At 46.3% G+C, this 90,386-nt stretch carries 77 protein-coding genes (1 of these 77 only partly in view); 10 read left to right on the plus strand and 67 right to left on the minus strand.

Going from position 1 to position 90,386, the window contains the following annotated elements:
- The 11 genes from J2Z28_RS22750 to xylA form a co-directional block, all read right to left on the minus strand.
- Positions 1–3,655, minus strand: partial view of a collagen binding domain-containing protein gene (locus tag J2Z28_RS22750; RefSeq protein ID WP_211084405.1) — the 5' portion only. 857 nt of this gene lie to the left of the window's left edge; 3,655 of the gene's 4,512 nt are visible here — the first part of the coding sequence; its start codon is at positions 3,653–3,655; the stop codon falls past the left edge of the window.
- Positions 3,656–3,818: 163 nt separating this feature from the next.
- Positions 3,819–4,946 (minus strand): transglutaminase domain-containing protein, encoded by a 1,128-nt coding sequence (locus tag J2Z28_RS22755; protein ID WP_036606951.1) that lies wholly within the window; start codon positions 4,944–4,946, stop codon positions 3,819–3,821.
- A gap of 201 nt (positions 4,947–5,147) precedes the next feature.
- Complete coding sequence (locus J2Z28_RS22760) at positions 5,148–7,541, minus strand: S-layer homology domain-containing protein (protein WP_211084406.1); 2,394 nt, start codon at positions 7,539–7,541, stop codon at positions 5,148–5,150.
- 227 nt (positions 7,542–7,768) lie between these two features.
- Positions 7,769–8,695 carry an alpha/beta hydrolase gene (locus J2Z28_RS22765; protein ID WP_342357538.1) on the minus strand — a complete coding sequence of 309 codons (927 nt, stop codon included), beginning with the start codon at positions 8,693–8,695 and terminating at the stop codon, positions 7,769–7,771.
- 168 nt (positions 8,696–8,863) lie between these two features.
- Positions 8,864–9,490, minus strand: a complete 627-nt coding sequence (locus tag J2Z28_RS22770; protein WP_211084407.1) for a bifunctional 4-hydroxy-2-oxoglutarate aldolase/2-dehydro-3-deoxy-phosphogluconate aldolase — start codon at positions 9,488–9,490, stop codon at positions 8,864–8,866.
- Positions 9,491–9,641: 151 nt separating this feature from the next.
- Entirely contained in the window at positions 9,642–10,793 is a 1,152-nt protein-coding gene (locus tag J2Z28_RS22775) for an MFS transporter (RefSeq protein ID WP_211084408.1), read from the minus strand.
- A gap of 116 nt (positions 10,794–10,909) precedes the next feature.
- Complete coding sequence (locus tag J2Z28_RS22780) at positions 10,910–11,308, minus strand: RrF2 family transcriptional regulator (protein WP_036607093.1); 399 nt, start codon at positions 11,306–11,308, stop codon at positions 10,910–10,912.
- A 183-nt stretch (positions 11,309–11,491) separates the two neighbouring features.
- A complete protein-coding gene (locus J2Z28_RS31860; protein WP_211084452.1) occupies positions 11,492–12,562 on the minus strand; it encodes a glycosyltransferase in 1,071 nt (356 codons plus the stop codon).
- Between the two features lie 1,082 nt (positions 12,563–13,644).
- Complete coding sequence (locus J2Z28_RS22790) at positions 13,645–14,361, minus strand: glycosyltransferase family 2 protein (protein WP_244988475.1); 717 nt, start codon at positions 14,359–14,361, stop codon at positions 13,645–13,647.
- 221 nt (positions 14,362–14,582) lie between these two features.
- Complete coding sequence (gene xylB, locus J2Z28_RS22795; RefSeq protein ID WP_211084409.1) at positions 14,583–16,076, minus strand: xylulokinase; 1,494 nt, start codon at positions 16,074–16,076, stop codon at positions 14,583–14,585.
- A gap of 666 nt (positions 16,077–16,742) precedes the next feature.
- Positions 16,743–18,059, minus strand: coding sequence for a xylose isomerase (gene xylA, locus J2Z28_RS22800; protein ID WP_211084410.1), 1,317 nt, complete (start codon positions 18,057–18,059; stop codon positions 16,743–16,745).
- A gap of 199 nt (positions 18,060–18,258) precedes the next feature.
- Between xylA and J2Z28_RS22805 the strand changes: the two genes are divergently transcribed.
- Both J2Z28_RS22805 and J2Z28_RS22810 read left to right on the plus strand, forming a co-directional pair.
- Entirely contained in the window at positions 18,259–19,425 is a 1,167-nt protein-coding gene (locus J2Z28_RS22805; protein ID WP_211084411.1) for an ROK family transcriptional regulator, read from the plus strand.
- Positions 19,426–19,572: 147 nt separating this feature from the next.
- Complete coding sequence (locus tag J2Z28_RS22810; RefSeq protein WP_017692236.1) at positions 19,573–19,770, plus strand: hypothetical protein; 198 nt, start codon at positions 19,573–19,575, stop codon at positions 19,768–19,770.
- Between the two features lie 139 nt (positions 19,771–19,909).
- Here the strand turns inward: J2Z28_RS22810 and J2Z28_RS22815 are convergent, their stop codons facing one another.
- Together J2Z28_RS22815 and trxB are read right to left on the minus strand one after the other, a co-directional pair.
- Positions 19,910–20,140, minus strand: a complete 231-nt coding sequence (locus J2Z28_RS22815; protein ID WP_036606936.1) for a glutaredoxin family protein — start codon at positions 20,138–20,140, stop codon at positions 19,910–19,912.
- A 61-nt stretch (positions 20,141–20,201) separates the two neighbouring features.
- The gene (gene trxB, locus J2Z28_RS22820; protein ID WP_036606934.1) at positions 20,202–21,143 is read right to left on the minus strand and encodes a thioredoxin-disulfide reductase; all 942 of its coding nucleotides are present in this window, start codon (positions 21,141–21,143) and stop codon (positions 20,202–20,204) included.
- A gap of 256 nt (positions 21,144–21,399) precedes the next feature.
- Here trxB and J2Z28_RS22825 point away from each other — a divergent pair, with 256 nt between their 5' ends.
- Complete coding sequence (locus J2Z28_RS22825; RefSeq protein ID WP_017692233.1) at positions 21,400–22,131, plus strand: ZIP family metal transporter; 732 nt, start codon at positions 21,400–21,402, stop codon at positions 22,129–22,131.
- Between the two features lie 122 nt (positions 22,132–22,253).
- Here J2Z28_RS22825 and J2Z28_RS22830 read toward each other — a convergent pair whose 3' ends face one another.
- From J2Z28_RS22830 to J2Z28_RS22965, 28 genes are all read right to left on the minus strand, one after another.
- A complete protein-coding gene (locus J2Z28_RS22830) occupies positions 22,254–23,063 on the minus strand; it encodes an alpha/beta fold hydrolase (protein WP_211084412.1) in 810 nt (269 codons plus the stop codon).
- A gap of 132 nt (positions 23,064–23,195) precedes the next feature.
- Positions 23,196–25,211: a heavy metal translocating P-type ATPase gene (locus J2Z28_RS22835; protein ID WP_211084413.1), complete on the minus strand. Its 2,016-nt coding sequence runs from the start codon at positions 25,209–25,211 to the stop codon at positions 23,196–23,198.
- A gap of 422 nt (positions 25,212–25,633) precedes the next feature.
- A complete protein-coding gene (locus tag J2Z28_RS22840; RefSeq protein ID WP_211084414.1) occupies positions 25,634–26,941 on the minus strand; it encodes a homocysteine synthase in 1,308 nt (435 codons plus the stop codon).
- 241 nt (positions 26,942–27,182) lie between these two features.
- A complete protein-coding gene (locus J2Z28_RS22845; RefSeq protein WP_211084415.1) occupies positions 27,183–28,028 on the minus strand; it encodes a sugar phosphate isomerase/epimerase family protein in 846 nt (281 codons plus the stop codon).
- Positions 28,029–28,065: 37 nt separating this feature from the next.
- Positions 28,066–28,818 (minus strand): 2-dehydro-3-deoxy-D-gluconate 5-dehydrogenase KduD, encoded by a 753-nt coding sequence (gene kduD / locus J2Z28_RS22850; protein ID WP_036606921.1) that lies wholly within the window; start codon positions 28,816–28,818, stop codon positions 28,066–28,068.
- Between the two features lie 77 nt (positions 28,819–28,895).
- Entirely contained in the window at positions 28,896–29,654 is a 759-nt protein-coding gene (locus tag J2Z28_RS22855; RefSeq protein ID WP_181155596.1) for a DeoR/GlpR family DNA-binding transcription regulator, read from the minus strand.
- An 87-nt stretch (positions 29,655–29,741) separates the two neighbouring features.
- The gene (gene kduI / locus J2Z28_RS22860) at positions 29,742–30,581 is read right to left on the minus strand and encodes a 5-dehydro-4-deoxy-D-glucuronate isomerase (protein WP_211084416.1); all 840 of its coding nucleotides are present in this window, start codon (positions 30,579–30,581) and stop codon (positions 29,742–29,744) included.
- 160 nt (positions 30,582–30,741) lie between these two features.
- A complete protein-coding gene (locus J2Z28_RS22865; protein WP_211084417.1) occupies positions 30,742–31,725 on the minus strand; it encodes a zinc-dependent alcohol dehydrogenase family protein in 984 nt (327 codons plus the stop codon).
- Between the two features lie 225 nt (positions 31,726–31,950).
- Positions 31,951–32,280: a cytochrome o ubiquinol oxidase subunit IV gene (gene cyoD / locus J2Z28_RS22870; RefSeq protein ID WP_017692224.1), complete on the minus strand. Its 330-nt coding sequence runs from the start codon at positions 32,278–32,280 to the stop codon at positions 31,951–31,953.
- A complete protein-coding gene (gene cyoC, locus J2Z28_RS22875) occupies positions 32,281–32,901 on the minus strand; it encodes a cytochrome o ubiquinol oxidase subunit III (RefSeq protein ID WP_017692223.1) in 621 nt (206 codons plus the stop codon).
- Complete coding sequence (locus J2Z28_RS22880) at positions 32,902–34,872, minus strand: cbb3-type cytochrome c oxidase subunit I (protein WP_211084418.1); 1,971 nt, start codon at positions 34,870–34,872, stop codon at positions 32,902–32,904. It abuts the gene before it with no gap.
- Positions 34,873–34,894: 22 nt separating this feature from the next.
- Positions 34,895–35,869: a ubiquinol oxidase subunit II gene (gene cyoA / locus J2Z28_RS22885; RefSeq protein WP_211084419.1), complete on the minus strand. Its 975-nt coding sequence runs from the start codon at positions 35,867–35,869 to the stop codon at positions 34,895–34,897.
- A gap of 318 nt (positions 35,870–36,187) precedes the next feature.
- Positions 36,188–36,451 (minus strand): hypothetical protein, encoded by a 264-nt coding sequence (locus J2Z28_RS22890; protein ID WP_036606904.1) that lies wholly within the window; start codon positions 36,449–36,451, stop codon positions 36,188–36,190.
- A gap of 361 nt (positions 36,452–36,812) precedes the next feature.
- Positions 36,813–38,174 carry a GH1 family beta-glucosidase gene (locus J2Z28_RS22895; RefSeq protein WP_036606902.1) on the minus strand — a complete coding sequence of 454 codons (1,362 nt, stop codon included), beginning with the start codon at positions 38,172–38,174 and terminating at the stop codon, positions 36,813–36,815.
- 16 nt (positions 38,175–38,190) lie between these two features.
- Positions 38,191–40,572, minus strand: coding sequence for a glycoside hydrolase family 95 protein (locus tag J2Z28_RS22900; RefSeq protein ID WP_211084420.1), 2,382 nt, complete (start codon positions 40,570–40,572; stop codon positions 38,191–38,193).
- A gap of 190 nt (positions 40,573–40,762) precedes the next feature.
- Positions 40,763–42,460: an ABC transporter substrate-binding protein gene (locus tag J2Z28_RS22905; RefSeq protein ID WP_415841477.1), complete on the minus strand. Its 1,698-nt coding sequence runs from the start codon at positions 42,458–42,460 to the stop codon at positions 40,763–40,765.
- 321 nt (positions 42,461–42,781) lie between these two features.
- Positions 42,782–44,485 (minus strand): ABC transporter substrate-binding protein, encoded by a 1,704-nt coding sequence (locus J2Z28_RS22910; protein ID WP_211084421.1) that lies wholly within the window; start codon positions 44,483–44,485, stop codon positions 42,782–42,784.
- Between the two features lie 374 nt (positions 44,486–44,859).
- Complete coding sequence (locus J2Z28_RS22915; protein WP_211084422.1) at positions 44,860–46,548, minus strand: ABC transporter substrate-binding protein; 1,689 nt, start codon at positions 46,546–46,548, stop codon at positions 44,860–44,862.
- Positions 46,549–46,734: 186 nt separating this feature from the next.
- Complete coding sequence (locus tag J2Z28_RS22920) at positions 46,735–47,637, minus strand: carbohydrate ABC transporter permease (RefSeq protein WP_036606894.1); 903 nt, start codon at positions 47,635–47,637, stop codon at positions 46,735–46,737.
- A 15-nt stretch (positions 47,638–47,652) separates the two neighbouring features.
- A complete protein-coding gene (locus tag J2Z28_RS22925; RefSeq protein ID WP_036606891.1) occupies positions 47,653–48,636 on the minus strand; it encodes an ABC transporter permease in 984 nt (327 codons plus the stop codon).
- Positions 48,637–48,914: 278 nt separating this feature from the next.
- A complete protein-coding gene (locus tag J2Z28_RS22930) occupies positions 48,915–51,824 on the minus strand; it encodes a glycoside hydrolase family 2 protein (RefSeq protein ID WP_211084423.1) in 2,910 nt (969 codons plus the stop codon).
- A gap of 175 nt (positions 51,825–51,999) precedes the next feature.
- Complete coding sequence (locus tag J2Z28_RS22935) at positions 52,000–53,598, minus strand: response regulator transcription factor (RefSeq protein ID WP_211084424.1); 1,599 nt, start codon at positions 53,596–53,598, stop codon at positions 52,000–52,002.
- On the minus strand, positions 53,591–55,381 hold the full coding sequence (locus J2Z28_RS22940) for a sensor histidine kinase (RefSeq protein WP_211084425.1): 1,791 nt from the start codon (positions 55,379–55,381) through the stop codon (positions 53,591–53,593). Before J2Z28_RS22940 ends, J2Z28_RS22935 begins: the two co-directional genes overlap by 8 nt.
- Positions 55,382–55,710: 329 nt before the next feature.
- Positions 55,711–56,133: an OsmC family protein gene (locus tag J2Z28_RS22945; RefSeq protein WP_036606882.1), complete on the minus strand. Its 423-nt coding sequence runs from the start codon at positions 56,131–56,133 to the stop codon at positions 55,711–55,713.
- A 278-nt stretch (positions 56,134–56,411) separates the two neighbouring features.
- Positions 56,412–57,158, minus strand: a complete 747-nt coding sequence (locus tag J2Z28_RS22950) for an amino acid ABC transporter ATP-binding protein (protein ID WP_211084426.1) — start codon at positions 57,156–57,158, stop codon at positions 56,412–56,414.
- Between the two features lie 16 nt (positions 57,159–57,174).
- A complete protein-coding gene (locus tag J2Z28_RS22955) occupies positions 57,175–57,819 on the minus strand; it encodes an amino acid ABC transporter permease (RefSeq protein ID WP_017692207.1) in 645 nt (214 codons plus the stop codon).
- Between the two features lie 32 nt (positions 57,820–57,851).
- Positions 57,852–58,703 (minus strand): substrate-binding periplasmic protein, encoded by an 852-nt coding sequence (locus J2Z28_RS22960; RefSeq protein WP_211084427.1) that lies wholly within the window; start codon positions 58,701–58,703, stop codon positions 57,852–57,854.
- Positions 58,704–58,817: 114 nt separating this feature from the next.
- Positions 58,818–59,450 (minus strand): TetR/AcrR family transcriptional regulator, encoded by a 633-nt coding sequence (locus J2Z28_RS22965; RefSeq protein WP_211084428.1) that lies wholly within the window; start codon positions 59,448–59,450, stop codon positions 58,818–58,820.
- Positions 59,451–59,664: 214 nt separating this feature from the next.
- On the opposite strand from J2Z28_RS22965, the gene bacA reads away from it, so the two are divergent.
- On the plus strand, positions 59,665–60,474 hold the full coding sequence (bacA, locus tag J2Z28_RS22970) for an undecaprenyl-diphosphate phosphatase (RefSeq protein ID WP_211084429.1): 810 nt from the start codon (positions 59,665–59,667) through the stop codon (positions 60,472–60,474).
- A 269-nt stretch (positions 60,475–60,743) separates the two neighbouring features.
- Here bacA and J2Z28_RS22975 read toward each other — a convergent pair whose 3' ends face one another.
- From J2Z28_RS22975 to J2Z28_RS23000, 6 genes are all read right to left on the minus strand, one after another.
- Entirely contained in the window at positions 60,744–60,926 is a 183-nt protein-coding gene (locus J2Z28_RS22975; protein WP_074096490.1) for a hypothetical protein, read from the minus strand.
- 225 nt (positions 60,927–61,151) lie between these two features.
- Positions 61,152–61,478, minus strand: coding sequence for a thioredoxin family protein (locus J2Z28_RS22980; RefSeq protein ID WP_017692202.1), 327 nt, complete (start codon positions 61,476–61,478; stop codon positions 61,152–61,154).
- A gap of 85 nt (positions 61,479–61,563) precedes the next feature.
- Positions 61,564–62,472, minus strand: a complete 909-nt coding sequence (locus J2Z28_RS22985; RefSeq protein WP_211084430.1) for an aldo/keto reductase — start codon at positions 62,470–62,472, stop codon at positions 61,564–61,566.
- 180 nt (positions 62,473–62,652) lie between these two features.
- A complete protein-coding gene (locus J2Z28_RS22990; protein WP_211084431.1) occupies positions 62,653–62,823 on the minus strand; it encodes a hypothetical protein in 171 nt (56 codons plus the stop codon).
- A 217-nt stretch (positions 62,824–63,040) separates the two neighbouring features.
- On the minus strand, positions 63,041–63,784 hold the full coding sequence (gpmA, locus tag J2Z28_RS22995) for a 2,3-diphosphoglycerate-dependent phosphoglycerate mutase (protein WP_211084432.1): 744 nt from the start codon (positions 63,782–63,784) through the stop codon (positions 63,041–63,043).
- 73 nt (positions 63,785–63,857) lie between these two features.
- Positions 63,858–64,430: a DUF420 domain-containing protein gene (locus tag J2Z28_RS23000; RefSeq protein WP_074096493.1), complete on the minus strand. Its 573-nt coding sequence runs from the start codon at positions 64,428–64,430 to the stop codon at positions 63,858–63,860.
- A gap of 377 nt (positions 64,431–64,807) precedes the next feature.
- Between J2Z28_RS23000 and J2Z28_RS23005 the strand changes: the two genes are divergently transcribed.
- Positions 64,808–65,998, plus strand: a complete 1,191-nt coding sequence (locus tag J2Z28_RS23005; RefSeq protein ID WP_211084433.1) for a cation:proton antiporter — start codon at positions 64,808–64,810, stop codon at positions 65,996–65,998.
- A gap of 196 nt (positions 65,999–66,194) precedes the next feature.
- A complete protein-coding gene (locus tag J2Z28_RS23010; protein WP_211084434.1) occupies positions 66,195–66,848 on the plus strand; it encodes a transcriptional regulator in 654 nt (217 codons plus the stop codon).
- Positions 66,849–67,135: 287 nt separating this feature from the next.
- Here J2Z28_RS23010 and J2Z28_RS23015 read toward each other — a convergent pair whose 3' ends face one another.
- The 10 genes from J2Z28_RS23015 to J2Z28_RS23060 all read right to left on the minus strand — a co-directional run bounded on the left by J2Z28_RS23015 (position 67,136) and on the right by J2Z28_RS23060 (position 76,193).
- Positions 67,136–67,621: a DedA family protein gene (locus J2Z28_RS23015; protein ID WP_211084435.1), complete on the minus strand. Its 486-nt coding sequence runs from the start codon at positions 67,619–67,621 to the stop codon at positions 67,136–67,138.
- 13 nt (positions 67,622–67,634) lie between these two features.
- Positions 67,635–68,180, minus strand: a complete 546-nt coding sequence (gene pssA / locus J2Z28_RS23020) for a CDP-diacylglycerol--serine O-phosphatidyltransferase (RefSeq protein ID WP_017692194.1) — start codon at positions 68,178–68,180, stop codon at positions 67,635–67,637.
- A 21-nt stretch (positions 68,181–68,201) separates the two neighbouring features.
- On the minus strand, positions 68,202–69,950 hold the full coding sequence (locus J2Z28_RS23025; protein WP_211084436.1) for a sensor histidine kinase: 1,749 nt from the start codon (positions 69,948–69,950) through the stop codon (positions 68,202–68,204).
- Positions 69,947–70,627: a response regulator transcription factor gene (locus J2Z28_RS23030; RefSeq protein WP_036606855.1), complete on the minus strand. Its 681-nt coding sequence runs from the start codon at positions 70,625–70,627 to the stop codon at positions 69,947–69,949. The genes J2Z28_RS23025 and J2Z28_RS23030 overlap by 4 nt, the downstream gene beginning before the upstream one ends.
- Positions 70,628–70,877: 250 nt before the next feature.
- On the minus strand, positions 70,878–71,690 hold the full coding sequence (thiD, locus tag J2Z28_RS23035; RefSeq protein ID WP_211084437.1) for a bifunctional hydroxymethylpyrimidine kinase/phosphomethylpyrimidine kinase: 813 nt from the start codon (positions 71,688–71,690) through the stop codon (positions 70,878–70,880).
- Positions 71,691–71,795: 105 nt separating this feature from the next.
- Positions 71,796–72,500: an ABC transporter permease gene (locus tag J2Z28_RS23040; protein WP_211084438.1), complete on the minus strand. Its 705-nt coding sequence runs from the start codon at positions 72,498–72,500 to the stop codon at positions 71,796–71,798.
- Positions 72,493–73,416 carry an ABC transporter ATP-binding protein gene (locus tag J2Z28_RS23045; RefSeq protein ID WP_211084439.1) on the minus strand — a complete coding sequence of 308 codons (924 nt, stop codon included), beginning with the start codon at positions 73,414–73,416 and terminating at the stop codon, positions 72,493–72,495. Before J2Z28_RS23045 ends, J2Z28_RS23040 begins: the two co-directional genes overlap by 8 nt.
- Positions 73,417–73,543: 127 nt before the next feature.
- Complete coding sequence (locus J2Z28_RS23050) at positions 73,544–74,476, minus strand: sensor histidine kinase (protein ID WP_211084440.1); 933 nt, start codon at positions 74,474–74,476, stop codon at positions 73,544–73,546.
- Complete coding sequence (locus J2Z28_RS23055) at positions 74,473–75,189, minus strand: response regulator transcription factor (RefSeq protein WP_280530853.1); 717 nt, start codon at positions 75,187–75,189, stop codon at positions 74,473–74,475. The genes J2Z28_RS23050 and J2Z28_RS23055 overlap by 4 nt, the downstream gene beginning before the upstream one ends.
- A 152-nt stretch (positions 75,190–75,341) precedes the next feature.
- Positions 75,342–76,193: a DegV family protein gene (locus J2Z28_RS23060; RefSeq protein WP_211084441.1), complete on the minus strand. Its 852-nt coding sequence runs from the start codon at positions 76,191–76,193 to the stop codon at positions 75,342–75,344.
- Between the two features lie 319 nt (positions 76,194–76,512).
- Between J2Z28_RS23060 and J2Z28_RS23065 the strand changes: the two genes are divergently transcribed.
- The 4 genes from J2Z28_RS23065 (at position 76,513) to J2Z28_RS23080 (ending at position 79,851) form a co-directional block, all read left to right on the plus strand.
- Complete coding sequence (locus tag J2Z28_RS23065; RefSeq protein WP_211084442.1) at positions 76,513–77,289, plus strand: ABC transporter permease; 777 nt, start codon at positions 76,513–76,515, stop codon at positions 77,287–77,289.
- Positions 77,286–78,086 carry an ABC transporter permease gene (locus J2Z28_RS23070; RefSeq protein ID WP_124118164.1) on the plus strand — a complete coding sequence of 267 codons (801 nt, stop codon included), beginning with the start codon at positions 77,286–77,288 and terminating at the stop codon, positions 78,084–78,086. The genes J2Z28_RS23065 and J2Z28_RS23070 overlap by 4 nt, the downstream gene beginning before the upstream one ends.
- A gap of 22 nt (positions 78,087–78,108) precedes the next feature.
- Positions 78,109–79,077, plus strand: a complete 969-nt coding sequence (locus J2Z28_RS23075) for an ABC transporter ATP-binding protein (RefSeq protein WP_211084455.1) — start codon at positions 78,109–78,111, stop codon at positions 79,075–79,077.
- 96 nt (positions 79,078–79,173) lie between these two features.
- Positions 79,174–79,851 carry a succinylglutamate desuccinylase/aspartoacylase family protein gene (locus tag J2Z28_RS23080; protein ID WP_211084443.1) on the plus strand — a complete coding sequence of 226 codons (678 nt, stop codon included), beginning with the start codon at positions 79,174–79,176 and terminating at the stop codon, positions 79,849–79,851.
- Between the two features lie 127 nt (positions 79,852–79,978).
- Here J2Z28_RS23080 and J2Z28_RS23085 read toward each other — a convergent pair whose 3' ends face one another.
- The 10 genes from J2Z28_RS23085 to J2Z28_RS23130 all read right to left on the minus strand — a co-directional run bounded on the left by J2Z28_RS23085 (position 79,979) and on the right by J2Z28_RS23130 (position 90,144).
- Positions 79,979–81,034 carry a serine hydrolase domain-containing protein gene (locus J2Z28_RS23085; RefSeq protein WP_211084444.1) on the minus strand — a complete coding sequence of 352 codons (1,056 nt, stop codon included), beginning with the start codon at positions 81,032–81,034 and terminating at the stop codon, positions 79,979–79,981.
- 166 nt (positions 81,035–81,200) lie between these two features.
- Complete coding sequence (locus J2Z28_RS23090; RefSeq protein ID WP_127546637.1) at positions 81,201–81,602, minus strand: MerR family transcriptional regulator; 402 nt, start codon at positions 81,600–81,602, stop codon at positions 81,201–81,203.
- A 26-nt stretch (positions 81,603–81,628) separates the two neighbouring features.
- Complete coding sequence (locus tag J2Z28_RS23095; RefSeq protein ID WP_211084445.1) at positions 81,629–83,116, minus strand: alpha/beta hydrolase family protein; 1,488 nt, start codon at positions 83,114–83,116, stop codon at positions 81,629–81,631.
- Between the two features lie 85 nt (positions 83,117–83,201).
- Positions 83,202–84,764: a glycoside hydrolase family 32 protein gene (locus tag J2Z28_RS23100; RefSeq protein WP_211084446.1), complete on the minus strand. Its 1,563-nt coding sequence runs from the start codon at positions 84,762–84,764 to the stop codon at positions 83,202–83,204.
- A 42-nt stretch (positions 84,765–84,806) separates the two neighbouring features.
- Complete coding sequence (locus J2Z28_RS23105; protein ID WP_211084456.1) at positions 84,807–85,634, minus strand: carbohydrate ABC transporter permease; 828 nt, start codon at positions 85,632–85,634, stop codon at positions 84,807–84,809.
- Entirely contained in the window at positions 85,634–86,518 is an 885-nt protein-coding gene (locus J2Z28_RS23110) for a carbohydrate ABC transporter permease (RefSeq protein WP_036606829.1), read from the minus strand. The genes J2Z28_RS23105 and J2Z28_RS23110 overlap by 1 nt, the downstream gene beginning before the upstream one ends.
- 153 nt (positions 86,519–86,671) lie before the next feature.
- Positions 86,672–87,997 carry an ABC transporter substrate-binding protein gene (locus tag J2Z28_RS23115; protein WP_211084447.1) on the minus strand — a complete coding sequence of 442 codons (1,326 nt, stop codon included), beginning with the start codon at positions 87,995–87,997 and terminating at the stop codon, positions 86,672–86,674.
- Between the two features lie 161 nt (positions 87,998–88,158).
- A complete protein-coding gene (locus J2Z28_RS23120; protein WP_211084448.1) occupies positions 88,159–89,139 on the minus strand; it encodes a LacI family DNA-binding transcriptional regulator in 981 nt (326 codons plus the stop codon).
- A gap of 92 nt (positions 89,140–89,231) precedes the next feature.
- A complete protein-coding gene (locus J2Z28_RS23125; RefSeq protein ID WP_165790108.1) occupies positions 89,232–89,675 on the minus strand; it encodes a FixH family protein in 444 nt (147 codons plus the stop codon).
- Between the two features lie 19 nt (positions 89,676–89,694).
- Positions 89,695–90,144 (minus strand): disulfide oxidoreductase, encoded by a 450-nt coding sequence (locus tag J2Z28_RS23130; RefSeq protein ID WP_211084449.1) that lies wholly within the window; start codon positions 90,142–90,144, stop codon positions 89,695–89,697.
- Positions 90,145–90,386 lie beyond the last annotated feature (242 nt).

A 90,386-nucleotide genomic window follows, 5' to 3' on the forward strand; every position in this document is an offset into this window, starting at 1 on the left:
CAAGGGTCTCCGGCTGTTCAATAACAAAGCCTTCTGCCTTGGTCTCTACCAATGTATATGAACCATAGTCCAAACCATCGAATTCAATGACCCCATTTAGGTCGGTTACTTTTGTATCGATGACAATGTTGGAACGATCACGCAATTCGAATTCAATTCCGCTTAATACGGACTTATCCTTGGCATTTACTTTGGTAACGACAAGTTTACCACCTGCACCCATTGCATTAGACTTCGTCAATGTAATACTCTCCGTCTGATTCTCTACAATCGTGAACGGAATTGATGTAGCATCCAATTGATAAAACTCAGGTGCCACGACTTCTACCAGCTCATAATCCCCTGGCAACAGTCCACCTTTGGCGATCTTTCCATCTTCCCCTGTCGTTAACTCATCGATTTTCTCTCGCGTTGCGCCGTCCTTGGAGTACAATTCGAAAGTTGCACCCTTAAGTGTCTTGGAAGAGTCCACCGCATCTACCTTGGTTAATTCGAATCCTTGACGAATCTTTTTATTTTCAATTTCAAAAGCGATATCCGCATCCTTAAACTCAATCGTTTTACCTGAGGCAGAGCCATATTCAGGATCAACCAAATATCCTGCCGGTGCAGATAATTCTTTTAACTTATAAGGTACACCGTTGGTTAGATTGTTTAATCGATAGTTTCTGGAGCTTTCAGCCACACCATTCTCGTCCGTTGGTTCCAAGGTTTCCAGAAGCGTAGTTCCAGACGCATTATAGATTGCAAATATTGCACCACCCAGCGGAACTCCTGTATCACTGACTTTGTGAATTCTGATTTTGCCCAGACCTGTAGAGGCTCCTCCACCTGCTCCAGCCAAGGAAACTTTGATTCCCGACTGATTACCTTCCCCGATTACCGAGGAAGATTGGCCTGCAAATTCAACCTTATTCTCAATTCGGGCGCCATGATCGGCATTAATATAAGACTGATATTCCAAAATGAATGCGGTATGGATATCTTTCTTGAAGGTAAAGGTAAATGTATTGCCCTCTACATTCAATTCATAATCAGCCGGATCAACAAGTCCAGCTTTGGTGGATACATTGCCTGAATTGTTGGCAGGTAAATTGGTTGCATATAATTTCAATGAATCAGCCAATAAAATCTGGTTCTCTGACAAGGTATCTGTTAATTGAGTACCCGCAGGAACAAAAGATTGACTTGGATTGATATTTACCGTCCATGATGCTTTATCCGTTGTACCTTCTTGTTTCCCTGCTTTGCGCACGTATACACCACCGTTGGCAGGTGTAACACTGGCTGATCTATTAAATCGTATTGCACCACCCTCACCATCCGTCAGAACAGCCTGGTTGGCATATGCGCCTGCGACAGAATATGGTCCATCCAGACTTGTTTGGTACTGAATGCGATAAGCCATTTTGCCCATGTTACCCAGATCCAACGCAAAACCTTTACCGTCCGGGTTCAGCTGGAATTGACCAGGTGTGAGCAGAACCTCGCTACCTACAGCAGTAACATTATTGGCTCCCTGCAACTCTAACTCATGAACTTTCAATGAGCCGTCCACGAAAGATTGGTCTCCAGTGTACGCATCCTTAAGGATTGCGTCCTGAATATCAAACAAATTGTAGTTTACATCGATTGTCCAGGTGATCTTTTTATCTTTGGCGCTATATTCACCCTTTTTGTTACCATTTTGAATTGTGTAGTCTTGCGGTTTGACCGCAGCAGATTTGGTAATCGCAGTCTGTTTTACATCAGACTCTTCCCAATCGATCTTGGCTGAGTTGCGATATTCATCATTCGTTGGCATACCCGCTGTGGGATCGAAGCTTGTCTTATAAGTAATAACATGCTCCGTACTGAGCGTTACGCCGTCCTTCAAGCGAAGTGAGAATCCTTTTTCATACGTTGGATCAGCCGGGTCTGGAGTCAGTTCAAAGTCGCCTTTGTTAACACCACTCACTTGAAGACTACCCGGAATCAGTTTCATATGTCTGCCTTCGTAATTGTCGGTGATGACGATATCCGTCATGTCCTGCAAATCACGGTTCAAAACAATCTGCCATTCGATTTCTTTTGTGTTGAAATTTTCACTTTTTACACTCTTTGCAAAAATGACTTCCTGAATGTCTCTTCGGCCTGTTTTGGAAGTACCATCATACATGTTCACTGTGTTCGTAATGGTGTCGTTTGTATAAACACGATGAATAGATTGAGTATCATATTCGATCTCATAGGCCTTTGTAATATCATTCTTAAAATGTAATTTGAAGCCATCATCGAACCCTGTACCCATCGCTTCGAGTGTGTATTCATTCGGATTGATCAGTGTTCTGTTCGAAGCCGCTCCACTTGCATTAATGTCCACTTGATACACTTTGACGGAATTGTTGATCAGTTGCTGTTTTGCCGTATCAAAGCGGTCTTCAATCCATGCATTCGTTTGCATAATTTCTTGCTGATTGTAGTTATATTGCACTTTCCATGTGATCGTCTGTGTCACCGGATCATACGCACTATCTTGCCCTGATTTGTTCAAAGGCTCATTAAAACTCACACGAACTCGGCCAATATCTGTTTCGTTGTGCTCGCTCTGATCCGTTGTAAGCGCAACCTGGTTTTGATACTCCACGTTGGTGAACGGAGCAGTGGTTGGTGCTTTAACACTTGTCGTATAGGTAACACGATAGGCCTTATCTGTATCTCCCAATTGAATTGGAAACTGTGGTTCCGTTTGAACTACTGGGCCTTCTTTAACAGATCCATTCAATTGCACTTCCAATTCGCGAATTTCGATATTGCCCTTGAGCTCAAGCTCTGCTGGGAACGTGTCTGCAAGAACAGCATTTTTCATAGCCTTCTCGCCTTGGTTAAAATCCACGGTCCATTTAATTTCATCCGAGTTGAAGTTGTCTTTGTTTGCGCTTCCCGATTTCTTCAACTTATCTACGGCTGTGTTGGCAAAATGTACATCAATGATGCCCTGCCCTACGGAACTAAAGTCTATCTCCTGTTTCAAGCCATCTTCCATCTTGCTCTCATCGAACTTAATCCACACGTAGAAGTTGCCTTCCAGCTTCGCATGCTCGATCAGTTCATTAAAGGTAAAGATGATTGTGCCATCTGGATTCACCACATACTCCCCAACACCACCATCCAGATTACCCTTAAGCTGCGATCCGATGATGAATTTATCGGGCAAGTTAAAGGTGAACGTAGAGCCATCGCTGTAGTTGTGGTTGTCATCTGCAAGTCCCCATGTAAAGACTACAGCCACCTCATCCTGGATGCGTGGTCGAATATCCTCGATTTTATCTCCTTTGACTTCAATCGTGCCATTCCCGTTGTCTTCTGGTGCCTGATTGTACATCTGCACACTGGTAATCAATTGATCTGTAATTACCGGACCTGCAGCTGCGATTGCTAAACTGCTCTGGTTGAGGTTTCCCTCCCCCTCTTCTTCCGGAGTGGCAGCAACGTCAACGTTGTTGACCTCTTCCGAACTTGCCAAACCTTCTTCTGATGCTGTATCGCTGATTGCACTGGCTGGCAAATTAGTTAATTCATCCTGAGCATGCATTGTTGGTGTAAATATCCAACCCTGCATCATTTGCGTGACCAGTAACAGAGCAATGATCACTATGCTCACTTTTTTCCTCATTTTTTGCATATCCTCCTCGTACGTAGTGTTGGCATACGCCGAAGATTAGAATAGCAAAGCGACATATACAAAAAATAGACAACACTAAAATCCTCGCTTTTGAACGCAAAATTGAACGCAAAAAAGGATACTCCTCAATCGGAGCATCCTGTTCAAACGGTTGTTACAGTGTCCAGTTAATTTTGACGCGCAGATCCGTAGTACCTTCCATTTTGGATACATAATAAGATATCGATTTCATGCCAAGCTGGTACAAATCCTGCAAATCTTCAATCAGTCCAGCCTCCGTACCCTTGTACCTGAACGTGAGCGAGGTTCCGCCTTCCTTCAGCTTACTCTGAACTTTGGTCTTCAGCGCAGCATGGCCTTTAACGGCATCCTGTTCGTCATACAGTGAATAGTCCAGAGCATGGTACAGCTTCTGATATGCGGCTTTTTTGCTATCTCCGGCCTTCACCAGCTTTAATAAAGCTTCTCGATATGGGGCTGGCGCAGCGGGGTACTTGCTTTTGCCTGTCCAGATATGGTCACGTGCCATCTCATCATCACTCAGCAAATAGTAGCTGTGGCTAACCTTACCTTTGCGGTCAGGGGTAGGATCATCCCAAGTGGTGTCCATGTGATACCACTTGCCGTCCAGGTTCACGATATTCCAGGCATGAAGCTGCCCCCCTGCTGTACCTTCCACAATCCGGTTATCGATACCTACTCGCTCCAGCATCCGATAAGCCAACAGTGAATATCCCTGACAGACGGTACTGCCTGTAACAAGCCCGTCGTAGGCCGTATATTTCTTCAACGAAGTATCGTAGGAAAGGTTAAGTACAATCCAGTCATGGATGACCTTGACCTTCTCATGATCCGTCATACCTGGTTTGATGATTTCTTTCAACACATTCGTGACTTTACGATTCACATAATCGGTCTGCTCCTTGGTCTCCCGATAGGAGAGAGTCACATGCACCTCGGCCGACACATTGGAGCCTTTATAATTAAATGCATAACTTTTAACGGTATATTGGATATAAGGGTCACTCTTCATTGCCTCATCGATGGAGGTTTGTAATTGTTTTTTGAGGCCTTTCACATTGCCTTTGTATGTAAAAACAAGTTCCTCCGTTCGCTGTGACATTGCGGTAAGCAAGGTCTGGCGCAAATCTGTTGCTGTGGATATATCTGATGTCCCTGATGCAGCATACAGTTGATCCAGATCAACCGTACGTGGTAACGCTACAGCAATCAGACAGCCTGCCAGCAGTATGGTGATAATTCGTTTCCCGTTCTTACCCATGAAAGGAACCCACCCTTCTTTGCAAAGTTCTCACGCCCTATTGTATCACAAAAGGCTCTGTCGTCATTCTTCTAGTTTTGTCAAAGCAAATCAAAAGAGACCTTCTATGGAAGGTCCCTTTCATCTTCAGTTCAATAAATCACGACTACCCGTTATCTTCATCCTATGATTCGTTTGGTCACGATATGAGTGATTCCTCGTCTAATACAGGCGATTACCACTCATAAACGTATCTGTCTTACCTTGAAGCTTCGCCAGCCGTTCCAATACTTGTGACGCTTCAGCTACCGTCACTTTGCGTGAAGGCATGAATCGTCCTTCAATCGAAGGAAGCAATCCCAGCTTCAGACTCAGGGAGACCGCTCCCTTACTTGTAATGGCACTGGCATCCGCAATGTTGGGAAGATCGGATGGCAACGTATAGAATCCGGCCAGCTTCTCATAGCGTAAGATACGTACAAGCAGCACTGCCAATTCTTCACGTGTCATCTCTTCCTGCGGATTCAAATTCTGTTCAGGGTCCGCTCCGGCAAGCCAGCGCTGATCGATTAATGCCCGAACTGCCTTATAATACGGGCTGTCAGGTTTCACATCAGCGTATAACTTGTCATCTCCGTCCCCACTGTAGTACAGATCCATATTTGGATTAATCGCTCTTGCCAGATAGTTAAACCAATCTCCCCGGGTGATCACACGATCCGGGAATACGCGTCCCTGCTCATCAGCAAGCAATACGCCATGCTGTGTCATATTGCGTAGAGCTGCTTCGGCCACATGACCCAAGATATCCGTAGGTTCAGCCTTGGTTGCAGAGCTTGTGTCCCCGTATAAAAGCTTCCACTCTCCTGTGTTCGCATCCAGCGCTTCATAGTTGCCATAGATCGAATTCTCATCACGTGTAGGCATATAAGCAAGATTCACCCCCGCTGGGATGACTTGACCACCGTTCATACCATATCCGCCATAACGGGAATATGCGAGGATCAGCTTGAACTCCTCCAGATAGAGTGCCTTGGCCTCTTCATAACTGATAGCAGGCTTAACAACTGCCGGCAGTTGTTCAGGCGTTGCCGCAATACGCGTATAGAACTCGTTAATCGTCCCGTTGTTCAACACCTGTACTTGTGCCGTATCTTCCTTAACTGGAATTCCGTTCAGATAACGCTGGAACAAAAATGTGCGAGCATCATCCACTTCAATCACGTTAGCCAGTCGGAACTGCTCCGTTGCGTCTGGAACTAGCGAAATCACCGTGTCCATCGCCAGTTTCTCAGCCTGCTTCCGGGTTACCAATTTGCCTGCCTTCTCCTCAGCCGGCTTCTCCTGTTCCATCTCCGGTCCCATTCGTTGCATCATCGTATAACTGTAGATCTGCCCGGTAACTGCATCTACCTGTGCTGAGATATCCCGCATGAACATATAGGACATATTGGCACTTCGATCACTCCAGCTCAGACTCCACACCTGATTGTTCGGACTTGAGTAATATCCCTTGCCCAGCTGGCTATGTTCAAGCTTATAACCTTTGGGAATATCAAAGTTTGTCGCGACCCGATTGGCGGCCTGCTGCACATTTAACCTCGTACCATTGGCCGGGACAAAAGGCGTTACATCACCTTTTAACTTCTTATCCTGCTGCAAAGAATCTTCATCTACAGCTTTACCTGTTAATGTATTAATCCGTTCCAACGTATTGGCTTCAATCGGAATGATACTGATATTTTTTGGTGTATATGCAAGGTAATACTGCTGACCCTGTTTGGAAGATAGACGATCTTTGGCGATATAAGCCAGTTCCACATCGAACTGTTCTTCAAACTGCTGTCTGGCCTTCTCTTCTGAAGCTGCCGGTTTCGATGAGGGATACTTGGCTTCGATAGTACCTCGTGAGTAACCTGTCACCAAACCACTTTCATCCACATTAATGTAGACTGTCTCTGCATCAGATAACAATCCATCATGTTTTAACTGGTACCCGTATCGATACTCTGTTCTGCCAAACAATGACTCTTGTTCAATGGAAGAATACAGATCTCCAAGCGGAGCATATTCACTTTCCTTTAGACCTGGAATCGCTTGGTACAACAATGCCACGGCCTTTTCTTCAGCTTGAGCTTTGGTTAACTTCACATCTGATTCCGAGACATGTTTATCCAGGATATCCGACGGCAAATGTACACTTAACACTTCCCCTGTGCCTGCATGTACAGTTCCACTGAATCCCGACGTATGATTACCTTGTGTAATCTGAAACCCGATCTCCCACGCCTTGTAGTCTGGCGGTGGATAGGAATTAGGTGAATCGAATCGTGCAGATGAGATCGTTGCTTTTTTTAATAATGGAAATAATTTCAGTATATTTTCACTGGCTTGCCTGGATGAGATTTTCGCTCCCTCAGGCACGTCATTGCTCGTTGCGTCTAGTTGTTCATTTTCCCCCGTTGTCGCTTCGGTCAACTGCTCTGCTTGCGCGGCTGATGCACTGCCTGCAAAACCTGGTGTTTGCGAAGCAAGCAGCAGTGTTGCCATCGCTGCGGTTGTTGCTTTGGTTGCGAACATTTTCAAACGTAGATTAAACTTCCAATTCAAACTCAAATCTGGACCTCTCCCTTCAATTTCATACAAAGAAGCATAACAAATAACCTCGCATGAATATTGCCAGTCTATTCTATGATACCATAAGCTTCCTTTTTAATCGTCGTTTTCGGGGCAATTTTACAAATGTGAATTTCTGCATATTGCTAATAACAGCAAAAAAAACGCCAATTACGTTGGCGTTTCCTCTGTTAGCCTGCACTCTTATGTAGGCTGAATCTACCTTGTCAACTACTCGCTTTAGACGAATCGTTCAACTTCGCCTGACCTTGGACATGGGTTTTCAAAAATGGAATAACGGTGTCCCAGAAGGCGGGATCTTCCTCGGAACAACTGTGTCCTCCGCTGTTGACCCATAGATGTTCAACAGGCGGATCGGCTTTGGACATAAAATATTCAAGCTCACTCGGGGGAATGAAATTATCTCCCTTGGAGTGCACCATAAGCATCGGCAGTTGCATCCCCCTGCGCCGTTCATTCAGCATGATCACCGGATCACGCTGACGATAAGATTTCAGAGATTCACCCAGTCGCCAGAACCAGATTCTCGGAATTAACTGGGCCAGTGGAAACAAGGGCAGACGCCGGCGTCTCAGCTCTGAACTGACGATTACCTCAAATTGCGATGGCATCGAGTCCGTAATCACTGCTGATACAGGAATTCCCTCCGTCACTGCAAGAATCGTACCCAGTCCCCCCAAAGAATGTCCAAGTACTCCGATGGCATCTGCATCAATCTCCGGTCGTGCGGTCGTATACTGCAATGCCGCCAGCAGATCATCCCGGAACAAATAGGCAGATGCAGCACGTACCTGATCACTGGCCCCATGACTACGCACATCATACATAAATAAGGCATATCCTGCTTCCCAGATCGGACGTGCGTAACGAAGAACACGGGAGCGATTGGAGCCCCAGCCATGTGCAATAATAACGAGCGGCCATGGTTTCGAAATGTCGGCTCTGGCCGGGATGAACCAGCCATGCACCCGACCTCCCCCACTGTCAAAGGTCACATCCTCAAATGGCATTGGGGGTGTGAGTGTGATTGGAATCTTCTTGGGTGTCTGGCTCTTTACCGCTGCCTTCCATAAACCACCTGCCGTTACTGCGGCCACGGCGAGCATGCCGCCTATCATTGTTTTAGCTTTCACAGGGCATCTCTCCTCTCCGAATTCTGGCATACATCCATCATAAAACAATAGAATGAACGGCACGTTAAGCGACATGGGTTTTTATGATAAAGATTGATCCAACAATTAATCTAAAGGCACCTTCATATATATGCCCAAATATACATATCCCTCATCTAACGCTGGTGCCTAGTCTTCGGCTGCTTCCACAAATCTCCGTGCACAAGCTGCAATCCGCTCATGATCTCCTGCTACAAGAGCTTCTCGTGGTAAAAGTGCACTTCCCAGACCCACTGCAGCTGCGCCTGCTGCATAATAATCAGCAATATTCTCCAGTGTGGCACCACCTGTTGCCAGCAGTGGAATATGATTCAGTGGAGCTTTGATCTCCCGCAGATACGGTATACCCAGACTCGCCATCGGAAACAACTTTACAACTCGTGCTCCCGCTTCATGGGCAGCGACAATCTCCGTAGGTGTCATGGCTCCAGGCCAGATCTCGACACCATGTTCTACAGCATATTCAATGACAGACAGATCGACATTGGGAGACACCAGAAATTGTGCACCTGCAGCGACGGCTTCCTTCGCCATCTGCACATTCAGTACCGTACCCGCTCCAACATAAGCCTTTCCTTCATGCCGCTCACGCCAGTCTGCAATAATATCATGTGCTCCAGGTGTGTTCAGTGTGACTTCCATCAGTCGGATGCCACCACCTGTCATACCTTGTCCAGCTGTTACTGCCGCTTCGCGGCTTATACCGCGCACAATCGCGACCAGCCTCGACTCCAATAGTACTTCCGTCAAATTCATATCCAGTTCCCCTTGATTCATCAATTCGGCAGCCGAAGACAGGCAATCATCGTCACCGCTTTTCCGTTATTCATTATTGTAAAGCATATCCTCTCCTGGATGAAATCATTTGATCCAATATTCACTTCTTCCTTTTAAAAAGACATTGAATTCAACTTGGCTTTGTAGTTAACCTGAAGGAAACAAGGGCAATCGCCAACGCCAACAGCAGGACCATACCACCAATCCACCCCAAATTTTGAACGGAATTGTATTTCACAACTACACCTCCCAATCCGGCACCGAAAGTCATACCTATGTTCATTACTGCCGTATTGTAACTCAGGACTGTTTCAGAAGACTGTGGTCTCAATGTTATCAAATAGAACTGATTCGCGGGCGTTGTTATCCAGGCAGCTGTGCCCCAAATCATGATGGTCAGAAGAATACCTATTGTGGAACCTGCTGTGATTGGCAAAATAAAGAGGGCACCAGCATGAATAATCAAACTGATTGGAATCGTGCGAACAGGTCCCCATCGATCTACCGCATAGCCACCAAGACGGGAACCTATGAATGCAAATACACCCAATACAAGTAACGCCGTACTAATCATTTCTATTGAAAAATCGGCTACTGAACTTAAAAGTGGAGCGATATAAGCAAATACCATGGTGTAGCCCAGAATCCAGAAAACAGTCGTTAATAATCCGGTGATAACCTTTTTATCTTTGATAATCAATAATTGTTGCTTCAGGGAGAGAGACGGGTTACCCTCCATTCGAGGAATAAATCTGTACAACAGCATGAAATTAATAAATGCGATAATTGCAATCATGATATAAACATAGTGCCAATCCATGTAGGCAGCAATGAAGGTACCAATCGGCACTCCTAATACCAATGAAACGGTGAATCCTGTGATGACAGTTGCAATGGCACTACCCTGTTTGCCAGAAGGAGCTAGTCTTGCAGCATAGTTCGTGGCTAGGACAAAATACAGACCACCACTCATGGCCAATACGATGCGTGAGAACATAAGCATGCCAAAGTTCAAACTGAAGAATGCAATGATATTTCCCAAGATAAAAATAAGCATGGAATACAGAAGTACTTTTTTACGTTGTAACTTGGAAGTCAGCATGACCAGACCCCAGGCTCCCAATGCATGAAATAGTGCATATACGGTGACCAATTGTCCCGCTAATGAGATCGAAACCTGTAAATCGCGGGCAATGATATCTAAAACACCAGATACGACAAATTCGGCTGTTCCCACAACAAAGGCTCCTAAAGCCAATAAATAGATAATAAATGAATTCATTTCAGTCTCCTTTATTCAAAAAAATAGTGTGTGAAATCTTCTGGATATATTCGTTTGTTGAAATTTATAATAGATATAAAAGACAAATTATATCTATTATAAACACAAAAAAATACTTAATGCATCATTGATATTTTACCGGCAATCGAAGATAATTTTCGATTTTTAAGCACTTCTTCCATCTGTCCTTCGGCAGTGATCATGGTTTCTTGAATTAAGCATCCCTGTTTATGATGACAACAATCAAACAGAGAGGTTGTACCCTCAATGGCCTGGATGATGTCCAAAAACGTAAGATCCTCCCACTTCTCCTGAAGTGTATACCCGCCATGGGCACCAGATGAAGAATGAATCATCCCCTCTTTTGTCAATTTGGTTAAAATCTTGGACAGATATGTGGGTGAAACATTCTGCCACTTTGAAAGTTGCTGCACACCCACAGGTTTATCTGAATTGGATGCTGCAAGAAAAAGCATCGTGTGCAGGGCGTAATTGGTAGCTTTGGAATACTTCATCATCTCATTCCTCCCTAATAAAAGACTTAATATATCTACAATAACTCCTTTGATACAATTACGTCAATAACCCCCTCTCATAAAAGCGGCACATTGCGTCCACTCTTTCATCAGAGGAGGCTCTTGTCACAAACAACTGTTCCAGCAATATCTATATCTACGGTTCCAATCTATATGCATGCTTTAGGCATTTTCCAATACGTTATCCTTCTCCAAATCTTTAAAGTATCGATCGTTATATAACATGCTTGGATGTGTTGGATGATAGGCGAGTGCAATATCATTATGTTCCCGGGCCTTGGCACGGTTACCCATCCGGTCATAACACACACATAGTTGCAGATGCGGCATCCAGGTCCAAGCTGCTTCATTCAGCACTACCATAGGGTCATCAGGACGTACAGCACGAGTCGCCTGTTCGTACCAGAACAGGGCCTTGCGATAATCTTCACGGTCGGCAAAATAACCACCCAATCGACAGCAAATCTCGGCTCTTGGCAAATCATAGGCAAATGATCGGAACAACGCCGTGACTTCCTGTTCCGAATGTTCAAGTGCAGCTTCACAATCCGCAATTTTCTGGCAAGCAGCGATCTGATCTTCCACCCAGCCCAATCCGGTATCCAGAAACTTCTCATAGTACTTCACCGCATCCTCATGCTGTCCATGGTCCTTCAGCTCATTACCGAAATAGTACAAGTCACGCGGCCCGAATTCCTCTCCGGCCTGTTCCCTTTTGCGATAGATCCGCAGATTCCGATCGGTATACTCCTTATCTTTCTTATGGGTAACCGCTATATCACTATGCAGCAGATTACCCGCTACAGCCAGATATTCATGCACCGCACCAATCCAGCGAAATTGCCGATCCCGACGCACCAGACGATTCCGGCGCAGGCTGTAGGCTACCTTGCCATCTGCTGTGAATGACAGATTGTAATCCATCGTGACACTATCAACATCCGGGTCCAGCGAACGTTTCAAGGCGATCAATTTCGCCCGATCTTCCGGTTCGAACACATCGTCGGCATCCAGCCACAGAATATATTCACTCTTCGCCTGATCGAAGGCATAGTTGCGTGCTGCTGCAAAGTCATCCACCCATTCAAAATCAACGATACGATCCGTATATCTGGAAGCGATCTGACGGGTACGATCCGTCGAACCGGTATCCACGATTACAATCTCATCGGCAATACCGTTGACCGAGTCCAGACATCTGACGAGGGAAGCTTCTTCATTTTTCACAATCATACACAGGGTAATACTGATCGTCTCATCCCCTCTTCTCGCCCTGCGATTAAAGGCGGAAACCCCCGGCAGTTCGGACAATCGATAGATGTGGTACGCCGGGAGATGAGTATCGACGAATAAACGAAAACCCAGTGCCTGAGCACGGATGCAAAAATGACGATCTTCGCCCCAGAAGGATACATTGGGAATCTGGTCATATGAGACTCCTGCTGCCAGAACATTTTTGCGAATAAGGGTACATGCCCCCAGCCCTCCAACTTCATAACAACCCGGGATCCGCAGTTGAGTTAGAAAAGCAGTCGTTTGCGTGCCCTCGTCCTCCGTCTCGGTTCCGTCTACTGTTTTGCCACCGCGGCGAAACAAAGCATACTCATCTTGCAGCCATACCTGCGGCATTTCCCTGGCATCCGGCTGCCAGCGGGTCCAAAAGATATTGGATACAATGTCTTTGCCACTCGATACAAGTTGCTCCAGCGTCCGCGGATGCAGCACCAAGTCAGAATCAATCAGGAAAACCGCATCATAGTGATTGTCGCGTGCATATTGCAATATGCGATTTTTCAAACCGGCTACACGCCAAATCTGATCATCCTGCCAATAGTGTCCTCCCTCATCCTTGCTGTACACCCCTTTGTTGTCAGGACTACCGCTACCATGTTCATCTGCTTGAATAACCGTCCCCTCATGCTGAAGCACAAATTCACGTAATATATTCGATGCGGCTTCTTCCACGTTATCGTCAACAAACAGATAGTCCGTCTTCACTGTTGTTCGTTCCAGTGCATGCAGAGAATCCAGAAATTCACGGAGCACTGGAGTTGTCTGGCGAACCGGGCTGGCGATCAGTATTCTTTCCTGGCCAAGCTCTTCAAGCTTTTCCGATTGGCGGGTTTCTTGCGATGTAGCAGAACCTCCGGACGGTGGATGATTACTCTGGCTCTCTTTCTGATTCTCATTTGCGCTCTCATGTTGCTTCTCATTCTGATTTTCTTTCTCATGTGAATTCAGCTCTATTTGAGGTTGGGATTCTTCTTGCGATTTGCGTAACGGGTCTTTCTTCAATGTGCTCACTCCCCCTCTCCTTATTCGAACCATGCCAACAGTCGTGGCTCTTGATCCAATATCGATTCGTACTGTTCCTTCCAACCGTATCTTGCTTCAGGGTCCAGTGCTTGATAGCGTTCATATTTACGGATACGGTCTTCTTCCCGCGCCCAACCATAGTGCTTCACCCGGGGAGCATGACATCCATAGGACCAATGCTGGATCGTTAACGGAAAACGACCACAATGCTGGGGTGTCTCCTTCCATTCATAGCTCATCCCCGGGTGATAACGAATCAGAAATGGCCGATAATACGCATGCGCCTGCCAGAACTCATCTTCTCGGTAATGCGTCTCACTCCACATATCAAACAATCTGAAATAGATCGCATCTTCATTGCCACTGAGCAGCAGATCCCGTACCACCCCAAAGTCACTGGTTAGAATCTCATCCGCATCCAGATTCAAAATCCACTCCGGATTGGTCGCCACCGTCTCTTCCCATTGTTGTTTTCTCAGGCTTACCTCGTCTGCAAAACGTGAAGCAGCGTTCTCCACTAATACGAGTGGAATACCGTCCAGAAGTTCCCTGCACAGCGCAACCGTTCCATCTGTACTTCCGTCATCAATGATTACTGCGCGATCAATCCAGGGACGATGTCTCTCCAGTGCCTGCCTGAGATAACGATTCTCTTCATTACGAACGATCATCGACAAGGTAATCTGTGGTCTTCCATGTTCCTCATGTCCATCCAAAGCTTCACCCCCACGCTCAAGCTTCTACCTATTAAAATGTCGGACACACGATGCCTGGACGAATCACAATCCTCTATTTCCAATCTATGCAGAGCCGGAATGCGGATATGCAGGCCAAAGAAACCTTTCATGGGGTTAATCTTGATGAACGACAAAAAAGCACCCGCCTTCGCGGATGCTTTTAAATGTAATCATAAGATTAATGTAGTGAAATAAATGAATTAACGGTATTCAGCCAAACGATCATTGAGACTACGAGTCTGTCCATAAACTTCCTGGTACAGTGCGAACAGTCCATCATAGACGGCAACCGTTTCCGGGTTCGGCTCATAGGACTTCGCTGGACGAATAAACACTGTTGCACATTCTTGCAAAGACGGGAACCAGCCACAGCCATAGGCAGCCAGCATCGCTGCACCCATCGCAGGACCCTGTTCGCTCTCCAGCTTCACAATCGTGGCGTTAAAGACATCAGCCTGCATTTGCAACCAAGCTTCGTTCTTGGCACCGCCACCAATGGAGATAACTTCATTGACTGTTTTGCCTGCACCACGCAGAATATCAATGGACTCGCGCAGCGAGAAGGTAATGCCCTCCATCACCGCACGTCCAAAGTGCTCCAGCTTGTGTCCTGCATCCATACCGATGAAGCTGCCACGGATATTCGCATCGGGATGAGGGGTACGCTCCCCAACGATATATGGTGTGAACAACAATCCGTTGCTGCCCGCCGGAATCTGATCGATGCCCTGCAAGAGCACATCAAATGATTTATCCGCTGCAAACGTATCCTTGAACCAAGACAGGCTATATCCTGCGGCAAGCGTTACACCCATAATATAGAAGGCATCCTTCTCTCCATGGTTAAAAAAGTGTACTTTCCCTTCGAAGTCGAGATCTTTACGCTCTTCGTAGGAAAGCACAACCCCGGACGTTCCGATGCTGCACATCGTCTGTCCTTCACTCAGAATGCCTGCGCCAATGGCACCACACGCATTATCCGCACCACCTGCGTATACTTTCGTCGCAGCCGCCAGCCCCGTTTGATCCGCAATCTCAGGCAGCAATGTGCCCACTTCCTCAAACGATTCCACAAGACGTGGACAAAGGGAGATCGGCAGCTCAAATGCTTCTGCAATCTCGTTGCTCCACTGCTTGCCTGCAACGTCCAGCAGCAAAGTTCCCGCTGCATCGGAATAATCCATAGCGTAATCCCCGGTCAGGCGATAACGAACATAGTCTTTTGGCAACAGGAACAAGGATGCTTGCTGTAACAATTCAGGCTCGTTCTCCTGAACCCACAGAATTTTCGGCAAGGTAAAGCCTTCCAGTGCACGGTTCCGGGCAATGTTTAACAGCTTGCCATCCAGCACTTTTTCGATCCGGCGGCACTGAGCCGTTGTGCGTGTATCGTTCCACAGGATTGCGTTACGCAGCGGTTTGCCTTCAGCATCTACCAAGACCAGTCCGTGCATCTGACCGGAGAAGCTCAATCCCTCAATTTCCGAAGGCTGCACGCCAGACACTTCCAGCAATTTACGCAAGGAAACAATGGCTTGCTCTACCCAATCTTCGGGATTTTGTTCGCTGTATCCAGCCTTGGGCTGGTACAGCGGGTATGCCTCGGATGCTTCAAATGCCACTTTTCCTTCACGATTGACCAACACGGTTTTGACCGCGCTGGTTCCCAGATCGACACCAATTACGTAGCTCATAAGTTAACTCCTCTCGTTTATCACAGGTTATATCCACGAAAGATCCAAGTACGCATGAAAGTCACTCCGTGATCAGAAAACCCTTGGATCGCCGTTACCCCCGGATTTCCTTTAATCCCTTTGAAAAGGGAGAAATCCGGGGATAAATGCGCACGCTCCGCTTCCTCGGGTCCTTTCTGCTCACTCCGTTTTACATGCATGATACTGGACATACACATGGATATGAAACGAGTAAAACGTACTCGTTCTTATAACAGAAAGATTGTTCCAATGACCTTGATTCGTCATTGGTTATAAATGAAATCCTTGATGCTCATGTGGTCACTTCGTGAGCAGAAAACCCTCTGATCGCCGTTACCCCCAAATTTCTTTTATACCCTTTGACAAGGGAGAAATCCGGGAATAAATGCGACCGCTTTGCTTCCTCGGGTTCTTTCTGCTCACTTCGTTCAGCATGCACCATCTTAGACAAACATTTATATCAAAAATTTAAAAACCGCCCCCGTCTTCCCAAGGGAAAGTCGGGGACGGTCCGAATGTCATGCTTGTTCAGGCGTTCCATCGTACAAGCTAATCTTGCTCATAGGCTAGTTTGGATACTGATGTCCAACCCACATATGAGTAACCATCGGTGGTCGACGTGCACCAACCCTGCCTAATCCGCTATTAGTCAGCCAAGATGTACTGGTTGAGTTGTGCTCTCAGCAATTCCTGACGTCCGGATTGGTTCTTGCGTGGGCTTTCGTTGTTCAGTGCATACTCAGCAAGGGAAGACAGTGTTGCTTTACCTGCAACCACATCTGCGCCGATACCTTCGCTGAAGCTGCTGTAACGTTTTTCGATGAAGTCATCGAATACGCGATCTTCGATCAGTTTTGCTGCTACTTTCAGACCTTTTGCATACGTGTCCATACCTGCGATGTGTGCCAGGAACAGATCGTCAGCTTCGAAGGAACCACGACGTACTTTCGCGTCAAAGTTCACACCACCACGGCCGATACCGCCGTTTTTCAATACTTCATACATTGTCAATGTAGCATCGTACATATCAACCGGGAACTCATCCGTATCCCAACCGATCAACATATCGCCTTGGTTTGCATCGAGGGAACCGAGCATGCCGTTTGTACGAGCGACACGGATTTCGTGATCGAATGTATGACCAGCCAGTGTAGCGTGGTTCGCTTCCAGGTTAAGTTTGAAGTGTTTGTCCAAACCGTATTTTTGCAAGAAAGCAATGGAAGTTGCTGCATCATAATCATATTGGTGTTTCGTTGGCTCTTTTGGTTTAGGCTCGATCAGGAATTGTGCGTCAAAGCCAATTTCCTTCGCGTAGTCTACAGCCATGTGGAACATGCGAGCAATGTTGTCTTGCTCCAGTTGCATGTCTGTGTTCAGCAATGTGTCGTAACCTTCACGACCGCCCCAGAATACATAGTTTTCAGCGCCCAGACGTTTACCCACTTCCAGACCTTTTTTAATCTGTGCTGCAGCGTGTGCATACACGTCTGCGTTGCATGTGGATGCTGCACCAAACATGAAGCGTGGGTTCGAGAACATGTTCGCCGTGTTCCAGAGCAGTTTTTTGCCGCTGGATTTCATATGATCTTCAATCAGATCAACAATGGTATCGATATTGCTGTAGAACTCACGCAGGTTGTTGCCTTCTGGTGCGATATCCACATCGTGGAAACAGAAGAACGGGAGATTCATTTTTTCCAAAAATTCAAATGCCGCTTCCACGCGTACTTTCGCGAGGTCCAGACCCGAGTATTTATCCCACGAACGAACAGCTGTCTCCGCACCGAACGGGTCACTGCCGCCCGCAGTTAATGTATGCCAGTAAGCCATGCCAAAACGGAAATGTTCTTCCATCGATTTGCCGGCTACCACTTCTTCCGGATTATAATGTTTAAAAGCAAAAGGATTCTTGGAATCTTTACCTTCGAATGCAATTTTATTAACGGATTCAAAATAGGCCATGTGTAAAATGCCTCCTCAATAGTTTTAAGAAATCGTTTACACCGTTATCCTATCACATCGATTTTACTTTGTCTATTGGTTAAACAAAGTAAAAATAAAAATGTTTTTTACACGGTTGTTTACGCTATAATAGTCGAATAACTTGTTTCGGATGTGGGTCAGAACCCTTTTATCAGAAGAATAGGAGTGCCTTAACCATATGAAAATTACCGGAGACCAGATGCTGGTCAAAAAAATAAACAAGTCGATCGTTCTGGATATGATCCGGCGCCATGCCCCTCTTTCTCGCGCACGAGTGTCCGAGGTTACGGGGCTGAACAAAGCAACGGTATCCAACCTGGTTGCTGATCTGATCAGTGATGACCTGGTACAGGAGATTGGCCCTGGGGAATCCAGCGGCGGTCGTAAACCACTCATGCTGCTGTTTCGAGGGACATCAGGCTATGCAGTCGGTCTGGAACTCAGTGTGACCCATTTGAAAGGCGTGCTTACAGATCTCGAAGGACACATCATTACAGAGTACGCAGTGACCTTGGAACATCATGACGTGTCCTCTGTACTGGAGCAATTGAAATTGGCAGCAAAACAACTCATTGAAGCAGCCCCTGCTTCCCCTCACGGTGTCATTGGCATCGGTATCGGCGTGCCCGGCATGGTGGATGAGGCAGGAACGGTCCTGTTTGCACCCAACTTGGGGTGGGAGAAGGTAGCTCTGCGCTCCATACTTGAAGAAGAATTTGAACTGCCTGTAACGATCGATAATGAAGCCAATGCTGGTGCTCATGGAGAGCTGAATTTTGGGGCAGGTATCGGTGTCCGTCACATGATCTACATCAGTGCAGGGATGGGGATTGGTTCAGGCATCATGGTAGATGGTGAATTATACAAAGGCGCATGGGGCTACGCAGGGGAAACAGGCCATATGTCCATTGAAGCGGAAGGTCTGCCCTGCTCCTGTGGTAATCGTGGTTGCTGGGAGTTATACGCATCGGAAAAAGCCTACGAGCACCCGGATCATCAGCTAAAATTACCTGCTCATACCACACGAGAGCTTATTCATTATGCGGAGCAAGGCCACGAGGCTGTTCAGGAATTATACAACACAATTGGACGCAAACTGGGGATTGGCATTACCAATATCGTTAACAGTTTCAACCCGGAACGTATTATCATTGGTGGCCCACTTTCTGAAGCAGGTCCCTGGATTGAAACGGCTCTAAAACAAGTTGTCGAGGAACGTACATTACCTTATCACCGCCGCAGTTTGCAGATTGAATGGGCAGCTCTGGGCAGCCGTTCCACCCGCGTTGGTGCCGCTTACTCTGCAATATCCCAGTTTTTAGGAAAAATAAGAGTGTCTGTCTAATAACAGATGAAAATTGACATCATTTCGCCCCATTTCCTCCCTTTTTGTTAAAGAAATCCAGATGTATAATGGGGTTATGTGATTTTTGTCATGGCTGTGTGAATATAGCTGTGTTAATTCCGATAATGAAACGGAGTGAAAAAAAGCGTGACCTACGTGGATACTTCAGATATCTCGGCGCAAATGTTTGTCACCGTCCTCCTGTTCCTGATTGTGCTTGCGCCCCTGTTCAGCCTTGGCATACTCCGATTGTTTCAGAGCAAAAAGAAGGCTGGTTTCATGTACATGCTGTCAGGATTGCTGGTGTATGTTGTATTTCAGACTTTCATGAGTATTTTTTTCTAGATCATATTCTGCGTTTGCACAAAAAACCGTACCCTTCCGGGTACGGTTCTTTCTATATCCTAACGGCTCGCGAAAACCGGAATTGCATATGAATCGAAAATTTCTTTCAACACATGATGATCCAGATAATCAGCCAGATTTAAGCGTCCAATGCTTTGGCAAATTGGGTTTTATTCATACCCAGAATGCGATGTTCACCAATTACAGTCAATGGCACAGCACGTACGCCCATGTCCCATACTTGTTGCGCAAATTCATCGCTAGTTTCGATGTTGCGCTCTTCATAAGAGATACCTTTGTCAGCCAGGAACGTTTTTACGGATTTGCAGTTCGGGCAGTTGGTAGATGTATATAAAATTACATTTTCCATGTTTAATTCACCTCATATGTTTTTTATTAATCTATCGTTTGGTTGGAATCAGCTCATTCTATTACAGAACAACTGCGCTGTGCTCCAAGCTCTCAATGTATTTCTCTGTGTCCATGGCAGCCATACATCCGCTACCTGCAGCTGTAATCGCTTGTTTGTAACGTGTATCCTGAACGTCACCACATGCGAATACGCCTGGGATGTTTGTCTCGGATGTACCTGGTGTAGTCAGGATATATCCATGTTCGTCCGTAGTGATCTGTCCGCCAAGGAAACCAGTGTTTGGAGTGTGACCAATAGCTACGAATACGCCGCTTGCCGGAATCACTTCTTCTTCACCTGTTTCGTTGTTCAACACTTTCAATCCGGTTACGCCGTTGTCGCCAGCAAGTACTTCGAGTGGTGTACGGTTCAAAGCCATTTCTACTTTTTCGTTGCTGCGTGCACGATCCTGCATGATTTTGGAGCCACGCAGTTCTTCACGACGGTGTACCAGCGTTACTTTGGAACCGAAACGGGACAGGAAGCTTGCTTCCTCAAGAGCAGAGTCACCACCGCCGATGACGATGATTTCTTTGTTACGGAAGAAGAATCCATCACATGTTGCACATGTGCTGACACCGCGGCCTATATTCGTTTCTTCGCCAGGGATACCCAGGTATTTAGCAGTTGCGCCTGTGGACAGGATCAATGTTTCCGATACGAGTTCACCCATACCTTCAACTTGAATCTTGAATGGACGCTCGCTCATGTCGATGTTGTTCACCCAGCCTGTGCGGAATTCAGCACCGAAGCGCTCAGCTTGTTTACGCATGTTGTCCATCAGTTCAGGACCCATAATACCATCAGGGAAACCTGGGAAGTTCTCCACTTCAGTCGTTGTTGTCAGTTGGCCACCAGGTTGTGGTCCTTCAATAACGAGTGGGTTCATGTTGGCACGTGCCAGATAGATTGCTGCTGTCAGCCCTGCAGGGCCTGTTCCGATAATGATTGATTTATACATGTATAGTTCCTCCCCCGGGTTCTGCAAAAAGGTCGGGCCCTCCGGCATCAAAAGCTTAGGCTTTTGCATACACTAGAACGAAAAGCCTACATCATGTCCACAAGACCTGCCCGTGTAATGACAATTGCCCTATTCAGAAACGGAATTCTAATTTATAATCATTCTAATCTGTTGTTCATTATGATCTCTTTTATGTACGGTGTCAATGCTCGGCAGCGATTATGAAGAAGTCTTCATCAGGAGGGAAAATGGAAGCATGAACGATGCACTCATTGGCAGTTTTATATCAGCCATGTCTACCGGCCTAGGGGCCGTACCGATTCTATTTATGCGCAAAATATCGCACCGTCTGCGTGATATCTTGCTGGCATACGCCGCAGGTATTATGACCTCGGCCTCGGTGTATAATCTCATTCCGGAAGCGCTTGGCCAATCAAATCTCTTTGTACTCGCATTTGGTATTATGCTTGGTAGCCTGGTGCTACTGGTGCTGGAGATGAAGATTCCACACGTCGATCTGGAGAATCCCGAGAAAATGCCCTTTAAAATTGAAGCCAAAGCCTTCATGATTATTGCAGCCATCACCATGCATAACCTGCCGGAAGGGTTATCCGTTGGAGTCAGCTATGCAAGCTCGGATGAGAACCTGGGCAACCTCATTGCCTTTTCCATTGGATTGCAGAATGCGCCGGAAGGATTCCTGGTGGCCCTTTTCCTAGTAAATCAGAACATTGGCCGCTTCAAAGCGCTGGGTATTGCCACCCTGACCGGAGCGGTAGAGATTATTACAGCTATGATTGGTTACACATTAAGCAGTCTCGTAGCTGGTCTTGTGCCTTATGGTCTGGCCTTTGCAGCGGGTGCAATGATGTTCATTGTCTATAAGGAACTCATTCCTGAGAGTCACGGTGATGGCAATGCACGTGTAGCGACTATCTCGTTTTTGCTCGGGCTCATCACAATGATCGGTCTGACGGAACTGTTTTAATTGAAGACTAAAGAACCCGGCGAACAGTCCAAGACTGTCGACCGGGTTCTTTGTTTAGCCACAAATGAAGATTCCATGAAATTACTGGGACCGTCTGTCAGAGGTATTGCGCCCTCTCCTGATCAGGATTGGATGAAACGAATCAGTTCCGAATTGAATTTTTCCAATTCATCATAGAATGCACCATGACCACTCTCTTCAAAAGCAATCAGTTGAGACGAAGCGATGCCTTGGTGCATCTGCTCGGCGAACTCAAACGGACAGATCTCATCTTTTTTCCCGTGCAAAATGGCTGTTGGCACCTGAATGGAACTCAGGTCACCTCGCAAGTCCTCATCCCGCAACGCAATTGCACTGCGAATAGTACCATAAGATGAAGCCTCCATGCCGATGGCGTGGAACCAATCCATGAATGGCTGGCTGTGTTTCTTCGCGAAGAACATGCCGCCAAACGTCTCCAGTAACTTCGGACGATCTGCGAAGATCGGCTCAATGATCTGCTCGTTCAACTGCTCTGGAGTCAATCCATACGGATATCCTTCACGCTGTGTGAACACAGGTGCTGCCGCAGATAACAAGGCCAGCTTGGAGACGCCATGTCCCTTATGGCGAGCCATGTAATGTACTGCGATCGCTCCACCCATAGAGAATCCTGCGAGTACCGCGTCTTTCAGCTCCAGATCATCAATAACGGCACGAACATCGTCTGCCATGCGATCATAATCATATCCTGTGGATGGCTTATCCGATAAGCCATATCCTCTAAAATCTATCGCAATGGCACGAATGCCATGGTTCGGTAATACGTTCAATTGATATTCAAACATTTTATAATTAACAGGCCAGCCGTGCAAAAAGACAACCGGGGTTCCTTCGCCTATATCTTCAACATATACTTTTACATTTGGTTCCACTTGTACATAACGTCCCATATTTCACAGCTCCCTTAGTATCGAATCGTCTCTTCGAATCATTACCCGTTGACCCAAGGTTCAAACGTAAGCTGTTCCACCAGCCGCATACTACTAGCGAAACCAATTACTCATTTTCCTCTTCAAATCTGATTACCGTAGCAGTCTAAGCCCATTTAGAATAACCAGAATTGTACTTCCTTCATGACCTACCACACCCAAAGGCAATGCGACATCTTGGAGGAAGTTACCAGCAATTAAAGCCAGAATAACGGTGATGGCAAAAAACATATTTTGCTTCACTGTACGCTGTGCTCGACGAGCCTGCCCAATCACCCAAGCGATCTCTTCAATGTTATCGTTCATCAGTACCGCATCAGCGACCTCCAGTGCAGTCCCGCTGCCGGACAATCCCATCCCCATACCCACAGTAGCTGCTGCAAGTGCCGGTGCATCATTGACACCATCTCCTACCATCAGCACAGGACCATACTGTTTGCAGAGTGCTTGGACCTGCTTCACTTTATCCCCAGGCAGCAAGTCTGCATAGACCATGCTTACTCCTGTTTCACGGGCAATAACAGAAGCTGATCTGGCTCGGTCTCCTGTTAACATGGCAACTTTTACACCCATCGCTTCAAGCTTTTTCACTGCAGCTGCTGCCTGTGGCCGTACCGTGTCCCGCATCGCGATCAGCCCGACTAATTCACCATCAGCCATAACAGCGGATACGGTTTTCCCCTCCCCCTCAAGACGGGAGCATACATCGCCCCACTCAGAAGAACCCTTCACATGGTTAGCACCATGTTCATCTGGATCATCAACGTAGCTATCTTTCATCTCCTCTGACTGCATTGATCCCAATACATCTGTTTTGCCAATGCTCCAGACCACACCGTTTACCGTTCCTTCGATACCCCAGCCTGTTAGAGCCTGTACGTGCTCCGCATCCTGAATTGTAATGTTCTCCTTGCTCGCCTGATCTACGATGGCACGAGCCAAGGGATGCATGGACAGGTTCTCAATCGCCGCTACCGCAGCTAAGAGCTGGGCGCGATCTACATTTTCAGCCGTAATGATATCGGTGACTTGCGGGGTACCCATGGTCAATGTACCTGTCTTGTCAAAAGCCACGACCTGCGTCCGAGCCATATTCTCCATATGGGCACCTCCCTTGAAGAGAATGCCACGGCGGGCGCTGCTGGACATCGCGGACAGCATAACAGGCATGATGGAAGACACCAATGCACAAGGCGAAGCAACCACCAGAAATACCATCGCTTTGTAAAATGCCTCATTCCATGTCCAGCCAAGCAGCAGCGGAGTTCCTGCAATGACAAGTAAGGTCACCCCTACAACAATACGTGCGTAAATTCCTTCAAACCGCTCCATGAAACGCTGAGAATCCGGCACTTCCGCCTGCGCTTCTTCCACCATTTTAATGATCTTGCCGAACAGTGACCCTTCAGCCGATTTTGTGACCTCTACGTATAATGCGCCCTCCCCGTTTACCGTACCTGCATAGACTTCATCCCCTGCAACTTTGTCCACAGGCAGAGATTCTCCAGTGATGGACGACTGATTGATAAAAGAACTCCCCCGGTACACCACGCCATCCGCAGGAATCAGTTCTCCCGGTTTGACCAACAGCAGATCACCAGGTTCCAGATCATCAATAGCCACGAGGTTCATCTGTCCGTCCTCAATACGCAGTGCAGTCTCCGGCTTCAGCGCGAGTAACGATGAGATATCCTTATGGCTGCGCTCTGTCGCATAACTTTCCAACGCACCACTGAGTGCAAAAATAAAGATTAGCATCGCGCCTTCATTCCAGTAACCAATGGCTGCTGCCCCGAGGGATGCGGCAATCATCAGCAGGTTTACATCCAGATCACGTTCCTTGACCAGTGTCTCGATACCTTCCTTCGCTTTGGTCCAACCGCCAACGGCATAGGCCACAATGTAGAGCATGATGGATAAGGTACCAAAATACGGTGCAGTTCCCCAGGCAATCACCATCAACAGCCCGCTGCCCAATGCAGATTGCATCTCTTTATTCTGCAACATGGCTCGAAAATCAGGCTTACGTCCCCGGTTTGGGCCTGGTGTTTGGGATAAGCGCTGTTCCGCTTGTTTCTGTCTGTGTAGTGGTTGATGTATCGCTTGCATATGAATCACGTTCCTTTCGAATGGTAGGTTTGCGGATGACGAGTCTGCTAAATTCCGCTCCCAAAAATGAAGTTGTATTGAGAATGAGAGCCATTGTTAATGCCCTAAAAATGACACATGCTGCTGCGGGAATCCCGCAGCAGCATGGTTTTGTGAATGATTTTGAGATAATCTCGAATGAGAATGATAATCATTTTTGCACTTATGCAATTGTGTTTACTCAATACAACTTTTAATCAGTATATGCCCGCGGTCCTCATTTGTAAATGGCCTTTTTTTCGATGCTTACTCATAAATGTGTGTTCAAAAAGACAAAAAGCCGCTGTCACGGAGGACAACGGCTTTAACCATCTATTGATATTCGTGAGACCTGTTTATGGCCTATCGCTTAAGTGATTGTTCGCACATTCACCCCATGCCATTTACGCGCCTACACTTGCTCCCTGACTTGCTTTGATGGCTTGCTCCAGATCATAGATAATGTCTTGAATGTTCTCCGTACCCACAGACAGACGAATCAACTCCGGATTAACCCCTGCTGCAGTTTGTTCATCTTCGGTCAACTGCGCGTGAGTTGTACTTGCCGGGTGAATAATCAGTGACTTGGAATCGCCCACGTTTGCAAGGTGAGAGAACAGTTTAACACTTTCAATCAATTTGCGACCTGCGTCCGCACCACCTTTGATTCCAAAGGTCAGAATCGCACCCTGCCCTCTTGGCAGATATTTCTGTGCAAGCTCATAAGAAGCATGGCTCGGCAGACCTGCATAACTTACCCAAGACACATCCTCATGTTTCTCAAGGAATTCCGCAACCGCAAGGGCATTGCTACTATGACGCTCTACGCGCAGATGTAATGTCTCCAGTCCTTGCAGCAACAACCATGAGTTGAATGGAGAGATCGTTGCACCCAAGTCACGCAGAAGTTGTACACGAGCTTTGATAATATAAGCAATCGGTCCAACCGCTTCCGTATATACAACACCGTTATAACTGGAGTCCGGCTCCGTCAATCCAGGGAACTTGCCACTTGCTTTCCAGTCAAATTTTCCGCTATCCACGATAACGCCACCAATAGATGTACCATGACCCCCAATAAATTTCGTTGCAGAGTGCACGACAATATCTGCGCCATGTTCGATGGGACGAAGCAGGTATGGACTTGGGAATGTATTATCCACGATCAAAGGAATTCCATGTTCATGAGCGATGGCTGCCACCGCTTCAATATCCAGTACATTCCCCTTCGGATTACCAATCGTTTCGGCATACAATGCTTTCGTTTTCTCTGTAATCGCTGCCCGGAAATTCTCAGGATCACTGGAATCCACAAATTTCACGTCTATACCCAATTTGGGCAAAGTCGTCGAGAACAGATTGTATGTACCTCCATACAAACTCGCCGAAGACACGATCTCATCGCCTGCACCAGCAATATTCAGAAGTGAAAACGTAATGGCTGCCTGACCAGAAGCTGTAGCCAGCGCCCCGGCTCCGCCTTCCAACGCCGCAATCCGTTGCTCAAACACGTCGGTTGTTGGATTCATCAGACGGGTATAGATGTTGCCAAACTCTTTCAAACCAAACAGGTTAGCTGCATGCTCGGTATCCTTGAATCCATAGGATGTTGTCTGATACAAGGGTACAGCTCGTGCGTTGGTGGTTGGATCAATCTCCTGGCCTGCATGAATTGCCAATGTTTCAAATGAAAGCTCACGTTCGTTTGACATAAATCTGAATCCTCCCTTGATATATACGTTCTTGAAGTTCTTGATGTCTTCGCATGGTGCGTATGTTTTCCATATTCTCTCACAAGATGTCGCATTTGAAAAGACTTATTTCCGATTGTTCCGATAAGAAAAATTAAATATGTACATTATCGATTTCTGTACCAAAAAAACCTTTGCACTCGCAAAGGTTTTTCAGCTAGCTACTTTGGCTTCGGTATGCAATACCTCATCCTGGGTTTGGTTAGACCCGAACTGCACTCCATACTTCACGCAAATGTTTGGCCGCAGGTACGGCTTCCTCCGCAGTTACGCCTTCAAGTGAAATATCGATATGTGGCTTATACGTTTTTAGCAATTCAAAAAATAACGGGTAATCCAGTATACCTGTCCCAGGTACCGGATTGAATTTCTCTCCCTGTGCATCGAAGGCTACGTCCTTGGCATGGATCACAATCATGCGCTGATACAGCGATTCCATCACCTCGCGCAAGAAAGCCCCTTGATCTGCAGTATGTGGTTGCTTGATCAGATTACACGGATCGAACAGCATCCCCAGATTCGATGAAGGAATCTCTTCAAACAAACGTGTCATATGTTCATGGGTATGAAGAGTATGTGTGGACACAGGCTCAATCGCCGCATGCACGCCCCATTTCTCCGCTTCCTCAGCCAACTCCTCAACCGTTTCTTTCAGCACACTCCACGCCTTCTCTTCATATCCATCCGGGTGCGTACCCTGATAGGTGGTCCGTTCTCCGGTTTCCGTTGCAACCATACTGCAGCCAAAATCCCGGGCATAACGCAGATGCTCCTTGAATCGATTAATGTCCGCACGTCTTGTTACCGGATCAGGGTCAATCGGATTAATATAACAGCCCAGTACCGCAATCTTCACCCCGCGCTGTGCAAATTGATCTCCAATCTCATTAGCTAGCCCTGGGCTCAGCTTGCCATTCGATGAGTCCACATCTGATAATGCTTTGGCCAGGGCCAGCTGTACGGAATTAAATCCGTTATCCGCAATCGTCTGCGCAAGCTGTGCTGTAGGCTGTTTGCCAAATGTATGTGCCAGAATACCAAGTTTCATCTCACTGCCTCCTTATGCTAATCCGATGATCAAGTGATTAACGTGCCATCCAGCCGCCATCGACATTCAGCACATGACCATTCAGATAATCCGAAGCGGCAGATGCCAGAAAGACAACCGGGCCTTTCAGATCTTCAGGTGTTCCCCAACGCCCCGCAGGAATACGGGCTGTAATATCCCGGTAACGATTCTCGTCCGCACGGATCTGGGTAGTATTATCGGTTTCCATATAACCAGGTGCGATACCATTAATCTGGATTCCTTTACCTGCCCATTCATTGGCGAGTGCTTTGGTTAAACCGGCAACGCCATGTTTACTGGCTGTATACCCTGGCACATTGATCCCACCTTGATAGGACAACATGGATGCAATATTAATGATTTTGCCACTTCCGCGTTCAATCATATGTCTGCCTGCCAATTGGCTTAGGAAAAATACAGTGTTCAGGTTCAGACCAATTACATCATGCCAGTCCTGCACTGCATGATCAGCCGCAGGTGTGCGACGAATGATTCCGGCATTGTTGACGAGAATGTCAATTCTGCCCTGGAACGCAAGCGCCTGTTCGAACACAGCCGACAACTCATCTTCACGACTTAAATCCGCTTCAATCACATAAGCTTTGCGTCCGAGTGCTTCAATGGCACTTGCCGTTGCCGCAGGCTTGGAATAAGAGACTAGCACCACATCAGCACCTGCTTCTGCCAAACCAATGGCCATCCCTTGTCCAAGTCCTCCCGAGGTACCTGTCACCAATGCAACTTGTCCGCTTAAATCAAATGGGTTCATGAATGATTCCTCCGCATGGTTTTGATATGCAATCCTTAGATCCGTCCGTTCTTTAATGCCATGAATAATGAATGAGGTTAACTTTGATAATCCACTGTGACACCGCTCTGCTCGTATAAGGCAGCCGTCTCTTCATCCAAACGACTATCGCTGATAATATAGTCCAGTTCCGAACACTGGGCGAAAGTTCGCAGTGCAAATTGTCCGAATTTATAATGATCCACAACGCCGTATACTTGCTGCGAGGCAGATATCATTGCTTTTTTTAAAGGAACCAGATCTCCCGTGTATATGGATAATCCAAATTCCGGATGAAGGGCTGTCGTGGATATAAAGGCTTTATGAATGTTAAGACTGGATATAAACGCAGCCGTATCATCCCCAACCAACATATTCCGTACACGAGCCCCGCCAGGCACAACCAGTCGCACTTGCTCCTTTTTGGTCAACTCCGCAATGATGAATAGATCATTAGTCACCACCGTCAGCGGTTGATTATCGAGACGTTTGGCCATCTCTAGCGTAGTGCTGCCACCATCGAGGGCAACGATATCTCCAGGTCGAATGTAAGCAAGGGCACGTTCAGCAATCTCCGTCTTCTCTGGATGATGCTTCTCGGTAACTCCGCGGCTATTCAAGATGCCATACTGGTCATTCTGAGCCAGCATAGCACCACCATGGACACGTACGAGTAACCCCATACTCTCCAACTTGTCGAGATCCTCTCGCACAGTCTTCCCCGTCACCTGCAACAACTCACTCAGATCACTGACGGTTACTTCCTGGCGTTCCAGCAGAGCCTCCATAATTTTTTCATGTCTTTTCAATGGATTCATCATAATCAACTTCCTATACTACCTGAGTCAAATGAATGAGTGTTCTAGCGTCTACCCTGTCCATTTAACTCAGACATCTGTAATTTATTATTTCAGGTCTTGCATGGCTACGCCGTCCATATCTTCGAACGTCTGGTTCTCACCAGCCATCGCCCAACAGAAGGTGTAATTGCTTGTACCCACACCACTGTGAATGGACCAGCTTGGCGAGATGATTGCCTGACGATCACGTACAACCAGATGGCGTGTTTCGTTCGGCTCGCCCATCATGTGGAATACAACGCCGTCTTCAGGAAGATTCCAGTACAAGTATACTTCGGAACGGCGATTATGGGTATGTGCAGGCATCGTGTTCCACATGTTACCCTTGTCGAGTTCGGTAATGCCCATCACCAACTGACAACTCTGAATTCCACCTTCTCCTTGGTGAATGTAACGATAGATCGTACGCTCATTGGAAGTTTCGATGCTGCCCAGATGATTCGGCTGAGCTTGTTCTTGTGTTGCTTTTACTGTTGGATAGGTGTGATGAGCCGGTGTGGATACAAAATAGAATTGGGCAGGTTGAGCCTTGTCACTGCTCGTGAACACAACTTCCTTCACACCTCTACCGATGTAGAGACATTCCTTCGCTCCAATCTCATAACCTTGTCCGTCCGCTGTCACTGTTCCGTGACCACCTACATTAATGATACCGATTTCACGACGCTCCAGGAAAAAGTTCGTTCCGATATCTTTCAGGTTTACTTCAAGGGTAATGTCCTTGCTCTCAGGTACAGCCGTTCCCACAATATAACGATCCACATGAGAATACACCGTTACCAATTCATCAGTTGCAAACAGTTGCTCCATCAAAAATTCCTCACGCAGGCGAGATGTATCATACGTTTTCACTTCATTGGGATGTGCAGCATAACGATTTTCCATTATTAATCCATTCCTTTCGTCATTTAAATTAGTTGGGATTGAGTTTGATAATGTTCATATAAGTTCATTTTAGTTCATTATGTATCTTTTGTGTACCTTTATTTTCGAAAAAATAATTTATGTGATAATGAGATTAAGACTTTTTTCCAAGTCTTATGCATTACTGTAATAAGAGAACCTTCCCCTCGATACCCGATTCAGCCGCTGCAATAGCCTGTTGTACATTCGTTAGTTCATACGTCGCCCCAATGTTTGCCATGACAAGCCTCCCTGCTCTGACCAGCTCCATCACCTCATGAAATACCTGTTCCCATCGTTGTTGCGAACAGCGTTCCACCCAATGCTTTAACCAGAAAAGTTTCACATGAACTTGTGTTCCCCGGGTTACTTCATGCCATAACGGTGTGATCCCCGAAAGCAGTCCGACACTGATGACCGTGCCATTTGGCTTAAGACAACTGACCAATTGTTCCCCGTCTGTCCCTCCAATACAATCCACAGCTGCCTCAGCACTGCACCCCTCTGTTAATTCCGCGATTCTCTCCTGTAGCAACTCTCTCGTTGTATTGATAACAGAAACTGCTCCAAGACGATACAGTTCAGCAGTATGACGATCATCTCTCGTAAGCGCAATCAATTTAAATCCATAGATTTTTGAAATCTGTGCAAAGATTCGTCCGATCGCAGATCCCCCTGCATTCACAATCAAGGTATCACCGTACGTAAGCTTAAGCACCTCCGTGCAGATCAACCAAGCCGTAATCGGATTAATATAGAGCTGACTGGCTGATTGATCATCGATATCATTTGGCACAATAATCGTATGTCGCTCCATGGTCTTCACGACGTCCTGCCAAGTATTCTCACCTTTTAGCGGCAAGACACGACGCCCCAACATTTGATTGGATACTCCCGGTCCTACTGCTTCTACTATCCCCACACCCTCAAACCCGGGAACAGCTGGTAATTGGGTACGATGCGGGTAAGCTCCTCGAACAGGAATAATATCGGAGGGATTAATAGGCCGAGCATACATCCTCACTGCTAATTCACCGGGGCCAGGGGGTATCACATCTTTTTCTTCCATACATAACACTTCACCTGGTTCGCCAAAACGATAATAACGGATTACCCTTGCTTTCATTGGTGCATCTCCTAAAATAATTTTGCTGGAATAGCTCTAACTAAAATATTGAATATTTTTACATAGTGTATAACAATAGTATCAATAGTAAATTGTTTCATCAAAGACTTATTATGATATAATCCAACTTTTTTTTCATTAAAATATGCGATAACTTCTGCTTGGAACAAAAAAAGAGCCCCACAACCTTGAATTCCAAGGTCGTGAAGCTCTTCATCATGTGAATTAATGTGCAACAGCGTTGTTAAGCATGATCCAGATCGAACCAATCACGATAGTCATCATAATCAGTAATCCGAAAATAAGTGCCATCACATTCCAGCGTGGTTTCCCTGTTTCACGGATATGCATGAAGAAGAAGAGTTGAACCACAAACTGCAGTGCTGCTGTACCAAGAATCACAACGAGTGTTCCTGTTTTGCCCATCATGTCGTTCAAAACCACCACAAGTGGAATGATTGTCAGTACGACGGACAGAATGAAGCCGATGACATAAGACTTCAGTGAGCCATGTTGTTCATGGCCGTGGGAATCATGTGAGTTGTGCTCTGCCATCTACATCACCCCCAAGAGATAGACGATCGACAGAAGGAAGATCCATACGACGTCCAAGAAGTGCCAGTACAAGCTGATAACGTTGATTTTACCGCGAGTAACATCAGTAATTCCACGTTTTTTCAGTTGTAACATGAGTCCAATCATCCAGATCAGACCAAGCGATACGTGAAGTCCGTGAGTACCCACGAGGGTGAAGAATGCGCCAGAAGCAGCACTCGTTGTAAAGCTAAACCCTTCGTGAATCAACTCAATAAACTCATATACTTCCAGTGCAATAAAGCTTGCACCCAGAACGGCTGTAACAGCCAGCCAACTGATTAATTGTTTTACTTTGCCCTGATTCATCGCCAGAACGGCAAGGCCGCTTGTAAATGAACTTGTGAGCAAAATAAATGTCTCGGCGATAACGCCAGGCATTTTGATCAATTCAGACAAAATCGGTCCGCCCGCCGTATTGTCACGCAACACAATGAAGGTTGCGAACAATACGGAGAACAAGATAACGTCGGAAATCAGGAAGAACCAGAATCCGAGAATTTTCATTTCCTGTGGATCATGATGTCCATGGTCGTGACCATGTGCATGATTCTCACCGTGCTTAGCGGCTGCTTGAGCCATCTATACCGACCCCCTTAACGACGCTTCGGTACGTTTAATTTCGTCGACCGGAATGTAATAATCCGTATCGTATGAGAATGAACGGGCGATCATGCAGATCCCTACGCCAGCGAGTCCAAGAATTGCCATCCACAGCCATCCGAAGACAAAGCCGAACCCGGCGATGAACCAGAAGACAGACATGATGAACGGAATTCCAGAGTTCTTCGGCATATGAATCGGCTCAAGCGGTTGCTCTGGCGGATAGATGCCTTTGGCACGACGTTCTTTCTCTTCCCACCACTCATCAATATCATCTCCGCGCGGTGTAATGGCGAAGTTGTATTCAGGAGCTGGTGAAGGAATTGACCACTCCAGCGTACGGCCATCCCATGGATCGGCGGAAGCTTTGAGTGATTTGTATTTGCGAATACCATCTGCGATTTGTGCAACTTGGAACAGGAATCCGACACCCATCAGGAATGCCCCGATTGTGGATACGAAGTTCAGTTCCCACCAACCAGTATCCCAGCCGTACGTGCTCAGACGACGTGTCATACCCATCAGACCGACAGCGTACTGCGGCATGAAGCAGACATAGAAACCAATATTCCAAGTCCAGAATGCCCATTTGCCCAGTTTCTCTTCAAGTTGGAAACCGAACATTTTAGGCCACCAGTAGTACAGACCTGCGAAGTATCCGAAGACAACGCCACCGATCAACACCTGGTGGAAGTGGGCAATCAGGAAGTAACTGTTGTGGAACTGGAAGTCAGCAGGAGCAACGGATAACAGAACGCCTGTCATACCCCCGACAATAAAGCACGGGATAAAGGCAAGTGTCCACATCATCGGAGTCGCCATGTGAATCCTTCCTCGATACATGGTAAACAGCCAGTTAAATATCTTAACCCCTGTTGGAATAGCAATCAACATCGTAGTTACGGCGAAGAATGCATTCACGTCCGCTCCTGAACCCATCGTGAAGAAGTGATGCGCCCATGTGAAGAAGGACAGGAAGCTGATGATTAACATAGCAAATACCATTGACTTGTAACCAAACAGTTTTTTCCGAGAGAATGTACTTACAATCTCGGAGAACACACCGAATGCCGGCAAGACGACAATGTATACCTCAGGGTGACCCCACATCCAGATCAAGTTGATATACATCATTGGGTTACCGCCCAGATCAAGTGTGAAGAAATGCGCCCCGGCAAACCTGTCGAGGAATAACAATGCAAGTGTCACGGTCAAGATCGGGAAAGCAAACAAGATAATGATACAAGTGGAGAATACCGACCATGTGAACATCGGCATTTTCATCCATCTCATACCTGGCGCACGCATTTTAATGATGGTAACCAGGAAGTTGATACCGGTAGCCAGGGAACCGATACCCGATATCTGAATACCCCATATATAGAAGTTCTGTCCTACCCCAGGGCTGTGCGACAGCTCCGATAGAGGCGGATAACTCAGCCATCCTGCATCCGGTGAACCACCAATAACGAATGACAGGTTAAACAGCATTGCTCCCAGGAAAAATAACCAGAAGCTCAGTGCATTCAGGAACGGGAACGCAACGTCCCTTGCTCCGATCTGTAATGGCACGATAACGTTAAATAGACCAAACATAAATGGCATCGCCATGAACAGAATCATGATCGTGCCGTGAGTTGTGAAGACCTGATTATAATGCTCAGGATTCAAAAATTCATTGTTAGGCATAGCTAGCTGAAGGCGCATCATTAGCGCATCCACACCACCACGGAACAACATGATAATGGAAGCGATGATATACATGATACCGATCTTTTTGTGATCGACAGTCGTTAACCAGTTACGCCAGAGCCAGCCCCATTTTTTGAAATAAGTTAGCACCGCTACAATAGTAATCATGGTAATTCCAATAGCTACCATCGCACCATAAATAAGCGGATCACCGGTTACGAAAAACTCCGATGCAAACTCTTTAAGTCCCTCTAACATTGGGGGGCCTCCTTTCGAATCTTTAGTTAGCACTCTTGTCCTCGTCTTGATTGGACGTATCAGTTGCATTTTGAATGGCTCCAGAAGCTTCTTTTGAACTTCCATGCTTACTGTGAGCACTTTGACCATCTACAACATACTTGGTCACAATATTTTGGAACAATCCTTCTGGGAAAGCAGAATAATAAGCAACGTTGCTTGTTCCTGGTTCAGCCAGTGCTTTGTAACCTTCTGTAGTCAACGCCTGAGAACTCTGTTTCACTTCAGCTACCCAATTGTCAAAATCTTCGTCCGATGTAGCATTCACATCAAAACGCATTTCTCCAAAATGCTCGCCTGTGAAGTTAGCGCCTGAACCCCAGTACTTGCCTTCATGATCTGCCTGCAGATACAAGGTCATCGCCATACCCGACATCGTATAAATCTGTCCTCCAAGTTGCGGAATCCAGAATGAGTTCATCGGTGAATCCGCAGTGAGTTCAAATTTCACGGGCCGGTCTGCCGGAATATTCAACGTATTAACCGTTGCAATTCCTTGTTCTGGATACATAAACAGCCATTTCCAGTCCAGTGAAGACACTTGGATGGTAATTGGTGCTTTCTCGTGAGCCAACGGCTTCGAAGGTTCCAGAACATAAGTGTAACGAATCGTTACAATTGCAAGTATCCCAATAATAATAATTGGAATGGTCCACCATACAACCTCCGCTTTGGTGCTATGAGCCCAGTTAGGTTCATATGCTGCTTTGTTGTCCGGTTTCTCACGGTAACGCCATACGATTACGGCAGCCAAAATGAGTACTGGCACAATAATGACAGCACACAAAATTGTCGAGATGACAATCAAATCTCTCTGCGAAGCGCCAATTGGCCCCTTCGGATCCAGAACAACGTACTGTCCGCCTGCCAGCATTGGCCAGACAATCAATGCAATTGTAACCAACGTCAGGACAACCGGAATGATAATCCGGATTAGCGACCTAGGTTTCTTGTTCATTTTGATCCCCTCTCCTTAAATTCGCTCATACTGAAAAATCAGTATACTACTCTCTTCCTACTAAAGATATCAGAAATGAACAACTTTTTTGTTCTTGTTAACAAATTTGTCGATTTTACACCTTAAATGTGTGAATTTTTTCTCACAAATCGCTTGCATGCTTGATATTTGTACTTCGTAATCTTTACACCTCAAGTCACAAAATAAAACCCTTTGCAGTCCCGTTGAACAGTGTCAACGAATCCGCAAAGGGCTTTATTGACTGGATTCCGGGAACTCATCCAGTCTTATTATGAACGAATTAACGCAGGATTATAATCAATCGGCGCCTTCGTCTTCCCGGCGTGTATGAACAAGGCCAATCGCTTTGGCAATAACGTAAATAAACACACTACCTACAAGGAATCCAATACCAACCATCAAGCCAAGATTACGATCATTAAATTCGTTCAGATTGATCAGACACATGATCACTCCCGTAATGAGTGCGACCCATGCCAGAACTGTCATCGTCAAGACGGCGCGCCGCATATTTTTGTCTTTGCGCTCCAATTGGCTAACCATTGCTGTCTTCGATGCCATAGTAAACACTTCCTTTTCCCTTTTTGTAAGTGCTTTCCTTATACCAATATACCACATCAGTATGATTTTTAGTCAACAAATGTTCAAATTTTATTCGCAATTTGGACACTTTATTTTGATTTATACTGTTGACAAAACATTATTAAATTCATTCATACTTCTTATAACCCAAAAAACGTCTCTTCATAACAGGAACTGTACTTGACCTTATGAAACCTTTATGAACTACTTATTTCCAACGGTAAAAATACAAAAAAAAGACGGCACATTGGAATACTCCAATGTTACCGTCGTTCTCAGCTTTAATAAGGGAACCATATATAATGCGGACCTGCTTTACCCTTAAAACCTGCCACCCAAGCTATTGGGGATTATGTTCGTTCCGTGTCTCCAACCAATTATTCTTGATGACGCTCTGATACCAGTAATAACTCTCCTTCGGTGTTCTCACGAGTGAACGATAGTCCATATGAACAAGACCAAAACGCATCCGGTAGCCTTCTGCCCACTCGAAATTATCCATCAGTGACCATGCCATGTACCCTTTCAGATTAATGCCGTCATTAATGATGCGGTGAATTTGGGCCAAATGCTGCTCATAATATGAAATCCGGCGATCATCGTTAATCTTTCCGTTCTCCAGGTCATCATTGATGCAGGCACCATTCTCTGTGATATATACATCCACATTGCCGTACTTTTGCAAGTAATGCATAAATTCATACAAACCACGTGATTCCACAGGCCAGCCAATATCGGTTTTGGTGAGGCCCATATCAACTTCTTCCGATTGCAGAGCACCTGCCTCCGGATTGAAGCGATTGATCCCCATCGTGTAATAGTTAATGCCGAGCAGATCGATCGGTTGCGAGATAATCTCCATATCGCCTTCCTGAATTGGCACAGTAGCCCCCGCTTCTGCGAACCAATCCACCATAAACTGCGGATATGAACCTTTGTAGATTGGATCAAGGAACCAATCGGTATTAAGCGCAATTGATCGGTCACACGCAGCTTGGTCCTCAGGAGATTTGCTGTACGGCTCAGCCCAGCACACGTTCGGAGCAATACCAATCTGACCGGTTGTTCCCAAGCGACGGAAAGATTGAACGGCTTTACCATGAGCAACCAGCAATCCATGAGCAACATTGATTGACGTCTGCAGGTCTTTGTTTCCTGGCGCATGAATCCCGAGAAGGTTCGACAGGAACGCGATGCACCATGGTTCGTTGAATGTCAGCCAAAAGTTGATTTTGCCAGAGAATTCTTTGAAAATCACTTCCGCATATTTTACAAAAGCGTCTACAGTTCTGCGGTTGCCCCAGCCCCCGTCATCCTCCAGCGTTTGTGGAAGATCCCAGTGATACAGAGTGAGAAACGGTTCAATTCCAGCCTCGATCAATGCATCCACGAAGCGGTGGTAGAAGTCCAGTCCTTCCCGATTGATCTCCCCATCTCCGTCAGGAATAATACGCGGCCACGCAATGGAGAACCGGTACGTATTAATCCCGAGTTTCTTCATCAGTTCGATGTCTTCCTCATACCGATGGTAACTGTCACACGCGACATCTCCATTATCTCCGTTATATACTTTGCCAGGGGTGCGCGCAAACGTATCCCAGATGGATACCCCGCGTCCACCTTCCTGTGCCGCTCCTTCTATTTGATAGGAAGCTGTTGCTGTACCCCAGCGAAAATCTTGCGGAAATTTAAAAATGGTCATGGTTGGCTCCTCCGTCTCATGATGACACGCGGATCGTCTGTCCTGCGGTCATGGTTAAAATAATTACATAATCGCCCTGAGGCGTAAGCTCTGCCTTGGCTTGTTCGTTTCCTTCCACACGCAGCGGATAAGCACTGCGAAGGGTCAGCGACTCATTTCGATCTGCCTTAATAACCGCTGACACAAGCTTGTTGTCCGTCCACGTTATAGCTACCGTATAACCACCCCGTGCACGAAGCCCTTCAACTCGACCTTGAGTCCAGAGTTCAGGCAGTGCCGGCAGTAAATGTAACTCGTTCAAGTGACTCTGCAACAACATCTCGGCTATTCCAGCCGTGCCTCCAAAGTTACCATCGATCTGGAACGGCGGATGATCGTCAAACAGATTCGGATGTGTGGATCGGGCCAGCAACGTGCGCACAAACTGATGTGCCTGGCTGCCATCCAGCAGTCGTGCATACAGATTGATCAACCATGCACAGCTCCATCCTGTATGCCCGCCACCTTGTGAGATACGACGTTCAAGCGATACCCGTGCTGCTTCTACCAATTCCGGTGTGTGCACTCGATTGATCTGCTCCCCCGGATACAGCCCATACAGATGGGAGACGTGACGATGCCCTGGTTCAGATTCGGCAAAATCTTTAAACCACTCCAGCAATTGTCCTTCGCTTCCAATTTGGAATGGATAGAGTTTGCCCAGAGCCTCACTCCACTCGCTTGCCAACGACTCATCTATATTTAGTTGCTTCGAGGCCTCAATACAGCGGCTGAACAGTTCACGAATTAACGTCATATCCATCGTTGAAGCCATCGATATACTGCGTGCCTCCCCAGCATCTGTGAGAAACTTGTTCTCTGGTGAAGTGGATGGAATCGTAACCAGATAACCATCAGGCCCTTCCACCAGCCAGTCGAGACAGAACAGCGCCGCCTCTTTCATGATGGGATAAGCACGTTCCTCAAGAAAACGCTGATCCCCGGTAAATTGGTAATGCTCCCATAGATGCGAGGTCAACCATACTCCACCCATCGGCCAGAAAGCCCAGCTTGCATCTCCACCTGTCGGTGTAGAGGTTCTCCAGATATCCACGTTATGATGAGCAGTCCACCCACGGGCTCCATACAGAATCCGCGCCGTTCTTCGTCCTGTATCACTGAGATCGGTCAGCATATCAAACAGCGGCTCATGACATTCACTGAGATTGCAGACTTCTGCCGGCCAGTAATTCATCTCCGTGTTGATATTGATTGTGTAATCACTATGCCATGGCGGCTCTACCTGATGGTTCCAGATTCCCTGGAGATTTGCAGGCTGGCTGCCCGGACGCGAACTAGCCATTAACAGATATCTTCCATATTGAAAATAAAGTGCCTCCAGTCCAGGGTCTTGTTGCCTTGCCTGATAAGCATGCAGCCGCTCATCTGTAGGTAATTCGGCGTTAGCCGATACCCCTAAATCAATAGAGACTCTGTTAAACAACGCGCTATGATCTTGAATATGTCGGTCACGAAGCGTTTCCGCGCCATATGTGGTCGCTTTGAAGATCATCTCCTTGCATTCCTCTTCCAATACAAGATGATCCTTCACAGGTAACACATCGTAACTCTCAAAGGAGGTAGCCGCTGCCAGATAAAACACAACCTGATCAGCACCGTGAATATGTAACTTGCCTTCCAGATTGGAGACCTTCACCTGATCGCCAGATGCCGTAAATGCTATACGGACAGCATAAGCCGTTCCCCGATCCTCTTCATAGAGGACGGATTCCGGGTGATCTCTGAAGTAATTGGACTCCACATGACTTGGGCACCGACTGAACATGGTTAGAGCATCTCCCGAAGTCTCAACGCGATAAGGATGGGGACTGTCTAGCGTAATACTTACACTCACAGCGCCCTTCTGATCAGCGGTTAATGTGCAGACCATAAGATCATCCGAAGCACTGGAATACACTTCACGTACGTATTGTATTCCTTCCAATGAGTAGGTTGTGGTTGCAATACCCGATTCCAGATCAAGCTCCCGTTCAAATGCATCATATGAAAGATCATCCAGACCCTCATGGTGCAATAGAAAATGACCCATCGGCTGGTAGGCCTCTACATCACGACCAAGCATTTCACGGTTCAACAAATCCTCAGCTTCACCATACTGCCCAGACATGATCAATTCTCGCGTCTGCTTCAAATACCGCTGACTTCTGTATTGAATCGTATCCCTTGGAAACCCTGACCATAATGTATCTTCATTGAGCTGAATTCGTTCATCTGCTGCGCAACCGTACACCATGCCTCCAAGACGGCCGTTTCCGATGGGCAATGCTTCTTCCCAGCGTTTTGCCGGTTGTTGATACCATAGACGATTGATTTTAGTTTGGTTATTGTGTTGGGACATGATTAGCTCCTGTTCCTAAATCAGCTGTATATTTCTTATGATATAAAACGTTTTCGGTAAGTGCTTACAATAATAAAATTATATGTGATTTCAAAATTTGCGTCAATGAAAATCATCACATCATTCCACAAAAAAAAGGCCCCATATAGGGCCCTTTCCTTGTCTAACCATGGATCACAGACAATCCATATTATTTTACGTCTTTTCCTGTCCACAGAGAGACACGTTCCTTAACCCAAACCGTAAATTGTTTCTCCATTTCAACTGCACCCGCTTTGTCCAAATCAGCCAGTAAAGCATCATAGGTTGCATCAAAGTTGGCTGGTGTAGTCAGAACAGCTTCCGGAATCCGTTTACGGATGATATCCTGCGTTTTCTGGAACGTTACCTCATAGTCTGTACCGGAAGGTACGGACATGTTATACGCTGCGCCCCAATCCTTAACTGGCAGATCTTCCTCAGCCGGATAGAACTCTTTCCATGTCGTGATACCATAAGCTTTCAGCGTTTCTTTCTCTGCAGCCGTGTAACCAGCTACAATCTGCTCAGGGAAGTTTGTTGTGTAGTAGTTATCCGTAGAATCTTTTACACCATCACCGTATCTTGCGCTAAATACGTTATACATCCCAATTCCTGTTTCCTTGCTGAAATTGGAGTTGTCATTGGTTTTTCGGTCCTGAACGTCATCTGGAATCACGCGTTTACCATCTTCTACGTTGTAATGTTCGCCTTCGATACCCCAGTTTCTCAGAACTTGTCCTTCATCGGAAGCAAGCCAATCCATGAATTTAATGATACGCACTGGATCTTTGGCCGAAGTTGTGATCCCGATGCCATAACCGTCAAATCCGGCTGGTTGGAACGTGTGATCCACAATTTCATCGTTAAGTGATACAGAGAAGTGAGCGTATGTGGCATCATCCTTACCCGATGATTTGAGCGCGTTCTCCGCTTCTTGATAGTTCCACTCTTGGTCAATCAGACCGAGGACACGGCCACTGGCAATTTTGGACTTGTATTGGTCATCCTTTTGAACAAAGGCATCTTTGTCCAGTAGGCCTTCATTGTACATTTTATTCAACCAGCGGAAATATTCTCTTTCCTCTGGACGTTTGTAGTGCAATTTGGCTTCATACGTTTCAGGGTCAATGTAATATTCACCATCATCCGGTGCACCTGTTGCCTGGAAGGCCGGGTTCGTTACCGTGATCATGATTTTCCAGTCGTCTGCATTCAATGTTAATGGAATGGTTGGTTGACCATCAATGGTTGGATGTTTTTCATAATAGGCTCTAAGTACATTCTCGTAATCCTCAAGTGTCTTCACTTCAGGGTATCCGAGCTCTTTCAATACTCTTTGCTGAATTTCAAATCCACCTGTAGCGTCAAACGTAACATTATCGACACCCATATTGGTTGGAATCGTATATATCGCTTGATCTTCCAGACTGTATTTCAAACGGTTCATCTGTTCCCCATAGATTTTTTTCAGATTGGGAGCATGCTCCTCAATCAGATCCGTGAGATCCATCATCGCACCTGCATCCACAAGCTTAGATAAGTTACCTTTAGGGTAGATCATATCAGGAAAGTCACCACTGGCAGCCATTAGTGCAATCTTCTGGTTACCACCATCGTTTACATCATACTCTGCTTCAAGAGTAACGCCAGTTTGCTCCGTAATCTTTTTACCAACAGCATCTTGCATCTTGTTCCAGGTTGGACTAGCATCCGCCCCGAAGAATGTAACTGTGATCGGTTCGGTTCCGCTGGACTCCGAAGTCTCTTTGGTTCCCGAATTCCCACAACCAGCTGTAACCAACATTGCACTTGCGAGCATCAACATTGCAAACGTTTTGGGTGTATTACCTTTCATTTTGCCTCTCATTGTCTAGTTCCCCCTATTATTTATGAAGGTTTTATCTGTATAACAGGCTTTATGCCTGAGGATACCATTTTTTTTGAATGCGCTTTCGGTATCGTTCATTCCGACGTGTTTACTGAAGCTGACGTTTCGATTCTGCCAAAAGAAAGATTCTTCTTCTAACGGACGTAAAACGTTTTCGTAAATGGAGTAAACCGCTTACTGAAAGTGCTTACATGATAGATTATAGGCTATCCATCTCCTCACGTCAACAATAAAAAAAGCCCTTTCTCAAGGGCTTTTTCCGCTATGAAAATCCTTAACTTTAATGCTTGGTTTTCAAGCTTATTTCACATCTTTTCCAGTCCAGAGAGCTACACGTTCTTTGATCCAAACCGTGTATTGTTTCTCCATCTCCACTGCACCCGCTTTATCGAGTTCAGCCAGAAGACTATCATATACGCTGTCGAAGTTCTCAGGTTTGGCAAGGATCGCCTCTGGAATACGTTTACGTACGATATCCTGTGTTTTCTGGAACGTTACGTTGTAATCCGTGTCAGATGGTACAGGCATGTTGTATGCTGCGCCCCAATCTTTCAGCTTCAGATCATCTTCGGAAGGATAGAAATCTTTCCATGTTGTAATACCATAGGCTTTCAACGTTTCCTTCTCAGCGGCAGTGTAACCAGCTTGAATCTGTTCAGGGAAGTTCGTTGTATAGTAGTTATCCGTGGCATCTTTCACACCATCACCGTATCTGGCGCTAAATATGTTATACATGCCTACGCCTGATTCTTTGGTAAAAGCAGAGTTATCATTGGTTTTGCGATCTTGTACGTCATCCGGAATGATGCGTTTCCCATTCTCGACTTGGTAATGTTGGCCTTCAACACCCCAGTTTCTCAGGACCTGACCTTCATCGGAAGCAAGCCAATCCATGAATTTGATAATACGTACCGGATCTTTGGCCGAAGTTGTGATGCCGATACCATAACCGTCAAATCCCGTCGGTTGGAACGTATGATCCACAATATCCTTGTTCAAGGACACGGAGAAGTGGGCATATGTTTTATCGCCACCGTTAGACGATTTCAAAGCATTCTCCGCCTCACCATAGTTCCACTCTTGGTCGATTAGACCGAGTACACGGCCACTGGCAATTTTGGATTTGTATTGGTCATCCTTTTGAACAAATGTATCTTTGTCAAGCAGACCCTCATTGTACATTTTGTTCAACCAACGGAAATATTCCTTTTCTTCAGGGCGTTTGTAATGTAGAACGGCTTCATAAGTCTCAGGATTAATATAATACTCACCATCATCCGGTCCACCCGTAGCTTGGAATGCAGGGTTCGTTACCGTAATCATAATTTTCCAGTCATCTGCATTCAATGTTAACGGAATCGTCGGTTGACCATCAATCGTTGGATGTTTTTCATAATACGTTCTCAGTACGTTCTCGTAGTCCTCAAGCGTTTTTACTTCAGGGTAGCCGAGCTCTTTCAATACTCTTTGTTGAATTTCGAATCCGCCCCTAGCGTCAAACTCAACGTTATCTACACCCATATTCGTCGGGATCGTGTAAATGGCTTGATCTTCCAAACTGTATTTCAGACGGTTCGTCTGATCACCATAGATTTTTTTCAAGTTGGGAGCATGCTCCTCAATTAGATCGGTCAGGTCCAGCATCGCGCCTGCATCCACAAGCTTAGACAAGTTGCCTTTAGGATAGATAATATCAGGGTAATCACCACTGGCAGCCATCAAAGGAATCTTTTGGTCACCACCATTATTCACATCATACTCAGCTTCAATTGTAACTCCCGTTGCCTTAGTAATTTCTTGACCGACAGCATCCTTCATGTTATTCCAGTTCGGACTCGCGTCTGCACCAAAGAATGTAAAGGTCACTGGACTGGTTGTATCTCCGGAATCAACCGGTTTCTCTGAAGCGTTAGTTCCTCCTCCACTGCCGCTGCATCCTGCTGTAATTGCAAGAGCACTGGCTAACAGAAGCATTGCGAATGTTTTTGGTGTTTTGCCCTTCATGTGTAATCCCCCTTATGGATATTAATGAAGCTGTATATTTGTATAACAGGCTGACCTGCACATACCGTGACCAGATGAAGCAAATGTAATTTTCTTGTTTTTATAATATTAGAAGCGTTTTCTGAAAAACAAAAAATGTTCTTCTTGCCTTATTTCCTCTTCATTCTGCAAATGTTTACTTTGAGATTCAGGTGTATGCCACGTGGTGTACAAGAAAATGTAAGTGCTTTCATACTTGAATAATAATCGCTCCTATATCCCTTGTCAATAGTGAATTTATAAAATTGAAAACGTTTTTTAGAAAACGTTTTAGATAAAAAAAGAACCCAAATATTCTGGGTTCTTTTTCGTTTTAGATCTGAATTGCTAATCGTTTATTTAGCTTCTTCACCGCTCCACAATTGAACACGGTTTTGAACGAGTTCTGTATATTGTTTCTCCATATCCTCTGCTCCTGCTTGGTTCACTTCTGCAATCATGCCGTCATAGATCGCATCGAACTGTTCAGGAGTACTCAGAATGGCTTCCGGGATACGTTTCCGAATGATATCCTGTGTTTTCTTGAAGATGACGTTGTAGTTGGAGTCACCTGGTGTTGGCAGATTGTATGCTGCTCCCCATGGTTTGATTGGGAACTCATCTTCACTCGGGAACAGATCTTTCCACGTCGTAGCACCGTAAGCTTTGAGTGTTTCTTTCTCTGCATCGGAATATGCTGCCACGATCTGTTCAGGGAAATTCGTAGTGTAGTAGTTATCCGTTGAATCCTTCACACCGTCTCCATAGTGACCGGACATATTGGTGTACAGTCCAATACCGGTTTCTTTCTGGAATACGGCTGCATTATTGGTTTTCTGATCCAGAATGTCGGCAGGAATGACACGTTTGCCATCCTTCACTTCGTACTGTTTGCCCTCAATTCCCCAATTCATAAGCACTTGCCCTTCTTCAGAAGCCAGGTAATCGAAGAATTTGATCGTACGAACCGGGTCAGGATTCGATGTTGTAATCCCTACACCCCAACCGGATACAAAACCAGGGTCTTGGTAGGCATGATCCTTGATATCCTTAGACAGGGTTACCGGGAAGTGTGAATACGTTGCTTCAGTCTTACCAACGGATTTCAATGCATTTTCTGCATCGGAGTAACCCCAATCCTGGTCAATGACACCCAGAACACGTCCACTTGCAATTTTGGATTTGTATTGGTCTGTTTTCTGAATAAAGCTGTCCTGATCCAGCAATCCAGTGTTGTACATATGGTTCAACCAGCGGAAGTACTCTTTTTCCTCTGGACGTTTGTAATGCAGACTTGCTTCATACGTCTCTGGATCGATGTAGTATTCACCGTCATCCGGTGCACCTGTTGCCTGGAAGGCCGGGTTCGTTACGGTAATCATGATTCTCCAATCATCCGCGTCCAGTGTTAACGGGATCGTTGGCTGACCATCAATCGTTGGGTGTTTCTCTTTGTACGCCTTCAATACATTCTCGTAATCCTCAAGTGTACGCACTTCCGGGTATCCGAGTTCTTTCAGTACACGGTGCTGAATGCCAAATCCACCACCTGCATCAAAGTATTTTTGGTCTACCGCATAATACGTTGGCAGCACATAAATAGCCTGATCTTCATTACTGTATTTCAACCGGTCCATGTAATTACCATACAGCTTCTTCAGATTGGGAGCATATTGGTCGATCAGATCTGTCAGATCGAGCATTGCTCCGGCATCCACCAGTTTGCTGAGTTCTCCTTTGGGTGACACGATATCCGGATAGTCTCCGCTCGCTGCCATTAAGGATATCTTATCTTGACCACCACTAACGGCAAATTCACCGTTAAGAGTTATCCCTGTTTTTTCCGTAAGGACTTTACCTACTTCATCCTTCATGCCATTCCAGTTCGGACTGGGGTCTACGCTGAAGAAATCAAAAGTAAGTGGAGTTGTCTCTGCGCTTGTATCCTTGAACGACGTATCACTGCCGCTTCCTCCACCGCAACCTGCGAGTAAAGACATTGCAAGCACTGGTGCCAGTGCAATCTTCATTTTGGAACTTGCCATAATGGTAATCCTCCCTGTTTCATATGTCTGTTTGTCCGGGACTTTTTTGTCCCTGTCTATAGCTTCATGAATACCACACCGCAGCCCTATACGGTGAAGCGCAGACCAAATGGCTGCGCTTCGGGTATCCTGATGCTTCATTTGTAGATGTACGGCCGCTCTATGTGGCAGCCTGTACCCACTTGTTTAACCTTTTACTGCGCCCAGTGTCATACCGCCAACAAAGTACTTCTGAAGGAACGGATATACAATGAGAATTGGAACCGTTACAACGATCGTAATCGCCATTTTGATCGATTCCGGTGAAATCTGTGTCATTTGCTGCGCCATATCATTGGCATTTCGTCCAGCACCTGAGCCCTGCTGTGTACTTTGCAATACTTTCATCAGCTCATATTGGAGCGTGGTCAGATGTGCCTTTGAACCATTATACAGGTACGTATCAAACCACGCATTCCATTGACCTACAGCCAGGAACAATGCGATGGTAGCAAGTACTGGTTTACACAGTGGCAAGATGATTCTGTAATAGATTGTAAAGTCATTCGCTCCATCCAGCTTCGCGGATTCCTGCAATGAGTATGGCAGGCCATCAATGAATGAACGGATAATGAACACGTTAAATGCACTGATCATGCCAGGCAATACATATACCCAGAATGTACCGATCAGGTTCAAGTCACGCATCAGAATGTACACCGGAATCAGACCACCGGAGAAATACATCGTGAGCGCGAGCGTTGTGGAAACAAACTTTCTAAGTCCAAAGTCAGGTCTGCTCAGTGTAAAGGCGATCATGGATGAACTGATCAATCCGAGCACGGTACCTACAAGTGTACGCAGAATGGAGATCTGCAAGCCTTGTAACAATCCATCATATTGGAAAATCGTTTTGTAGTTCTGTAATGTGAATTCGCGAGGCCACAAGTAAATTCCGCCACGTACTGTATCTGTCGAGTTATTGAGTGAGATGGCTAGTACGTTAAGGAATGGATAAAGTGTTACAACCAGCACCATGGTCATCGCGAGGATGTTGAATATATCGAACAGTTTATCGCCCCGAGTAGCATTGAATGCTTTGTTCGCCATAATGTCGTCCCCTCCCTACATGATGCTTTCTTTTGTGAATTTTTTGAACAAGCCGTTCGCAGTAAACAGAAGGATGATACTGACAACGGAGTTGAATATACCTATGGCTGTACCATATGAGAATCGTCCCATATTCAAACCATAATTGAGCGCATATAGATCAAGTACTTCCGAGTAGTCCGTGACCAGACTGTTGCCAAGCAAGAACTGCTTCTCGAAACCGATACTGATCAGATGTCCAATTGACATGATGAAAAGTACGGAAATCGTGGTCCGTATGCCAGGCAGCGTGATGTGCCACATTTGTCTCCAGCGGTTGGCTCCATCTACACGGGAAGCTTCATACAGCTCATTGTCGATACCCGTAATTGCTGCAAGATAGATGATGGCATTCCAACCGGTTTCCTTCCACATATCTGAAGCGGTTACAATGTACCAGAACAAGTTCCCCTTGGCCATGAATTGGATCGGCTGATCGATAATGTTCAGTCCTACCAATAGATCATTGATAATCCCCCCATCGGTGGAGAGCATCTTCGTAATGATCCCGGCTACAACAACCCAGGATACAAAGTGAGGCAGATATGATACCGTTTGCACGGCACGTTTGAAGAACATGCCTCTCATTTCGTTCAGGAGAATAGCGAAGAATATCGGCACGATAAAACCGACAACCAGTCCCATCAAGCTCATTGCAAGTGTATTTCGAAGTACCAGATAGAAACGATCATCACTGAACAACTCTACAAAGTGTTTAAAACCAACCCACTCTTGATCACCAAACGATCTGGCAGGTTTATAATTTTGGAAAGCCATCGTCCATCCCCATAGTGGCAGATAGTTAAATACGAAAACCCAAGCTACGAATGGCAATGACATGAGATAGAGATATTTCTGCTGTTTCATTCTGTCCCAAATTCCGTTCCGCCGATTCTTTAAAGGCGGTTTGGGGTCACTGCTTCTGTTCGCGGAAGCGGATTTTTTTGTTAGCGTTTCCATCTCCGTTCCCCCTCCTCTGTTTAATAAAATAATCATACTCGATAGAGCGTTTTCAAAATACCATCTGGATTTTAGAGAAAATCATATAAAAATTAGATATAGACATATATAATCAGACATTAATTCGTTAAAATTAGTGATAAATTCTACTTTCAAATGATATAAAAGTAATATTAAGGTAAAATATTATCTGAAGTGGTAAATATCGAAAACGTTTTATAGTAATCGTTTACTTCAATTACATGGCATACAAAAAGGACCCTTTCGGGTCCCTCTGATTACAATGTAAATTGAATGGTTTGCAGTTTAACGATGCCGAGTAGTTGCGCTACGGATATGGAGGTTGCTGGACGGAATTGATCTCCATTCAGATACGCAAGTATCTCCTGAAATAAGTAGGCGGCTTCCGGACGCTTCATTACAGCCAGATTGGCAAACGGAAGTGAGGATATCAAAATCTTGCCCTTCCCTACTTTTGCCTCAAAGGCATAAGCGAGTCGTTTGGCCCGATGGAAATGGTCCACCACTTCGATCAGCGGCTCCACTCCGGGCAACGTATCCAAACATATCGCTGGTGTACCGTTCACCAAGTGATACCAATGCCAGTCCGAAGCCCCATCATGCGGGAAGGAGCCTAGTAGTGCTAGCTGTTCTCTCAAAACCATGCCCATCGTTGCACCAGGCTGTGTAGCAAACATCAGGTAATTCCAGAATACAGGCAGATACTTGGTCTCCACTGAATCATATAACCCTTCTGCGGTTGGCTGTAGCCAAACACTCCCCCCGTTGACCACATAATCAACGACATTGGGTGTTAACGACTGAACGATAACCAAGTCAATCTCCCGATTTTTCAACAACTGAAATCCATCGATGCGATCTACGCAATCATCATGCGCTTCACCCAATAATGGCTTCAACTCTGCCACGGTATTCCAGATACGCTTCGACCTCGGATGGGATTGATAAAAAGGAAACGACCATCCATGCCATATATTCGCTACAGTTCTTTCCAAATCGCCTGATATCAGCTCCGCTTCGATCCGAAAAGCTGCTGCTGCTTCACGAGGTGCTGTAGCGACGATGCTTCCCAGTGACATGACGGACCCACACTGGATATCTCCGGTCTTCCATGCCCCTTCAGTAAGTATCACATCATCGCTTATTAACCTCCACTGAATGACTGCGTCCTCAAGTGGCTCCTTACCGTAATGAGAGATGCGTACATCGACATGAATGGGTTCTCCGGCGTAAAATGTACGCTCCTTGCAGCTTAACAACAGCACCACATCTGCGTTGAAACACATGAATTCTTCTGGTGTTGTTATACCTTTGTCATCCCAAAATACATCCAGAATGCCCGTCGTAGCATGTCCCTGCCCTGGAAAATCACGAATGTCCAGCAGCTGTACGCCCGCAGCGTCCGGTGTTCGCCGAATCCGCTCCATGGCTTCTTTTAAGGAACGTACCAGATGGGTACCACTGACCTGTTGAAAATGCTCCAGGTCCTCCATCATGCCTTTGTTTGTTAACGATTCTTCGATCGGTCGTAACCAGCTAGGACGCAATACGCCAGTATACTTCGCTCGCTCTTGGGGCCGCACATACATGGTGTACTGTGCATGTTCGTGTCCTATAACAGGATGCTCCGCAAGCCGGGTGACTGCATGATAGTCCAGCGTGGTATCCGGCACAGCAGAATATGCGGATTCCAACGGGGGATGCCAGTTCAACGACTGAATATAATAATCACCTTCCCGCCCTTGCGCCGGAAGCTGTCCAAAACCTGTATTGTCCGTATATAAGCGAGTGGGGTCTGTATCCCTTGCCCTCGATACCAGTGCATTGAGTTCAGGATGGCCATTCGGACCAAGGAGTTCATTCCCCATGGAGAACATGACGAATGAAGGATGTCTATACAGCGACTGAAGCAACCCGTCCAGTTCTTGTGTCAGATAAGTCAATACTTCAGCTGGCGCAAACTGATCCGATTGCTCAAAGAAACGAGACCAATGGGGAAGTTCTGATTGCACCAGCATGCCCTCTTCATCAGCTGCGTCCCAGAATGGTTCTGGCGCGCTCCACCCATGCAGTCGGACATGATTGAAGCCATACGATCTGGCCACTCGAAACTGCTGAAGATAATGCTCCTTGTCCCAGACGGGATAACCCGTCAGTGGGAAGATACAGCAATCGACGTACCCACGCAGATATACTGGTGTCCCATTCAACTCAAGCTGCTTCCCGTTTGCTGCAAAGGAGCGTACACCAAATGATTGCTCCAGCCGATCCAGTTCCTGTTCACCGTCATGGAGACGGATCACAGCCTTGTATAATTCAGGGGATTCATCCGACCATCTTGCGATAGACTTCTCTGTTCCAAGTTCCAATCGCCACTGATCTATTACAGCGTTACTTTCAGTTAACCCTGCTGAGCTAATATCCACATGCGCTTGAACACTCAGATTCACATGACAACTGTATTGATCAAGCCATGTGCCGTCCGGATGCTGGATATTCACATGTAATTGCATCGATCTAGCGGATTCATTCGCGGGAGCGCTTACAGTACAATCAACCAGAACGGTTCCGTTCTCAGCATCTGGTTGAATACGTAACGTTTGTAATCGGCATGGGGGCAGACTGTCCAGATAAACACCACCCGTGATTCCACCCCAGGCTGTGGCCGTATGCAATGAATGAATATGGCTACCCGCCAGCGGAAGTTTCATCGTATTATCCACGCGGATCTCCACACGATTCACTTCTCCCTGCTTCACCAGAGAGGTAACATCCCACTTCTGTTGATTCACCAGACTATCCTGCTGCCCGGCATACTGTCCATTGATCCAGAGATGCGTTGTCCATCGGACACCTTCCAATCTGAATACATAGTGGCATCCGGGATCGTCTGATGGAACATGAACATCCTGAGCATACCAGGCTGAGCCTTCATATTCCCGTACCTTGGTCCAGGTATCGAGCCTTTCGTATGCAGGCTCATCTCCGTATCCTTGCTCTTCCCATGAACCGGGAATCTGAATGGTCTCCCATGATGTATTTTCACACTGTGAAGGTGGTAATATCTCTTGTTCAACGAGTGTATCGGACTCCAGATCCAAACAAAACTGCCATGTTCCATTTAAGTTCAATGTATGACGTACAGCGCCTATATCAGACAAATTCATATCGTATAGCCATCCCTTCATCTGGATACTTGTAAATCCAGTCTAAAATGTGAAGCATTCGGTGACCATTGCTTATCATGGGAAGTGCATGGACAATATGATGAATCTGGAAATTTCTCAGGAATATCGAAAACGTTTTACACAATAGGCAAGGGCAAGGCCCAGCACTCCGTACTTATTCCTCGTTTATATCTGTAGCCGTTCCTTTAATTGATGAATGGGTTCTGGCCTGTTTGTAAGCGGATGGGGATTCCCCTACATATTTCTTGAACTTACCGTGGAAGTAGTCCACATTAGCATATCCCACTCTCGCCGCGACCTGATGGACCTTCAGTCCTTCGTCCAGCAATTCCTTGGCCTTTTCCATACGAACCTTGTCCAGAAATGCATTGAAATATTCTCCAGTATGATTCTTGAACAACTTACCCAAGTAACTGCTGTTATAGTTAAACACTTCTGCCAGTACTTCGAGCTTGAGATTTTCGCCAGGGTTACGCTGGATAAATTCAATCATCTGTTTCAATACAGTATCCTTGCTTCCCCCACCCATACGTTGAATAAGTCGATTCAAATGTTCCGATGCCATGACTTTGAGATCAGACATCGTAAATTGATGATAGACTTCATTAATCAGAACCGAATGTTCCTGCATAATGGAGTGCATATGTTGATTCGTCGCTGCAAGCTTGTTGAACGCCAAGGAAAATACCTGTGAGAACGCCGTCTTGATCGCTTGTTCTGTTCGATGATATGGAACCAGGCGCTCTTCCATCTCACCCAGCACCCGCATAACGGACTCACTACTGCGGATGTCTAACGCATAATACAGCTTGTCCGCGAGTTCGTCCTCAACTGGCTCATGTGCTCCGTCCACAGCTTCAACTTCTGGCTTAACAACGCTTTCGCCTTCGCTACCTTCAGTCCACAGAATGATGCGTTGCTCCGTGAACAAGAAGCGTTCCCCGAGTATACGATTCGCCTGCGTGTATGACCGCGCAATTTCAGAAGTGGAATGTACGGGTTCTCCTGCAGCACCATACATGTGAACCTCCCATTCTCCTAGCAGTCCTTCCAGCTCATCATACAGATTTCTTGCAGATGACTCGGATGTGATTGTTTCCTTACTTAACAGCCCCAGACCTGAATGGAACGAGAATACAATGCCTCGATCTTTATGGTCAAATGCTTCAATCAGTTTGCGTTTCATAACACTTCCCCGCTGCAGGTCGGGGGTTACATGCATCTCAAGCAGCACAATCTGATAGTGAGGCCAGTGCAGCCCCAGGCTATCTTCTTCCATGCTACCCGCACCCTCCAGACTGTCAAAGAGCAAAGCCTCGATCTGATGCTCCCGATAGACGGTATCTTCACCAGCATGACGTGCCATTGTCTCCCGTTCACGGGTCAGGATTGTAGCAATACGCCCCAGTTCACCAATAATCTCTTCTTCATCCACCGGTTTGAGCAGATAACCATCCACACCAAAACTGATGGCTTTTTTGGCATAATCAAAATCTGCATAACCACTTAATATCAAAAAGTGCGAATCCGGATGATTCCGGCGCACCTCTTCAATCACATCCAGCCCGGTCATACCGGGCATGCGAATATCAATAATCGTCAGATCAGGCTCCAATTCCTCAAACCGGGCGATGGCCTCACGCCCGCTGGCAGCTGTAGCAATGACCTGGAATCCGTATTTTTCCCACTCGATAATGGTTGTCAGTCCCTCACGTATGCTCGGTTCGTCATCCACCAAAAACACTTTATACATGCTGGTCCCCTCCTGCTGGCAAAGTGAAAGAAACCTCCGTCCCTTCCCCATATACACTCGTAATCTGTATTCCATATGGCTCGCCGTACGTCAATGTTAAGCGTTGATGTACATTACGCATGCCGATCCGACTCTTCTCCTGTTCCTCCGGTCCACAGATAAACTGCATCACCTCAGCCAGTCGTTCTGGCGTTATACCTGCACCATTGTCATCCACACGAATCTGCACAATGTTCTCTACTAAACGAATACTTATATGAACACGGACTGTGCCCTCTTTGTTCTCAAGACCATGGACAATCGCATTCTCAACCAAAGGTTGAATAATCAAAGGCGGAATGTACATCTTCTCCACCTCGGGATCGATATGGATCTGGAATGCAAGGCGGTCGCCGTAACGAAATTTCTGAATTTCCAAATAGGAACGTACCATTTCAAGTTCAGCCCGGAAGGTTGTTTTTCCACTGCCAATCTCTAGACTCTTGCGCATTAGCTTGCCCAACAGCCTGACGATGTTGGCAATCTCTGCTTCTCCCTTGATATGCGCTTTCATCCGAATGGACTCCAGTGCATTAAACAAGAAATGGGGATTGATCTGGCTCGCCATCATTTTCAATTTAATCTCTTTTTGGGCGATTTCCAATTGATTGTTCTGTTCGGTCGCTTCTACCACCTGCGTCATGAGTTCATTGATACTTTTCACCATATAGTTGAACTGTCGTGACAGTTGTCCAATCTCATCGTTTCCATCAATCCGTGAAGTCACGTTCAGGTCTCCTAATGCAAGCTTGTTGAGGTGTTTACTCAGCCGGAGCAATCGGTTCGAAGTGAGGAACGAGATGATATATACGAATAATAGGGCGATAACCAGCACAAGGATAATAAAAATCATGCCAATCAAGCTGACGGTGTTCGCGTCTTTGACGATATTTTTGGTGGCAAAAACCGAAATCACCTTCAGGCTGTTCATACTCGATCCAGGGCCCAGCTCATCAATAACAATATTAGATGGTTCCCCTCGGAAATCCCCCTCTATGGTGCCTTTCGCCTGATTCTGCAGATCAACGCCAAAATCAAGCTCGTCCAGCGTTTTACCCACCAGCTCGGTATTCTTGGCTGCAACCACATACCCCTGCTCGTCCGTAATCATCGTCTCAAACTGTTCCTGACGCAACAATCCATTCAGCTCATCCTGATTGATCACAATCATCAACACGCCCTCTGTCCGATACTCGGCAAAAGGTACTTTGCGCACCAGGCTGAGCTTGTGTACAGGATTATCTTCCTTGTCCGGAATGTAGAACCAACCGATGCTGGTTGTTTTCAGTGCCTGTTGGTACCAGTAGCTCTCTTCCGTCTGCTTGTCTACTGGGATGAATTCGAGGTTGTTGATCAATGTTGGGTTAGTTGAGTAAAAACGAATGCCCGCTATCTCACGGTACAAACGCCTGTACTCCTGAAAGTCTTTGTATGCAAGATACGCTGAGGTTAACTCCACAACGCTCTTGTACCGTTTATTCACGATCTCCTTGAGATCCGCATTAAACATTAATAGATTGGATATATCGGTTGGTACACGCAGCATGGTTGCCGTCTGGCTCTTGATCTTGTCCACATTGATGATCGTCTGTCCTATCGCATTGTCCAGGGCTTGCTGGCGAAAATAACTGGTCACAGCAAGACCAACAATCAGGACCGGAATCATGACAACCAGTACATAGGAAATGAGCAATTTATGCTTTAATTTGAGATTATTAGTGGTTCGTATCAACCTTTTCAACATGTCTGCACCTTCCGTCATCTGTATAAGCGCTTACATATAAACAGCAGGATCAGGATGTTCTGTCCTCAGAATTAATCATACCACATAACCGCCAGAATTCGGATTGTCATTGAAATGGGTTAATATGTTGCCAGGCTACAAGCCAGCCTACCTCTAGTAGAAGAGGCCGCCATTAACATGGCGACCGGGCTTACCGAATTATTTTCTACTGACAGAAGTTTAGTGACTCCTAGATGGGCGAAATCCCTGTTGAAGTGTTGGAAAAGCCAAAAAAGGCACTCCCACGATTGGAAGTGCCTTCTCAGTATCAGAGATTTACTCATATGTTATTAAGGACGAGGTGTACTTACCCCATTGAGGATCAGTTTAGGATGAATATCGGCGCTCAGCGAAGCGGAAACTGCACAATATTTTTCCTCAGCCATCTGGATGGCTTTCCAGATGCGATAATCCGGGATATCGCCATCGACTTTGAAGATCAGATCAATGGATGTGAAGCCTTTAGGCATCTCTTCACTGCGTGTGCCTTGCGCTTCAATCTCAATCGACTCAATTTTGTCCAGGAAAGCGTCCAGAATCATTGTAATATCGATTCCCATACAGCCGCCGAGACCCGCCAGTAACAATTCCATCGGGGTCGCACCTTTGCTGTCACCACCATAAGCAGCAGTGGCATCCATGCCGACAGCATATCCAGAGGGTCCTTCGGAAGTAAACGCACGTTTGCCTTTCCATACGGTTGTTACATTCATGATGTTATCCTTCTTTCTTACAATAGTTTAAGTTCAAGCGAAAAAGGTTTGCACTTGCCACTCCGATGACAGAATAACCTTCCGATCGCTGTTATCCCCAGATTTTTTTGATTCCCTTCTTCAAGGGGAAAATCAGGGGATAAAGGCGCACGCTCCGCTTCTTCAGGTTTCTTCCGTCCTCTCCGTTCTTGTGCAAAAAGTTTAGTTGAACTGATATCGTTCATGACCTTAAATACCCGCTCCGAGTACGTTCGTTCTTCCGATCGCTGTTATCTTCATCAAAATTCAGTAATCTGTTGCAAGAAACGGCGGGTGCGCTCTTGCTTCGGCTGTTCAAAAAACGCCTGTGGACTTGCCTCTTCTACAATCGACCCGTCCGCCATAAAGACGATTTTGTTCGCCACATTACGGGCAAACTTCAATTCATGCGTCACAACCAGCATCGTCATACCTTCCTCTGCAAGCTCCTTCATGACGGAAAGTACCTCTCCGACCAGTTCAGGGTCAAGAGCTGAAGTCGGCTCATCAAACAGCATCACTTCTGGCTCCATCGCAAGTGCACGTGCAATGGCGACTCGCTGCTGTTGTCCACCAGACAATCGGGATGGGTATGCATCCTGCTTGTCCGACAAGCCGACCCGATCCAGCAGAATCCGGCCGCGTTCAGCCGCTTCGTCACGCTTGATTTTTTTCACCGTAACAAGACCTTCCATCACATTACCCAGCACTGTCTTGTGCGGATACAGATTGAATTGCTGGAATACCATGCCGGTCTGGCGACGAATCTCCAGTACCCGGGCACGCTGGACTCGTAGCGGATCTGCGCTGTTAACCACAATGCCGTTCACTTCGATCTGTCCTCCGGTCAACTCTTCGAGTCCATTAAGACAGCGCAGCAAGGTACTTTTGCCTGAACCACTTGGGCCGAGCAATACAACAATATCTTTGGCATCGACATGAAGATCGATGTTCGTAAGTACTTCATTTTGCTGAAAACGTTTGGTAAGTCCAGTTGTTGTAATCATGGGTTCTCTCCTCCCATCAGTAAGCCCGAGCCAACCGGCGCTCCACTTGTTCCAGAATGGCCGAGAAGCCGATACTCATGATCCAGTAGATCACACCGATGGCCAGATAAAATGGCATGTTCAATGCATATTGTGATACCAGCAGCTGTGCTGAACGCAACAACTCGGTAACACCGATCGCCGCCACAAGTGACGTTTCCTTCAACATGCCAATAAAGGTGTTCCCCATCGGCGGAATCGCAATGCGCACAGCCTGTGGGAAGATAATGCGTCTCATCGCTTGAGCCGGGGTCATTCCCGTTGCGTATGCAGCTTCCGTCTGTCCTTTTGGTACAGCCTGAATGGCTCCACGGAACGTCTCCGACAGAAACGCACCTGCATTCAGACTCAATCCCAGACATGCAGCCGTGAGTGATCCCAAGGTCACTCCATAATCGACCAATCCGTAATAAATGACGAATAATTGCACCAGCAGCGGTGTTCCCCGCATGATGGATACATAAAACCTTGCGATCAACCTAAGCCACATCGGTCCCTTCAGACGAGCAATCGCAACAAGCACCCCGATGATGAACGCAAAAAACATGGAGATCACAGTTACATACAGCGTATAATAAGCCCCCTTCAGAAAGAAGGGGATATTCTCAAATACCAGTTCCATGGGTCAAATCTTCCCTTCGCCTTGCAGGTTCATTATTGCGCAGGCTCTTCACCAAACCATTTTTTGAAAATGGTATTGTACGTGCCATCATCTTTCATGCCTTTGAGAGCATCATTCAGTGCTGCTACGAGTTCCGGATTGTCTTTGCGAACAGCAATACCTGCCTGGTCACTCTTAATAGCTTCACCTACAGCTTTGATATTCAATCCGTTGGCATCCACAATCGGTTTCAGAGCGTACATATTGTTGATTGTTGCGTCAATCCGCCCAGCATTCAGATCTTTGAGTGAAGAGATGACATCGTCATAGGTTTTAATCGTGAAGTCTCCCACTTTTGGCAACACTTCATTGCGCAGATATGATTCATCATTTGTACCCAGACCTACACCAATCGTTTTTCCTTTGAAATCTTCCAGCTTGGTAATATCGTTATTGTCTTCTTTTACAATAATTTTAACTTGGTTCGTAATATACGGATCACTGAAATCCAATACTTTCTTACGATCATCGGTAATCGTCATCTGGCTGATAATGGCATCCAGCTTTTTGGCTTGAAGACTTGGTGTCAGACCGGAGAACTCCTGGGATACAAATTCAACCTCTACATCCAGACGTTTCGCAACCTCACGTGCGATATCGGCATCGTAGCCGTCCATTTCTTTCTTATCATTCAGGAAGTTGTACGGTGCGTATGTGCCCATCATGCCCACTTTGATAACGCCAGCAGACTTGATCTGCTCCAGTTCATTGCTTGCCTGTGCACCATTTGTGCTTCCATTGTCTGTTGCCTTACTTCCACAAGCACTAAGTACCAGCACGGTCATCAGCAGAATTGCTGTCAAAGACCAGCCTTTACGAGTTTTCGATCCATATGTGTTGTTCATTACGTTAACTTCCTCTCAGTCGTGTATTGATCTGGATGTACATTTGGTTACTTTATTGTGACTAAACCGCAGTTGTACCCATTATTCCCTGCTATTTGTTTAATCATGTGAATCTTATGTGCCCAATAGTCCGTAAAACTCAAAGCTTGCTGCCTCAGCTGCCAGCGATGAAGCTGTCATAGCTGAGAACTTGCTGTGCAACTCATCGGAACCGAACAACCAGCGTGATATCATGCCTTCAATCATGCTTACCAATAGAGCTGCTCGAAGTGGTACATCCATGCCCTCAGGCAACATGCCGAGTTCGATGGCACGTTCCATATTGTGACGAAACGCCGTTTCCACAGCATTACGTGTCTCCTCAACCAGGCGTTGTACGGATTCTTCCGTCACGATGCCTTTGAGTAACAGTTCCATAAAATAACGATTCTGCGCAGCAAACATGAACAAGTCAGTGAACAGCCTTTCCGATGCTTTCACCATATCCTCTACCGATCCAGCATCCTTGCGGTACCCTTGTCCGATCGATGCAAGCAACTCTTCCTTGCCCGTTAAGACAATCTCTGAAGCAATGGCTTCTTTACTCTTGAAGTGCCAGTAGAATGTCCCTTGCGCCACACCAGCCTCGCGGACGATATCGGAAATTTTTGTCTGATGGTAACCTTGGGTTGCAAAACGCTCCATCGCTATGCGTATTATTTGGTCCCGGCGTTCTTCACCGGGTTCCAAACCGTTAATTTTGGTCATTCATGTAACCCTCCCGATTGATCAGTCAGTCAGTTAAGTTATATCCTATGGGATAACTAGGTTTTTGTCAATATAGTTTTAAACAAATGGTTACAAGCATAAGTTGAAGTTGAGTGCATTTGTGATCATAATAGGTGATAGCCTTGTTCAAATGAACAGGCATGGTCAAGCAGGACAGCCTGTGCTGTCACCTGCATTTCAAGGAGGAAGAGAATTGGACATTATATCATCCATTATTATGGGCATCATCGAAGGTTTGACTGAGTTTTTGCCCGTGTCCTCCACTGGACACATGATTCTGACTGCCCACTTGCTGGGTTTATCGGAGGACAACGAGTCAGTCAAAACGTTTGAGGTGGTTGTTCAACTCGGAGCTGTACTTGCTGTTGTTGTACTGTACTGGAACAAATTCATTGATATGTTCCGCTTCACCGGAGGGAGCAGACCTTACTCCCGCCGCCTCAATCTGGGACATATCTTCCTGGCGATGGTTCCTGCCGTAGTCATCGGACTTATATTCCGTGACTGGATCAAGGCACACTTGTTTGGTCCGGAAACAGTGCTGTACAGCCTCGTTATAGGTGGTATATTGATGATCGTAGCCGAACGCTGGAGCCGGAAGAGTGGGCGGATTACTACCCATGATGTCGATGATATTTCCTACAAACAGGCATTCGCGGTGGGTATATTTCAGATCTTGGCATTGTGGCCAGGCTTCTCTCGTTCCGGGTCAACGATCTCAGGCGGTCTCTTTGCAGGGGTAAGCCGTGTAGCCGCTGCGGAGTTCACATTCCTCGTGTCTGTGCCAATTATGATTGGTGCTACGGGATATGACCTGTACAAAAGTATCGATCACCTGAACGGCAGTGATTTCCCAATCTTCGCGATTGGATTCATCGCTGCTTTCATCGTCGCCATGCTTGCGATCAAGACGTTCCTGTCCATTTTGAAAAAATTGAGCCTGACCGTCTTTGCTGTGTATCGCTTTGTCTTGGCAGCCGTGTTCTTTATTATTTTGATGTAAGCATTACAATTCAAGTAATTAGACAGGCAAAATCAATGGCGGCCTCACGTTCCCTTGGGAAGCGAGGCCGCCATATTTTATATTCTGAGCTATGTTTCTGTTGCTTCACGATTCTGTTGCTGCTTCAGAGACAGGAATTTCTGTAATTAGAAGAAGTTTGACTCTTCATTACTTCCTTCTTTGCTGAGTTGGATCATTGGTGATGCTGACTAGGTTTACTATGTATCATGGACAACCATATTTATGTTCACTTCTGAAAAGCAGTCTGTCTAATACCACTCTTTTACTTGAATGTTCCGGTGTTTCTTCCGACTCTTTAATCTCTCACGCAGATTATATCTATTCTCCTTTTGTTCCTGCAGCAATTGCTTCACCCCGATCATCAACAATCGGTATCTCCGGTCATCATTGTGACTTAATTGGTGCATTTCTTCAAAAATTTCATTCTTCATACGGATCTTGTTCACTCCAAATATTCAGTTTGTTCTCACAGTATACATGGGAGCACTGAACAAATTCTAAACAAGCGTTGTTTTCTCAACTTCAGTTATTCGAATGCACATTTGAATGCACATCATGCGGGCTGGAATGAAGCAGAAAAACCCCTTCCTGTCGCAGGACAAGAAGAGGTCTCCTTAGCTAAGTTAATTAAACAAACTGCTGATGCCTTCGTACGCTTAAACTTTGGATTCAAGCGTCTCCAGATACTCGGAGATTTGAGCAGGTGTTTTAGCCCATTTGCTATGCAGATGTGCGATTTTCTTACCGTTCTGGAAGACGAGCAGGCTTGGAATGCCGCGTACACCATTCTCTTCGGCAAACGGCTGGAACTTCTCTGCATCCAGGGCATAGAAGGTTTTGTCCGTATGTTGGTCGATAACATCCCCGATAAAACGATCCAGGTTTTTGCAATCCGGACACCAGGTTGTATCAAATTTAATGACGGTAAAACCATCAGAGTTAATTGTATCCAAATATTGCTGTTCACTTTGAATTCTTTCCATATGTCTTCTCTCCCTTATATGTTCCTTTTTTGGCTGATCTTCATTGTACCTCGTATAGTTACAATTGAAAATAGGCTTAATGTAGTTAACGATGCTGCTTGTACAGATTAGCGGGACTGAGCTCTCGTATTTCCTGAATTTCCGCAGCGGTGAGTACAGGCGAATTCGAAGCTGCAATATTGTGCAGCAACTGTTCTCTTGAACTGGCACCAGGGACAACAGCTGCTACGGCAGGATGGGATAACGCGTAGCGGATAGCTGTCTGAGCCATACTGCGTTGGTCTGTAACAAGACGACTTAGCCCTTGCCGAATGGTATATAGTTGCTCTGGCGTGTAGTCCAGATAACCTTTGTCTGCCTTGGCAGATCCGGAATCGGCAAGCACACCGCTAGCTACGGGCCCACGGGCAATTACGCTGATCCCCTTTTGTTCCAATAAAGGCAGCACTTCTTCTTCCGCTCTGCGGTCAGCAATGCTGTACTGATTCATCACACTGACGATGGATGTCCTCTTTACATACTCCCGAATCACATTGGGACGAATGGAGGAAATTCCGTAATATCGGATAAGTCCTTCCTTCTTCAGTTCCTCAAACGCTTCGATCGTCTCTTCAATGGGGTCGTCCAAGGTCCCGCCATGCAGCTGATACAGATCGATGTAATCGGTCTGCAACCGCTTCAGACTTTCATGTACAGCCTGCTTAACGTAGGCTTTGGACGGGTCCCAAGACCAGCCCTCCTTGCCAGCAATACGACGATTACCTACTTTGGTCGCCACAACGACTTGGTCCCGACGTCCCTTAATAGCTTGTCCTACAATCTCTTCATTACGCCCTTCGTCATACAGATCGGCTGTATCCAGCAGATTGACGCCATGTTCCAGAGCCTCATGAATCAGGCCTATAGCTGGCTCCATTTCAGTTCCAAGTGACATACATCCCAGCCCAATCTCAGACACCATCAGTTCGGATGTACCCAGACGATTTTTCTTCATATGTGCATCTCCCTCCATACGTTCTGCAAGTATCCATTGTATCATTCTTACTGGCAAAAATCGCATTACTCACAAAAGCAAGGGATTGCTTTCGATTGCACAAAAAAACCTGGAACGACTTCATCTCCAGGTTTCTCATAATCATCATTTAAATTCAATCGATAAACGAACTATCGCAATCTATTTCACTTCCACACGTGGTCTGGTTTTACTTGTTCCATTGAACGAATTGGAGTTTTTCATCATACCCGAGCCAGTGCTAAACAGCTTATCTCTTGCTTGTTTGTTCCTCATCAGATAAGTCACACCTGCTCCGATAGCCGTCATGATAATTCCTCTTCTTTTAGACATGTGCTTCTCCTCCTTCAGGATAAATGTACATCGTGTCTTGTTTGACAATTACCCTGTGGGAGCAAAACGAAACGAAGTACAGGCTTGATCGCAGAAAAAAAAGATGACCTCCGAATTAAAATTCAGCGGTCATCTTCCAATCGTCCTGTTGAAACATCAACCGAACGAGATAAATCATACAAGCTTTCGTACAATCAAGACAAACGTCCATGTCCAATTAATCAGATGGCGTTGCCACATGGGTCATTTCTTCATGTTTGTAGGTCGAACCATCGGCGGTCAGATAAAAGTGTCCGATGGGATGCAGATCTTCATCCAATTCGTAGACAAGCGGAATGCCTGTCGGGATATTGAGCGCCATCACGTCTGCTTCGGACAACTGGTCCAGATGCATGACGAGTGAACGGAGCGTGTTCCCATGCGCAGAGATCAGCACTCTTTTGCCAGCAGACACCATCGGTTTAATCTCCGCATTCCAGTACTCCAGTACACGCTTTGAGGTATCCATCAGGTTCTCCGTAAAAGGGATGGTGCATCCGAGCCGCTTGTACTTGTCCAAATCCTGCACATATCGGTCATCGGTTTGGTCCAGTGCCGGGGGAGATGCGTTCACGGATCGTCTCCATTCCTTTACTTGGTCTTCCCCATACTTCAGAGCAGTCTGCTGTTTATTCAGTCCTTGCAGTGCACCATAATGACGTTCATTCAGCTTCCAAGTCTTCGTAATGGGAATCCACATGAGGTCCATTTCATCCAGCGCAATATCGAGTGTTCGGATAGAACGTTTCAGCACGGATGCATAGGCGTAATCAAAATCAAATCCCTGTTCCTTCATGATCTTCCCTGCTTTACGTGCTTCTGCGTAACCATCCGTCGTCAGATCCACATCAGTCCATCCGGTAAAACGATTCTCTACATTCCACATGCTCTGTCCATGGCGAATCAAAACAACTCTGTACATAAACGTGAACCCTCCTTCCATGGAAACATTACCCACAAGTCAAACTAATTAGCACAGTGAAACGTTCATCACATTAATAATATGGTGCCATCATCAGGTATACCACAACACCTGTAGAACTGACGTACAGCCAGATTGGCATCGTCCAACGTGCAATTTTGCGGTGTTTCTTCAATTGATTCGTCCAACCCCACACAAGTGTGAACAACGCCAATGGAACAATCAGGGCTGCCAGTATACTATGGGTAATCAGAATGAAGAAATAGATCGAACGAATGATGCCCTCGCCGCCATATTTGGACGTCTCTGGTGAGAGGTAATGAAACGTCAGATAGGTCACGAGGAATAACAGTGTCGTTGAGAATGCAGCAAGAATAAATCGTTTGTGCAGCTTCACATTCCGCTTGATAATCGCAATAAGCGCTGCGAGCAGGAAGATGAAGGTAAAGCTGTTAAACACGGCATTAAACCGCGGCAACACCGTAATATCAAAGGTTACATCACCTTTGTAACCAATCGACGGTGCGAAGAACAATAATAAAATAATGACATTAGCGAGAATGGAAATCGTGATAATGATGCCTGCGAAATTTTTATTACTCGTCGGGGACTGAATGTTCGGCTCCCCTTTGTTATTTTTGCCCAATGCAAAATCCTCCTCATATCCTAACTTCTATGTTCTATATCATTATATCTCGGCAATTCCGGGCTGTTAAGTGACAACACTCTGAACAAAAACCGCTGCACTTCCCTATAAAATGCCCCTTTACGGCCGTTTTCAATCAAATCCAAACCGGCTCCCATTTACCCAAGTCCTTATTTGTGGTATAATTAATGCAATTAATCACATACGCGTTGAAAACTGGAGGAGCCTGTCACCAAGGGCCCCTCTTTGCCTTTTTTCTGGCACAGAATGGCACTTTCTTAATGCCTTTCTGTGCCTTTTTGTCTGTTTGAAGCTGAGGATGGATCGCCCTTGGGCTGGTTAACCTATAGACGCTACTACTGGAGGGGAGCACACCTATGGAATTTATTTTGGTTCTTGCACTTATTTTAATCTTTACCAAACTTGCTGGTGATCTATCCGTAAGATTGGGTCAACCATCGGTTCTGGGGAAACTGATTGTGGGTGTCATCCTCGGGCCTGCAATTCTCGGTTGGGTTCAGCAAAGTGATTTCGTGCATTATATGGCTGAGATCGGGGTATTGCTGTTAATGTTTATTGCCGGACTGGAAACCGATCTGGAGCAGTTAAAGAAAAACTGGAAGGCGGCCTTTGCCGTAGCGGTCGGCGGTATTATTTTGCCTTTTATCGGAGGATACGGTTCGGCCATAGCATTTGGTATGTCACAGACACACGCGCTGTTCTTTGGACTGTTATTCTGTGCCACTTCCGTCAGCATATCGGTTCAGACACTGAAAGATATGGATCAACTCAGCTCACGTGAGGGTACAACAATCCTTGGTGCAGCTGTCGTAGATGATGTCCTGGTCGTTGTCATTCTTGCCGTTATGATGAGCTTGCTGGGTACTGGTGGAGGAGACACTTCGATTTCTCTGCTTATTGGCAAGAAGCTGTTATTCTTTGTGATCATCATCGCTGCCAGCTGGTTCCTTGTTCCACGCGTCATGAAGTGGATGGCACCACTGAAAGTAACCGAGACCGTCATTACTGCGGGACTGATTATTTGTTTTGGCTTCTCGTACTTTGCAGAGTGGATGGGTGTTGCTGGAATCATTGGTGCATTTGCCGCTGGTATCGCCATCTCCCAAACTAACTTCAAACATGAAGTCGAAACCAAACTGGAACCGATCGCCTACGGAATTTTTGTTCCGGTGTTCTTTGTAAGTATTGGCTTAAATGTCACCTTTGATGGAGTGGGTTCACAAATTTGGTTTATTGTCGTCATAAGCCTCATCGCCATTGTTACCAAACTTATCGGTGGTGGAGCTGGTGCACGACTGACCGGATTTAATATGTCATCTTCATTAGCCATTGGCTCAGGAATGATATCAAGAGGTGAGGTTGCGCTCATTATCGCTTCGACCGGACTTGCTTCCGGATTGCTTGATCCGGAATACTTCACGAGCGTCGTGATCATGGTCATTATCACTACACTGGTCACGCCACCGCTTCTCAAAATCACCTTTGCACGCAAAAAAGGGGAAAAGCAAGTCGAAAGAGGAATTGAAGAATCTCATTTAAGTGGGTAAGGATTGAAATCATTCTGTATTTAAAGCTATACTTGATCTAGAAATGTAATATATCGGTCGTGAAGCACACGCCGCTTTTATCCATTCTCCCCTTCAACGCGAAGGTTGGAAATGGTCAGAGCGGCTTTTTTTATTTTCACATGACAACCTGAAGCCCAAATAACGTTCGTTTATTTTATTAAAGGAGATGAAGACGATGAGCATTGATTTTGATGAGGCTTACGAAGTTTGGATGCACTCCCTTTTGGAGAAGGAAACGAACCCCAAAGTGCTGTCTAGACTAGAAAATGGACTTGAACATGGCACATTGGAATTTTTGCGTTCAGTCTGGTTTCCGGTGATGAAAAACTTTAACCATTTGCAACCCGAATGGGAGGTACGGGACTTTCATAACGGCTATCGGTATCTGGATCTGGCTTATCTGCCAGGTAACGGCGTTAAAGGAGGTATTGAGATTCAGGGATACGGGCCGCATGCCCGTGATCTGGATGTACGGCGCTTTAAAGATTTATGCTGGCGGCATTGTCTGCTAACGCTTGATGATTGGATTTTCCTGCCGATCGCGTATCTCTCCATTAAAGACGAACCGAAACGGTGCCAACAGCTTGTGCTCTTTTTTATGGGAAAATTCATTGCTACGGACGTACCGACATCCTTAAATTGGATTGAAGCCAAGACTGTACGTTATGCCAGACGCATCATCCGTCCATTCGCCCCCTCGGAACTAGCAACGCACCTGCGAATCACGGATCAGCATGCTCGAAGAGTTCTTCACAGCCTGATTGATCAACAAGTATTACATGTCGCTAGTGGCACTCAACGATATCGAACGTATATCTTACGAACATGAGACACTCTATTACGCTGATATTGTACATATCCATATTTTAACGAACTCAGGACACCCTAATGTGATGATATGGAGTAAATCAGGGCACTTTTTCGGGCTTTTTCGTGAAATAGGGTTGCTGAGATTCGTTAGAATTCCAACATGCCTCTTATCTCGATAATAAGCTCGCCTGAGTTCGTTAGAATACTGCGGAGTGTCTCCGACCATACATAGAAAAACAAAAAAAGACCACCTTACACTCAAGAGGTCTTCCATCCTTGCCTGTTGTTACAACAGGCTGTCCGATTTTAAGTTAACACGCCAACATAAAAACCAATGGAGATAAAGACAACACACCAGACGAATGCACCGATGCTCGATACAACTACGTACCTGCCAATTGCCATGCGACTAATCCCGGAGAAACAGCACATCAGATGACGAATGCCTGGAATGAAGTAACCCAGGATGATGGACCAATACCCATATTTGAGGAACCACGACTCCACCCTGCTGAATCGTTTGGCATTAACGCCGACCCACTTGCCGTATTTTTCAACCAGCGGCCTGCCCGCCTTCTTGCCGATCATGTAGCTGAGCAGCCCCCCGGTAAATGCGCCACCGAAGCTGACGGCGATGGATACAGAGTAATTCAATACCGAGATGGAGGCGAGATAACCGACAAACGTCATCATCACCTCATCAGGAATCGGCATGCCAATAACGCCAAGAGCCAGTAGTCCGTATATTGCGAAATAACCATATTGACCAATAAATTCTTTTGCAAATTCCATACTGACTCGCTCCTTATTTCGGTTCCACAATATCCTTCTCATGTGAGGCTAGCACTTGTTTTAGAGACGGGAATCGGATTTGGCTCACCATGAGACTGGATAATACAATAATGACAAGATAGGCTACACCATGTGTGAAATAAGGACTCCAGAGTGCGAAAAAGGACATCAGACCTCCGGCAAATGTAATCGGCATTCCGACAAAACCACTGCTTGCTGTCTTCTGACAGTTATAACGGGCCAGACGTAAAGCACCGCAAATCGGAAACAATGCAGTCAGTGCCATCCCCAGCACACTCACTTCAATCATGGAATTCAGGTACAGAATCAGCACGGGTGCTGTTCCGAATGAAACTACATCCGCAAGCGAGTCCAGGGACTTGCCGAACTCACCCTCACAATGCAATTTACGAGCCGCATACCCGTCAAACAGATCAAAGAACATCGCTACCCATATCATCATCACAGCCAGGGCAAATTCACCATGAATAGCCATAATGATTGCCAGCATGCCTGAACTCAGATTCCCCAAGGTTAAAATCGATGGTAAAGACTTCATAAGATTTGACTCCCTTTCGTACTAGGCTTTAGGAAAAATAATATAAAAACGGACTCCATCCGGTGTATTCTCCACTCCATAACTGCACCCATGCAGATCAAGAATCTGCTTCGCAATGGCCAGACCGAGCCCGGTCCCCCCCATTTTACGATTACGTGAGCGCTCTACCCGATAGAACCTCTCCCATATATACTGTCGCTCAGCTTCAGCAATCTGCTCGCCCTTGTTCTCAATGGAAATATGGACAAAACCTTCATGCCTGCTGATCTCAATAGTTATATCGGTATGTGGTATCGCATGACGTATAGCATTCATCATGATATTGAAAATAACTTGCTCCAGCTTGCTTCGGTCACCCTCAACCGTCTGTTCTGTTGTGGATACAAGCACCACATCCAATCCTTTGTCCTTCAGTTGCGGACCCAGACGGCCGGCGATATCTTCAATCATGTCAGCCAGTGCAACAGCATCCGTATTCAATTGAACCGCTGAGGATTCCAGTCGCACCAGATCCAGCATCTCTTCAACCATCGTTTCCATTTTGATCGCCTCATCGGCAATGATCTCAATGTAACGCTCCCGTTTGCTCTCACTCACGCCATCCTTCAGCCCTTCAGAATATCCCTTAATAATGCTGATTGGCGTCTTAAGTTCATGTGATGCATCGGCAAAAAACTTGCGCTGACGCTGTTCAATCTCCTGCTTCATTTCCATATCTGTACGCATCTGCGTGTTGGCCTGCCTCAACTCTTCCAGTGTCTGACCCAAGGTTCCCGATAAGGCATTGAGGCTGTTAGACAGACTGCCGATCTCATCATTACGCCGGATGGGTGATTTCACCGTGAAATCCAGCGTAGACATTTTCTTGGCGACATGATTCAAGGCCAAGAGCGGCTTCGTTACAATTCGGGACAGGAGTAACGCCAGCAACAGAATCAATATAAATGCCCCAATGCCAAAATACGCATAGAACAAACGTGTTGCCTCATTGGCTTCCCTCATCTCCTGTAGAGAGGTGAGCGAGAAAATCAGTTGCTGCTCGGGTCCGGAACGATGCACTGGAGCAATGGTGATGACATTGCGAACACCGCTCCAGCTATCCATCCATTCTTCATTAAGCATTTTGCCATTCGCCAAGGCCAATTGGTCTTCGGTGGACAAAGGGAACCGGCTATCCAGTGCTTGCACCAGCAGTCCCTGCCTCTGACTCCACGTTGCCAGATTGGGAAGAACGACCTCGGTCAATACGCCTGACCATTCCTTTACCGGTTCAATCGATTCCTGAAAGCTTTCTGTTCCCCATGCGGCAGAAGTGGCATCCTGGATTTTGAATGGATATACCATGGACCCGCTGGCCGGACCTCTCACCGTCAGTTCTTGCCCATATTTCAGATGGGATGTAATCCAGCCAGCATTCTCACTATTGATAAACAAGGACAAGGACACTTTCACGTGACTCCCATCCTCTTGAAGCAACGTAATGTGGAACGGGTCATTAACCAGTCTTCCGGTATTCGTCAGAATGACCAGATGTGATTGATTCTGACGCATGAACTTCCCGGTCTCCTTAGCCAGCTGTAAATCACTCCAATGTCCATTGGAATATTGCTGTTCGAACTTGGACAGCTTTTTCTTCATACTGCTGACCTTTTGATGCTGATAGAAGTCGGGGAACCAGACCAACTGGGCAAAAACCGTCGTCCCATATAGAAGAACCAGACATCCTGCCATGACCAGGAAAAGCTTCATCGTTACGCCATTTCTTCTCATGCTTCTGCCTCGAAACGATATCCAGTGCCAATCACCGTCCGGATACACTTGGCTTCATCACCCAATTTGCTGCGCAACTTCTTGATGTGGGTATCCACAACACGTGAGTCCCCTTCAAAATCAAATCCCCAGATCCGATTCAAAATGGCATCCCGGGACAACACAATGCCTGCATTACGTACCAAATAGAGCAACAGATCATATTCCTTTGGTGCAAGTTCCACTTCAATTCCGTCCTTCTCCAGGCGTCTGGCCCATGGATCAAGGGTTACCTGTCCGAAGCGAATCACACCCTGCTCTCGTCCAAATGCACCTTCAACACGCTTCATTAATGTCTCTGCACGTGCAACCAGCACACGTGGACTAAACGGCTTGGTAACGTAATCGTCTACGCCCAGCTGAAATCCATGAATTTTATCGTCATCCTCGGAGCGTGCAGTCAGCATGATAATAGGTACGGTGGATTGGGATCGAATATGCCCACATAACGTCCATCCATCCATTTCGGGCATCAAAACATCCAGAATAACCAGATCCACCTCATGCAGAGCCAACAGTTCCAGTGCCTGTACTCCATGTTCTGCTTCTATGACGTTCCATTGTTCTTTTATGAAATAATCGGCCACAATCTCACGAATGCGGCTTTCATCTTCCACCAGAAGCACTGTTCTGATCATGGCCGACTCTCCTTTTTAGATTTCTGATGATAACATACCTATTCCATGTGTCGTTCATGTGTCCACACATGTTTTGGAATGCTCCCATGATATATACGATTAATATAAGCCAAAAGTTACTAATTTTTATAAAAATTCGCATAAAAAAGAAGCCGTCAACGAGCAAGCTCCAGCTCATTGACAGCTACTTGAATGAAATCGAAGTGTGTTATCCAGAATTGATGCGCTACTGCGCGCTCCCTGGCAACACTTAACGTTGTTGCTCCAGACGGTGTGCCACATGCAGTGTCGGGCCAACAAAACGGTTCAGCGGGAATCCGCCGGCAATCGCTTTGGTCACAAAGGCTTTACCTTCACGAACAGCCTCTTTCACTGAAAGACCACGAGCCAATCCTGCGGTAATCGCCGCAGACGTTGTGCAGCCTGCACCATGCGTATATCCGGAGCCGACAACATCGGCTTCAAACCATTCGTAGTTGGTTCCATCATAGAGTAGATCCATTGCTTTACCCGGGCTAATGACACCTCTGTCCTTGATCAGGACATGTTTCGGGCCATGGGCATGAATTGCTGCTGCCGCTGCTTCCATCTGTTCCTTGGAGCGAATCGGTCCACTCTTCGCCAGTTGGGATGCTTCGAACAGATTAGGTGTAACCAGATCGGCACCTGGCAACAGGAATTCGATCATCGCTTCCGTATTTTCCGGTTGCAGAACTTCGTCTGTACCTTTGCAGACCATTACCGGATCGATAACGATCTGTGGCAGACCGCTGCGGCGAATATGTTTTGCTACCAATTCAATAATATCTACAGAACCGAGCATACCTGTCTTCATTGCATCAAAACCAATGCCGTCCAGAACAGTGCGAAGCTGCGCTTCAACTACATTTAATTCAACAGGAAAGACCTGGTGATCCCATGTTTCGGGCTCCATTGCCACAACCGTAGTCAGTACGGTCATGCCATACACACCCAGCTCCTGAAAAGTTTTCAAATCAGCTTGAATACCTGCACCGCCGCTCGTGTCCGAACCAGCTATTGTTAATGTTTTTGGAATCGTCATGGTAGTTGCATTCTCCTTCGTGTCTCAGTTGACATTATCCTATCCCTTGTACGAGCGGATGTCAATGGCATCTGAAGCCATACGGAGCATGGTTTTCCGAATGATTCAGTTCACATCTTTGGTCTCCAGACGAACCATGGACATCGAAGCAATCCATATCCCTATTGCTCCAAGGGTCAGAGGGATAATAATAAGCGAATGAATGGACACATCTAATCCATTGCCGCTGAATCCTGAGCAGACAACCAACACCAGCAAAATGGACGAGACCATTGTAGTTGTGACAGAATGCTTACGCATACCGAAGAATAAGGGAATGAGTGCCATACACGCAGCCGATAAAGAACTCATACTGTACTTCACCAGAAGTCCCAATATATCCTGATTTGTCAATGATCCAGGAATGAAAGAGTAGAAATGATTAACAATCAACAACAGTGAACCCATCAACAGATCGGTAACCATAATCATCACAAATGTAAAACCAAACACGATAATCAATTTGGCAGCAATGATTTTATGACGCTGGATGGGATAGGTGAACATGACATTCATCGTTTTATTTCTGTATTCACTGATGACCAGCTTGGATATTAGGGCTCCTGCAAATATGATAAAGGTCGCTCTCACAAACGTATCAATAATCATAAAGGCGGTCTGGTAATCACCATAGGCATAATCTGCTGCTCCCACATCCACGAATCCAATCATGATCAGGAAAAGAAGAACGGCTATATTGGCAATACCTGCCCCTACAAAATTACGTGCAAAACGGTGCTTCCGCATCTCAAGTCTAATTAGTTTAAGCAACGTCTTCATCCCCTTTCACAAGCTTCATGAAGTGTTCTTCCAGGGAATGAGCCCGTTTGGATATCGATTCGATCTCAATGCCGTATTGGATCAGCTTGGTGTTCAGTTCCGATGGAATGATTCCCGGATCATAGATGCGTAACGTATGGTCATCGACCAGTTTATAATTACTCAAACCAAGCTGGTGTTCAATGACATAGGTCGCTTTGCGGATATCCACCGCCTGTAACTCGATGTACTCATTTTGACTTCCACGAATGCTCTCCATCGATACTTCCTCCACCAAGCGACCGCCGCGAATGACACCAACTGTGTCCGCAATCTGCTCTATCTCGCCAAGAATGTGACTGGATACCAGCAGGGTAATGCGATACTCATTGCTAAGGCGCTTGAACAAATCTCTCATCTCCCGGATCCCTACAGGGTCCAATCCGTTGATCGGTTCATCCAGAATGAGCAGTTCAGGTGTGGTTATAAGTGCACGAGCCAGTCCCAGCCTCTGCTTCATGCCCAAGGAGAAGTCCTTGACCGGTTTCTTACCCGTATCCTTCAGCCCTACCGTTTCCATCGTATTGTCGATGATCTTTTTGTTGTGAAACCCCATGTATTCACAGTGAAGTTCCAGATTTTCGCGAGCAGACAGCCTATCATAGAAAAAAGGATATTCAATAATGCTGCCCATTCGCTTCAGCACTTCATAAGAGGTCGGCGTAAGCTTCTCCCCAAACAGTTCAATTTCCCCTGTTGTTGGTTTGACGAGATTGGTGAGCATCTTCATGATGGTTGTTTTACCTGCACCATTCGGACCGAGGAATCCATAGATCTCACCTTGCTTAATACTCATATTGACGTTGGATACAACCTCTGCCCCTTCATATACTTTGGTCACATCTATCGTTCGTGCGATATAATTCATCGTCCTTGTTCTCCTTTACGTCCCCTGTCCGGGTTCCTATATCGATATTGTAAAGAGAAAAGTCTTCTTTTTTATTAATCAAATCTTACAAAAACCTTAAGTCTGACCGGACACGCCAATGCAGGGTCTACCAAGCCTTTAAGATAACCGAGAATACAGTTCGTTGATGTGGCACACTATGCAAGTGAATACTTCCACCCATCCGCTCAACTAGCCGTTTCGTAATGGTCAGACCCAGGCCACTGCCTTGATAGAGTCGATTGCGGGAATCCTCCAATGTATACATGCGTTCAAACACACGACTATGCTCACTCTCAGGAATTCCTTTTCCCTGGTCCCAGATCTGTAACGTCACAGGTCCACCTGTCGAATACTCGAGCGATAGTCCCAGTACTTTACCTTCTGCTCCATATTTCATTCCATTGGTAATGAGATTATCCAGCACACGGTCCAATGCTTCTTCATTCGCTTGCACGAAGAGATCACCATCAGGTATCTCTAGCTCCACGTGCAACCCCAGATTTGTCAACATTTCATAAAAGGAAAGCATCTTCAACCGGCATAATTCACTTATATTCACTCGACTAAGCACTAGCTCCGTGTCTCCGGATTCCAGCTTCGCAAGATCAAAAAAGGAATGGATCAAACGCAGCACTTCCTGCGCCTTATCTTGTATTTTCTCCGTCATAATCTTCCGTTCCTGATCGGTCACTGATGGGCTGTGCAGTAAGGTCTCACTATAACCCAGCACAACGGTGAGTGGCGTTTTCAGATCATGCGAAATGTTGGAGAGCATATTACGCATCTCCTTCTCCTGGTTCGCATAACCGGCCTTTGCGCGGTGCGCATGATCCAGCAGCTGGTTCATGTCTTTCAGAAGCTGACTGACTTGTTCATCACTATTGAATACAAGCAAGCGCTCAAAGGTGCCTTGATCCAAAATATCGGATATTTTCTGATGAATATAGGTCAGGTGTTGGGTGCGTTTCCGCAATCTCATCCACAATCCAATGACGGCAATGGCCAGAATAGCTGTCGTGATGGCAAAAATCAGTGTCATCCCTGTTCGGCCTCCAGTTTATATCCGATGCCCCAGAGTGTCTTGATATACTGGGGATCCGAAGGATCTGCCTCCAGTTTCTCACGCAGACGACGCATATGTACGTTAATGATATTTTCGTCTCCATAATAATGATCGTTCCAGACGGAAGCGTAGATCTGAGCCTTGGTGAACACTTTGCCAGGATGGGTAACCAACAGCTTCAGGATGCCAAATTCCTTGGATGTCAGCTTGACGGGTGTACCTTCACGTTCCACCTCGTACGTCTCCATGTCAACTATGAGTCCTCCAATATGAATACGCTGATCTTTAGCCACTTCAGCCACAGGTGGAGTGGTATAATTGGCGCGGCGAATCGCAGCTTTGATGCGGGCAGTCAGTTCGATTAACGAGAACGGTTTGCTCAAGTAATCATCTGCACCGAACCCCAGACCTAATGCTTTGTCCACTTCCCCATCCTTCGCAGACAGAATGAGCACAGGTACCAGACTGACTGCCCGAATGGTTTGCAGCACATCCATCCCACTTTTGCGGGGCAGCATCAGATCCAGAATAACCAGATCATACCCGGGTTGTGACTGGCTGAACTGACGTTCTGCCTCTAAGCCGTCATATGCATAAGTGACGTCGTAGCCCTCTTTTTCCAAGTACGGCCCGACCATCTCACTAATTGAACGATCATCTTCAACAAGCAACAAGCGGTGACTTAACATATGTTTCCCTCCAACATGAACAGTTTTCTTTATTACCTCACAGTTTGTTTGAATTGGCAATGACATACGAAAAAACCTGACAGGAGCACCACTTTGGTATAAGTGTGTTTCCTGCCAGGTCTATGAGTGTCTGTAGATCAATGCTGGTGCTTCTAGTCTCTATATCCGTTCTCGCTGTGTATCCAGCACAGTCCAATGGTTCCTGCACCTGCATGAATACTCACCACAGGGATAAACGGCATGATTTCGGTCTTTAATTTAGGGAGCAGATTGGCAATCTGCTTCTTGATCGTGACGGCTTCTTCCTGATTGTTCGCATGCATAATGCACACATGTTTTACTTTCTCCATATCCAGCTTGAGCATATCCAGCATACGATCTTTCGTCCGCTTGAACGTGCGAATCTTCTCATTTACAACCACTTTGCCCTCTTCAAATCGAAGCAGCAGATGGATCTTGAGCAGTTGACTGATGATCAGCTGTGTGCCGGACACCCGTCCACTGCGATGAAGATGCTGAAGACTGGCCGGTATGAGGTAAAAGGACATGTTATCAATCATCTGTTCAATGTTTACTTTGATCTCGGCAGCGGAACATCCCTGCTTCTGCCATTCCAGTCCTTGCATAATCATCTCACGGTGAGGATAGGCACCTGCCTTCGAATCAATTGCGGTCACCGTCACTCCTGCAATCTCTGCAGCCTGCATGGACGTATGCAGCGTTCCGCTAAGCTCTGTAGAGCAATGAATCGTAATAATCTCATCGTACTTGTCTTTGAGCGACTCATACAGTTCAATGAATTCGCCAATGGGGGGCTGCGAACTGCTCGCACGTGAAGCCTCCGCAAGTTTCTCATAGAACATTTCAGATGTAATGTCATCGGTTTCCCGGTAACATTCCTCTCCAAATAAGATGCGCAGCGGTACGATGTAGATATGATTTTGCTCCGCAAAAACGGGATCCAGTGTACTGGTACTATCGGTGACCCATGCAATTTTCTTCATGACATCCTTCTCTCTTGCCGGATTATTCGTTCTGTATCCTCAATCGTCAAGCACAAGCCCGGCGGTTTATTTAAAATTTGAATATTTCACATTGTAAACGTTTGCGATACTACCTCTCAATTATAAATGAACGGACAGACCGTTGTCTTGTGGCGCAATCATGAACAACCCTGTTAATACCATTATTAGCTAAAAAAATGTCTTGCCTGTGAAGGAATAAATTGGTATGCTGTTGTCCTTCTCTCTTTTTCGCCTTGACTGAAGTGAACGGAAACGCCGTTCAATCCACTTATCGGAGGTGTCACATCGGAGGTGTCACATGCTTTATTTCACTCTGGCTTCCAAAGCCTACTCCCGGAATCTGCAATACCGCGGGGCACACATGGTACATAACTTGGCAAGCGCCATGTTTGGTTACATATATGCCTGCCTCTGGATCGGCATCGGGGCCGACCATACTCTCGGGGAATACGGGACACAGGGGATGATCAGTTACATTGCGTTCACGCAATCCTCTCTCTGGATCTCGGGTTTTCTCACGAACGGATTGGGTATTCCTTTATCCGTCAGGACAGGGCAGATCGCACTGGATCTGATGAGGCCTGTTCATCTGTTCACCCACCTGATGGCACGCGAATGGGGGCAGATTGCCTACCAGTTCGTGTACAAAAGTATTCCGATCTACCTGCTCTTCTCCATTGTCTTTTCCCTGCATTGGCCCTCAGACGTTTCAACACTGTTCTATGCCGCACTTGGTCTTGCCGGCGCCGCATACTTATCCATCTGTATGAACTACATTATTGGTGCCACGTCGATGTGGACCACGGAGTCCTCTTGGCTTCACTGGGGCAATCACGCGATGATGAATCTGCTGGCTGGTTTTTTCATTCCGCTGGAATGGCTACCGGACTGGCTTGAACAACTTGCCTGGATATCACCCTACCCTTTCCTGCTCTATGTACCTACCCGAATCTATCTTGGTTTCGAAGATGGCTCCTTGTTATGGGGAACCTTGCTTTGGTGTGTCTTTATGACGTTGATCTGTCTTGCGATTACCCAAGTGTTACGTCGTAAAGTGGAGGTACAAGGCGGATGAAGCGAACTTCCTGGTTCAATTTATATAAAATGCTGATTCGAACAAGCATCCGCAGCCGGATGCAATACAAGTTCAATTTCATCATGGCGTCCGTACTGGCCGCTTTAATTCAGATCTCCGAGTTTCTGATGGTTGCTCTGGTGCTGCACAAATTCGGAGCAATTAAAGGCTGGTCCCTCCATGAGATCGGTTATCTCTTTGCCATCATGACATTATCCAAAACACTGTATCGAACGTTCGGAAACGAAGTTCACCATCTGGAAAAATATCTGGTTAATGGTGAGCTTGATCAACTGTTAACACGTCCCATGCCCGTATTGCTGGCACTGCTGCCGCAAAACTTCCGCATCATGGCTGGGGAAGTCCTGCAAGGCGGGTTCATTCTCTGCTGGTCATTGGCAGGCATGATGCACAGCGGACAGATTGGCTGGATAGCCATTCCCTTCTCCCTGTTCATTATCCTGACGGGTGCAGTCATTCTGTTTTCCATCGGACTTGCTACCGCCACACTCGGATTCTGGACCACACGCATTGAGGAATTACAGACGATCACTGAAGATGCAGCACGAACGGCTGCCCAATATCCGCTAACGTTATATCCCAAATGGATGTCTGGCATTCTGTTAACGGTGATTCCGGTGGGATTCGTCAACTACATTCCGTCACTTTACCTGCTACGGGGTGAAGGAGGAGCGTGGATTCTTGTTGCTGTTGCGGCGGTTGCCGTACTGAGTTTGGCTGCAAGTCTGCGTTTCTGGCAATTCGGCATGACCAAATATCAAAGTACAGGTAGCTAAGGAGGCGTAACGAATCATGAACATGATCACAGCACGGCATCTGCAAAAGGAATTCAAAACTCCTATTATTCGCGAAGGGCGTTTCTCTGGTTTACGTACGTTATTTTCACGTGAGTATGTGTCCAAGGAAGCGGTACGCGATATCAGTTTTGATATCGGCCCAGGTGAGTTTGTGGGTTACATCGGTCCCAACGGGGCTGGCAAATCTACCACGATCAAAATGCTGACAGGTATCCTCCACCCAACCTCGGGTGAGGTAAGGCTTGACGGTATGAACCCGCATCAGGACAGGCGCAGGACCGTTGGTCGACTGGGCGTCGTGTTTGGGCAGCGCAGCCAGCTCTGGTGGGATCTGCCCGTGAAAGATTCATATGATATTCTGGCCGAGATGTACGGCGTCCGTGCCGAGGACAAAAAGAAACGGTTGTCCCAGTTCGCCGAGCTGCTGGACCTTGAATCGTTCTGGACCACGCCTGTCCGCAAGCTCTCGCTTGGACAACGCATGCGTGCGGATCTCGCAGCTTCCATGCTGCATGATCCTGAACTGCTTTTTCTCGATGAACCGACGATCGGACTGGATGTGAACGCAAAGCGGAACATTCGTCAATTTCTACGTACATTAAATGAAACGTTTGGCAAAACGATTTTGCTGACCACACATGATATGGACGACATTGAGCAGTTATGCAGCCGGGTCATGGTGATTAACCATGGTCAACTGACATATGACGGCACGATCTCGTCACTTCGCGAAACCATCGGACTACCTACGCTGATTCGGGTAACGTTCCGAGGAGCGTTTCACATCCCGGATGTTGTGTCGTCCGCGATACATATTACAGGAGTGGAAGGGCAAATTGTCACCGTGGAAGTGAACCGGAAGGAATGGAGCACAATGAACATTCTGAAACAGTTGGAACACTGGGGTGAGATTGAAGATGTAGAGATGAAGGAACCGGATTTCGAAGATATCATTCATCGGGTGTATTAGTCCGCCCTTCTTGTGAGGAAATAGGATGAAGACCTGTTCTTACGCCGTTACATGAAAGAGGGACATGGCGTACTGTAATAACGGAGGTGAAGCGTCATGCTTGTAACCAAACATGTCCTTCTAGCATCCACCGTACACGCTACTCCCTATTACATCGTACGTGGCATGAGGCCGGGACCCGTGATGTTCATTACATCCGGGGTTCACGGGAATGAAACGGCGAGCATGGCTGCTGCGCAAAAACTCGCAGATGATTGTGCGACAGGTCGTCACGTCATTCAGCGAGGGCTGTTAATTATCGTGCCACGCGTGAACCAGCAAGCCTACGCAAAGAAAATTAGAGGCAAGCCAGATCTGAATCGTACGTTTCCACGCCGTATGTCGGGCAAGGCCAAGCATCCATTGGCTGCTGCGGTTTTTCAGCTGGCGCGTGAACATCGGGCCGACTGGTGGCTCGATCTGCATGAAGCCAACGGCCTATCTCAACTGAGTTCACGAGTACTTGGACAGACGTTGATCACTAATCCTGGCAGTCGGACGACTCCAGCTTGCAGAAGAGTTATCAAACGGATGAATCGGTCGATTGCCATTCGTGATCGTCATTTTAACCTCAAGCAGCATGAATTGCCGGGATCTGCCCGTACAGCGGCTTCAAGACGATTACAAGCCCGTTCCGTCACAGTGGAGACCTGTTGGAGTCTGAAACGCTCGACCCGTATCAAGTATCAGACGAAGATTGTGCACCATTTTCTGCGTGAAGCAGGTATGTCATGATCAAGACTATTAAGATAGAACGAAAAAAACCTCCAACAGAGAGCGCCGAAGTAATCATCAGGTGTTCTCTATTGGAGGTGTTAAATTTTGTTCCTCATTTCCCATTACTCTAATGACACTTTTGCGTTTATCTCTGCATCATGGCTTCCAGTATTTTATTACCCACAGGGTCCAGCGGCATGAGTGGATAAAGGTCTTTTTTAGTTATAAACTTGAATATCGCATCCAGATACTCATCCACAATGGAGGCTGATCCAAAACAATAATTGGACAATAATACGACGCCTATACTCTGTTCCTTATTTATAGCCAAATAACTGCTAAAACCAAATGTACCCCCGTTATGCCAGAGAATATTCTGATCTAACAGCTTATCCTTATGCCATCCTAAATATAAGTCCGAGTCTCCAATCATTACAGGCATGTGACTTTGTTGCATTGCAGAGGCTGGCGGATGATCTTCATTCAGATTGGCCTGTACAAATAAACACATATCGTGAAGAGATGACTTGATTCCCCCTGCCCCTTCATGTACACCCGTATCCCAGTGAGGCATCTTTTTCCCCGTTGACGTATGTCCATCTACAAATCTGCCATTCTGTTCTGCATTCAGCATAACAGCTGTCTCCGTCATGTTTAATGGACCTGTGATATTTTTTTTTAGCAGATCGTCATATGTACTTCCTGATACTTTACATAGGATATAACCTAGTAAGCCCACGCCGGTATTGGAATACTCAAATGAACCCATCCGATCCGTAAAGTCAGCATCCGATAAAAAAGCAAGTAAATCATCCTCCGTATAATTTGAATACGGATTGTATCGATTTTTCTTCGAGGACATGTTTGTGGCAACTCCGGGTAATCCAGAGGTATGCGTCGCAAGACTTTTTAAGGTAACCTTATTCAAATAATCGTTTTTGCCATTGTGTATGTACTTGCCAACCGTGTCATCCGTGGAAAGCTGCTCTTGACGCTCCAATTCTAATAGAAGGATAGATGTAAAAAGTTTGGTTACAGAGCCGATTTCGAACAACCTATGTTCAGGAGAAGCCACGCTCTTCTTTTTGGGATTGATCAATGAATGATATTCGATATCTCCCTTTGTAATAACGCCAATCTCAAGATGCAGATGTTTCTTTCCTTTGATGTAATCGGATACAAAACCTTGTAAATCCCTCATAGAAAATGTTACTCCTTTTGTGGTGTGAATTTCATTATTGAAATTATTGAAATCACGTTAACCACCATTATGTATTGGCAAACTACACTATGTATTCTTTCTAAATCTCCGATTCCCTGCTCAATAGTCCACGCCTGTTTTCTCCTAAACAGGAAAAGAGCCGCGATTACGGCTCTTTCTTTTGCACCCTGAACGATTGAATATAATTATCGATATCGTCCTCCGGTGTATGCAACAGTCGTGCCAGATGAATCTGCATCTGTTCCAGATGGTCAATATGTGTCTGAATGTCAGCGATGCGTTCGCGTACAAGGGTTTTTAACGTATCCTTTTCCATGTCTTCCTGGCTGAGCAGTTGCAGGGTCTCTTGGATCTCCTTTAAGGAGTAACCCAGCAACTGGGCATCCTTAATGAACTTAATTTTGACCAGATAATCCTCGGTATACACCCGATATCCGTTGGAGGAACGACGGGGAGCAGGCAGAATTCCACTATCTTCGTAATAACGGAGGGTTGCCATACTCACACCGGTACGTTTGGCCAACATTCCTCTTGTCATGGTTTCCATGCCTGCTCCTCCACCTTTCTGCGGACTTATTGTGTTTGTTCGTTGCGTATCTTAGTATATGTGGCATCATAGGTGGCCTCGGGAAATTGCGCTGAAGATCCTTGCAGCAATGGCTGCTCTTCCCCTTTCAGATAACGGTCAAAGAATGCCAGCGCATAGGATCTGGTTATATCCACATTATGTTCTGGCGTCATGCCTCTGGCAAACAGTTTTGGTGAAATCAACGATATATCCGTAAAGCTTTGATGGAAGAAATTCTCCACTGTCAGATAATAGGTATCATTCAGACTACTCGTCATCACTCGATCAAGATCAGGCTTAAACTCTGGATAGGCTACTTTTTCCGTTTCGGTGGCTTCCGGTTCCAAACTTTTGGCCGTTCCACCCGACATAATATACATAAACGGCTGTTTCAAGGCTGTTGTGGATACTTTACCCCAGAAGCCGCCCTCCAGGCTAAGTCCTGCTTGAAACCGCTCATCCTGCGCCAGTGCTTCCGCTGTTGTTGCCCCACCATACGAGTGACCCATAATACCAACATGAGCCAGATCAAGTTTGCCTTCGAGCAATTGATTCGGATCATGTGAATTCCACAGGGTCAGCGTATCGAGAACAAATCTTGCATCAGCTGCACGGATACCTATACCTTCTACATTATATTGATATAATTCCGCTGACGTTGCAAATTCAGGGTCAGCCTGATAGGAAACTGCACGTCCATCGGGGAATGTCACTTGTGCTGACGTATAAGGGTGATCTATCCCCACGACAATGTAGCCGTGGCTAACCAGCTCCTCAATCATCGTCATGCTCTGAAAACGGGCTGAGCGGATACCCGGCGAGAATAGCAAAACCGGATACTTGCTTTGGACGGCGGACATCTCAGCTCCTTGCACCACATGTGTTGGAATGGTATCCAGATAACTGAACACCTGAGACGGAATACCAAACACCAGACTGATCGCTTCTCCCAGTTCACTAGGGTAATGCTCCAGCGGCAGCCCTTGGGCGGACTTCCGATCCACCGGGTACCATACATTAATCATAAGTTCACGTTTGTCTCCGGCCTCGGGTGTTTTGGTCTCTTCACGAGATTCATCCACCAGGTGCTCAGAGAACGTGCCAATGGCATATGTGCCGGTTGGTTCAGGCATCGTAAAAGCAGGTAAGAGCCAGGTCAGTATGATTGAACCTGCACTGAAGGCCAGAAGCAGAATCAATATCAGCGTCATCTTTATTCTTGAAAGACGGTTGGGTCTCCGCACGCTCTGAACATAACGATCACCGCGGTATGATTTCATGAGTTGAATGATTAACGTAATGAATAATACAAGTGTAACGATATAGGTTGGTATCATCTGCACGCGAAATGAATTGATCAAGCCATGCAGAAGGACTGCCAGAATCAGAGCTGTGAGTGTCCCCACTGTCATTGCTCGGCGCTTCGGAAACACCAGCATGAGTACCGTAGCAGCTACGGTTACCAATACCGAAATCCATTCTAAAATTCTCATTATTCAGCCTCCAATATTTCTTGATAAAAAAAGAATAAACCTTGAAGTATACTTCAAGGTCAAGGCTGTATTTAAGAAAAAAATTTTACCGAGGATTTCGTATATCCCATTTGCGAAGTTCAGTCAACGTACACGTTCCAGACGAGAATGCTTTAATACCTATTGAGTTCGGCCCCGGATATATCCGCCCTGTCATGACCTGCTCTCCCTGCTGAATGAACACCTCAACGGAGCTGACATCCATAAAAATATGAAGTTCCAGTTTCCCGTCAAGCAGTTCCACTGTTGCAGCTCGTTCTCCGCCCGGTCCTTGTCCGGCCTGCTCGCGATTCAAGCATAAACGACGCTGCTCTACATCATAGGAAATCACGGTTTCTTCATCCTCACCCGTGCGCAGCTTCAACCCGAAGTGTTGTGCCTGTTCCGCTTCAAATACAGCATATAGTTCGTAGCGGTCTCCACTGATTCCAAGATCAAAATCATGTTCATCACCATTTAAATGTATACCATACTGCTCGGTGCCTTCTGACCTGTACTGTATAAGTTCGGGAAGCGGCTGGAATATCAATCGTTCTCCCCTGCGAATGAGTTGTCTCGGCAACGTCATCGCTCCAGCCCACGCATGGGACTGTTGTGTCGGGATTTCCGTTTCCCACGTATCCATCCAGGCCACCATGATTCGTCGTCCCTGTGCATCCTCCATCGTCTGAGGTGCGTAAAAGTCGAAGCCATAATCCAGCGGAACGTACTGCTCGTACTTCAGTACACCCTGGTCTTCATCCAGCGTTCCCATCATATAAACGGTCGAATGCAAGTTGCGATAGTTATCTCCCTGAGCAGGCATGCGTTGCGGAGACATGATCAGAATATCTCGGCCATCCAGTGTGAACAGATCGGGACATTCCCAATTGTCGCCAAGCGTCCCGTCACTCTGGGCCATAATGTTGACATAACTCCAATCCAGCAAGTCCGTTGAGCGGTATAACAGAATGACACCTTTGCCCGCAGCATCATTCGATCCAAGGACGCAATAGTACACACTGTTTCGTTCAAACACTTTCGGATCACGGAAGTCCTTCGTACTCGTATGCTCCGGAATCTGATCCAGCCGAATGACCGGATTCATCGTGCTTTTGACAAAATCAATCCCATTGTCCGAGACAGCGATATTCTGTGTCTGCAAGTAATCGTTATCCTTGTCAGGTCCAGTCACTACATGTCCCGTGTACATCAGCACCAACTTGCCATCCTGCACGATTGCACTTCCGGAGAAACAGCCTCCACTGTCGTAGCTCTGATCGGGCGCCAGTGCAACAGGCAGGTAAGACCACGTAACCAAATCACGGCTCACCGCATGGCCCCAGTGCATCGGCCCCCATACCGGTTCATAGGGATAATGCTGATAGAACAAATGATACATCCCACCGAAGTATATGAAGCCGTTGGGATCATTCATCCAGCCCACCTCTGGCATCAAATGATAGGCCATTCGATAGGTTGGATCAACCTGATGTCGATGCTCCTTGATATATGCGTTGGCCCGGGCGAGTGTATACCTCTCCTTTGTTTGAGCCGAAGAACTCGTCAGTCCAAGGTCTGTCTCTTGTCTTGTGTCTATTTCCTGCTTCTCGTGTCGTTCCTGGTTCATATGTCCTTCACTCCTGTCTCTCTCTATATCACCCGACTGAACTTATTTGATTGCCCCTTGCATGACCCCCTGAATAATGTACTTCTGCGCAAACAGATAAACGATCAGGACAGGTAGCAGGGTCAACACCAGACCAGCCATCAATGGACCGTAATCCACTGTATATGTCCCATAAAAATAAAACGTGGACAACGGCAGCGTACGCTGCTCGGATGAAGTCAGTACCAGAGAAGGCAACAAAAAATCATTCCATATCCACAATACATTCAGCACGCTAATCGTTACGGTTGTTGGCAGTAACACTGGCAGTACGATACGGAAAAAGGTCTGCACTCTGCCGCAGCCATCCATTAGAGCCGCTTCTTCAAGCTCCAGGGGAATACTTTTGATAAAGCCATGGTAGATAAATACGGCGAGCGGACTGCCAAAGCCAATATACATGTAGATCAGCGACCACTTGTTATCCAGCAGGCTGAGCGAGCCGTATATTTTAACCAATGGAATCATAATGGCCTGGAACGGAATAATCATCGCAGCTACCATCAGGAAAAAGAGATACTGATTCACCTTGCTTTTGTGACGAACAAAGTAATGGGCTGTCATCGCCGCAAAAAGAGCAATCAGTAATACACCTGCAATGGTAATGAGCAACGAATTGCTGAAGGCGGATACATATCCCATTTTGTCAAATGCATTGACGTAATTATCAAATTGAAAGGAGCTTGGCAAGCCCAGCGGATCAGAGGTAATGGCCTGGTTAGCCTTGAACGAATTGACGATTAGAAGCACAAAAGGAAATACAAACAAAATCATCACAATGATTAATGCAATAAACTTCATCCCGTTGAGAATGCGCGATTGTCCAGCCATCATGCCTCGACCTCCAGTTTTTTGCTGAAATAGACCTGGAGCAATGTAATGGCGGCTACAAGGATAAACAGAACAAAGGCTTCTGCCTGACCCAATCCGTAGTCACGAGCAAGAAAGGCCTGCTCATACACATGCATGGATACCATCTCTGTGCTCTTGAAGGGCCCACCACTGGTCAAGGAGACGTTCAGATCATACACCATGAACCCCCGTTGCAGTGACAAAAAGATGCATACAATAAACGAAGGAACCATCAGTGGCAATACAATGCGCGCCAGCATTTTGCGATTACTTGCCCCATCAATGCTGGCTGCCTCCATAACATCCTTCGGCACATTCATCAGTCCTGCAATGTAGATAACCATCATATAACCGGCATACTGCCAAACGGTCACCACAACGAGAGCCCAAAACGCTTTATCCGGGTCAGCCAACCATGAGGTTGAAAAGAGAGTAAGATTCATTTTTTGTCCTGCAAAGACGAGTACCTGATTAAAAATAAACTGCCAGATGAAACCAAGCACGATTCCGCCCACCAGATTCGGCAGGAAAAATCCAGCCCGGAACCAGCCCTGTGCCTTCATTCCCCGAGTTACAACGTAAGCGAGCAGGAAGGCAACCGCATTGGTCAGCACAACGGTAATAAATACGTACTCCAGCGTCATCCCGAATGATTTCCAGAACACGGTGTCCTTGAACACACCGATGTAATTATCCCAGCCAACAAAGTTTTGATCGATGGCAATGCCATCCCAGTTCGTAAACGTCAAATAAATACCATACAAAAATGGAATAATCATCACCGTAGCAAACGCAAATAATGTCGGGCCAGTAAAGATCAGGCGGGTGCGCAGACGTGTCCATAATCCTTTTTCGGTCAGCATTGTCAACCTCCACTCTATCCAAATGATTAGCCTAACGGTTATGCCGGAAACAAGTCGAACAGACCTCATGTGGAAGCTGTACGTTCATCATCTCCGGCGTACCGCAAGTCTCTCTCTATGTGCTCGTGCTGCAAAGGGCTAAGATTAATTCCCTTATTTCACGTTGCTCCAGTATGCCTGAATTTCGCTGGCAAGTCCGGCACGGTCAATGACGTCAGCCAAATATTTCTGCATGGATGCACCCAGTTTGGACCAGTGATCCGCAGGAAGTGTACTCATGGATTCCTCGATTTTGCCTGCCTTGATGTATTCACTAATGGATTTGCCAAGTGGACCGGTTGGCTCCAATGTAATGTTGCTGAATGCCGGAATAATACTGGCTTGATTCACCAGGAAATCCTGACCTTTTTCGTTATACACGATCCAATCCAAAAATTTCTTCGCTGCTTCCTGCTGGGCTGGTGTGCTCTTTTCCTTATCCAGCAATATTCGTTTGGATACGGCAGCAGAGATTTGCGTATTACCGAAATCATCTGGATTATTGCTCACAGGTACCGGGAGGAAGCCATATTTTCCATCTGCTGTATCAAAGCTTGAAATTTGTGGCCATGCCCAGTTGCCCTGGAACCAGATGCCAACCTCACCCTTGCCAAGCACCTCCGGTCCACGCTCATAGGTTCCGGACAGTGGAGAAGCCTTGTCAATATTGTAGGTTTTCATCAGATCAAATGTATCTAACAAGCCATTAAACACGGCATTGGAAGCAAGGTCCACTTGACCTGCCTTCAGATCAGTAATGAATTGATCCACCTTCGCACGGTCTGGCGACTGCCCACCATATGCAAGCCCCAGATAGTGCGCACCAAGCGACCAATCCATCGGAGATACAATCAAAGGTGATTTTCCAGTAGCAGCGATCTTTTGGAACAGCTCATCAAGCTGTGCAGTGGTCTGTACAGACTTTGGATCAAATGTCCCACCTACCGCCTGATCCAAAACATTCTGGTTATAGATGAATCCATATCCTTCAATAGAGAAAGGGAAGGCATAATTTTTGCCATCAAACGTTGTAGCCGCTGTGCTGTTATCCACAGCATCCTTCATCCAAGACTCGGATGTGAGATCCAGAACACGATCCTTGAATTTCTCGACATCTCCTGTATCCAGCATCATCATCGTTGTAGGGCTGCCGGAGGCATACAAGGCAGACGCTTTTTCAAACGGAGACTGTCCACTGCCTACAGGTACAATTTCGAGTGTTATATTTGGATTTTCGGCATGGAAGTCTTTAGCTGCTTGTTCCAGCTGACTGTTAATTTCCGACTTGGAATTAAGCAAGGTGATTTTGACACTCTCACTGCTGCTACCCTCTGAGGCGGAGTTGGACTCCGTCGCTGCTTTACTTCCACATGCCGACAATATAAGCATCATAATCAATGACAATACCGATAATTTCATCCATCTCTGTTCTCTTTTCATCTTGTTATGGCCCCCGATCAATAGTTTAAAAGGAAACGCTTACAAATCAAATTATAATGTCAAAGGTTTGACATGTCAATCGTTTGACATACCATTCAAAAAAAATTTATTCGACTTCATTTCTTCGTGGCAAAAGGACGAATAGGAAAAAACGACCTGTATCAGGTCGTCTCTCTCTCCACGATGGTAACTGGCAAAATATGCTCCATTCCGATCTTCTCTTCCGCGAGCTGGCGCCGAATCAGATCAATCGCCAGCTTAGCCATGGCCTCCACCGGCTGCCTGATCGTTGTAATGCCAGGCACAGTATACGCTGCCGCACGACTGTCATCATAACCTATGATAGCAATATCATCGGGTACCTTGCGCCCACCTAACACGATCTGCTTCAGCGCATGCACCGCCATCAGATCACTCGTTACAAAGAGCCCGTCCACCTCGGGGTGTTGTGCAAGCAGCTCATCCACCAATTCCGTATACTGATGCTGATCAAACACATTCAGATCAGTTTCATGAATCATGACCGGTTTGACTCCATGAGCCTGCAATGTATCAACGAAACCTATCGTCCGGCGATTGGACAGCATTTGCAATTCCAAATTACCGCAGATATGTGCCAGCTGTCGTCTGTTCTTCGCCAGCAGCAATTCAGCAGCCATAACCCCTCCCTGATAGTTATCAGATGAGATAAACGGGATGTCTTCACCGATCTTACGATCAAAGGTCACGATTGGGGAATGCAGATTCATATACTCATCAACTTCCAGTGTATGACTTCCCATAATAATGCCATCCACGCGATTACCCTTAAGCATTTCCACATATTCACGCTCTTTGGAAGGGTCCATGTGGGAATTGCATAACATAATTTTAAATCCATTCTGGTAAGCATGATACTCAACATAGCTAGCCAGTTCTCCAAAAAACGGATGGGATACATCAGGAATAATTAAGCCTATCACATTGGATTGCTTACGCAGAAGAGAACGGGCAATTTCGTTGGGTCGATAGTTCAGTTCGTTCATAGTTTGATACACTTTGTCCCGAGTCTTCTGACTGATATATCCCCGGTTGTTTAATACACGCGAGACGGTAGTTACAGAAACTCCTGCCCTGAGTGCAACATCATGAATAGTTGCCATAACACCCTCTTTTCCTACAACATTCTTCATACCTTTAACATTATAAACCTACTGCTAAACCTGGACCAAACCCTTGGTACCCGCCTGCTGCTTCATTCCGCTACAATTCTCGCTCTCGGCATGCTATGCATCGCTCCGTGCGTAACATGGACCTGTACCACATACGTACCTGGTTCTTCAAAGGTATGCTGGATTTCATACAGCCCTTCCTCTGCCTCAGTAGCAGTAATAGCCCCCTGATTCTCCAGTTCGTCGGCTGTCATCATACCTTGTTCCGGAGATACAGAAGGCGGATCATCAAGCTCATTCCAGATCTGGAATTGCACATGGTCAGCATGACTTAACGGTGCATCTCCCTGTGTAAGCTTCACCTGCAACCGTGTTGGTTTATGAAGAGAAGCCTTCTCTGGAACGTCAAGTTTCACTTTAATCATCTCTGGCATCTCGCCTGATTGTGACTGTTCCTCATAAGAGCATCCCACCGTCAGGAGGAGCAGAATAATGAAGGGCATGAACCAACGAGCTTGTCCGCTCATCACCATCTATCCTTTCTTATTAAGAAGATTTTGGTGTTTTGCCGATGCCCCACAGCATCACGATGATGATAATAAAGGCGATCAGTGCCAGTAATGGAATCGTGATGAAACCAAACCAGTTCAAATAGTCGGTATAACATGGGACCTTACCACACGCGACGGCATTACCTGTAGCCGAAAAAATACGCTGGATCGTTACATGATATAACGAAATGCCGCCACCGACGAAACTCAGTGGGAGCACGTATTTCGTGATGCCCACGTCATCCTTAAAGTAAGCAATGCCCAGCAAAATCGTTAGTGGATACATGAATATGCGCTGGTACCAGCACAGATCACATGGAAGAAAGCCCTTGATCTCACTGAAATAGAGACTGCCCCCTGTTGCAATAACGGAAACGGCCCAAGCAATAAATAACCGGGTATCCACATTTCTCGCTGGGCGCTCCGATTTTGATGATGTACTCATTCCTCTGTCCCCCTCTTCATTTTGCTTATACCAAATTATCATACATCATTCTAGACTCCATCGGCTATTCAAGCTGTTATGTAGGTCATTACTCGATGATTATACCAAATATTTGAACTTTTGGGTGAATACAAAAAAGCTGCCGTATGGTATTATCCCCTTTAAGTAGACACTTAAAAAAACCTTCATGTTATCATGGGGGTTCAAGTGAAACTTGGAGGGGATATTTTTATGGCGAAAAA

Source organism: Paenibacillus xylanexedens (assembly GCF_017874615.1).
Classification (GTDB): Bacteria; Bacillota; Bacilli; order Paenibacillales; family Paenibacillaceae; genus Paenibacillus; species Paenibacillus xylanexedens.

Bases quoted from the DNA above. Each gene is read 5' to 3' on its own strand.
- J2Z28_RS22755 (WP_036606951.1), bottom strand. From the start codon at position 4,946: ATGGGTAAGAACGGGAAACGAATTATCACCATACTGCTGGCAGGCTGT.
- J2Z28_RS22770 (WP_211084407.1), bottom strand. From the start codon at position 9,490: ATGAATTTGACGGAAGTACTATTGGAGTCGAGGCTGGTCGCGATTGTG.
- J2Z28_RS22775 (WP_211084408.1), bottom strand. From the start codon at position 10,793: ATGAATTCATTTATTATCTATTTATTGGCTTTAGGAGCCTTTGTTGTG.
- J2Z28_RS22780 (WP_036607093.1), bottom strand. From the start codon at position 11,308: ATGAAGTATTCCAAAGCTACCAATTACGCCCTGCACACGATGCTTTTT.
- J2Z28_RS31860 (WP_211084452.1), bottom strand. From the start codon at position 12,562: ATGATTGTGAAAAATGAAGAAGCTTCCCTCGTCAGATGTCTGGACTCG.
- xylB (WP_211084409.1), bottom strand. From the start codon at position 16,076: ATGAGCTACGTAATTGGTGTCGATCTGGGAACCAGCGCGGTCAAAACC.
- xylA (WP_211084410.1), bottom strand. From the start codon at position 18,059: ATGGCCTATTTTGAATCCGTTAATAAAATTGCATTCGAAGGTAAAGAT.
- J2Z28_RS22805 (WP_211084411.1), top strand. From the start codon at position 18,259: ATGAAAATTACCGGAGACCAGATGCTGGTCAAAAAAATAAACAAGTCG.
- J2Z28_RS22815 (WP_036606936.1), bottom strand. From the start codon at position 20,140: ATGGAAAATGTAATTTTATATACATCTACCAACTGCCCGAACTGCAAA.
- trxB (WP_036606934.1), bottom strand. From the start codon at position 21,143: ATGTATAAATCAATCATTATCGGAACAGGCCCTGCAGGGCTGACAGCA.
- J2Z28_RS22825 (WP_017692233.1), top strand. From the start codon at position 21,400: ATGAACGATGCACTCATTGGCAGTTTTATATCAGCCATGTCTACCGGC.
- J2Z28_RS22830 (WP_211084412.1), bottom strand. From the start codon at position 23,063: ATGGGACGTTATGTACAAGTGGAACCAAATGTAAAAGTATATGTTGAA.
- J2Z28_RS22835 (WP_211084413.1), bottom strand. From the start codon at position 25,211: ATGCAAGCGATACATCAACCACTACACAGACAGAAACAAGCGGAACAG.
- J2Z28_RS22840 (WP_211084414.1), bottom strand. From the start codon at position 26,941: ATGTCAAACGAACGTGAGCTTTCATTTGAAACATTGGCAATTCATGCA.
- J2Z28_RS22845 (WP_211084415.1), bottom strand. From the start codon at position 28,028: ATGAAACTTGGTATTCTGGCACATACATTTGGCAAACAGCCTACAGCA.
- kduD (WP_036606921.1), bottom strand. From the start codon at position 28,818: ATGAACCCATTTGATTTAAGCGGACAAGTTGCATTGGTGACAGGTACC.
- J2Z28_RS22855 (WP_181155596.1), bottom strand. From the start codon at position 29,654: ATGAATCCATTGAAAAGACATGAAAAAATTATGGAGGCTCTGCTGGAA.
- kduI (WP_211084416.1), bottom strand. From the start codon at position 30,581: ATGGAAAATCGTTATGCTGCACATCCCAATGAAGTGAAAACGTATGAT.
- J2Z28_RS22865 (WP_211084417.1), bottom strand. From the start codon at position 31,725: ATGAAAGCAAGGGTAATCCGTTATTATCGTTTTGGCGAACCAGGTGAA.
- cyoD (WP_017692224.1), bottom strand. From the start codon at position 32,280: ATGGCAGAGCACAACTCACATGATTCCCACGGCCATGAACAACATGGC.
- cyoC (WP_017692223.1), bottom strand. From the start codon at position 32,901: ATGGCTCAAGCAGCCGCTAAGCACGGTGAGAATCATGCACATGGTCAC.
- J2Z28_RS22880 (WP_211084418.1), bottom strand. From the start codon at position 34,872: ATGTTAGAGGGACTTAAAGAGTTTGCATCGGAGTTTTTCGTAACCGGT.
- cyoA (WP_211084419.1), bottom strand. From the start codon at position 35,869: ATGAACAAGAAACCTAGGTCGCTAATCCGGATTATCATTCCGGTTGTC.
- J2Z28_RS22890 (WP_036606904.1), bottom strand. From the start codon at position 36,451: ATGGCATCGAAGACAGCAATGGTTAGCCAATTGGAGCGCAAAGACAAA.
- J2Z28_RS22895 (WP_036606902.1), bottom strand. From the start codon at position 38,174: ATGACCATTTTTAAATTTCCGCAAGATTTTCGCTGGGGTACAGCAACA.
- J2Z28_RS22900 (WP_211084420.1), bottom strand. From the start codon at position 40,572: ATGTCCCAACACAATAACCAAACTAAAATCAATCGTCTATGGTATCAA.
- J2Z28_RS22905 (WP_415841477.1), bottom strand. From the start codon at position 42,460: ATGAGAGGCAAAATGAAAGGTAATACACCCAAAACGTTTGCAATGTTG.
- J2Z28_RS22910 (WP_211084421.1), bottom strand. From the start codon at position 44,485: ATGAAGGGCAAAACACCAAAAACATTCGCAATGCTTCTGTTAGCCAGT.
- J2Z28_RS22915 (WP_211084422.1), bottom strand. From the start codon at position 46,548: ATGGCAAGTTCCAAAATGAAGATTGCACTGGCACCAGTGCTTGCAATG.
- J2Z28_RS22920 (WP_036606894.1), bottom strand. From the start codon at position 47,637: ATGGCGAACAAAGCATTCAATGCTACTCGGGGCGATAAACTGTTCGAT.
- J2Z28_RS22925 (WP_036606891.1), bottom strand. From the start codon at position 48,636: ATGGAAACGCTAACAAAAAAATCCGCTTCCGCGAACAGAAGCAGTGAC.
- J2Z28_RS22930 (WP_211084423.1), bottom strand. From the start codon at position 51,824: ATGAATTTGTCTGATATAGGCGCTGTACGTCATACATTGAACTTAAAT.
- J2Z28_RS22935 (WP_211084424.1), bottom strand. From the start codon at position 53,598: ATGTATAAAGTGTTTTTGGTGGATGACGAACCGAGCATACGTGAGGGA.
- J2Z28_RS22940 (WP_211084425.1), bottom strand. From the start codon at position 55,381: ATGTTGAAAAGGTTGATACGAACCACTAATAATCTCAAATTAAAGCAT.
- J2Z28_RS22945 (WP_036606882.1), bottom strand. From the start codon at position 56,133: ATGAATGTAACAACCGTATGGAAAGGCAAACGTGCGTTTACTTCCGAA.
- J2Z28_RS22950 (WP_211084426.1), bottom strand. From the start codon at position 57,158: ATGATTACAACAACTGGACTTACCAAACGTTTTCAGCAAAATGAAGTA.
- J2Z28_RS22955 (WP_017692207.1), bottom strand. From the start codon at position 57,819: ATGGAACTGGTATTTGAGAATATCCCCTTCTTTCTGAAGGGGGCTTAT.
- J2Z28_RS22960 (WP_211084427.1), bottom strand. From the start codon at position 58,703: ATGAACAACACATATGGATCGAAAACTCGTAAAGGCTGGTCTTTGACA.
- J2Z28_RS22965 (WP_211084428.1), bottom strand. From the start codon at position 59,450: ATGACCAAAATTAACGGTTTGGAACCCGGTGAAGAACGCCGGGACCAA.
- J2Z28_RS22975 (WP_074096490.1), bottom strand. From the start codon at position 60,926: ATGAAGAATGAAATTTTTGAAGAAATGCACCAATTAAGTCACAATGAT.
- J2Z28_RS22980 (WP_017692202.1), bottom strand. From the start codon at position 61,478: ATGGAAAGAATTCAAAGTGAACAGCAATATTTGGATACAATTAACTCT.
- J2Z28_RS22985 (WP_211084430.1), bottom strand. From the start codon at position 62,472: ATGAAGAAAAATCGTCTGGGTACATCCGAACTGATGGTGTCTGAGATT.
- J2Z28_RS22990 (WP_211084431.1), bottom strand. From the start codon at position 62,823: ATGTCTAAAAGAAGAGGAATTATCATGACGGCTATCGGAGCAGGTGTG.
- gpmA (WP_211084432.1), bottom strand. From the start codon at position 63,784: ATGTACAGAGTTGTTTTGATTCGCCATGGACAGAGCATGTGGAATGTA.
- J2Z28_RS23005 (WP_211084433.1), top strand. From the start codon at position 64,808: ATGGAATTTATTTTGGTTCTTGCACTTATTTTAATCTTTACCAAACTT.
- J2Z28_RS23010 (WP_211084434.1), top strand. From the start codon at position 66,195: ATGAGCATTGATTTTGATGAGGCTTACGAAGTTTGGATGCACTCCCTT.
- J2Z28_RS23015 (WP_211084435.1), bottom strand. From the start codon at position 67,621: ATGGAATTTGCAAAAGAATTTATTGGTCAATATGGTTATTTCGCAATA.
- pssA (WP_017692194.1), bottom strand. From the start codon at position 68,180: ATGAAGTCTTTACCATCGATTTTAACCTTGGGGAATCTGAGTTCAGGC.
- J2Z28_RS23025 (WP_211084436.1), bottom strand. From the start codon at position 69,950: ATGAGAAGAAATGGCGTAACGATGAAGCTTTTCCTGGTCATGGCAGGA.
- J2Z28_RS23030 (WP_036606855.1), bottom strand. From the start codon at position 70,627: ATGATCAGAACAGTGCTTCTGGTGGAAGATGAAAGCCGCATTCGTGAG.
- thiD (WP_211084437.1), bottom strand. From the start codon at position 71,690: ATGACGATTCCAAAAACATTAACAATAGCTGGTTCGGACACGAGCGGC.
- J2Z28_RS23045 (WP_211084439.1), bottom strand. From the start codon at position 73,416: ATGAATTATATCGCACGAACGATAGATGTGACCAAAGTATATGAAGGG.
- J2Z28_RS23050 (WP_211084440.1), bottom strand. From the start codon at position 74,476: ATGACACTGATTTTTGCCATCACGACAGCTATTCTGGCCATTGCCGTC.
- J2Z28_RS23055 (WP_280530853.1), bottom strand. From the start codon at position 75,189: ATGTTAAGTCACCGCTTGTTGCTTGTTGAAGATGATCGTTCAATTAGT.
- J2Z28_RS23060 (WP_211084441.1), bottom strand. From the start codon at position 76,193: ATGAAGAAAATTGCATGGGTCACCGATAGTACCAGTACACTGGATCCC.
- J2Z28_RS23065 (WP_211084442.1), top strand. From the start codon at position 76,513: ATGCTTTATTTCACTCTGGCTTCCAAAGCCTACTCCCGGAATCTGCAA.
- J2Z28_RS23070 (WP_124118164.1), top strand. From the start codon at position 77,286: ATGAAGCGAACTTCCTGGTTCAATTTATATAAAATGCTGATTCGAACA.
- J2Z28_RS23075 (WP_211084455.1), top strand. From the start codon at position 78,109: ATGATCACAGCACGGCATCTGCAAAAGGAATTCAAAACTCCTATTATT.
- J2Z28_RS23080 (WP_211084443.1), top strand. From the start codon at position 79,174: ATGCTTGTAACCAAACATGTCCTTCTAGCATCCACCGTACACGCTACT.
- J2Z28_RS23085 (WP_211084444.1), bottom strand. From the start codon at position 81,034: ATGAGGGATTTACAAGGTTTTGTATCCGATTACATCAAAGGAAAGAAA.
- J2Z28_RS23090 (WP_127546637.1), bottom strand. From the start codon at position 81,602: ATGGAAACCATGACAAGAGGAATGTTGGCCAAACGTACCGGTGTGAGT.
- J2Z28_RS23095 (WP_211084445.1), bottom strand. From the start codon at position 83,116: ATGAGAATTTTAGAATGGATTTCGGTATTGGTAACCGTAGCTGCTACG.
- J2Z28_RS23100 (WP_211084446.1), bottom strand. From the start codon at position 84,764: ATGAACCAGGAACGACACGAGAAGCAGGAAATAGACACAAGACAAGAG.
- J2Z28_RS23105 (WP_211084456.1), bottom strand. From the start codon at position 85,634: ATGGCTGGACAATCGCGCATTCTCAACGGGATGAAGTTTATTGCATTA.
- J2Z28_RS23110 (WP_036606829.1), bottom strand. From the start codon at position 86,518: ATGCTGACCGAAAAAGGATTATGGACACGTCTGCGCACCCGCCTGATC.
- J2Z28_RS23115 (WP_211084447.1), bottom strand. From the start codon at position 87,997: ATGAAAAGAGAACAGAGATGGATGAAATTATCGGTATTGTCATTGATT.
- J2Z28_RS23120 (WP_211084448.1), bottom strand. From the start codon at position 89,139: ATGGCAACTATTCATGATGTTGCACTCAGGGCAGGAGTTTCTGTAACT.
- J2Z28_RS23125 (WP_165790108.1), bottom strand. From the start codon at position 89,675: ATGAGCGGACAAGCTCGTTGGTTCATGCCCTTCATTATTCTGCTCCTC.
- J2Z28_RS23130 (WP_211084449.1), bottom strand. From the start codon at position 90,144: ATGAGTACATCATCAAAATCGGAGCGCCCAGCGAGAAATGTGGATACC.